The 82,617-nt window shown below is 72.8% G+C and carries 66 protein-coding genes, 3 tRNA genes and 2 pseudogenes; 36 read left to right on the plus strand and 35 right to left on the minus strand.

The genetic code is table 11. The annotated features are described in order from the left end of the window. Positions 1-126 precede the first annotated feature (126 nt). Positions 127-2,751 carry a valine--tRNA ligase gene (locus ACIPM1_RS30505; protein ID WP_402440109.1) on the minus strand — a complete coding sequence of 875 codons (2,625 nt, stop codon included), beginning with the start codon at positions 2,749-2,751 and terminating at the stop codon, positions 127-129. Between the two features lie 137 nt (positions 2,752-2,888). Here ACIPM1_RS30505 and ACIPM1_RS30510 point away from each other — a divergent pair, with 137 nt between their 5' ends. Then, on the plus strand, positions 2,889-3,806 hold the full coding sequence (locus ACIPM1_RS30510; RefSeq protein WP_402440111.1) for a hypothetical protein: 918 nt from the start codon (positions 2,889-2,891) through the stop codon (positions 3,804-3,806). A gap of 72 nt (positions 3,807-3,878) precedes the next feature. Here the strand turns inward: ACIPM1_RS30510 and clpX are convergent, their stop codons facing one another. The 5 genes from clpX to ACIPM1_RS30535 form a co-directional block, all read right to left on the minus strand. After that, the gene (gene clpX, locus ACIPM1_RS30515; protein WP_356180693.1) at positions 3,879-5,165 is read right to left on the minus strand and encodes an ATP-dependent Clp protease ATP-binding subunit ClpX; all 1,287 of its coding nucleotides are present in this window, start codon (positions 5,163-5,165) and stop codon (positions 3,879-3,881) included. A gap of 168 nt (positions 5,166-5,333) precedes the next feature. Continuing rightward, the gene (locus tag ACIPM1_RS30520; RefSeq protein WP_356180691.1) at positions 5,334-6,014 is read right to left on the minus strand and encodes an ATP-dependent Clp protease proteolytic subunit; all 681 of its coding nucleotides are present in this window, start codon (positions 6,012-6,014) and stop codon (positions 5,334-5,336) included. Positions 6,015-6,185: 171 nt separating this feature from the next. After that, positions 6,186-6,791: an ATP-dependent Clp protease proteolytic subunit gene (locus tag ACIPM1_RS30525; RefSeq protein ID WP_189705719.1), complete on the minus strand. Its 606-nt coding sequence runs from the start codon at positions 6,789-6,791 to the stop codon at positions 6,186-6,188. Between the two features lie 402 nt (positions 6,792-7,193). Next, positions 7,194-8,588 carry a trigger factor gene (gene tig, locus ACIPM1_RS30530; protein WP_356180688.1) on the minus strand — a complete coding sequence of 465 codons (1,395 nt, stop codon included), beginning with the start codon at positions 8,586-8,588 and terminating at the stop codon, positions 7,194-7,196. Between the two features lie 179 nt (positions 8,589-8,767). Beyond that, a tRNA-Pro gene (locus tag ACIPM1_RS30535) sits at positions 8,768-8,844 on the minus strand. A 198-nt stretch (positions 8,845-9,042) separates the two neighbouring features. Between ACIPM1_RS30535 and ACIPM1_RS30540 the strand changes: the two genes are divergently transcribed. Next, positions 9,043-9,113: transfer RNA gene (locus tag ACIPM1_RS30540), tRNA-Gly, on the plus strand. 155 nt (positions 9,114-9,268) lie between these two features. Beyond that, positions 9,269-9,505 carry a hypothetical protein gene (locus ACIPM1_RS30545; protein ID WP_402440116.1) on the plus strand — a complete coding sequence of 79 codons (237 nt, stop codon included), beginning with the start codon at positions 9,269-9,271 and terminating at the stop codon, positions 9,503-9,505. A gap of 253 nt (positions 9,506-9,758) precedes the next feature. On the opposite strand, the gene ACIPM1_RS30550 is transcribed toward ACIPM1_RS30545, so the two are convergent. Then, the gene (locus ACIPM1_RS30550) at positions 9,759-9,953 is read right to left on the minus strand and encodes a hypothetical protein (protein ID WP_356180679.1); all 195 of its coding nucleotides are present in this window, start codon (positions 9,951-9,953) and stop codon (positions 9,759-9,761) included. Positions 9,954-10,515: 562 nt separating this feature from the next. Between ACIPM1_RS30550 and ACIPM1_RS30555 the strand changes: the two genes are divergently transcribed. After that, positions 10,516-11,619 carry an acyltransferase family protein gene (locus ACIPM1_RS30555; RefSeq protein ID WP_402440119.1) on the plus strand — a complete coding sequence of 368 codons (1,104 nt, stop codon included), beginning with the start codon at positions 10,516-10,518 and terminating at the stop codon, positions 11,617-11,619. On the opposite strand, the gene ACIPM1_RS30560 is transcribed toward ACIPM1_RS30555, so the two are convergent. From ACIPM1_RS30560 to ACIPM1_RS30575, 4 genes are all read right to left on the minus strand, one after another. Further along, positions 11,609-12,166, minus strand: coding sequence for an HD domain-containing protein (locus ACIPM1_RS30560; protein ID WP_402440122.1), 558 nt, complete (start codon positions 12,164-12,166; stop codon positions 11,609-11,611). The genes ACIPM1_RS30555 and ACIPM1_RS30560 overlap by 11 nt on opposite strands. A gap of 141 nt (positions 12,167-12,307) precedes the next feature. After that, positions 12,308-13,489: a PP2C family protein-serine/threonine phosphatase gene (locus ACIPM1_RS30565; RefSeq protein WP_356180672.1), complete on the minus strand. Its 1,182-nt coding sequence runs from the start codon at positions 13,487-13,489 to the stop codon at positions 12,308-12,310. Between the two features lie 189 nt (positions 13,490-13,678). Beyond that, the gene (locus tag ACIPM1_RS30570; protein WP_402440125.1) at positions 13,679-14,500 is read right to left on the minus strand and encodes an Fpg/Nei family DNA glycosylase; all 822 of its coding nucleotides are present in this window, start codon (positions 14,498-14,500) and stop codon (positions 13,679-13,681) included. A 280-nt stretch (positions 14,501-14,780) separates the two neighbouring features. Next, positions 14,781-15,266 (minus strand): ribose-5-phosphate isomerase, encoded by a 486-nt coding sequence (locus ACIPM1_RS30575; RefSeq protein WP_356180668.1) that lies wholly within the window; start codon positions 15,264-15,266, stop codon positions 14,781-14,783. A gap of 219 nt (positions 15,267-15,485) precedes the next feature. Between ACIPM1_RS30575 and ACIPM1_RS30580 the strand changes: the two genes are divergently transcribed. Next, on the plus strand, positions 15,486-16,964 hold the full coding sequence (locus ACIPM1_RS30580; protein WP_402440128.1) for an amino acid permease: 1,479 nt from the start codon (positions 15,486-15,488) through the stop codon (positions 16,962-16,964). A 577-nt stretch (positions 16,965-17,541) separates the two neighbouring features. Here ACIPM1_RS30580 and ACIPM1_RS30585 read toward each other — a convergent pair. After that, a complete protein-coding gene (locus ACIPM1_RS30585; RefSeq protein ID WP_356180663.1) occupies positions 17,542-18,123 on the minus strand; it encodes a biotin transporter BioY in 582 nt (193 codons plus the stop codon). 436 nt (positions 18,124-18,559) lie between these two features. Here ACIPM1_RS30585 and ACIPM1_RS30590 point away from each other — a divergent pair, with 436 nt between their 5' ends. Together ACIPM1_RS30590 and ACIPM1_RS30595 are read left to right on the plus strand one after the other, a co-directional pair. After that, positions 18,560-19,942: an amino acid permease gene (locus ACIPM1_RS30590; protein WP_402440131.1), complete on the plus strand. Its 1,383-nt coding sequence runs from the start codon at positions 18,560-18,562 to the stop codon at positions 19,940-19,942. A gap of 87 nt (positions 19,943-20,029) precedes the next feature. Beyond that, the gene (locus ACIPM1_RS30595; RefSeq protein ID WP_356180658.1) at positions 20,030-20,254 is read left to right on the plus strand and encodes a hypothetical protein; all 225 of its coding nucleotides are present in this window, start codon (positions 20,030-20,032) and stop codon (positions 20,252-20,254) included. Positions 20,255-20,257: 3 nt separating this feature from the next. Here ACIPM1_RS30595 and ACIPM1_RS30600 read toward each other — a convergent pair whose 3' ends face one another. Further along, positions 20,258-20,920, minus strand: a complete 663-nt coding sequence (locus ACIPM1_RS30600; RefSeq protein ID WP_402440135.1) for a DsbA family protein — start codon at positions 20,918-20,920, stop codon at positions 20,258-20,260. 173 nt (positions 20,921-21,093) lie between these two features. Between ACIPM1_RS30600 and pepN (ACIPM1_RS30605) the strand changes: the two genes are divergently transcribed. Then, complete coding sequence (gene pepN / locus ACIPM1_RS30605) at positions 21,094-23,694, plus strand: aminopeptidase N (protein WP_402440137.1); 2,601 nt, start codon at positions 21,094-21,096, stop codon at positions 23,692-23,694. 167 nt (positions 23,695-23,861) lie between these two features. Continuing rightward, positions 23,862-24,923: a hypothetical protein gene (locus ACIPM1_RS30610; protein WP_402440140.1), complete on the plus strand. Its 1,062-nt coding sequence runs from the start codon at positions 23,862-23,864 to the stop codon at positions 24,921-24,923. 89 nt (positions 24,924-25,012) lie between these two features. On the opposite strand, the gene ACIPM1_RS30615 is transcribed toward ACIPM1_RS30610, so the two are convergent. The 4 genes from ACIPM1_RS30615 to ACIPM1_RS30630 form a co-directional block, all read right to left on the minus strand. Beyond that, entirely contained in the window at positions 25,013-26,782 is a 1,770-nt protein-coding gene (locus ACIPM1_RS30615) for a TIGR03767 family metallophosphoesterase (protein ID WP_402440143.1), read from the minus strand. A 234-nt stretch (positions 26,783-27,016) separates the two neighbouring features. Further along, entirely contained in the window at positions 27,017-27,472 is a 456-nt protein-coding gene (locus ACIPM1_RS30620; protein WP_402440146.1) for an NUDIX hydrolase, read from the minus strand. 64 nt (positions 27,473-27,536) lie between these two features. Continuing rightward, a complete protein-coding gene (locus ACIPM1_RS30625) occupies positions 27,537-28,421 on the minus strand; it encodes a pyridoxamine 5'-phosphate oxidase family protein (protein ID WP_402440148.1) in 885 nt (294 codons plus the stop codon). Positions 28,422-28,435: 14 nt separating this feature from the next. Continuing rightward, positions 28,436-28,885: a VOC family protein gene (locus tag ACIPM1_RS30630; RefSeq protein WP_402440151.1), complete on the minus strand. Its 450-nt coding sequence runs from the start codon at positions 28,883-28,885 to the stop codon at positions 28,436-28,438. Positions 28,886-29,009: 124 nt separating this feature from the next. Here ACIPM1_RS30630 and ACIPM1_RS30635 point away from each other — a divergent pair, with 124 nt between their 5' ends. Both ACIPM1_RS30635 and ACIPM1_RS30640 read left to right on the plus strand, forming a co-directional pair. Further along, positions 29,010-29,549, plus strand: coding sequence for a CGNR zinc finger domain-containing protein (locus tag ACIPM1_RS30635; protein ID WP_402440154.1), 540 nt, complete (start codon positions 29,010-29,012; stop codon positions 29,547-29,549). Between the two features lie 239 nt (positions 29,550-29,788). Further along, positions 29,789-33,091 (plus strand): S8 family serine peptidase, encoded by a 3,303-nt coding sequence (locus ACIPM1_RS30640; RefSeq protein ID WP_402440157.1) that lies wholly within the window; start codon positions 29,789-29,791, stop codon positions 33,089-33,091. 171 nt (positions 33,092-33,262) lie between these two features. On the opposite strand, the gene ACIPM1_RS30645 is transcribed toward ACIPM1_RS30640, so the two are convergent. Both ACIPM1_RS30645 and ACIPM1_RS30650 read right to left on the minus strand, forming a co-directional pair. After that, positions 33,263-34,129: a hypothetical protein gene (locus ACIPM1_RS30645; RefSeq protein WP_402440159.1), complete on the minus strand. Its 867-nt coding sequence runs from the start codon at positions 34,127-34,129 to the stop codon at positions 33,263-33,265. A 1-nt stretch (position 34,130) separates the two neighbouring features. Continuing rightward, positions 34,131-34,664: an RNA polymerase sigma factor gene (locus ACIPM1_RS30650; RefSeq protein WP_402440247.1), complete on the minus strand. Its 534-nt coding sequence runs from the start codon at positions 34,662-34,664 to the stop codon at positions 34,131-34,133. A 356-nt stretch (positions 34,665-35,020) separates the two neighbouring features. On the opposite strand from ACIPM1_RS30650, the gene ACIPM1_RS30655 reads away from it, so the two are divergent. Both ACIPM1_RS30655 and pepN (ACIPM1_RS30660) read left to right on the plus strand, forming a co-directional pair. Continuing rightward, positions 35,021-36,037: an aspartate-semialdehyde dehydrogenase gene (locus ACIPM1_RS30655; protein WP_402440249.1), complete on the plus strand. Its 1,017-nt coding sequence runs from the start codon at positions 35,021-35,023 to the stop codon at positions 36,035-36,037. A gap of 183 nt (positions 36,038-36,220) precedes the next feature. After that, positions 36,221-38,800 (plus strand): aminopeptidase N, encoded by a 2,580-nt coding sequence (gene pepN / locus ACIPM1_RS30660; RefSeq protein ID WP_402440162.1) that lies wholly within the window; start codon positions 36,221-36,223, stop codon positions 38,798-38,800. A 191-nt stretch (positions 38,801-38,991) separates the two neighbouring features. On the opposite strand, the gene ACIPM1_RS30665 is transcribed toward pepN (ACIPM1_RS30660), so the two are convergent. Then, complete coding sequence (locus ACIPM1_RS30665; protein ID WP_402440165.1) at positions 38,992-40,506, minus strand: FAD-dependent monooxygenase; 1,515 nt, start codon at positions 40,504-40,506, stop codon at positions 38,992-38,994. A gap of 174 nt (positions 40,507-40,680) precedes the next feature. Here ACIPM1_RS30665 and ACIPM1_RS30670 point away from each other — a divergent pair, with 174 nt between their 5' ends. Further along, a complete protein-coding gene (locus tag ACIPM1_RS30670) occupies positions 40,681-41,268 on the plus strand; it encodes a TetR family transcriptional regulator (RefSeq protein ID WP_356180622.1) in 588 nt (195 codons plus the stop codon). Between the two features lie 187 nt (positions 41,269-41,455). Here ACIPM1_RS30670 and ACIPM1_RS30675 read toward each other — a convergent pair whose 3' ends face one another. The 3 genes from ACIPM1_RS30675 to ACIPM1_RS30685 form a co-directional block, all read right to left on the minus strand. Beyond that, on the minus strand, positions 41,456-41,719 hold the full coding sequence (locus ACIPM1_RS30675; protein ID WP_402440168.1) for a hypothetical protein: 264 nt from the start codon (positions 41,717-41,719) through the stop codon (positions 41,456-41,458). 170 nt (positions 41,720-41,889) lie between these two features. Next, positions 41,890-44,136: a 4-alpha-glucanotransferase gene (gene malQ / locus ACIPM1_RS30680; protein WP_402440171.1), complete on the minus strand. Its 2,247-nt coding sequence runs from the start codon at positions 44,134-44,136 to the stop codon at positions 41,890-41,892. Continuing rightward, positions 44,137-44,379: a hypothetical protein gene (locus ACIPM1_RS30685; RefSeq protein ID WP_402440173.1), complete on the minus strand. Its 243-nt coding sequence runs from the start codon at positions 44,377-44,379 to the stop codon at positions 44,137-44,139. Positions 44,380-44,608: 229 nt separating this feature from the next. Between ACIPM1_RS30685 and ACIPM1_RS30690 the strand changes: the two genes are divergently transcribed. From ACIPM1_RS30690 to ACIPM1_RS30705, 4 genes are all read left to right on the plus strand, one after another. Continuing rightward, positions 44,609-47,704, plus strand: a complete 3,096-nt coding sequence (locus tag ACIPM1_RS30690) for a beta-N-acetylglucosaminidase domain-containing protein (protein WP_402440176.1) — start codon at positions 44,609-44,611, stop codon at positions 47,702-47,704. Between the two features lie 175 nt (positions 47,705-47,879). Further along, a complete protein-coding gene (locus ACIPM1_RS30695; protein ID WP_356180606.1) occupies positions 47,880-48,413 on the plus strand; it encodes a PadR family transcriptional regulator in 534 nt (177 codons plus the stop codon). Continuing rightward, positions 48,410-49,099 (plus strand): ABC transporter ATP-binding protein, encoded by a 690-nt coding sequence (locus ACIPM1_RS30700; protein ID WP_402440180.1) that lies wholly within the window; start codon positions 48,410-48,412, stop codon positions 49,097-49,099. Before ACIPM1_RS30695 ends, ACIPM1_RS30700 begins: the two co-directional genes overlap by 4 nt. Continuing rightward, positions 49,096-50,466: an ABC transporter permease gene (locus ACIPM1_RS30705; RefSeq protein WP_402440183.1), complete on the plus strand. Its 1,371-nt coding sequence runs from the start codon at positions 49,096-49,098 to the stop codon at positions 50,464-50,466. Before ACIPM1_RS30700 ends, ACIPM1_RS30705 begins: the two co-directional genes overlap by 4 nt. A 116-nt stretch (positions 50,467-50,582) precedes the next feature. On the opposite strand, the gene ACIPM1_RS30710 is transcribed toward ACIPM1_RS30705, so the two are convergent. Next, entirely contained in the window at positions 50,583-51,119 is a 537-nt protein-coding gene (locus tag ACIPM1_RS30710; RefSeq protein WP_356180599.1) for an HNH endonuclease, read from the minus strand. 323 nt (positions 51,120-51,442) lie between these two features. Between ACIPM1_RS30710 and ACIPM1_RS30715 the strand changes: the two genes are divergently transcribed. The 12 genes from ACIPM1_RS30715 (at position 51,443) to ACIPM1_RS30770 (ending at position 67,828) form a co-directional block, all read left to right on the plus strand. Continuing rightward, entirely contained in the window at positions 51,443-52,540 is a 1,098-nt protein-coding gene (locus ACIPM1_RS30715) for a mechanosensitive ion channel family protein (protein ID WP_402440186.1), read from the plus strand. A gap of 205 nt (positions 52,541-52,745) precedes the next feature. Beyond that, a complete protein-coding gene (locus ACIPM1_RS30720; protein ID WP_402440189.1) occupies positions 52,746-53,957 on the plus strand; it encodes an ROK family protein in 1,212 nt (403 codons plus the stop codon). 83 nt (positions 53,958-54,040) lie between these two features. Beyond that, positions 54,041-55,306 carry a 6-phospho-beta-glucosidase gene (locus tag ACIPM1_RS30725; protein WP_402440192.1) on the plus strand — a complete coding sequence of 422 codons (1,266 nt, stop codon included), beginning with the start codon at positions 54,041-54,043 and terminating at the stop codon, positions 55,304-55,306. Continuing rightward, positions 55,297-56,280 carry an N-acetylglucosamine kinase gene (locus ACIPM1_RS30730; RefSeq protein ID WP_402440195.1) on the plus strand — a complete coding sequence of 328 codons (984 nt, stop codon included), beginning with the start codon at positions 55,297-55,299 and terminating at the stop codon, positions 56,278-56,280. Before ACIPM1_RS30725 ends, ACIPM1_RS30730 begins: the two co-directional genes overlap by 10 nt. Positions 56,281-56,482: 202 nt before the next feature. Next, positions 56,483-57,940: a hypothetical protein gene (locus ACIPM1_RS30735; RefSeq protein WP_402440197.1), complete on the plus strand. Its 1,458-nt coding sequence runs from the start codon at positions 56,483-56,485 to the stop codon at positions 57,938-57,940. A 14-nt stretch (positions 57,941-57,954) separates the two neighbouring features. Further along, positions 57,955-58,974, plus strand: coding sequence for a glutamate ABC transporter substrate-binding protein (locus ACIPM1_RS30740; RefSeq protein ID WP_402440199.1), 1,020 nt, complete (start codon positions 57,955-57,957; stop codon positions 58,972-58,974). A gap of 52 nt (positions 58,975-59,026) precedes the next feature. Continuing rightward, positions 59,027-60,361 (plus strand): hypothetical protein, encoded by a 1,335-nt coding sequence (locus ACIPM1_RS30745; RefSeq protein WP_402440202.1) that lies wholly within the window; start codon positions 59,027-59,029, stop codon positions 60,359-60,361. Beyond that, the gene (locus ACIPM1_RS30750; RefSeq protein WP_402440205.1) at positions 60,358-62,904 is read left to right on the plus strand and encodes a tetratricopeptide repeat protein; all 2,547 of its coding nucleotides are present in this window, start codon (positions 60,358-60,360) and stop codon (positions 62,902-62,904) included. Before ACIPM1_RS30745 ends, ACIPM1_RS30750 begins: the two co-directional genes overlap by 4 nt. Before the next feature lie 3 nt (positions 62,905-62,907). Next, positions 62,908-64,296 carry a protein phosphatase 2C domain-containing protein gene (locus tag ACIPM1_RS30755; RefSeq protein ID WP_402440208.1) on the plus strand — a complete coding sequence of 463 codons (1,389 nt, stop codon included), beginning with the start codon at positions 62,908-62,910 and terminating at the stop codon, positions 64,294-64,296. A gap of 136 nt (positions 64,297-64,432) precedes the next feature. Further along, the gene (locus ACIPM1_RS30760) at positions 64,433-65,779 is read left to right on the plus strand and encodes a VWA domain-containing protein (protein WP_402440211.1); all 1,347 of its coding nucleotides are present in this window, start codon (positions 64,433-64,435) and stop codon (positions 65,777-65,779) included. A 93-nt stretch (positions 65,780-65,872) separates the two neighbouring features. Then, complete coding sequence (locus tag ACIPM1_RS30765; RefSeq protein ID WP_402440213.1) at positions 65,873-67,180, plus strand: FHA domain-containing protein; 1,308 nt, start codon at positions 65,873-65,875, stop codon at positions 67,178-67,180. Between the two features lie 243 nt (positions 67,181-67,423). Then, positions 67,424-67,828 (plus strand): globin, encoded by a 405-nt coding sequence (locus ACIPM1_RS30770; RefSeq protein ID WP_402440216.1) that lies wholly within the window; start codon positions 67,424-67,426, stop codon positions 67,826-67,828. A gap of 78 nt (positions 67,829-67,906) precedes the next feature. On the opposite strand, the gene ACIPM1_RS30775 is transcribed toward ACIPM1_RS30770, so the two are convergent. The 3 genes from ACIPM1_RS30775 to ettA are packed head-to-tail and all read right to left on the minus strand — an operon-like array spanning position 67,907 to position 70,703. After that, complete coding sequence (locus ACIPM1_RS30775; protein WP_402440219.1) at positions 67,907-68,596, minus strand: hypothetical protein; 690 nt, start codon at positions 68,594-68,596, stop codon at positions 67,907-67,909. After that, positions 68,593-69,036 carry an acyl-CoA thioesterase gene (locus ACIPM1_RS30780; protein ID WP_402440221.1) on the minus strand — a complete coding sequence of 148 codons (444 nt, stop codon included), beginning with the start codon at positions 69,034-69,036 and terminating at the stop codon, positions 68,593-68,595. The genes ACIPM1_RS30775 and ACIPM1_RS30780 overlap by 4 nt, the downstream gene beginning before the upstream one ends. A 2-nt stretch (positions 69,037-69,038) precedes the next feature. Next, on the minus strand, positions 69,039-70,703 hold the full coding sequence (gene ettA, locus ACIPM1_RS30785) for an energy-dependent translational throttle protein EttA (protein WP_402440224.1): 1,665 nt from the start codon (positions 70,701-70,703) through the stop codon (positions 69,039-69,041). A gap of 243 nt (positions 70,704-70,946) precedes the next feature. On the opposite strand from ettA, the pseudogene ACIPM1_RS30790 reads away from it, so the two are divergent. From ACIPM1_RS30790 to ACIPM1_RS30800, 3 genes and pseudogenes are all read left to right on the plus strand, one after another. Beyond that, positions 70,947-71,453 (plus strand): annotated as a pseudogene (locus ACIPM1_RS30790) (HAD domain-containing protein); the annotation flags it as partial. A 75-nt stretch (positions 71,454-71,528) separates the two neighbouring features. Beyond that, the gene (locus tag ACIPM1_RS30795; protein WP_402440251.1) at positions 71,529-71,954 is read left to right on the plus strand and encodes a DUF3592 domain-containing protein; all 426 of its coding nucleotides are present in this window, start codon (positions 71,529-71,531) and stop codon (positions 71,952-71,954) included. Positions 71,955-72,077: 123 nt separating this feature from the next. Continuing rightward, positions 72,078-72,377: a hypothetical protein gene (locus tag ACIPM1_RS30800; RefSeq protein ID WP_402440226.1), complete on the plus strand. Its 300-nt coding sequence runs from the start codon at positions 72,078-72,080 to the stop codon at positions 72,375-72,377. A 444-nt stretch (positions 72,378-72,821) separates the two neighbouring features. Here the strand turns inward: ACIPM1_RS30800 and ACIPM1_RS30805 are convergent, their stop codons facing one another. From ACIPM1_RS30805 to ACIPM1_RS30830, 6 genes and pseudogenes are all read right to left on the minus strand, one after another. Beyond that, positions 72,822-73,079, minus strand: coding sequence for a hypothetical protein (locus ACIPM1_RS30805; protein ID WP_402440229.1), 258 nt, complete (start codon positions 73,077-73,079; stop codon positions 72,822-72,824). 207 nt (positions 73,080-73,286) lie between these two features. Further along, positions 73,287-73,460: pseudogene (locus tag ACIPM1_RS30810) on the minus strand (NUDIX hydrolase); the annotation flags it as partial. A 181-nt stretch (positions 73,461-73,641) separates the two neighbouring features. After that, positions 73,642-75,021, minus strand: coding sequence for a Cys-Gln thioester bond-forming surface protein (locus ACIPM1_RS30815; RefSeq protein ID WP_402440232.1), 1,380 nt, complete (start codon positions 75,019-75,021; stop codon positions 73,642-73,644). Positions 75,022-75,357: 336 nt separating this feature from the next. Next, on the minus strand, positions 75,358-75,822 hold the full coding sequence (locus ACIPM1_RS30820) for a single-stranded DNA-binding protein (RefSeq protein WP_402440234.1): 465 nt from the start codon (positions 75,820-75,822) through the stop codon (positions 75,358-75,360). A 417-nt stretch (positions 75,823-76,239) separates the two neighbouring features. Next, entirely contained in the window at positions 76,240-78,402 is a 2,163-nt protein-coding gene (locus ACIPM1_RS30825) for a GTPase (protein WP_402440236.1), read from the minus strand. A gap of 3 nt (positions 78,403-78,405) precedes the next feature. Continuing rightward, positions 78,406-80,016: a dynamin family protein gene (locus ACIPM1_RS30830; RefSeq protein ID WP_402440238.1), complete on the minus strand. Its 1,611-nt coding sequence runs from the start codon at positions 80,014-80,016 to the stop codon at positions 78,406-78,408. 320 nt (positions 80,017-80,336) lie between these two features. Here ACIPM1_RS30830 and ACIPM1_RS30835 point away from each other — a divergent pair. Continuing rightward, positions 80,337-80,412, plus strand: a tRNA-Arg gene (locus ACIPM1_RS30835). A 174-nt stretch (positions 80,413-80,586) separates the two neighbouring features. Here ACIPM1_RS30835 and ACIPM1_RS30840 read toward each other — a convergent pair. Beyond that, on the minus strand, positions 80,587-80,904 hold the full coding sequence (locus ACIPM1_RS30840) for a hypothetical protein (protein ID WP_402440240.1): 318 nt from the start codon (positions 80,902-80,904) through the stop codon (positions 80,587-80,589). A 268-nt stretch (positions 80,905-81,172) separates the two neighbouring features. On the opposite strand from ACIPM1_RS30840, the gene ACIPM1_RS30845 reads away from it, so the two are divergent. Both ACIPM1_RS30845 and ACIPM1_RS30850 read left to right on the plus strand, forming a co-directional pair. Beyond that, the gene (locus ACIPM1_RS30845) at positions 81,173-81,745 is read left to right on the plus strand and encodes a DinB family protein (RefSeq protein WP_402440242.1); all 573 of its coding nucleotides are present in this window, start codon (positions 81,173-81,175) and stop codon (positions 81,743-81,745) included. Positions 81,746-82,054: 309 nt separating this feature from the next. Next, positions 82,055-82,444, plus strand: a complete 390-nt coding sequence (locus tag ACIPM1_RS30850; protein ID WP_402440243.1) for a hypothetical protein — start codon at positions 82,055-82,057, stop codon at positions 82,442-82,444. Here the strand turns inward: ACIPM1_RS30850 and ACIPM1_RS30855 are convergent. After that, a partial coding sequence (locus ACIPM1_RS30855) for a hypothetical protein (protein WP_402440245.1) occupies positions 82,438-82,617 on the minus strand: 180 nt, incomplete at its 5' end. The genes ACIPM1_RS30850 and ACIPM1_RS30855 overlap by 7 nt on opposite strands.

An 82,617-nucleotide genomic window follows, 5' to 3' on the forward strand; every position in this document is an offset into this window, starting at 1 on the left:
CGCACCCACCCCATACGACAACGTCGGCCTTCAAGACCACAACCGGGTCTTGAAGGCCGACGTCACGCGAGCCACCGAATTCGCCAACAGCATCCCGTAGGGTTCCGGGGGCCTTCGGTCGCTGTCCTACGCCTGCGGCAGGCGCTCCAGCTGGGCCTGGATGCGGGCGATGTCCTCCTCGGCCTTGGCCAGGCGGGTGCGGATCTTGTCCACCACGTTCTCCGGGGCCTTGGCGAGGAACGCCTCGTTGCCGAGCTTGGCCGTGGCCTGCGCCTTCTCCTTCTCGGCGGCGGCGAGGTCCTTGGCCAGGCGCTTGCGCTCGGCGGCCACGTCGATCGTGCCGGACAGGTCCAGCGCGACCTCGGCGCCCGCGACCGGCAGGGTCGCCGTGGCGGTGAAGCCCTCGCCCTCCGGCTGGAGGCGCAGCAGCTGCCGGATGGCGGCCTCGTGCGGGGCCAGGGCCGTGCCGTCCAGGCTGAGGCGGGCGGGGACCCGCTGGCCGGGCTGGAGGCCCTGGTCGGCGCGGAAGCGGCGGACCTCGGTGATGACCGACTGGAGGGTCTCGATCTCCCGCTCGGCCGCCGCGTCGCGGAAGCCGCTGTCGGCCGGCCACTCGGCGACGACGACCGACTCGCCGCCCGTGAGGGTGGTCCAGAGGGTCTCCGTGACGAACGGGACGATCGGGTGCAGCAGCCTGAGCGTGACGTCGAGGACCTCGCCGAGGACGCGCTGGGAGACCTCGGCCGCCTCGCCGCCCGCCTGGAAGGTGGTCTTGGACAGTTCGACGTACCAGTCGAAGACCTCGTCCCAGGCGAAGTGGAAGAGGGCGTCGGAGAGCTTGGCGAACTGGAAGTCGTCGTACAAAGCGTCGACTTCGGCGACGACCGAGTTGAGGCGGGACAGGATCCAGCGGTCGGTCGACGACATCCTCGCCGGGTCCGGCAGCGGGCCCTCCACCGTCGCGCCGTTCATCAGCGCGAAGCGGGTGGCGTTCCAGATCTTGTTGGCGAAGTTGCGCGAGCCCTGGACCCAGTCCTCGCCGATCGGGACGTCGACACCGGGGTTGGCGCCGCGGGCGAGGGTGAACCGGAGGGCGTCGGAGCCGTACTTGTCCATCCAGTCCAGCGGGTTGACCGCGTTGCCGAAGGACTTCGACATCTTCTTGCCGAACTGGTCGCGGACCATGCCGTGCAGGGCGATGGTGTGGAACGGCGGGGTGCCGTCCATCGCGTACAGGCCGAACATCATCATCCGGGCGACCCAGAAGAAGAGGATGTCGTAGCCGGTGACCAGGACGGAGTTCGGGTAGAACTTCGCGAGCGACCCGGTCTGCTCGGGCCAGCCCAGCGTGGAGAACGGCCACAGGCCGGAGGAGAACCAGGTGTCCAGGACGTCGGTGTCCTGGCGCCAGCCCTCGCCCGTGGGGGCCTCGTCGTCGGGACCGACGCAGACGACCTCGCCGTTCGGCCCGTACCAGACCGGGATGCGGTGGCCCCACCACAACTGCCGCGAGATGCACCAGTCGTGGAGGTTGTCGACCCAGTCGAAGTAGCGCTTCTCCATCTCCTGCGGGTGGATCTTGACCTTGCCCTCGCGGACCGCGTCACCGGCGGCCTTGGCGAGCGGGCCGACCTTGACCCACCACTGCATCGACAGGCGCGGCTCGATGGTGGTCTTGCAACGCGAGCAGTGGCCCACCGAGTGGACGTAGGGGCGCTTCTCGGCGACGATCCGGCCCTCGGCGCGCAGCGCGCCGACGATGGCGGAGCGGGCCTCCAGGCGGTCCAGGCCCTGGAAGGGGCCGTGCGCGGTGATGACCGCGTGCTCGTCCATGACGGTGAGGGACGGCAGGTCGTGACGCCGGCCGATCTCGAAGTCGTTGGGGTCGTGCGCCGGGGTCACCTTGACGGCGCCGGTGCCGAACTCCGGGTCGACGTGCTCGTCCGCGACTACCGGGATGGAGCGGTCGGTCAGCGGCAGCCTGATGAGCTTGCCGACCAGGTGCCGGTAGCGGTCGTCGTCGGGGTGAACGGCGACGGCCGTGTCGCCGAGCATGGTCTCGGCACGCGTGGTGGCGACGACGATGGACTCGTCCCCGTCGCCGTACCGCATCGACACCAGCTCGCCGTCGTCGTCCTGGTACTCCACCTCGATGTCCGAGATGGCGGTCAGGCAGCGCGGGCACCAGTTGATGATGCGCTCGGCGCGGTAGATCAGCTCGTCGTCGTAGAGCCGCTTGAAGATGGTCTGGACGGCCCGGGAGAGGCCCTCGTCCATGGTGAAGCGCTCGCGCGACCAGGCGACGCCGTCGCCGAGGCGGCGCATCTGACCGCTGATCTGGCCGCCGGACTCGGCCTTCCACTGCCAGACCCGCTCCACGAACGCCTCACGGCCCAGGTCGTGCCGGGACTTGCCCTCCTTGCCGAGCTCCCGCTCGACGACGTTCTGCGTGGCGATGCCGGCGTGGTCCATGCCGGGCTGCCACAGCGTCTCGTGGCCCTGCATGCGCTTGCGGCGGGTGAGGGCGTCGATGAGCGTGTGCTCGAACGCGTGGCCGAGGTGCAGGCTGCCCGTGACGTTCGGCGGGGGGATGACGACGGTGTAGGGCGGCTTGTCGCTCTTCTCGTCCGCCTCGAAGTAACCGCGCTCTACCCAGCGCTCGTACAGCGGCCCCTCTACGTCGGCCGGCGCGTACTGGGTCGGCAGTTCGGTGTGGGGCGCTGGTGGCTGCTGCTGAGCGTTCTCGGTCACGGGGTCAGTTTAGAGGTGTCACGACGCCGTCCCGAAACGCGTTTGTTGTGTAACGGTCCGCACCCCGGCGCCCCTGGTCGGAGGGGTCTGCGCCAGGATGTCGTGAACACATAAGTATCTGGAGGGGAACCCAGAACATGAGTCACAACCAGCCGGGCCCGTACGGCGGGCAGCCCCAGCAGCCCGGACCGTACGGTCAGCAGGGTCCCTACGGCCAGCAGCCGCAGGCTCCCCAGCCCGGTTACGGCTACCCCCAGCAGGCTCCTCCGGCCCAGCCTCAGCCCGGGTACGGCTACCCGCAGCAGCCCGCCCAGGGCGTCCCGCCCCAGCCCAACCCGTACGGCCAGCAGCCGCCCTACGGCCAGCAGCCCTACGGCGCCCCGCAGCCCCCGGCCTCCGGTGGCGGCGGCAAGAGGACGGGCCTGATCATCGGCGCGGTGGCGGTCGTGGCGGCGATCGCGGTGGGGGCGTACCTCCTGCTCTCCGGCACCAGCGGCTCGGTGGCCGACGACGGCCCGCACAAGCTGACGACGCCGGCGACGGTGATCGACGGGACGTACAAGAAGTCGAACGAGGACACGACCGGCGGAATGTCCGACAAGGACCTCAAGGACACCGAGTCCTGGGGTGTGCAGAACCCGAAGGACGTGAGCGCCGGTTACACCTCGGGGACGGGCCTGACCGCGAAAAGCCTCGGGTTCGCCGGCGTGTACGGCACCATCGACGACCCGGAGAAGGTCGTCGACGCGATGTTCGCGCAGATGAAGAAGGACTCGGAGAAGGAAGCCTCCTCCAAGGACGGAAAGCTCGTCGGAAGCCCGCAGGAGGTCACTCCCGCAGGCTTCTCGAACGGGGTCATGAAGTGCCAGAACGTCGAGAGCAAGCAGGGCGGCAAGACCACCACCATGCCGATCTGCATCTGGGGTGACCACAGCACCCTGGCCTATGTGCTGTCGTTCGACATCGCCGGCTTCGCCTCCGGCAAGACCACGTCGATGGACGACGCGGCCGAACTGGCCGCCAAGCTCCGCAACGACGTGCGCGTCAAGGCCTGACGCCGTACGCCGCGACGGCGAAGGGGCCCCGGTCGGTCGACCGGGGCCCCTTTCCCGTGTGCGGTGCGGCGGTTACGCCGTCTTCTGCTCGCCCGGGCCGCGGCCCCGCGCGTCGCGCGGGATCAGGGTCGGGTTGACGTTGGAGTGGACGACGTCGGCGGTGATGACGACGCGGGCCACGTCCTTGCGGGAGGGGACCTCGTACATCACCGACATCAGCACCTCCTCCATGATGGCGCGCAGGCCGCGGGCGCCGGTCTGGCGGAGGATGGCCTGGTCGGCGATGGCTTCGAGGGCCTCGCGCTCGAAGTCCAGCTCCACGCCGTCGAGTTCGAACAGGCGCTGGTACTGCTTCACCAGGGCGTTGCGCGGCTCGACCAGGATCTTGAGCAGGGCCTCGCGGTCGAGGTTGTGGACCGAGGTGATGACGGGCAGCCGGCCGATGAACTCGGGGATCATGCCGAACTTGACCAGGTCCTCGGGCATGACGTCCTCGAACTGGTCCTTGGCCTCCAGCTCCCGCTTGGAGCGGATCGTCGCGCCGAAGCCGATGCCCTTGGCGCCCGCACGGCCCTCGATGATCTTCTCCAGGCCGGCGAAGGCCCCGCCCACGATGAACAGCACGTTCGTCGTGTCGATCTGGATGAACTCCTGGTGCGGGTGCTTGCGGCCGCCCTGCGGCGGGACCGAGGCGGTGGTCCCCTCCAGGATCTTCAGCAGGGCCTGCTGGACGCCCTCGCCGCTCACGTCCCGCGTGATCGAGGGGTTTTCACTCTTCCGCGCGACCTTGTCGATCTCGTCGATGTAGATGATCCCGGTCTCGGCCTTCTTGACGTCGTAGTCGGCGGCCTGGATCAGCTTCAGCAGGATGTTCTCGACGTCCTCGCCGACGTAGCCCGCCTCGGTCAGCGCCGTGGCGTCGGCGATGGCGAACGGCACGTTCAGCATGCGGGCGAGGGTCTGGGCGAGGAGCGTCTTGCCCGAGCCCGTGGGGCCGAGGAGCAGGATGTTGGACTTGGCGAGCTCGATGCCGTCGTCGCGGCCCTGCGCGCCGCCGTTCTCACCGGCCTGGACCCGCTTGTAGTGGTTGTACACCGCGACGGACAGGGACTTCTTCGCGGCCTCCTGGCCGACGACGTACCCGTCGAGGAACTCGTAGATCTCGCGGGGCTTGGGAAGCTCCTCCCAGCGCACCTCGCTGGTCTCCGCGAGCTCCTCCTCGATGATCTCGTTGCAGAGGTCGATGCACTCGTCGCAGATGTACACACCGGGCCCTGCGATGAGCTTCTTGACCTGCTTCTGGCTCTTGCCGCAGAACGAGCACTTGAGCAGATCGCCGCCGTCACCGATGCGTGCCACGGTGTGCTTCCCCTTCGCCTGGGAGACGCCTAGGTCCAGCGGCTCCTGGTGCTGCCTTATGTCGACGGTACCTTGCCGGGCCCCTGGTTCGGGCCCCCCTTGGCGCGGTTCACTGCGACGTGCACGGTCAAACCGGGCCAAGGGGCGGCAGACGATACATCCGGCGCGTCAGCGCACGTTCTCGTTGTTCATCTTGCGGGTCGAGATGATCTGGTCGATGAGGCCGTACTCCAGCGCCTCCTCGGCCGTGAGGATCTTGTCGCGCTCGATGTCCTCACGGATCTTCTCCAGCGGCGTGTTGGAGTGCCGGGCCAGCATCTCCTCCAGCTGCGAGCGCATCCGCAGGATCTCGTTGGCGGCGATCTCCAGGTCGGAGACCTGGCCGCGGCCGGTCTCGCTGTAGGGCTGGTGGATCAGCACACGGGCGTTGGGCAGGGCCATGCGCTTGCCCTTGGTGCCGGCGGCGAGGAGCACGGCCGCGGCCGAGGCGGCCTGGCCCATGCACACCGTCTGGATGTCCGGCTTCACGAACTGCATCGTGTCGTAGATGGCCGTCAGCGCGGTGAAGGAGCCGCCGGGGCTGTTGATGTAGACCGAGATGTCCCGGTCGGGGTCCATCGACTCCAGGCACAGCAGCTGCGCCATGACGTCGTTGGCGGAGGCGTCGTCGATCTGGACGCCGAGGAAGATCACGCGCTCCTCGAAGAGCTTCGCGTACGGGTCGTACTCGCGGACGCCCTGCGAGGTGCGCTCCACGAAGCGCGGGATCACGTAGCGGGACTCGGCCGAGGGGCCGGTGTACTCGGCGCGCGTGCGGTCGTAGAGGCCGCTGCCGGGGAAGTCGTTCACGGTGTCTCCTGGGAAGGGGCTGGGCGGTCGGCTGAGGGGCGGTCTGGGGCTGCTGCGGCCCCGCAGGGGGCTCGGCGGGGCCCTGCGGGGCGCGGCTGGGCCCACGGGGCCGTCAGGGCCCTGCGGGGCGCGGCTGGGCCCACGGGGCCGTCAGGGCCCCGCGGGAGCGGCTCAGGCCCCGGTGCCGCCGCCGCCCGGCATGCCGGCGGCCGTGGGAATCACGTCGTCGATGAGGCCGTACTCCTTGGCCTCGTGGGCGTCGAACCAGCGGTCGCGGTCCGAGTCCCGGGTGATCTGCTCGACCGACTGGCCGGTGTGGAAGGCGGTCAGCTCGGCCATGCGCTTCTTGGTGTGCAGCAGCCGCTCGGCGTGGATCTTGATGTCCGAGGCCGAGCCGGCCAGGCCGGCGGAGGGCTGGTGGATCAGGATCTCGGCGTTGGGCAGCGCGAAGCGCTTGCCGCGGGTGCCCGCGCTCAGCAGGAACTGGCCCATCGAGGCCGCGAGACCCATGGCGATGGTCACCACGTCGTTCTTGATGAACTGCATGGTGTCGTAGATCGCCATACCGGCCGTGATCGAGCCGCCGGGGCTGTTGATGTACAGGTAGATGTCCTTGTCCGGGTCGGCGGCAAGGAGCAGCAGCTGCGCGGTGATCTTGTTCGCGATGTCGTCGTCGACCGGCTGGCCGAGGAAGATGATCCGCTCGTTGAGCAGCCGGTTGTAGACCTGGTCGCCGAGGCCACCACCGATGGAAGGCTCGCCGGCGGCGGAGGGCATCAGATTCGTCACGTATCCACCTGCTCGTCTTACGACGGCGCCGGGCCGTCTCACGTGTTCTGCCGGGGCGTGGGACCCCGGCTCGCCGCCGTCCGGGGCGGCTTCGGGGACTCCCCTGCCCTCGTATTCATGGACCCTAACGCGCAGGCAGGCGGGTGCCATCCCGGTTCCGCGACTGTTCGCTGTCAGCGCATGTCCGGCGACAATCCCGTACGTGGTACGGCCATGACCCGGTAGGACTGGCGGCCCGACACGGCGGCGGGCCGGCGTCGCGGCCGGCGGTGCGGCACCGGAGCGGTACGGCTCGCGGGCCGACACGGCGGCGGGCCGGTACGGCGACGGGCCCCGGGGCGCGGTGAGCGTCCCGGGGCCCGTCGTGGCCGCGTCGGAGGGGTGCGGGGATCAGGCCTCGGCCTTCTCCTCGCCCTCGCCCTCGGCGGAGGCGGCCTCGGTCTCGGCGGCCTCGGCGGTCTCCTCCGCCTCGTCCTCGTCCTCCAGGTCGACGATCTCGCCGTTGGTGTCCTTCACGGTCGCGGCCTCGACCACGACGGCCAGGGCCTTGCCGCGGGCGACCTCGCCGACCAGCAGCGGAACCTGGTTCTGCTGCACGACCGCCTGGGCGAACTGGTCGGGGGACATGCCGGAGGAGGCCGCACGCCGCATGAGGTGCTCGGTGAGCTCCTCCTGGCTGACGTTGAGCTTCTCCTTGTTGACGAGCTCGTCGAGCACGAACTGGGTCTTGATGCCCTTGACCGCGGCCTCGCGGGTCTCGGTGTCGAACTCCTCGGCGGTCTTGCCCTGGATCTCCAGGTACTTGTCGAGGGTGAGGCCCATCTGGCCGAGCTGGTGGTGCTCGAGGTTGTGCTTGCGGGTGTTGATCTCGTCCTCGAGCAGCTTCTCGGGGACCGGGATCTCGACCAGCTCGAGCAGCTTGTCCAGGACGCGCTCCTGGGCCTGCGTGGCCTGGTCGTACTGCTTCATGCTCTCCAGGCGCTTACGGCTGTCGGCGCGCAGTTCCTCGAGGGTGTCGAACTCGGAGGCGAGCTGCGCGAAGTCGTCGTCCAGCTCGGGCAGTTCGCGCGCGGCGACCTGGGTGACCTTGACCGTGACCTCGGCCTCCTTGCCGGCCGCCGAGCCGCCCTTGAGCTCGGAGGTGAAGGTGGCCTCCTCGCCGGCGGACAGGCCCTTCACGGCGTCGTCGATGCCGTCCAGCAGCTCGCCGGAGCCGATGGTGTAGGAGACGCCGTCGGCGACGCCGTCCTCGAGGACCTCGCCGTCGACCTTGGCCTGCAGGTCGATGGTGACCACGTCGCCGTCCTCGGCGGCGCGCTCGACCGGGCTGGTCGAGGCGAAGCGCTCGCGCAGCTGCTCGACCGCCTTCTCGACGTCCTCCTCCGTGACCTCGACGGCGTCGACCTCGACCTCGATGCCGGAGTAGTCCGGGATCTCGACGGTCGGGCGGACGTCGACCTCGGCGGTGAAGTTCAGCGTCTCGCCGTCCTTCAGCTCGGTGATGTCGACCTCGGGCTGGCCCAGCGGGTTCAGCTCGGCCTCGTTGACCGCTTCGGTGTAGAACTTCGGAAGCGCGTCGTTGACGGCCTCCTCCAGGACGGCACCGCGGCCGAACCGCTGGTCGATGACGCGGGCCGGGATCTTGCCCTTGCGGAAGCCCTTCACCGTGACCTGCTGGTTGATCTTCTTGTACGCCGCGTCGAGGCTGTCCTTGAGCTCCTCGAAGGGCACCTCGACAGTGAGCCGAACCCGGGTCGGGTTCAGGGTCTCCACGGCGCTCTTCACGGTTCGGTCTCCTTGTGGCTGACTTCTTGGTTTCTGCCGGAGCCAGACAGGTCCGGCGGATTTCGCCGCCCGGAGGATTCAGATACTGAGACACGGGCGCGCAGCTTGCATAGTAACCGCAGCCGCACAGCGCCCCAAAAGGCGATCATGCGAGGTGGCGCCGACCGCGAGCCGGCGGGTGGTCGGGGTGGCGGGATTTGAACCCACGGCCTTCCGCTCCCAAAGCGGACGCGCTACCAAGCTGCGCCACACCCCGTCTGGTGCGACACGTAGGGTACATGCCCGCAGGCAGCGGGGCTGCCGCATTTCACGAGCGTCGGGGCGCATCGGGGCGGGCGCCCCGCCCCGGCGCACCTGAGCGCCCCGCCCTTCGAGGAAGGGGTGTGCGTCGACCCCGTACGACCCGCTACGATGCCTTCTGTGCCGCGATCACCTGGTCCGCGGCGCGCTCTGTGCGGGCGTAGCTCAATGGTAGAGCCCCAGTCTTCCAAACTGGCTACGCGGGTTCGATTCCCGTCGCCCGCTCTGCAGGCCCGGGCCGGGTCGGAGGTTCTCCCCTCCGACCCGGCCCGGCGCTTTCCGGGTCCACGTCCGGCCCGCCCTCGCCGGCCGACCCGCCCCCGCGCATTCGGCCGGGGGCACCGTCGAGCTCAGGCCGGGAGGCACCTACAGCCTGACCGGTGCACAACGCCGACCCCGGCATCGGAGGCGCGAACGGACTGCCGACGATCAAGAACACGGTGCGCATCGACGGGCACGGCGACACCATCACCCGCGCCGCGAACGCCCCGGACTTCCGCATCTTTCAGCTCGGCGAGTTCTTCTCCTACCGGGGCGAACTCACCCTGGACGGGGTGAGCGTCCGCAACGGGCGTGAAGACAGGGGGCGGGCATCGACGTCCTGCGCGGCACGCTGACCACGAACCACACGACCTGAACGCAGGGCCGGCCGTCGCCGCGCTGCACTTCACGCCGGTCACGGGCAACACCGCGGGCCGCGAGGGCGGCGGTATCTGGAACGGCATCTTCTTCCCGCCGGGGCGGGTCACCCTGGATCACAGCCCCGTGCAGGGCAACCGGCCCGACCAGTGCTACCCGGCCGGCAGTGTGAGCGGCTGCTGATCCCTCCGCGCGGCACCCGCCGCGCGGCGCCCGGGCGTCGCGCGGCGGTCAGAAGCTGATCGAGTTGATCGTGTCCGCTATCGAGTTCAGGAAGCGGTTGATCGACGGGGCCATGCCGGTGGAGGCGAGGAAGAAGCCGAAGAGCATGGCGACGATGGCCGGCCCGGCCTTGATCGAGCCTCCCCGGAGCAACACCACCAGGATGATCGCCAACAGCAGCACCACAGACAGTGAAATGGCCACAACTGATCACACCCTCGGTCGGTCCGCTCTCCCGGCCCGGGGACGCCTGCCCCGCACGCCCCCGCCAGAACCATCGTGCCACCAACCCGCCCCGCGTATGCGGCCGCTGACGCAACATCGGTCACGGCCGCGTCACCAACCGCCCCCGGCGGGGCGGAACCCCCGGTGGGAGGCGGTCAAGAGGCCCGCGCCGCACGGCAATTCGAGGGCCCACCCGCGACGGAAAGGGAGCGCTGTCGTTTCCATGTCCACACATCGCGTGCGCAGGTAATTCGAATTGTTGGCGCAGACACGGCACTATGACCCCATCAGTCATGATGTATCCGGACATTGAGGGTGCATGGGATGTAGACAAACGGCACCCGAGATGTGTCGGCAGTCACCCTCGCGGTCACGTCTTCTTCGTCAAATCCCGGGTACCCGCAGCGGATAGCCAGGAATGACGTCGGGGGTTTTACGGAATCCCGTAGACAACGCTAGGGTGCCTCAGATGTTCCACGCTGCCTCGTCCCCCGGCCAGAACAGATCGCCACTCCCTCCGGCACAGTCGCCGGCGCCCGGAGTGCCGAGCCCGCGCAAGCCCGCCGAACAGAGCGGCAAACCGGGCAAGCAGCGCGACGCGTTCTTCGACAACGCCAAGTACCTGGCGATCGTCCTGGTGGCGATGGGACACGTCTGGGAACCGCTCAAGGGCGACAGCCGGATCGTGGAGGCCGCGTACACGGTCGTGTACAGCTTCCACATGCCGGCGTTCATCATCATCTCCGGCTTCTTCTCGCGCAGCTTCGACATGCGCCCCGACCGGCTCAAGCGCCTGATCACCGGCGTGGTCGTGCCGTACGTCGTCTTCGAGACCGCCTACTCGCTGTTCAAGCGCGTCGTCGACCACGCCCCCGACCACGACATCAGCCTCCTCGATCCCTGGTTCCTCACCTGGTTCCTGTGCGCGCTGCTCATCTGGCGGCTGACCACCCCGATCTGGAAGCTGGTGCGCCACCCGCTGCCGATCGCCCTCGGCATCGCCATGCTGGCGTCGGTCGCCTCGAGCATCGGCGACGACCTGGACCTCCAGCGCGTCCTGCAGTTCCTGCCCTACTTCGTGCTCGGGCTGTGCATGAAGGCCGAGCACTTCCACATGGTGCGCCGCCGGTCGGTGCGGATCCTGTCGGTGCCCGTGTTCGCCGCTGCGCTGGCGGTGGGCTGGTGGGCGGTGCCCCACATGACCACGGCGTGGTTCTACCACCGCGATTCCGCGCAGGAGTTGGGCGCGCCCTGGTGGACCGGCCCGATCATGGTGCTGGCGATGTTCGGCTGCTCGCTGCTGCTGACCGCCTGCTTCTTCGCCTGGGTGCCGCGCCGGAACATGTGGTTCACCTCGCTCGGCGCCGGCACGCTCTACGGCTACCTGCTGCACGGCTTCCTCATCAAGGCCGGCGACTACCGGGGCTGGTTCGACCACCCCGCGCTGCACCGCCCGCTCGGCGAGATCGCCCTGACCGTGGTCGCCGCGGCCGGCGTCACCCTGCTGTGCACCTCGCCCGTGCGGCGGGTCTTCCGGTTCGCGATGGAGCCGAAGATGGAGTGGGCCTTCAAGCAGGACGCGGCCGAACTGGCCCGCGAGCGCGCGAAGGCGGAACGGCGCGAGCGGGAGAAGGTCAGCGCCTGACCCCGTCGCCGCCGCCGGGGTTCCCGCTCTCCCCCGGCTCTCCCGGCCTCCCCCGGTCCACGTCGTCCCCCTCGCCGCCCTCGTCCCCCTCGTCCGTCAGACCGAGAAGCGCGCGCATCCGTGCGTACTTCTCGGTCAGTCGTTTCCGGGTGCTGTCGTCCAGGACCGCCAGACGGCGGGGGTCGGCGTTGTGCGCCAGGTCGGCCTCCTTCACCAGCCGGGCGCCGGGCGTGGCGAGGATCCGCCGCGCGTACGCCTCCGGCTCCTCCCCCGCCCGCTTGGTGACGGCCAGCACGATGTCCTTCGTACGGCGGCTCAGCGCGGCCTCCTGCAGCCCGCGGGCGGAGAGGACACCGTCCTCGACGGAGTCGTGCAGCCAGGCCGCCGCGACCTGGTCCGGGTCGCCGCCGCGTGCCCGCACCCCCTCGGCTACGGCCCTCAGGTGCTCGGCGTAGGGCCGGCCCGCCTTGTCGACCTGACCCTCGTGGGCGGCGCGGGCGACGGCCTCGACTTCGGCCGGGGTGAGCGGGGGGCGGGTGTCGGTCATGGCCCCAGTGTGCCGGTCCCGCCCTTCTGGTGAGCAGGATTCCTCGGTGCGCCGGGTTCCTCGGTGCGCCGGGTTCGCCGGTGGGCGGGGTTCGTCGGTGCGTGAGCGGGGTTCGTCGCTGGTGCCGGTCGCGGTGGCCGCTCAGCGCGGCATCGCCTGGGCCGTCGGGCCCTCGCGGCAGATCAGCAGCAGCGCCCGGTCGTCGTTGACGTCCTTCGCCACCGCCTCGATCAGATGCCAGGCGGCGCCGTGGAAGCCGCCGGCGACATAGCGGTCGGCCTCGCCGGTGAGGCGGTCGATGCCCTCGACGATGTCCCGGTCGGAGGTCTCCACCAGGCCGTCGGTGAACAGCATCAGGACGTCGCCGGGTCTCAGCGAGCCCTTGACGGGGTCGAACTGGGCGCCGTCGTACACCCCGAGGAGGGGGCCCTCGGCCGCCTTCTCCTCCCAGCGGCCGCTGCCCGCGCTGAGCTGCAGGCCCGGCGGATGCCCCGCGGAGTACAGCTCGTAGTCGCCGGAGTCGAGGTCGAGCACCAGGTGGATCGAGGTGGCGAAGCCCTCCTCCCAGTCCTGGCGCAGCAGGTAGCCGTTGGCCGCCGGCAGGAAGGCGTGCGGGGGCAGGCTGCCCAGCAGGCCGCCGAACGCGCCGGACAGCAGCAGCGCCCGGGAGCCGGCGTCCATGCCCTTGCCGGAGACGTCGGTGAGGACGACCTCCAGGGTGCGGCCGCCGTTGGTGCGGGCCGCGACCACGAAGTCGCCCGAGAAGGACTGGCCGCCGGCCGGGCGCAGCGCCATCTCCCGGTGCCATCCGTCGGGCAGCTTCGGCAGCTTGCTCTGTACGCGGATGCGCTCCCGCAGGTCGAACAGCATGGTGCCGCCGCGCCGCCAGGGCACACCGACCCGGCTGCGGAACTGCGCGATCAGCAGACCGAAGAACCCGCACGCGGCGACCACCAGCACGGTGCCGGGGGTCACCCGGGAGGGCCCCTCGGTGTACGGGCCGAGCCGCACGGACTCCACTATGAGCGCGGTGGCCGCCGCCGCGTACAGGCCGAGCAGGCTGGCCGGGCGCAGCAGCAGCCCTCCGGCGACGATGGGCAGCACCAGCGCGACCGGCGCGAACCACACCGGGTTGGCGAGCGTCACGCCCAGGATCAGCGGGATGGTCAGCAGCAGACCGCCGAGCGCCACCCAGTCGGAGCCGTTGCCGCGGAAGTAGTCGACGGCGGCTCTGCGCACGCCGACGCGGGCCCGGTGCCACTGCTTCTTCAACCGGGCCGTGAACGTCTCGGCTTCCGCGCGCCGCCCTCGTCCTGCTGCCATCAGTTCGGGACCCTATCCAGCCGAGCAGCCTCTTCGCACGGGAGGTCTGACTTATCCCTCGTTGGTGACTCAACTTCACAGGCGCCTCCCGAGCCGTCAACAGCCGCGTCCGTGCTCAGCCGTTGGCACCTGGCCGCGCTCGCGCCCGCCCGCCGGGGCACGACGGTCACCCGCGCCTCGGCAGGACGGTCACCGGCCGGCGCCGGCCTGGCAGGTGGGACACCAGAAGAGGTTGCGGGCGGCGAGGCCGGCGGTGCGGACCTCGGTGGCGCAGACGTGGCAGGGCAGGGCGGCCCGGCGGTAGACGTACACCTCGCCGCCGTGGTCGTCGCGGCGGGGCGGGCGGCCCATCGCCTCCGGGGTGTGTTCGGGGCGGACGGTGTCGATGCGGTTGTTGCGGACGCCCTCGCGCATGAGCTCGACCAGGTCGCTCCAGAGGGCGTCCCACTCGGCGGGGGTGATGTCCCTGCCCTGGCGGTACGGGTCGATGCCGTGCCGGAAGAGGACCTCGGCGCGGTAGACGTTGCCGACGCCGGCGATGACCTTCTGGTCCATCAGTAGTGCGGCGATCGTCGTACGGCTGCGGCGGACGCGGGCGTAGGCGGCGGCCGGGTCGGCGTCCGGGCGGAGCGGGTCGGGGCCGAGACGGCCGTGCAGGGCCGCCTTCTCGGCGTCGGTGATCAGCGCGCAGGTCGTGGGGCCGCGGAGGTCGAGGTAGGAGGCGGCGTCGGCCAGGCGCAGGCGCACGGTGTCCGTGGGCGGGGGCGCGGGGGCGTCGCCGAAGGTGACCTTGCCGAAGAGGCCGAGGTGGATGTGGACCCAGTCACCGTCGCGGAAGCCCAGGAAGAGGTGCTTGCCGTGGGCTTCGGCGGTCTGCAGGGGGCTGCCGTCCAGGAGGGCGGCGGAGTCGGCGAACTTGCCCTGGGGGCTGCGGACGGTGAGCGGGGCGCCGTGCGCGAAGCGGGCCGCGCAGTCCTGGGCCAGCCGGTGAATGGTGTGCCCCTCTGGCACGTGCGGGTCTCCTTCCCGGCCGTGGACATCCGGTTCGGCCGCCGTGCCGTCCGGTTCGGCCGTTCGACGTCCGGCCGCCTGCCCCACCCGGCGCCCCGGCTCGCACCGGTGAACCGGCTCGGACCGGCGAACCGGCTCGGACCGGCGAACCGGCTCACGGCGGCCTGCCCGGACGGCGAACCGGTCCGGACCGGCGGCCGGGTGAGAGGCGCCCGGCGCGGGGCTCCCGCCCCGGACCCGGGTGCGGGAGCCGTCGCCGCCGCGGACCGGCGGCCGCGGGTTACTGCTGGGGGTGGTGGGCCGGGATCGGGGGGAGGTCGCCCGTGGTCTCGTACGCCGAGAGCATGTCGATGCGGCGGATGTGGCGCTCGTCACCGGAGAAGGGGGTGGCGAGGAAGGTCTCGACGAACTTCGTCGCCTCCTCCACCGTGTGCATGCGCGCACCCACCGCCACGACGTTCGCGTTGTTGTGCTGGCGGCCGAGCGAGGCGGTCTCCTCGCTCCAGGCGAGGGCCGCCCGGACGCCCTTGACCTTGTTCGCGGCGATCTGCTCGCCGTTGCCGGAGCCGCCGATCACGATGCCGAGGGCGTCGGGGTCCGCGGCCGTGCGCTCGGCGGCCCGCAGACAGAAGGGCGGGTAGTCGTCCTGGGCGTCGTAGATGTGCGGCCCGCAGTCGACGGCCTCGTGGCCCGCCGCCTTGAGCCATTCGACGAGGTGGTTCTTGAGTTCGAAGCCCGCATGGTCCGAGCCGAGATACACGCGCATGGTTCCGAGTGTGACACGCCGGTTCCCGGGCAGAAGCGTGGGGTTGTGCACTTATCACACCCCCCGAAAAAATGTGAGCGACATTACAAACCTCAAGAGAACCTCAAGTAACGATTGGATTTCGAAGGTTCACGAATCCCTTTGCCTCGGATTCACTGGTCCGACTCGTACACCGCTCGTACGGGGAAACCGCTCACCCGGCGCAAAGGAATTCCCTCCATGACCTCGCAGCCGACCCTGCAGAAGGCTGGAAGCGGCCACGACAGCCCCGAAGGAAACGGTTCCGGGCTTCAGGCCGGACTCAAGAACCGCCACCTGTCGATGATCGCCATCGGCGGTGTCATCGGTGCCGGCCTGTTCGTGGGCTCCAGCACCGGCATCGCCACGGCCGGTCCCGGCATCCTCCTGTCGTACGCCCTCGTCGGCACGCTCGTCGTCCTCGTGATGCGCATGCTCGGCGAGATGTCCGCAGCCAACCCGACCTCCGGCTCGTTCTCCGCGCACGCCGACCGCGCGCTCGGCCGCTGGGCCGGCTTCTCCATCGGCTGGCTCTACTGGTTCTTCTGGGTCGTCGTGCTGGCCGTGGAAGCGACCGCCGGCGCCAAGATCCTCGAGGGCTGGATCCCCGCCGTGCCCCAGTGGGGATGGGCCCTGATCGTGATGGTGGTGCTCACCGCCACCAACCTCGTCTCCGTCGGCTCCTACGGCGAGTTCGAGTTCTGGTTCGCCGGCATCAAGGTGGTGGCGATCGGCGCGTTCATCGTCGTGGGCCTGCTGGCCGTCTTCGGCGTGCTGCCCGGCGTGCACAGCGACCAGGCGAGCTTCGGCAACCTGACCGGCCACGGCGGCTTCCTGCCGCACGGCCCCGGCGCCATCCTCACCGGCGTGCTGCTCGTCGTCTTCTCCTTCATGGGCAGCGAGATCGCGACCCTGGCCGCCGGCGAGTCCGAGGACCCGCAGCGCGCGGTCACCAAGTCGACCAACAGCATCATCTGGCGTATCGGCGTCTTCTACCTCGGCTCGATCCTCGTCGTGGTCTCCCTGATCCCCTGGGACGACAAGGCGATCACCGACAAGGGCTCCTACGTCGCCGCCCTGGACTCCCTCGGCATCGCGCACGCCGGTCAGATCATGAACTTCATCGTGCTGACCTCGGTGCTGTCCTGCCTGAACTCCGGCCTCTACACCGCCTCCCGCATGGCGTTCTCGCTCGGCGAGCGCGGTGACGCCCCGAAGGCGTTCGCGCGGACCAACAGCCGCGGTGTGCCGATGGCCGCGATCGTGGTGTCGGTCGTCTTCGGCTTCGTCGCGGTGTTCTTCAACTACAAGTTCCCGGACTCCGTCTTCCTCTTCCTCGTCAACTCCTCCGGTGCGGTCGCCCTGTTCGTGTGGCTGGTGATCTGCTTCTCCCAGCTGCGGATGCGCAGGATCATCCAGCGCGAGGCGCCGGAGAAGCTCGTCGTGAAGATGTGGCTGTACCCGTACCTGACCTGGGCCACGGCCGCGCTCATCGTCTTCGTCCTCGGCTACATGCTGACCGACACCGAGGGCGAGAGCAGCGGGCGGACGACGGTGCTGCTGTCGCTGCTGGTCGCCGCGATCGTGATCGTGATCGCCGTCGTCAAGCAGAAGGTGACCGGCGGCCGGGCGGCGGTCGCCGCGCCCGCCGCCGAGTCGGAGAAGGTCTCGGCCGGCTGACCGAGCCTCGCGCAGACCGCAGGAGAGGGAGTCCCGCCCCGGGACTCCCTCTCCTTCTTTTCTGTCTCCTGGGGCGCCGTGCCCGAGCGCGCCTGCGAGCGGGGCGCCCGGATCCGCCTGCCCGTGCCCGTGCTGCCGCCGGCCGCTGCCGGCCGCGGAGCCGACCGCGGAGGGCGCAGAACCGACCTCGGAGGGCGCAGAGCCGACCTCGGAGGGCGCAGAGCCGACCGCGGAGGGCGCAGAGCCGACCGCGGAGGGCGCAGAGCCGACCGCGGAGGGCGCGGCGTCGACCTCGGAGGGCGCGGCGTCGACCTCGGAGGGCGCGGCGTCGACCTCGGAGGGCGCGGCGGGCGCGGGGCGGGCTGTGGTGGTCGTGGCCGGGCGGTGGTGGTCGTGGGGACGGCCGCGGGACCGACGGCGGGGCTGATCGGGCCTCGGCGAGGGCGCGGCGGGCGCCGGGGCCGACAGGACCAGCAGGTCCCGTGGGCTCCTCGGCTCCCGGACGTGAGAAGGCCCGCCGGGCCGAAGTCGCGGTAGGACTTCGGCCCGGCGGGCCTTCTCCAGGGGCGTCGCCGCGTCAGCGCTTGCCGGCGAACTTCCAGGCGGTGGGCAGCGCGCCCATCGCCAGAGCGGCCTTGAGGGCGTCGCCGATCAGGAACGGGGTGAGGCCGGCCGCGACGGCGGCGGAGGCGGACATCCCGGTGGCGGCGGCCAGGTAGGGGACGCCGACCGCGTAGATGACCGCCTCGCCGAGGATCATGGTGCCCGCCATGCGCAGCACACCGCGGTCGGCTCCGCGGCGGGCCAGGGCGCCGACGACGGTGGAGGCGAGGATCATGCCGAGGACGTAGCCGAAGGAGACCGCCCCCGCACCCGAGGCGCCGTCCGCGAACCACGGCACGCCGACGACGCCCGCGAGCGCGTACAGGGCCAGGGAGAGGAAGCCGCGGCCGGCGCCGAGCGTCGTGCCGACGAGCAGGGCGGCGAAGGTCTGGCCGGTCACCGGCACCGGGGAGCCCGGCACGGGCACGGAGATCTGGGCGGCGAGGCCGGTGAGCGCGGCACCGCCGAGCACGAGCGCGACATCGCGCACGCGCGACGCGGGCAGGAGGTCGGCGAGGACTTCGCCGGGGCGAGCGGTGGCGGTGGCGGTGCTCATGGGGACTCCGCGGGTGAGGGGCAGGGTGGGACACGGTGACGCTATCCCAGGGCGGTCGGGGTGATCACCGTCAGCGATCGACAAAGGCGGGAAGCTCGGCTTGGTGGGCTCCGCACAAACCGTGCGCCCTACACGCGAGACGGCGTGACGCCGGTCACTGAGGCAGGGGCGCCTACCTCACATCGGGGGCGGATGAGGCGACTGTAGGGTTCCGCCAAACCTCTCGCGCACCCGGTCGTGGCGTGGTCCCGCCCGTCGGCCGCTCCCCCACCGCCCGGCCCGGACGCCGGCCGCCGTACCGGCCGCCGCGTAGCCACCCGTTCACCCTTCGTACGTCGCGTGTCCGGATGGTGGGCGGCCTCTTCGTCCGGGCGGCGGGGCTGCCCAGACTGTGGACGTTTTCGCCCCCCACACCCGTACTGGACGAGTCGCGCCCATGCCCAGCAGCACCACCGTCGAGACGCCACGCGAGGCGGACGACGCCACCCTCTCCCACGGCCTGAAGCAGCGCCATCTGTCGATGATCGCCCTCGGCGGCGTCATCGGCGCCGGCCTGTTCGTCGGCTCCGGCGCGGGAATCGCCGCCGCCGGCCCCTCGATCGTCGTCGCGTACGCCCTCTCCGGGATCCTCGTGATGCTGGTGATGCGGATGCTCGGCGAGATGTCGGCCGCCCACCCGTCGTCGGGGTCCTTCTCCGCGCACGCCGAGCGGGCGCTCGGCCCCTGGGCGGGCTTCACCGCGGGCTGGTCCTTCTGGGTCCTTCTCTGCACGGCCGTCGGGCTGGAGGGCATCGGCGCGGCGAAGATCGTCACCGGCTGGCTGCCGGGCACGCCCGAGTGGGCGTGGGTGGCGCTGTTCATGGTGGTCTTCTGCGCCACGAACCTGGCCGCGGTGAAGAACTTCGGCGAGTTCGAGTTCTGGTTCGCCGCGCTGAAGGTCGGCGCGATCACGCTGTTCCTGGTCCTCGGTGTGCTGGCCGTCGCCGGTGTCCTGCCCGGCACCCCCTCCCCGGGCGCGTCGAACCTCACCGACTTCCTCCCGCGCGGCAGCGAGGGCCTGGTCGTCGGGCTGCTCGCCTCGGTGTTCGCCTACGGCGGCCTGGAGACGGTCACCATCGCGGCCGCCGAGTCGGAGAACCCGGTCAAGGGCGTCGCGAGCGCCGTCCGCACCGCGATGTGGCGGATCGCGGTGTTCTACATCGGCTCCATGGCGGTCATCGTCACCCTGGTCCCCTGGAACTCCAAGGAGGTCGTCGCCAAGGGCCCCTACGTCGCCGCGCTCGACCACCTGGGCATCCCGGGCGCCGGCCAGCTGATGAACGTGGTGGTGCTGGTCGCGCTGCTGAGCGCGATGAACGCCAACGTCTACGGCTCCTCGCGCATCGCGTACTCCCTGGTGCGGCGCGGCCAGGGGCCCCGCGCGCTGGCCCGGGTCTCCGGCGGCGCCCCGCGGATCGCCGTCCTGGTGTCCTGCGTCTTCGGCTTCGCGTGCGTGCTGCTCAGCTACTGGCGGCCGGACGACGTCTTCCCCTGGCTGCTGAACATGATCGGCGCGGTGATCCTGGTGGTGTGGATCTTCATCGCCGTCTCGCAGCTGCGTCTGCGGCGCCGGCTGGAGCGGGAGTCGCCGGAGAAGCTGGTCGTGCGGATGTGGGGCTTCCCGTGGCTGACGTGGGTCGCCCTGGCCGGTATGGCGGCGATCTTCGTCCTGATGGCCCGGCAGCCCGACACGCGGGTGCAGCTCTACTCGACGGGCGTCATGACCCTGGTCCTGGCCGCGATCGGCTACGCCTGGCAGCGGGCCCGCGCCCGCGCCTGACCCGCCGTCGCCGCCCGGAAGGCCCCCACGCGGACACGTGGGGGCCTTCCTGTTTCGGTATGCCGGATTCCGGGCGATCGTGGGGGTATGCCGAGAGAGATGACCTACCGCTGCTACACCTGCGGCGCCTACGAGCCGCACCGGCAGCCGCGGGACGACCGGGAGCGCGCGTTCATCCGCGCGCTGGTGAAGAAGACGTACGTCGAGGACTACTGGATCTGCGTCACCCCCGGCGGGGACTGCCGCAACATCCGGTACGCCTGGGACGACAAGCCCTTCGACCCCCCGGTCAGGATGCCCGAACCGGAGTGAGGCTCACAGGTTGCTGAAGTCCGGCTCCGCCGTGCGGGTTCGCTTGATCTCGTAGAAGCCGGGGATCGAGGCGACCGCGACGGTGCCGTCCCACAGGCGGACGGCCTCCTCGCCCTTGGGGGTCGGGGTGACGACCGGGCCGAAGAACGCGATCTGCTCGCCGTCGGCGCCGGGCAGGGCGATGACCGGGGTGCCGACCTCCTGGCCGACCTTGTCGATGCCCTCCTTGTGCGAGGCCCGCAGCTCGGCGTCGAACTCGAAGTCCTCCTGGTCCGCGTACTCGATCAGGTCGGCGGGCAGGCCCGCGTCCTCGAGCGCTCCCGCGATCGCCTCGACGGTCGGGCCCTCGCCGCGGTTGTGGAAGCGGGTGCCGAGCGCGGTGTAGAGCGGGCCGAGGACGTCCTCGCCGTGCTTCTGCCAGGCCGCGGTCACCACCCGTACCGGCGCCCACGCCTTGGTGGACAGCATCTCCCGGTACTTCTCGGGAAGTTCGTCGAGCTTGGGCTCGTTGAGCACGGCGAGGCTCATGACGTGCCAGCGGACCTCGATGTCCCGCACCTTCTCCACTTCCAGCACCCACCGGGACGTCATCCAGGCCCACGGGCACAGCGGGTCGAACCAGAAGTCGACGGGGGTCTTGCCGGACGGGGTCGCGGTCTCGGACATGCTTCTCCTCGGACGGTGCCCGGTATCCGGGCTGCGGACCGTACACGTACTTCAACAGGCAACATCGCCCCCTCGCGTCCCATTCCCCGCTGTCCGGCGACAGGGGCACATGGCAGGATCGGTCCTGTTCCGTCGTGTCCGACATCCGAGACCCAGCTGAGGGAGTACCGCCCGTGCCCGGTGAGAACCTGTCCCGCGACGAGGCCCGGGAGCGGGCCGCCCTGCTGTCCGTCGACGGCTACGAGGTGTCCCTCGACGTGCGCTCCGCGGTGGGCGGGGAGACCGGGGACGGGGCGCGGACCTTCCGCTCCGTGACCACCGTCCGCTTCCGCTGCGCCGAGCCCGGCGCCACGAGCTTCGCGGACCTTGTGGCGCCGAGCGTCACCGCCGTCTCGCTCAACGGCAAGGACCTCGACCCGGGCGAGGTCTTCGACGGCTGCCGCATCCGGCTGGAGGACCTCGCCGCCGAGAACGAGCTGGTCGTCGACGCCCAGTGCGCCTACTCGCGCACCGGCGAGGGCCTGCACCGCTTCGTCGACCCCGAGGACGGCGAGGTCTACCTCTACACCCAGTACGAGCCGGCCGACTCCCGCCGGGTCTTCGCCAACTTCGAGCAGCCCGACCTCAAGGCCCCGTTCCGCTTCGAGGTGCGCGCGCCGGAGGGCTGGACGGTGTGGAGCAACGGCGGGGGCGAACTGCACGACGGAGTGTGGCGGTTCGCGGAGACCAAGCCGATCTCCACGTACATCACCTGTGTCGTGGCGGGCCCGTACCACCACGTGACCGACTCCTACGAGCGGGTCTTCGAGGACGGCACCCGGCTGGAGATCCCGCTCGGCGCGCTCTGCCGCAAGGGCCTGGCCAAGCACTTCGACGCCGACGACGTCTTCCTGGTCACCAAGCAGGGCCTGGACTTCTTCCACGACCACTTCGACTACCCGTACCCCTTCGGGAAGTACGACCAGGCCTTCGTGCCGGAGTACAACCTCGGCGCCATGGAGAACCCGGGCCTGGTGACCTTCCGGGAGGAGTTCATCTTCCGCGGGAAGGTGACGCGGGCGTCCTACGAGGGCCGGGCCAACGTCGTCCTGCACGAGATGGCGCACATGTGGTTCGGCGACCTGGTCACCATGGAGTGGTGGGACGACCTGTGGCTGAAGGAGTCCTTCGCGGACTTCATGGGCGCGTTCTCGCTGGTCGGCGCGACCCGCTTCACGGACGGCTGGATCACCTTCGCCAACCGCCGCAAGGCGTGGGCGTACCGGGCCGACCAGCTCCCCTCCACGCACCCGATCACGGCGGACATCCGCGACCTGCAGGACGCCAAGCTCAACTTCGACGGCATCACCTACGCCAAGGGCGCCTCGGTGCTGAAGCAGCTCGTGGCGTACGCCGGCCAGGACGCGTTCCTGGAGGGCGCGCGGCGCTACTTCAAGCGGCACGCGTACGGCAACACGCGGCTGGGCGACCTGCTCGAGGTGCTGGAGGAGACCAGCGGCCGGGACATGGGCGCGTGGGCGCGCGCGTGGCTGCAGACGGCCGGGGTCAACTCGCTGACGCCGCAGGTGCTGCTCGGCCCGGACGGCCGGATCCAGGAGCTGGCCGTGCTCCAGGAGGCCGCGGAGGCGCACCCGGAGCTGCGCCCGCACCGGGTGGCGGTGGGCCTGTACCGGCGCGGCGACGGCGGCGCCCTCGAGCGGTACGCGCGCGCCGAGGTGGACGTCGAGGGGCCGCGCGCGGTCGTGGCGGAGCTGGCCGGCGAGGACGCGCCCGAGCTGGTCCTGGTCAACGACGACGACCTGACGTACTGCAAGATCCGCTTCGACGACACCTCGCTGGCCACGCTGCGCGAGCACCTCGGCGACCTGACCGACCCGCTGGCCCGCGCGCTGTGCTGGTCGGCGCTGTGGAACCTGACCCGGGACGCGCTGCTGCCGGCGCGGGACTTCGTCGGCCTGGTGCTGCGGTTCGCGGGGCGCGAGTCCGACATCGGCGTGCTGCAGATGCTGCACGCCTGGACGGACTCCGCGCTCGTGCACTACGCGGCGCCCGCCTGGCGGGAGACGGGCGGGGCGCTCGTGGCCGAGGGCGCGCTGCGCGAGCTGCGGCAGGCCGAGCCGGGCAGCGAGCACCAGCTCGCCTGGGCCCGTTTCTTCGCGAAGGTGGCCCACGCCCCGCAGGATCTGGACCTGCTGTCGGACCTGCTGGCCGGCACGGCCGGGATCGACGGTCTCGTCGTCGACCAGGAGCTGCGCTGGGCGTTCCTGGAGCCGCTGGCGGTGCACGGGGTCGCGGACGAGAAGACGCTCGCCGAGGAGCTGGCCCGGGACGACACCGCCTCCGGCAAGCGCCACCAGGTGCGCTGTCTGGCCGCGCGCCCCTCGGCCGCCGTCAAGGCGCAGGCGTGGGCGCAGGTGGTGGAGTCGGACGCCCTGTCGAACGCGCTCACCGAGGCGACCATCGCGGGCTTCGCCCAGCCCTCGCAGCGCGAGCTGCTCGCGCCGTACGCGCCGAAGTACTTCGCGGCGATCGAGCGGGTGTGGGCCGAGCGGTCGATCCAGATCGCGATGGACGTGGTGGGCGGTCTGTACCCGTCGTTGCGGGACTCCCGGGAGACGCTGGAGGCGACGGACGCCTGGCTCGCCGCGCACGAGCAGGCCGCCCCCGCCCTGCGCCGCCTGGTGCTGGAGGCGCGGGACGACCTGGCGCGGGCGCTGCGCGGACAGGCGTGCGACGAGGCCGCCGCCTCTGGCCAGGGATTCAGTCCTCGGTAACCGTTACGAAATTCAGGCAGGACATGCCGTAACCCCTGGGCCGCCCCCGAGCGGACCAGGGGTTTTCGGCATCCGAACACCCGTCCTTGAGGACGGACCTGTCCGGGTTTGCCGACAGGCGTGTAACAGGGGTTAAAGAAGGGATGGGACACGGGAATTCCCGGGACATGAACCACAACACCCCCCTCTTCCCCCGTCCCCTCCGCCACCTCGCCGACGGCCCCCGCCGCGTTCTGACGGCCGCTCAGCTCCGCGCCCACGGCGTCTCGGCGGCCGAGGCCGACGAGCGGTGCCGCCCGGGCGGCAGCTGGCAGCAGTTCCTCCCCGGCGTCTACCTGCTCCACCCGGGCCCGCCGACCAGCGAGGAGCGCCTGCACGCGGTGCTCGTGTACGCGGCGCGCGAGTCCGCCCCGCACACCGCCCCCGGGGTGCCGGTCCAGCCGACCGCGGGCGAGCCGCACCGCCCGGTGTACGCGGAGGCGCTGATCACGGGCCTGGCGGCGCTGACCCTGCACGGCTTCCGGGCCGCGCCTGCGCTGCCGTCGCTGGAGCGGATCGACGTGCTGGTGCCGCGGCTGCGCCGGGTGCGCTCGGCCGGCCCGGCGCGGATCGTCCGCACCGCCGCCCTGCCCGCGCCCGAGACGGTCACGGGCCTCCCGGTGGCCCCGGTGCCGCGTGCCCTCGCGGACGCGGTGGCCGAACTGACCGACGGGGAGGCCGTACGGCGGCTGCTGACCGAGGCGGTGCGCGGCGGGCATTGCGAACCCGCTGCGGTGGTGAGGGAGTTGACCCAGGCGCGGCTGCTGGGCCGGGCGCACGTGGTGGACGCGGTGAACTCGCTGCTGGCCGAGGGGCGGGCGCTCGCGGAGACCCGCCTGTACCGCATGGTGCGGGAGTACGGCCTGCCGGAGCCGGTGTGGAACGTGGACCTGCGGCTGCCGGGCGGCCCCCACCTGGGCGGCGTGGACGCGTACTGGCCGGAGCGAGCGGTCGCCGTGGAACTGGACACCCGCGCGCACCGCCCGGGCGACCGGCCGGAGGACGAGGCCGAGTGGTCGGAGTACACCCGCAAGCGTGAGCATCTGGAGCGTCTCGGCATCACGGTCGTGCACATCACCCCGCGCAGGCTGCGCGACACGATGGACCAGCAGGCGACGGTGATCCGTACGGCGCTGATGGCGGCGGACGACCGGGACCCCGCCCCGTACGTGGTGGTGCTGCCCCGGTAGGGAGCGACCGGATCGCCAGGAGGGGGGAGGGGTCACCGCCCGCGCGGGACCCCTCCTCGTGCGCCGGGGGGGCCGTGGCCCACCGCCACTCAGCCCTTCCTCAGCACCAGTTCCGTGTTGCGGTCCTCCGGATCGCCCGCGAGCGCCTTGTTGGCGCCCGGCGCGTTGAAGGCCAGCTCGCGGTACAGCGCGGCCAGTCCGGTCTGGCTCAGGTCGGCGAAGTCGGTGCGGTGCGGGGCCGCGGACTCCACCAGCGTGGTGAACAGGGACAGGGTGCCGTCCTTGTTGTCCACCAGCTCCACGACACGGGCGAGTTGCGGATGGTCCACGTGCGAGGCGGTGGAGATCTCCCAGAAGGAGTGGCCGCCGGACGCGGAGTGCGGGGTGACGACGTTCTTGTGGATGTGGCCGTTCACCCAGGCCAGCACGTTGCTGTGGCCGCCCAGCAGGGCGACCAGCTCGGCGCCGTCGTGCCGGCGCTCGCCCGGACGGGCCGGGTCGGGGCGGGTGTTCGTCATCGTCTTGCTGGTGTGGTGGCTGAAGACGACCACGTACGCGTCCTTGTTCTCGCGCAGTGTCCGGTCCAGCCACTTCAACTGGGCGGTCCCCACGGACCCTTCGTAGTGGCCGCCCGGGTCGGTGGTGTCGAGGCTGATGCCGATGACGTCGTCGGCGATGCGGAAGCTGTAGTACTGGGTGCCCGCGTCGAGGTTGGCGGAGGAGTAGCCGTGGCCGGCCGGGCCGAGGCCCGCGTGGGCCGGGTCCAGGTGGGCCTTGAGGTAGTCGGCGGGGGTGTACGGGGCCCGCTTCTCGTCCGGGGTGACCGCGCGCATGTCGCGGCGGTGGGACTCGAGCAGGTCGCGGAAGTCCGCGCCCCTGGGGTCCGTGCCGTTCTTGACGGCGTCCTGGAGCTTCTTCGCCTGGGCCGCCGGGAGGTTCATGAGCTTCCGGCCGCCGATGGCGTACTCGGTGAGGTGGGAGTCGCCGTGCGCGTAGCAGCCGAGCGGCAGGGCGTCGTGGTTGCCGACCGTGGAGTACCAGGGCAGGTTGAGGCCGGGGCTGCGGACCTCGCGGATCGCGGCGGCCAGGAAGCCGGGCAGGTGCGGGAAGCCGAGCTGCTTGTCGGCGTCGCGCGTGGCCGAGTCGGCCTGCCAGTACAGCTTCAGCCCGCTGTTCTGCACGCCCTCGTAGTGGCGCGGGTCGCCGGAGTTGGGCGTGATGCGCCCACCGCTCATGATCTTCATGAACCACTCCAGCTCGGAGTGGGCGTTGTTGTCGGTGTTGTCGCCGGTGGTCATCACGAAGTGCAGCGGGGAGCCCGTGACGGGGGCGCCCCGCAGCGCGTTGACCCGCTCCACCAGCGAGACGGCGCCGGGCACGGTGAGCGCCTCGTGCGGACGCCAGGCGTGCGGGTCGGCGGAGCGCAGGTACTCCAGACGCAGCGGGTGCTGGACGTCCGTCAGGTGCAGGTCGGTGAACTGCACGAACGCGGCGAGCGCCGTACGCCGGGCGGCGCGGCCCGACTTGGGCGCGGCCAGCTCGCCGCGCACCACGCGCTGCCAGCCGGGTCCGTCGCCGAGCCGGCGGTAGCCGGACGCGGTGCGCGGCGCGGCCACGCCCGCGACGGTGGTGCCCTTGGTGTACGGCGCGAGGGGCGCCGCCGGGGCCTTGCGCGAGGACGCCACCGGCGCCTGAGCGGAGCCCTCGGCGCCGGCGCGGCGGCCGGTGGCGGCCTGGCTGTCGGTGGGCCGCAGGGCGTAGCCGACGCCCGTGGCGAGGGACACCGCTCCCGCGGCGGCGAGGACGGAGCGCCGGTGGACCCCCGGCACGGAGGCGGTGACAGAGCGTGTGCGCGACATGGCGCGGTCTCCCCGGGTGCGAACGCGTCGGCAGTGGTCACGGAGGGCCCGCTGCCGCGAACCTCCCGCTCGCCTTCGATGCTTCGCACCGGGAGTGGCCTGCGCGTGAACGCGACGGCAACGCGCGGCGCCGATCACGGTACGTGGATCCCGGCCCACCCCGCGCGTCCGCGAGCGCTCTCCGGGCGGCCCGGAACCGGTCACGCGGTGTTCATCTTCCGGGGTACCGGAGAGCTACCGGGTGGGTGCCACCCGGCCCGCGGGCGGCCGCTCGCGCCACAGCACGAGCGCGGTGTCGACCAGGGCGACCCGGTGCAGGGCGGGCACCTGGTCCAGCGGGTGCCAGGCCGCCATGTCGGTCGTGCCGCCGACCTCGTGGCGCAGTTCGCCGCCGGTGATCCGGCCCTCGTACAGGAGCCGTACGGCGTGGCGGTCGACGGTGCGGCCGAGACGGCGCGGGACGCGGCGCCGTAGGGAGTCCACGCCGAGCAGGCCCGCGATCTCGATGCGGTAGCCGGTCTCCTCCCCCACCTCCCGCAGCACGGTGTCGTGGGGGTCCTCGCCGTGCTCCGCCCCGCCGCCGGGCAGGGTCCACTCCGGTACGCCCTCGTCGTCCCGGCCGCGGGCCAGCAGGAGATGCCCGCCGCGGACGCACACGGCGTAGGCCGCCACCCTCAACTTCTGTCGCACACCGCGACATTACGGCCTGCCCGGCGGATCGTGCGGCGGACGGGCATGATCCGCCGGACAGGCCCTACCACGCCGGGTCCGGGTTCGCGGGCGAGTACGCGGGAGCGGACCAGCGCAGCGGCACGGCTCCCTCCGTCTCGACGGCCGCGGCGAGCGTGAAGCGGACCCGGCGCTGCCCGTCGGCGCCGAACTCGGTCCGTGCCTCGCCCGTCAGCTGGAGCGCCGTGCCCAAGGTCCAGTCCAGGAACAGCAGTCCGGCCCGGGGGTCGGTGGCGAGGTTGCCGAGGGTGAGGAACATCGAGTTGCCCGGGTAGTCGCGCCAGAGCAGTTCGCGCGGCGACAGCACCCGGACGAAGCCGGGGTTGCCGCCGCGGTGGCCAGCGTCCGCGCCGTGCCCGTGCACCGTGGCCAGGAAGAAGGTGTCGGCCTCGGCTACGAACCGCCGCTGCCGCACGGTCAGTTCGGTGCCGTGGCGCGGCGCGCCCGGGGTGCGCGGCACGATCGCGCTCAGATCCCGCTTCTGAAGGTACTTCGGGCAGTTGGAGAAGACCCGGTCCGCGTCGACGGCGAAGCCCTCCGGGGTCGGCCGCAGCCGCCCGTTCAGCCGCATCCGGCGCCGGGTGCGCGGGTCGAGGGCGAGGGTGCCGACGTAGGTGCCGGGTGTCGCGAGCGCCGGTGCCAGCGGGTCACCGGCGTGCACGCCGCCGGTGACCGACATCCGGCGCGGCCCGGTGGCCCGGACGAATCCGGGGGTCCCGGCGACCGGCGAGGCCCAGACCCCGCCGGTCGCCGGGTCGGCGGCGCCGACGACGAGCAGCGGCTGGAGGGCCAGGAAGGCGGCGGCGACCGGTTTGACGTCCTGGCCGACGGACCGGCCCACGTGGTCGGCGGCCTCACGCACACCGGCCCGCTCCTGCAGGGCCCTCGAGCCCGCGTGGTAGACCTCCACGTCCGGTCACCTCTCTAGAAGAAGCCGCAGGTCGGAGCCGATTCGCCGTACGGCGCCGGCGCGCCCTCGACACCGCTCGGCACGGAGATCTCCAGCCGGGTGCCGTCGGGGTCGTGGAAGAAGACGCCGCCCGAGGCGGAGCCCTCGCGGTGGGCGACCACGCCCTCGTGGGCGAAGTCCACGCCGTGGGCGCGCAGCGCGGACTCGTACGCCCTGAGCCGCTCGGCCGAGTCGGCGGTGAAGGCGAGGTGGTGCAGCCCGGCGCGCTCGGCGCCGTACGGCTCCCGCGCCTGCTGCCAGAGGGTGAGCACGGGGCTGTCGCCGCCGTCGCCCAGGTAGGCGTACCGCCGGTCGTCCTCCTTGCCCTCGGCGAGCAGCGCGAAGCCGAGGACGTCGCGGTAGAAGGCGAGCGAGCGGTCGAGGTCGGTGACGTTCAGGCCGATGTGGCCGGTGCGCAGGGTCATACGTGTCCCCCTTCGTCGGAAGCCCCCGATCGGGACTAACCTCTGTAATGAAGATTAAGGGTTAGAATGAGGAGCGTCAACCGGTCACGTAACCTTGAGCGGTTAGCACGGAAGGAGTCCCCGCATGACCGCCGCCCGAGACCCGCGCCCCCTCATCGGCGAGCCGCTCGCGCTCGACCTGCTGAACACCCGCTGGATGCACGAGGGAGCGGTGCGGGACCTGCTCACCGGCACCGACGGGCTCGCGGTGTGGCTCGCGGCGAACGGGCTCGACGAGCGCTTCACCGCCGACGCCGCCACCCTGCGGCACACCCTCCGGGCGCGCGAGGCCCTGAAGACGGCCGTGGACGGCTCCCTGGAGCAGGGGGCGCCCCTGGTCGACGCCGTGCTCGACCACGGGCGGATCCGGGCCGTACTCACCGCCGAAGGCCCGGACGAGCGGCCGGAGTTCCGCGACCGCGCATGGGGGCCGGCCTGGCTCGCCGCCCGCGACTACCTCCGGCTGCTGGCGGCCGCGCCCGACCGGATCCGCGGCTGCGCGCACGAGGCGTGCATCCTGCACTTCTTCGACACCTCACGCAACGGCACCCGCCGCTGGTGCTCGATGGCGGCGTGCGGCAACCGTGCGAAGGCATCCCGCCACTACGCGCGTTCACGCGGCTGAGCCAACCGGCCGCGGCTCCGGTCGAACGGGGCACCATCGGGAGACACGTCACCCTTTGCACGGCTATCTCCCCTGTGGCGCATGGCGGAAGTACGCCATGAGTCCATCCCGTCACGGTCAACTCCTCCCCAACAAACTTTCCTTGGGTAAAGCTGAGCGATCGTCCGGCTCCGAAATCCGGACTGAGCCGATCGACTCGATCGCGACTCGCCTGGTTCCTTTACCTCCAAGGGATGCCGATGACCTCCGACTCCCAGCGCGCTCCGCTCACGGGCGCGAGACGCCTGGCCCGCATCGCCGTGGCCGCAGGCGTGGTGGCCGCGCTCTCCGCGGCCGGGCCGATACCCCTGGCCACCGCCCAGGACAGCCCCTCCCCGGCCGACCCGGCCGTCAAGTCGGCGAGCGCCAAGCTCGGTTCGGACGACGCCGACCTGCTCGCCGAGGCCAAGGCCGACGGCGCCAAGAACGTCACCATGATGGTCGCGACGGCGCCCGGGCAGACCGAGCAGGTCGCCCGGCAGCTCGACGCGGTGGACGGCGGCTCCGTCGGCCGCGCCTACGACAAGCTCGGCTACGTCCGCGCCACCGTGCCCACGTCCGAGGCGGACGCGGCCATCGCCGCCGCCGCGAAGCTGTCCTCCGTGCACGCCATCGACCTGCGGCAGGAGATCGCGCTCGACGACCCGACGCCGAGCGCCGACACCGCCATGGGCGCCCGGGGCACCGCGGCGGCCACCTACTCCGGGCCCGGCAAGGACACCCCTGCCGCGAACCCGTACAACCCCTCCTTCGAGACCGGCGCCGTCGACTTCGTACGGCAGAACCCGAAGGCGGACGGCCGGGGCGTGACCATCGGCATCCTCGACTCCGGCGTGGACCTCGGCCACCCGGCGCTGCAGAAGACCACCACCGGCGAGCGGAAGATCGTCGACTGGGTGACGGCGACGGACCCCATTCTCGACGGCGACGCCACCTGGCGCCCGATGGTGACCTCCGTCTCCGGGCCCAGCTTCACCTACGGCAACCAGACCTGGACCGCTCCGGCCGGTTCCTACCAGGTCAGCACCTTCAGGGAGTCCGTCACCGCGGGCGGCGACGCCAAGGGCGACGCGAACCGCGACGGCGACACCACCGATTCCTGGGGCGTCCTGTACGACGCGGCCGCCGGCACGGTCCGCGTCGACCTGGACAACGACAACGACTTCACCGACGACGAGCCGATGAAGCCGTACAAGGACGGCTACCAGATCGGGTACTTCGGCACCGACGACCCGAAGACGGACGTCGTCGAACGCCAGCCGTTCGTGGTGCAGATCCGCAAGGACGTCTCGATGGACCCCTACGGCGGGTCCTGGGTCGGCAAGAAGGCGGACTTCGTCAACATCGGCGTCATCGAGTCCGAGCACGGCACCCACGTCGCCGGCATCACCGCCGCCAACGGCCTGTTCGGCGGGAAGATGAACGGCGCCGCGCCCGGCGCGAAGCTCGTCTCCTCGCGCGCCTGCACCTGGAGCGGCGGCTGCACCAACGTCGCGCTCACCGAGGGCATGATCGACCTCGTCGTCAACCGCGGCGTCGACATCGTCAACATGTCGATCGGCGGCCTGCCCGCGCTCAACGACGGCAACAACGCGCGCGCCGAGCTCTACACCCGGCTCATCGACACCTACGGCGTGCAGCTGGTGATCTCCGCGGGCAACTCCGGCCCCGGCGCCAACACCATCGGCGACCCCGGGCTCGCCGACAAGGTGATCTCGGTCGGCGCGGGAATCTCCAAGGAGACCTGGGCCGCCAACTACGGCTCGGCGGTGGAGAAGCCGTACGCGATGATGCCCTTCTCCTCGCGCGGCCCGCGTGAGGACGGCGGCTTCACGCCGACCCTCGTCGCCCCCGGCGCCGCGATCAACACCACCCAGACCTGGCTGCCCGGTTCCCCGGTCGCCGAGGCGGGCTACCCGCTGCCGGCCGGCTACTCCATGCTCCAGGGCACCTCGATGGCCTCCCCGCAGGCCACCGGCGCCTCCGCCCTGCTGCTGAGCGCGGCGAAGCAGAAGGGCATCGAGCTCAAGCCCGCGGATCTGCGCACGGCGCTGACCTCGACCGCCCACCACATCAAGGGCGTCCAGGCCTACGAGGAGGGCGCGGGCCGCATCGACGTCGTCGACGCCTGGGACGCGATCCGCTTCGACGCGACCGCCCACGACTACACCGTCAAGGCCCCGGTCGACACCGCGCTGGACCAGTTCCTGAGGACGCCGGGCTTCGGCACCGGCCTGTACGACCGCGAGGGCGGTCTCAAGGCCGGCGAGAAGAAGACGTACGACGTCACCGTCACCCGCACCTCCGGCCCCGACCGCGGGGTCTGGCACACGCTGGAGTTCGCGAACAACGCCGGTGACACCTTCCGGATCGTCGGCTCGCCGCTGGTGAAGCTGCCGCTGAACCAGCCGGTGACCGTGCGGGTCCAGGCCGCTCCGCGCTCCGCGGGCGTCAAGAGCGCGATCCTCGAGGTCGACGACCCGTTCACCGAGGGCGTCGACAAGCAGATCCTGACCACCGTCGTGGTCGCGGAGCCGGTCGCCTACACCTGGTCCGCGTCGGGTTCGGTGCAGCGCAACAGCACGCGGTCGTACTTCCTGACCGTGCCCGAGGGCGCGAAGTCGCTGGAGGTCGCGATCGGCGGGCTGGCGGACAAGAGCCAGACCCGGTTCATCGCCATCCACCCGTACGGCACTCCGGTCGACAACACCTCCACGCCGTACTGCTACAACAACTACCTCGACGGCAACGGCTGCAAGCCCGACGTGCGGTCCTACGCCGACCCGCAGCCGGGGGTGTGGGAGGTCGAGGTCGAGTCGCGCCGCACCTCGCCGCTGCTCGACAACCCCTACAAGCTGGACGTCTCCGTCCTCGGCGCGGTCTTCGACCCGGAGACGGTGACCGTGCCCGAGGCGAAGGTCGGCACCCCGGCCACCGCCTCCTGGAAGGTCACCAACAAGTTCGCGCCGCTCGACGGCAAGCTGGTCGGCGGCCCGCTCGGCTCGTCCAAGACGGCCCGGCCCACCATCAAGAACGCCGAGAAGCAGACCACGACCGTGGTCGTCCCCGAGGGCGCCCAGTCGCTGGACGTCGCCATCGGCAACGTCAGCGACACGGCCGCCGACCTGGACCTGACGGTCTACGACGCGAGCGGCAAGAAGGTCGCGCAGTCCGCGGACGGCGACTCGGAGGAGGCGGTGTCCATCGCCAAGCCGGCCGCCGGCACCTACACCGTCGAGGTCGTCGGCTACTCGGTGCCCTCCGGCTCGACGGCGTACGACTACCGGGACGTGTTCTTCTCCTCCGCGCTCGGCACCGTCACGGTGGACGGCTCGGCGCCGGTGAAGCTGGGCACGGGCGACTCGGCCACGGTGACCGGGCAGGTCACGGCGGCGGCCGCGGCTCCCGAGGGACGTGAGTTCTTCGGGCAGGTGCAGCTGGTCGACGCGCGCGGCACGGTCGCGGGCCTGGGCAACGTGAAGATCGAGAAGGTCACGCAGTAAGGCGATACACCAACAGGAGGGCGGGCGTCCGGCACGGACGCCCGCCCTCGGGCGTGTCCGGGGGCGGTGCGGGTGCCGGTACAGGCGGCCGCGCCGGTCGTGGCCGGGGGTGTCCGGTGCGGACCCGCCCGGACTGTGCCCGGGGCCGGTACCGCCGTACAGGCCGGGGGTTCAGTCGCAGGGAAGGGCCGCCGATTCGGGCAACGTGCGCTCGACGGCGGCCCGTTCGCGGGTGACGTCCCGCTCGCCGACGGCCCAGCGGTCGGGCGACGCGGCGCGGCCCGGGATGCCGACCAGGACGTGGTCGCCGCGGCGGAACACGCCCGGGTCGTCGACCGGGAACGTGACCTCGGCCCTCCCCTTCGCGGGCTTGTAGGAGCGGGTCACGCGCAGGGTGACGCGCTCCCGGCCGGTGTCCGCGACCGGCCGGACGCCGGTGACGTCGCCCTCGACGACCAGGCGGGCGCAGGCGAGGTAGCCGGGCGCGGCGAAGGAGGCGCCGGGACTCCGCCCGGCGCCCGCCTCGCCGTCACCCTTCGCCCCCGCGTCACCGCCCGCCTTCTCGTCCCCGCTCGCCCGGTCCGCACTGCTCGCCTTGTCGTTGCCGCCGCCCGGCGCCGCGAGCCACCCCGGCCCGAGCACAAGGGACCCGACGGCGGCCACCGCGACCGCGCCGACGGCGCCGAGCACGAACGCCCTGGCGCCCCGCCGCCGCCGCGACCGCCGCCCGGCCTCCGGCGCGGGGCGGCCCGCCGGGCGCTCACCGGCCGGACGGGTCCGCTGCCGCCCGTCCGCCGGACGGCCCTGCGGCCACCCCTCGCCCGCCCGGTGCGGCCGTGACTCGGGCGGCTCGGCCGGCTCCGCCAGCGCGTCCCCGACGACGTGCAGATGCCGGCGGATCAGGTCCAGGTCCGCGCGGGACGCCCGGTAGGCGGCCATGAAGGCGGGGTCCGCGCGGGCCCCGGGCGGCAGCGGCTCGTCCGTGAGCGCGGCCAGCAGCGGGTCGACGCCGTCGTGGCGCCCGTCTGCGGCGGCCATGTCACACCACCTCGTTCTCGTGCAGCCGGTCGCGCAGCGCCCGGACCGCCGTGTGCAGCCTGCTCTTGACCGTGCCCTCGGGAAGGCCGAGCTGCTCGGCGATCGAGCGGACCGCCAGGTCGGCGTAGAAGCGCAGCACCAGGACCTGCCGCTGGGCGTCCGGCAGCTCGTCCAGGCCCTGGACGACGGCGAGGGAGAGCAGCCGGGCCTCCTCGCCCGCGGCGTGCTCGGCCGGCCGCTGCGCCGCCAGGCGCTCCCCCAGCCGCTCCTGCCGCCGCTTGGCCCGGTGCCAGTCCATCGCCAGGCGGGAGGCGACCACCGCGGCCCACGCCGACACGTCCCGCGGCGCCTCCTGCCCGCTCGCGGCGCGCTCCAGCAGCCGCAGGCGGACCTGCTGCACCCCGTCCGGCAGGTCCGCCTGCGGCACCCCGCCGAGCGCGAGCACCGCCCGCACCCGCCGCTCCTGCGCCGCGTCCAGCGGATCGTCCGCACTCCGGTCCGTCCCGCGCCCGCGGCGCGCCCTTCCGCGCAGCACAAGCCACCCCCTCACCGTGTCCCCACTACGACGCCGCGGCCGCCCGGAACGTTCGGCCCGCGGCCCCGCGACTCCACGCCGCGGAGCAGAGGCGTACGTCACATCGCCGTATGCGCCGGGCCGGACCGGGCAGGGGCGGGGCAGCACAGCTTGCGGCCCGCGGGCCCCGCCGGGCGAATTCCTGCAGCTCAACGCGGGTGCGGCCCGAAGGAACGCACCCGCGGGACGGGCCCGCCCGTCCCACTCCTCGGGCACGCCGCGCAAAGAACTGGACACGTGGGTCGGGGTCGGCCGCATGATGGAAAGGCTCGGCCGAGCGCACACGCACGCACAGCACACGTACGTAGGGAGTCATGGTGAGGGTCGGAATCGTCGGAGCCACCGGTCAGGTCGGCACGGTCATGCGCAGAATCCTCACGGAACGCGACTTCCCGGTCACCGAGCTGCGCCTGTTCGCCTCGGCCCGCTCGGCGGGGACGGTCCTCGACGGCGTGACGGTGGAGGACGCGTCGACGGCGGACTACAGCGGCCTGGACATCGTGCTGTTCTCCGCGGGCGGCGCGACCTCCAAGGCGCTGGCCGAGAAGGTCGCCTCGCAGGGCGCCGTGGTGATCGACAACTCCTCGGCCTGGCGCCGGGACCCCGACGTGCCGCTGGTCGTGTCCGAGGTGAACCCGCACGCGGCGGTGAACCGGCCCAAGGGCATCATCGCCAACCCGAACTGCACGACGATGGCCGCGATGCCGGTGCTGAAGCCGCTGCACGAGGAGGCCGGCCTGGAGGCGCTGGTCGTCGCCACCTACCAGGCGGTGTCCGGTTCGGGCCTCGCGGGCGTGGCGGAGCTGCACGGCCAGGCGCAGAAGGTGATCGCCGACGCCGACAAGCTCACCCACGACGGCGCGGCGGTGGACTTCCCCGAGCCGGCCGTCTACCAGCGCCCGATCGCCTTCAACGTGCTCCCCTTCGCCGGGAACCTGGTCGACGACGGCCTGAACGAGACCGACGAGGAGCAGAAGCTCCGCAACGAGTCCCGCAAGATCCTGGAGATCCCCGAGCTCAAGGTCTCCGGCACCTGCGTGCGCGTCCCCGTCTTCTCCGGCCACTCCCTCCAGGTCAACGCCCGTTTCGCCCGGCCGCTGTCGCCGGAGCGCGCGACCGAGCTCCTGTCCGGCGCCCCGGGCGTGGCCCTCTCCGACATCCCCACCCCGCTCCAGGCGGCCGGCAAGGACCCGTCGTACGTGGGCCGCATCCGCCGCGACGAGACCGTGGACAACGGCCTGGCCCTGTTCCTCTCCAACGACAACCTCCGCAAGGGCGCGGCGCTGAACGCCGTCCAGATCGCGGAGCTGGTGGCGGCGGAGCTGCGCGGCTAGCGCGTTCCGCCCCGCACAGCGGGCAGCCGCATTCGACGGCCCGGACGTGGACGTGCGCCACGGACGGGCCGTCGGACGCGTTCGGAGGGGCGCGCCGCGGCCTCGGGGATCGCCCAGGAGGCATCCGCCGGAGATGTGACGTGGAAGGATGACCACACCCACACATCACGAGGAGATGACCGCGTGCCTGGCACAAACCTGACTCGCGAAGAGGCGCAGCAGAGGGCGCAGCTGCTCACCGTTGACTCGTACGAGATCGATCTCGACCTCTCCGGAGCACAGGAGGGCGGCACCTACCGGTCCGTGACCACGGTGCGCTTCGACACCGCCCAGGACGGCGCCGAGTCCTTCATCGACCTGGTGGCCCCGGCCGTCCACGAGGTCACCCTCAACGGTGACCCGCTCGACCCCGCCGAGGTCTTCAAGGACTCGCGGATCGCGCTGCCGGGCCTGCTCCAGGGCCGCAACATCCTGCGGGTCGTGGCCGACTGCGCGTACACCAACACCGGCGAGGGCCTGCACCGTTTCGTCGACCCGGTCGACGACCAGGCCTACCTCTACACCCAGTTCGAGGTGCCGGACGCCCGCCGCGTCTTCGCCTCCTTCGAGCAGCCGGACCTCAAGGCCACCTTCCAGTTCACCGTGCGCGCACCCGAGGGCTGGACCGTCGTGTCCAACTCGCCCACCCCCGAACCCCAGGACAACGTCTGGGTCTTCGAGCCGACGCCGCGCATCTCGACGTACATCACGGCCCTGATCGTCGGCCCCTACCACTCGGTGCACAGCGTGTACGAGAAGGACGGGCAGAGCGTGCCGCTCGGCATCTACTGCCGGCCCTCCCTCGCCGAGTACCTCGACTCCGACGCGATCTTCGAGGTGACCCGTCAGGGCTTCGAGTGGTTCCAGGAGAAGTTCGACTGCGCCTACCCGTTCGGGAAGTACGACCAGCTCTTCGTCCCCGAGTTCAACGCGGGCGCGATGGAGAACGCGGGTGCGGTGACCATCCGCGACCAGTACGTCTTCCGCTCCAAGGTGACCGACGCGGCCTACGAGGTGCGCGCCGAGACCATCCTGCACGAGCTGGCGCACATGTGGTTCGGCGACCTGGTCACCATGGAGTGGTGGAACGACCTGTGGCTGAACGAGTCGTTCGCCACCTACACCTCCATCGCCTGCCAGGCGTACGCGCCGGACTCCCGTTGGCCGCAGGCGTGGACCACGTTCGCGAACTCGATGAAGACGTGGGCCTACCGCCAGGACCAGCTGCCCTCCACCCACCCGATCATGGCGGAGATCAGCGACCTGGACGACGTCCTCGTCAACTTCGACGGCATCACCTACGCCAAGGGCGCCTCCGTCCTCAAGCAGCTCGTCGCCTACGTCGGCCAGGACGAGTTCTTCCGGGGCGTGCAGGCGTACTTCAAGCGCCACGCCTTCGGCAACACGCGCCTGTCCGACCTGCTGGGCGCCCTGGAGGAGACCTCCGGCCGCGACCTGAAGACCTGGTCGAAGCAGTGGCTGGAGACGGCGGGCATCAACATCCTCCGCCCGGAGATCGAGACGGACGCCGACGGGGTCATCACCTCCTTCGCCGTCCGCCAGGAGGCCCCGGCGCTCCCGGCCGGCGCGAAGGGCGAGCCCACCCTGCGCCCGCACCGCATCGCCGTCGGCTGCTACGAGCGCGACGATGCGAGCGGCAGGCTGGTGCGCGTCGAGCGCGTGGAACTGGACGTCGACGGCGAGCTGACCGCCGTACCGCAGCTGGCCGGCCGGCGCCGTCCGGACGTGGTCCTGCTCAACGACGACGACCTGTCGTACGCGAAGGTCCGCCTGGACGAGCGGTCGCTCGCGTTCGTCACCGAGCACCTGGGCGACTTCGCCGACTCGCTGCCGCGCGCCCTGTGCTGGGCCTCCGCCTGGGACATGACCCGCGACGGCGAACTCGCCACCCGCGACTACCTGTCCCTGGCGCTGTCCGGCATCGGCAAGGAGTCCGACATCGGTGTCGTGCAGTCGCTGCACCGCCAGGTGAAGCTGGCGATCGACCTGTACGCCGACCCGGCCGCCCGCGAGACCCTGCTCACCCGCTGGACCGACGCCACCCTGGCCCATCTGCGCGCCGCCGAGGCGGGCAGCGACCACCAGCTGGCCTGGGCGCGCGCCTTCGCGGCGACGGCCCGGACGCCGGAGCAGCTCGACCTGCTGGACGCGCTGCTGGACGGCTCGCAGACGGTGGAGGGCCTGGTCGTCGACACGGAGCTGCGCTGGGCGTTCGTGGAGCGGCTGGCGGCCGTGGGCCGCTTCGACGAGGCGGAGATCGCGAGCGAGTACGAGCGTGACCGGACGGCCGCCGGCGAGCGGCACGCGGCCACCGCCCGGGCCGCCCGGCCGACCCCGGAGGCCAAGGCGGAGGCGTGGGCGTCGGTCGTCGAGTCCGACAAGCTGCCGAACGCCGTGCAGGAGGCGGTCATCGGGGGCTTCGTCCAGACCGACCAGCGCGAGCTGCTGGCGCCGTACACGGACACCTACTTCGAGGCCGTCAAGGGCATCTGGGACTCGCGTTCCCACGAGATGGCCCAGCAGATCGCCGTCGGCCTGTACCCGGCGATCCAGGTGTCCGAGGACACCCTGCGCCGGACGGACGCGTGGCTGGCCTCCGCCGAGCCGAGCGCGGCCCTGCGCCGGCTGGTCTCGGAGTCCCGCGCGGGCGTCGAACGGGCTCTGAAGGCCCAGGCGGCCGACGCTGCGGCGGCCGGATCGTAACCGCCTCGCACGTACGCGCGAAGGGGCACCCGGCGGATCGCCGGGTGCCCCTTCGCCGTCAGCGCGTGGGCAGCGGTCCCGCCGGCCCGGGCGCCCCAACTGGCTTACATGCTGCGACAGTCGCTGACCGAGGCGCGGACTTCGCGGGCCCGGCCGGGCAGGGACGAAGACGACTGGGACGGGTGGGTCGATCAGCCCACGTGCGCGGCGAGCGCGGACTCGATCGCGGCGGTGTCGGCGCTGTCGGCGGCCCAGGCCACGTGCCCGTCGGGGCGCACCAGCACGGCCGTACGGCGGTCGCTCGCCCAGCGGGCGGCGCTGAGCCGGCCGGCGCGGCCGGGGCCGACGTCGTGGGAGCGGGGGGCGATCAGCACGAAGCGGCCGCCGCGCAGCGCCTCGTAGAGACGGCCGCCGCCCGCGAGAGCCACGTCGGGGACACGGGTGCCCACGAGAGGGTGGGCACCGCGCGGAGCGGCGTAGCGGTAGCCGATACCGGTGATCCGGCCGGCGGCCCTGCGGCGGACGGGTGCGACCCCGTCGAGGACGGTGACCAGCGCGGCACGCAGGGCGAGGGTCCAGGGGCGGTGCGCCATGGCGAGGCGGATGATGCCGCCGCTGCTGCGGAGCACGGACCGGCCGACGGGGTGGCGTTCGGCCTGGTAGGTGTCGAGGAGCGCTTCGGGAGCGTGGCCGGAGACGACCTGGGCGAGCTTCCAGCCGAGGTTGGCCGCGTCCTGCAGGCCGGTGTTCATGCCCTGGCCGCCGGCCGGGGTGTGGACGTGGGCGGCGTCGCCGGCGAGGAAGACCCGGCCGACCCGGTAGGCGGGCGCCTGCCGCTCGTCGCTGTGGAAGCGGGACATCCAGCGGGCCTCGTGCATCCCGTAGTCACGGCCGAGGGCGAGCCGGGTGATCTCCCTGACCTCGTCGAGGTCCAGGGGCTCACGGTCGGAGACCTCGTGGCCGCGCCGCCAGCCGATGACCCGGTAGTAGCCGTCCCCGAAGGGCGCCAGGAAGGCGAAGGCGTCCCGGACGGCGTTGACGGTGAGCAGCGTCCCGGGCGGCTCGGCGAGCCGCACGTCCGCGAGCACGACGGACCGGATCACCGACCGCCCGGGGAACGGCACCCCGATCGCCTCCCGCACCTTGCTGCGCATCCCGTCGGCGCCGACGGCGTACACGCCCCGCAGCGACTCCGCCCGCCCGCCGGGCCCGCGGACCTCGACGGTCACGCCGTCGCCGTCCTGGGCCAGGCCGGTCACCTCGGTCTCGTAGCGGAAGTCCACGCCGGCCTCGACCGCGCGCCGCTCCAGCACCTCCTCCACCTCGTACTGCGGGAGCACGAGCACGTGGCGGAACCGGGAGGGCAGGTCGGTGAGGTCGACGCCGAGCCGCCCGAAGAGCTGGAGCCGGTCGAGGGGGCGGCCCACGGCCTCCAGGCCGTCGGCGAGGCCCCGCGCGTCGAGTTGCTCCAGGGCGCGGGCGTGCAGGACGAAGGCGCGCGAGAGGTTGCTGATCCGGTGCGGCCGCTTCTCGACGAGGGTGACGGGGACGCCGGCGGCGGCGAGGTCGCCGGCGAGAAGGAGGCCGGTGGGGCCCGCGCCGACGACGATCACCGGGGCGGTGGTGAACGTGGGGGTGGGGGTGGGGGCCGAAGCGTTGGTGTCGGTGGTTCCCGTGGTGCCTGTGTTGCCCGTGGTGCCGGTCATGACGACCTCCTGGGGTGCCAACGGTCGTTTGCCAGCGGTCGTTGGCAAACGACCGTTGGTCAACGCTTGTTGGCAAGCGTAAATCGCCCCGAGTGGGCTTGTCAACGCTTGTTGGCCTACGCTCGTTGACACCTACGCTTGTTTGCCTACGTACGTTGGCCTACGGTTGTTGACATGGTCGACGCCAGCCAGGGCTCCCCGCCCTCCCCCGCACGCCGTTCCGACGCCACCCGCGGTGCCATCCTCGACGCGGCGCGCCGGCGCTTCGCCGCCGACGGGTACGACCGGGCCACCATCCGGGCCATCGCCAAGGACGCGCGCATCGATCCGTCGATGGTCATGCGCTACTTCGGCAACAAGGAGAGTCTTTTCGCCGCGGCCGTCTCCCTGGATCTGCGGCTGCCCGACCTGACCGCGCTGCCGCGCGACGAGATCGGGCGGGCGCTGGTGTCGCACTTCCTCTCGCTGTGGGAGGGGAACGGCGAGCTGACCGCGATCCTGCGGGTCGGTGTCACCAACCCCGCCGGGGCCGAGCGGATGCAGTCGGTGTTCCGGGACCAGTTGCTGCCGGTCGCCCAGCAGGTGTGCCCCGACCCCGAGCAGGTGTCCGGGCGGGCCGCGCTGTGCGCCTCGCAGCTGCTGGGACTCGCGCTCACCCGCTACGTCCTGCGCTTCGGGCCGGCCGTGGAGCTGTCCGGCCCGGAGATCGTGGCCTGGCTGGCGCCCACGCTGCAGCGGTACCTGACCGCGCCGAGCCCCTGACCCGGGCCGTCCACGCGGGCCCCGGCCCCACCAGGGCCGGCCCGCCGGGGCCCTTGCGGACGCGGCGGTGAAAACGCCGAGGGCGCCGGCCTCGGCGTCGTACGGCGGTGCGTGTACGTACGGCGGGGTCGGCGCCCTCGGGGCGGTGTGCGCGGCGGGCGCTCCGGTCCGGCGGAGGCCGGCGGCGTCAGGCCTTGGCGTCGGCGCGGCGGCCGGTGTCCTGGTTCCTGTCGCCGGACTTGCTCAGCACCATGACCAGGCCGGCGATGACCGCGAACAGCGCGATCGGGAGGACGACGTAGAGACCCAGCGTCTGGACGACGCTCAGGCTCGAGCCGGGGTCGTCGCCGTCGTCGCGGGTCACCGCGAGCGCGGGGGACGACATGAGCAGCATCATCAGCGTCGTACCGGCGGCCAGGGCGCCGGCGCGCAGGGCGTTCTTCTTGTCCACGGTGCCAAAGTAGCGAACGCCGGAACGGGCCGCGCGCCCGGGGTCGCGTACGGGCCGGAGCGGCGCCGTCGTGCGGCAGGGCGCGCGACCGGCAGGGGGCCGGGCGCCGGGGTCCCACGTGGCCGGGCGCCGGAGCGTCACGCGGCGAGGCGTGGGGTCCGCGCCGCCCTTCAGCCCTGCCGGCGCTCGCCGGGCACTCCCTCCCGCAGTACGTCCGTCAGCGCGTGCAGCCGGGGGGAGGACGACAGTTCCTCCAAGGTCACTGGACGGCCCTCGGCGTCGGCGACCGGCAGCCGCCAGTTCGGGTACTGGTCCCAGGTGCCGGGGAGGTTCTGCGGGCGGCGGTCACCGACGGTGTCCGGGAGCCAGAGGCCGATCATGCGGGCGGGGGTGCGCAGCAGGAAGCGGTGCACGGCCTGGATCTCCGCCTCCTCCGAGGGCGTGCCGCGGCCGCCGCTCGTACCGTGCAGCAGCCCCAGCTCCGACAGCAGCGCGAGCCACTCCCCGGTGTCCGCCGCCGCCTCCGCGCGCTCCTCCTCCAGGGGCCGGGTGAGCAGGCCCAGGCGGTGGCGCAGTTCGACGTGCTCGCCGGTGAGCCGGGCGGCGGTGGACGGCAGGTCGTGGGTGGTGGCGGTGGCCAGGCAGTCGGCGCGCCACCGCTCCGGGGGCAGGGGGCGGCCGTCGCCTTCCCAGTCCCGTTCGAACCACAGGACGGAGGTGCCGAGCACCCCGCGCCGGTCCAGGGCCTCGCGCACCCCGGGCTCCACGGTGCCGAGGTCCTCGCCGATCACCACGGCCCCGGCCCGCGAGGCCTCCAGGACCAGGAGGGCCAGCATGGCCTCGGCGTCGTAGCGGACGTAGGTGCCCTCGGTCGGCGGTCGTCCCTGCGGGACCCACCACAGCCGGAACAGGCCCATGACGTGGTCGATGCGCAGCGCTCCGGCGTAGCCGAACAGGGCGCGCAGCAGGCGGCGGAACGGGGCGTGCCCGGACTCGGCCAGCCGGTCGGGGCGCCACGGGGGCAGGCCCCAGTCCTGGCCGCGGGCGTTGAAGGCGTCCGGCGGGGCGCCGACCGACATGCCGGCCGCGAAGTGGTCCTGCTGGGCCCAGGCGTCGGCGCCCTCGGGGTGCACGCCCACCGCGAGGTCGTGCACGATCCCGATCGGCATCCCCGCCTCGCGCGCCGTGCTCTGGGCGGCGGTGAGCTGGGTGTCGGTGAGCCAGGCGAGGCGGGAGTGGAAGTCGACGCGGTCCATCAGCTCGGCGCGGGCGCGGGCGGTCTCGGCGGACCTCGGGTTCCGCAGCCCCTCGGGCCAGCCGTGCCAGTCGGAGCCGTGCACCTCGGCCAGGGCGCACCAGGTGGCGTGGTCCTCCAGGGCCTGGCCCTCGCGCGCGAGGAAGTCGGCGTAGGCGGCGCGGCGGCCGGGGCCGAGCGGGACCCGGCGGACCAGTTCCAGCGCCTGCCGCTTGAGGTCCCACACCGCGTCCCGGTCGATCAGGGCGCCCTTGTCGAGGACGCCCGCGCGCAGCCGTTCGGCCCGCTCCAGCAGGGTCCGCACCCGTTCGCGGTCCTCGACGTACGCGAACTCGGGGATGTTCTCGACGCGCAGGTGCACGGGGTCGGGGAAGCGGCGCGAGGAGGGGCGGTACGGGGAGGGGTCGGTCGGCGCGCCGGGCACGGCCGCGTGCAGCGGGTTGACCTGCACGAATCCGGCACCCAGGGCCCGCCCGGCCCAGGCGCTCAGCTCGGCCAGGTCACCGAGGTCGCCCATGCCCCAGGAGTGCCGGGAGAGGAGCGAGTAGAGCTGGACGAGCAGGCCGTACGAGCGGCCCGACGGGGTGGGCAGCCGGGCCGGGGCGACGACGAGGTGCGTCAGTTGTGTGCGCCCGTCCGGCGCGGTGACGGTCAGCCGGTGCACTCCGTACGGGAGCCCGTCGACGCGGTCGCGGACCTCGCCCTGCTCGGTCTCGACCCGTACTCGGGTGCCGGCGGGCAGCGCGGCGAGGAGGGCCTCGGGCGAGCCCGGGGTCCCGGGCGTGCCGCCCGCCCCGGGCGCGTCAGGCGCCGGCGCGTCTCCGGCTCCGCGCGCCCCGCGCGCATTACGTGCGCCCAGTGCGCCAAGTGCGCCGACGGCGGGCCCCGCACCCCCCGCACCCGCCCCGGCATCGCCCCACCACACCACCGTCGGGGGCAGCAGCCGTGCCCCCAGTTCCCGTTCGCGGGCGGTGAGCGCGGCGCGGGCGGCCTCGGGGGTGCTCGCGTCGACGTCGAGGGCGGCCAGGGCGGCGACGACCGCGGCGGCGGAGGCCGCGACCCTACGGTCCGGCGAGGGGCTGTAGGAGGTCGCGACGCCGTGCAGGTCGGCGAGGCGGGTCAGTTCCGCGTCGGGGGGTTCGGCCGGCCGTAACGACGTCATCTACATCTCCGCGCAGCAGGGGTCCGGTTCGGCGGCGGTCTCGCTGGTCAGGGGGGTGGTCTCGGCGAGCGGCGGTTCGCTGGTCAGGGGCTCGGCGTCGGGCAGCGGCGGCTCGCTGGTCAGGGGAGCCTCGATGGAGGCGCTCTCCGCGCTGTAGACGGACAGGTAGGGGTCGGCGGCGGAGTCCGCGGTGAGCGGCTCCGCGATGGGTTTGGACGGGGCCGGGAGCAGAAGGTGCGCCACGGGTGGGCCTCCTTGTCGAAACGACATCAGCGGATTACCGCAGCCCTACCCAGTGCGCGCGATCGCAGACGTAGAACGCGAAGACCGTGCCACTGCTCACATTCCACTTTCTTCAGGCTGGGGCAAAAGCGACACAACGGCCACTCTCATTGACACCCCGGCGCCCGGATGGTGGGCTCGAAGCTCTTCGACACCGCCTTGGGGAAGGCCGACGAGGAGGAGGGGGACCGTGCAGCTTCGGCGCGGGAAGGGGGCGGCCGCCCTCGCGTTCGCCGTCGTCGCAGGCACTCTGGGGGCCGCTCCGGCCGCCGTCGCGGCTCCGCCGGCGCCCGGCACGGAGACCACGAACCCGGAACAGCCCGCAACGTCCGCCTCCGACGTCGCCGTGTGGCCGCGCCCGCAGTCGCTGCGGACGGCCGGCGGCACGGTCAGGGTCACCGACCAGGTCGCGCTGGTCGCCGACGCGACGGCGGACCCGTACGCTCTCGACGCGCTGCGCGCGCTGCTGCGCGGGGCCGGGGCGCGGACGATCACGGAGGTCGGCGCCGGTGAGCCGGTCCCGGCGGGCGCGATGGTGGTGCGGGTGGACGGCGAGCGCCCGCACGGCGACCCGCGCCACGCCCTGCCCTCCGGCGGCTACCTCCTCACCGTGGACCGGGGCGCCCCCGGCCGGGCCACCCCCGGACAGGCCACCGCCGGCGGGGCCGTCCTCGGTCCCGGCGTCACCGGCCGGGGAGCCACCGCCGCCCCGGCCACCGTCGCCCTCACCGGAGCCGGCGAGGACGGCCTCTTCCACGCCGTGCAGACGCTGCGGCAGCTCGTGCGCCCGGACGGGACGATCCCCCGGGTCACCGTCCGCGACTGGCCCGGCACCGCCGTGCGCGGCACCGCCGAGGGCTTCTACGGCACCCCCTGGACGCAGGAGCAGCGGCTCGGACAGCTCGACTTCATGGGCCGGACCAAGCAGAACCGGTACCTCTACGCCCCCGGCGACGACCTCTACCGGCAGGAGCGCTGGCGCGAGCCGTATCCGGCCGGGCAGCGCGCGCAGTTCCGCGAGCTGGCTCAGCGGGCCCGGCGCACCCACGTCACGCTCGCCTGGGCGGTGGCCCCGGGGCAGTCCCTGTGCTTCGCCTCGGACGCCGACGTCCGGGCGCTGACGCGGAAGCTGGACGCGATGTGGGCGCTCGGCTTCCGGGCCTTCCAGCTGCAGTTCCAGAACGTCAGCTACAGCGAGTGGCACTGCGGCGCGGACGCCGGGCGGTTCGGCTCCGGGCCCGGGGCGGCGGCGCGGGCGCAGGCGCGGGTGGCGAACGCGGTCGCCCGCCACCTGGCCGCGCGCCATCCCGGCGCGGCCCAGCTCTCCCTGATGCCGACCGAGTACTACGAGGACGGCGCCACGCCCTACCGGACGGCGCTGGCCACCGCTCTGGACCAGGAGGTCCAGGTCGCGTGGACGGGTGTGGGCGTGGTGCCCCGGACCATCACCGGACAGGAACTGGCCGGGGCCCGGGAGGCCTTCGGGCACCCGCTGGTGACCATGGACAACTACCCGGTCAACGACTACGCCGAGGACCGCATCTTCCTCGGCCCCTACACGGGCCGCGAACCGGCCGTCGCCGGCGGCTCGGCGGCGCTGCTGGCCAACGCGATGGAGCAGGCGGAGGCCTCCCGCATCCCGCTGTTCACGGCGGCCGACTACGCCTGGAACCCGCGCGACTACCGCCCCGACGCCTCCTGGCGGGCGGCGATCGCCGATCTGGCGGGGGGCGACGGACGGCGTGCCGAGGCGCTGTCGGCGCTGGCCGGGAACGACGCCTCGTCGGTGCTCGGCGGCACCGAGTCGGCGTATCTGCGCCCGCTGATCGCGGCCCTGTGGCAGGCCCGTACGAGCACGGACCGGGCCGCGAACGACACCGCCGAGCAGCGGCTGCGCGCCGCCTTCGCGGTGCTGCGCGAGATGCCGCGGCGCCTGGCCCCGGACGCCGGGCTGGCGGCGGAGGTCGCCCCGTGGTCGGCGCAGTCGGCGCGCTACGGCGAGGCCGGGACGGCGGCGCTCGACATGCTGCGCGCCCAGCGCGCCGGTGACGCGGCGGCGGCGTGGACGGCGTACCGCACGCTGGGCCGGCTGCGGGCGGAGGTGAAGCGCGGCGGGGCGACCGTCGGCAAGGGCGTGCTGGACCCCTTCCTCGACCGGGCGCAGACGGCGTACGAGACCTGGGCGGGCCTGGCGCACGAGCCGGCCGCCGCTCCGGGCGCCGCGGCGGACGGGCGCACGGTCCGCCTCCCGCACGCGCGCCCGCTGGCCGCCGTGACGGTGCTGGCGGATCCCGGCACCGGCGGGGACGTCGAGGTCCACCTCCCCGGGCAGGGCTGGCGCCGGGTCGGGACACTGGCGCGGAGCGGGGCGACGGAACTCGGGGCCGGACAGCTCCCGGCGACCGGTGCACGGACCCGCCCGCCGGCCGTCGCGCCGCCCTCGCCGACGACGTCCGGCGCCTGGACGCGGCCCCCGGCCGTGGTGCAGCCGCCGGCCGCCGGCACGCTCGTCGACGCGGTCCGGGTGACCGGGGCCGCCCCGTCCCGGGTGCGCCATCTGGTGCCGTGGTTCGCCGACTCCCCGGCGGTGCGGCTGGAGCCCGCCCGCACGGAGGTGGACGCGCAGATCGGCGGCACCCAGCGGGTGACGGCCGAACTGACCGCCCTGCGCCCGGCCGACGCCACCGGCCGGGTGACGGTCGAGGCGCCCAAGGGCATCACGGTCCACGCCCCGGCCGGGCCGCTGACGGTGCCGCGCGGCACGACGGTGACCGTGCCCGTCGAGGTGACCGTGCCGAAGGACGCGCCGTCCCGGCCGTACGAGGTCCGGGTCTCCTTCGCCGGGGTGACCCGCACCCTCACGGTCCGCACCTTCCCGCGCACCGCGGGCCCCGACGTGGCCCGCACCGGCACCGCGAGCTCGTCCGGCGACGAGACCCCCGACTTCCCGGCGTCCGCGGCGAACGACGGGGACCCGGGGACCCGCTGGTCCTCACCGGTCGACGACGGCGCCTGGTGGCAGGTGGAGCTGGCCGCCCCGGTGCGGCTCGGCCAGGTGGCGCTGCGCTGGCAGGACGCGTACGCCGCCGCGTACCGGGTCCAGGTCTCCGCGGACGGCCGCCGCTGGCGCACCGCCACGACCGTCCGGGACGGCCGGGGCGGCCGCGAGGTCCTGCGGATGGACGAGCGGGACGTGCGGTACGTGCGCATGCAGGGCGACAAGCGGGCCACGCGGTTCGGGTACTCCCTGTGGTCGGTGGAGGCCTACGCGGTCGCCGCCCACTAGCCTCCCCGCCCCCGGACGGCCTCCCGGAGACTTCCCCGGGAGGTTTCCGTCCGGGGCCGCACCGGCGGGTCTCTCCCGCGGCTGCTCCGGCAGGAGTTCCTCCCGGAGCCCTCTCCCGGAGATTTCCGCGCGCCACTATTCACTCAGTACATATCTTGAGTGCATAATGATCGCCATGAGCACCCGCCACATCCTGCTGGGGCTGCTCGCCGGAGGGCCGAGCCATGGCTACGACCTCAAGCGACGCCACGACGACCACTTCCCCGAGGCCCGTCCGCTGGCCTACGGGCAGGTCTACACGACCCTGCAGCGCCTGGTGCGCGACGGACTCGCCGAGGTGGAGGGCACCGACTCCGACGGCGGTCCGGAGCGGACCCTGTACCGCGTCACCGCCGAGGGCGCCCGGGAGGTCGCCGCCTGGGCGGCGCGGGTCACGGCTCCCGCGCCGTTCGTGACGAACGAGATCTTCGCCAAGGTCGTGGTCGCCATCCTCACCGACGGCGACCCGGCCGCGCACCTGGCGGCCCAGCGGGCCGCCCACATGGCGCGGATGCGGGAGCTGACGGCGGTCAAGACCGCTCCCGGCGCCGCCCTGGCGACCGTCCTCTCCGCGGACTACGCCCTCAACCACCTCGACGCCGACCTGCGCTGGATGACCACCACGCAGGCCCGCCTCACCCATCTGACCACGGAGGTCGACCGAGCATGACCACCCCACCGGTGCCCCTTCTGGTGGCCCGAGACCTCGTCAAGACCCATGGCCGGAACCCGGCCCTGCGCGGCGCCGGACTGGAGCTGGGCGGCGGCGAGATCGTCGCCGTGACCGGGGCCAGCGGGAGCGGCAAGTCCACGCTGCTGCACTGCCTGGCCGGGATCGTCCGCCCGGACGAGGGCTCGGTGACGTACCGCGGGGAGCGCCTCGACACGCTGCCGGAGCGGCGCCTCGGCGAACTGCGCCGCACCGACTTCGGCGTGGTCTTCCAGTTCGGCCAGCTGATACCCGAGCTGACCGCCCTCGACAACGTGGCGCTGCCGCTGATGCTCGCCGGCACCGCGCGGGCGCGGGCCCGGCAGGAGGCGGGCGCGTGGCTGGAGCGGTTCGGCGCCGGGGCACGGCGCGACGCCCGTCCCGGGGAGCTGAGCGGCGGCGAGGCCCAGCGGGTGGCGCTGGCGCGGGCGCTGGCGACCGGTCCGCAGGTGGTCTTCGCGGACGAGCCGACCGGGGCGCTGGACTCGCTGGCGAGCGAGGAGGTGATGACGTCGCTCGTGCACACGGCCCGCGCGTCGGGCACCGCGGTGCTGCTGATCACCCACGACGCCCAGGTCGCGGCGTACGCCGACCGCGAGGTGCGGCTGCGGGACGGCGCGACGGTTCCCGTGGGGGTGGCCGCATGAGGGCCGACCTACGGCTGGCCTGGCTGCTGATCCGGGGGTCCGACCGGCACGAGTGGTGGCGGATCGCGCTCACGGCGGTGGGGGCCCTGTGTGCGACGGGGCTCGGCCTCGCGGCGGCGGCGCTCGCCTCGCTCCGCGGCCACTTCAGTGTGTCCGTGGGCGACGGCCTGCTGGACAACCCGGGCGAGCGGTCCGGGGTGATCGTCGTACTGCTGCTCCTACTGGTCCCGGTACTCGGCTTCCTCGGCCAGTGCGCCCGGATCGGGGCGGTGCGCCGCGACCGGCGGGCGGCTGCGCTGCTGCTCGCCGGCGCGGGGCCCGGCCAGGTCCGGCGGATCGCCGCGCTGGAGACCGGACTGGCCTGCCTGCTGGGCTCGGCGCTCGCCACCGCTGTCGCGGTGACGGTGCTGCTGGGCGCGTGGCAGAGCCCGCCCGCGCTCGCCTGGGCCGGGGTGGCGCTGGTGGCGGCCGGGGTGCCGGTGCTGGGCACGGCCGCCGGGGTGCTGGCGCTGCGACGGGTGGTGGCCTCGCCGCTCGGCTGGGCCCGCCGGACGCGGCCCGGGACGGGCCGGGGTCCGGGGCTGCTGTTCCTGGGCGCGCTGCTGGTCGTGGCCGTGGCGGCGCCGGTGGCCGTCGCCGGCACGTCCTCCGGTGAGTCCGGCCGGCCGACCGGTACCGTGCCGCTGGTCCTGTTCGGGACGGTGCTCGTGGTCGGCGCGGGCGCGGTGCTCCTGGCGGGTGCCGTCTCCCGGCTGACCGGGCGGCTGCTCGCGGCCCGCACCGGGTCGGCGTCCGTGCTGATCGCGGCGGAGCGGCTGCGCGACGACCCGTGGGCGGCGGCCCGCACGCACGCGGCGGTGCTGCTGGTGACGGTCGTCGGAACCTGCTTCGTGGGCGTCCGGCAGGCGCTGGTCGCGGACCTGGACGCGTCCCGCCGCCGGGGGGCGACCGGAATACCGCCGTCCTTCTACACGACGGGGCTGAACCTGGCCGCCGCCGCCATCCTCGTCGCCCTCGTCATCACCGCGGCCGGGCTCGCCGTGGGCACCGCGGAGTCCCTGACCACCCGCCGCCGGGGCCTGGCCGCCCAGGTCGCCGCCGGAGTGCCGCGGACGGTGCTCGCGCGGGCCCTGCTGCTGGAGACCGCGCTGCCGCTGGCCCCCGCCGTCCTGGTGGCGGGCGCCGGAGGGATGACGGCGGGCACCCTGTACGGGCCGGTCGTCGCCGAGGGACGTTTCGAACTGCCGGTCCCGTACGCGGCACTGCTCGTCCCACTCGGCGTGTACGCCGTCTGCCTGCTGGCCGCGGCCGCCTCCCTGCCCCTGCTCCACCGCTCCACGCACCCGGCGGAACTGCGCTACGCCTGAGCGCGTCCCCGTACCGGGGCGCATCCCCGTGCCCGAGCGCATCACCGTGCCGGGGCGCGCCCCCGTGCCCGAGCGCACCCCGCCGCCCGGGCGCGGCAATGCGAAGGCCCGGATCGTCAGGCGGAAATGCCGTCGATCCGGGCCAGGGCGTCGTCCGCGCCGAACGGCTGCAAGTAGGGCAGCCAGCGCGGGTCCCTATGACCGGTGCCGATGATGCGCCAGGCCAGACCGGTGGGCGGCGCGGGCTTGTGACGCAGCCGCCAGCCCAGTTCGACGAGGTGGCGGTCGGCCTTGACGTGGTTGCAGCGGCGGCAGGAGGCCACCACGTTGTCCCAGACGTGCTTGCCCCCGCGTGAGCGCGGGATGACGTGGTCGACGCTGGTTGCGACGCCACCGCAGTACATGCACCGGCCGCCGTCGCGCGCGAAGAGCGCACGCCGGGTCAGCGGAACGGGCCCCCGGTAGGGAACCCGCACGAATCGCTTGAGCCGGACCACGCTGGGTGCGGGGACGGTGACGGTCGTGCTGTGCAGGAAGGCGCCGGACTCCTCGAGGCAGACTGCCTTGTTCTCGAGGACAAGGACCAGCGCGCGGCGGAGCGGTACGACGCCGAGTGGCTCGTACGACGCGTTGAGGACCAGGACATGCGGCACGGATGCCTCCTTGGGCGTCGGCGGCGCGTGGCTCGCGCCGGGACGATCTGCAGCCAGTCTCCCCTCATACCTGGTGGAGGCGCCACCATGTCCCGGTAACGGGCTGGGAGTGTTTTCGACCACATCGGTATGCATCCCCCGCAAGGCGGCCCGTTCACACGGCCAGTTCAGAGGCGGTGGGCGCGGCACCTCCTCGGAAGTTCACGGGAATCGGCACACCACGCCCCGATAATGTGGGGGCTCCGCCCGTCCGGTGACCCGATCGTGACCCAAACGACGTTGACCGCCGCGCCGGAGGGCGGACGCATCTGGAGGTACCTGCCGTGTCCTTGCCCGCCGCCCTGCTGGCCGTCGGCCCGTCGCCGTCGCCGTCCCGGTCCGGGACGACGGACCCGGCGGTCCCCACGCTCCAGGACGCCCAGCAGAGCGCGACGAACGCCGCCGGCTGGGTCGAGCAGAACTGGTCGACCTGGCTGGCGATCGGTCTGCGGGTCCTGCTGATCCTGGTGATCGCGGCGGTGCTGAGAGTCGCGGTGCGGCGGGCGATCACCAAGCTCATCGAGCGGATGAACCGCACCGCCGTACAGGGGGCGGGCGGGACGGCGCTGGGCGGCCTGCTGGTGAACGCCGAGCGCCGCCGGCAGCGCTCCGCGGCGATCGGCTCGGTGCTGCGCTCGGTGGCGAGCTTCGTGATCGTCGGCACCGCGGCGCTGATGGTGCTGTCCACCTTCCAGATCAACCTGGCCCCGCTGCTGGCGTCGGCCGGTGTCGCCGGTGTGGCGGTCGGTTTCGGTGCCCGCAACCTGGTCACGGACTTCCTCTCCGGCGTCTTCATGATCCTGGAGGACCAGTACGGCGTCGGCGACACGATCGACGCGGGCGTCGCCTCCGGTGAGGTGATAGAGGTCGGCCTGCGCGTGACCAAGCTGCGCGGCGACAACGGCGAGATCTGGTACGTGCGCAACGGCGAGGTGAAGCGGATCGGCAACCTCTCGCAGGGCTGGGCCACGGCCGGGGTGGACGTGACCGTCAAGGCGGACGAGGACCTGGACCGGGTCAAGGCCACGCTCGACGAGGTGGCCGAGAAGATGACCAAGGAGGAGCCCTGGAACGAGCTCCTGTGGAGCCCGATCGAGGTCCTCGGCCTGACCAGCGTCCTGCTGGACTCGATGGTGGTCCGCGTCTCGGCGAAGACCATGCCCGGCAAGGCCCTCTCGGTCGAGCGCGAGCTGCGCTGGCGCGTCAAGCGCGCGTTCGACGCGGCCGACATCCGCATCGTCGGCGGCGCGACCGCCCCGGCGGAGGAGGAGCCCGCCGACCCCGCGGCGACGGTGGCCGCGCCCTCGGTGTACTCCAACTCGGCGTCCCCGCAGGCGGAGGCGGCCACCCCCCTCACCGCGCCGCGGCCGACCCCGAAGTAGGCCGCACCCCCGCAGGCGGCAGACGCCCCCGCAGGCGACGGCTTCCGTCGCCGCGGGGGCGTCGTCCCTTGACGCCCCCGCACGCCGGGCATACGGTCCTCCGACCGGAACAGGAAACTTTCCTAACAGTGCCGGACGGTGAGCGCGCTGCCCATCACCCGTGCACACGCGGATCGGGCAGCCGGAGGGGGAGGTGGCACGACGCATGGCCGGAACCGCCGGTACGCCGGGCACCCCGCGTGTCCTGCGCGCCATGAACGACCGCGCCGCCCTCGACCTGCTCCTGGAGCACGGGCCGCTGTCCCGGACCCGGATCGGCAGGCTCACCGGCCTGTCCAAGCCGACCGCCTCGCAGCTCCTGGCCCGCCTGGAGGCCGCGGGGCTGGTCCTGGCCACCGGCACCACCGAGGGCCGCCCCGGACCCGGCGCCCGGCTGTACGCGGTCAACCCGGCCGCCGCGTACGCCGCCGGGCTGGACGTGACGTCCGGGCGGATCCGTGCCGCCGTCGCCGACGTCACCGGCCGCACGGTCGGCGCGTACGAGCTGCCCACCCCCGGCCGGGGCCCGGGCCGGCCCGTCGTCCGGCAGGTCACCGACGCCCTCGACGGCGCGGTGAAGGCGGCCGGCCTCTCCCGGGCCGACGTCCACCGGCTGGTCATCGGCACCCCGGGCGCCTTCGATCCCCGCACCGGCCGTCTGCGCTACGCCTCCCACCTGCCGGGCTGGCACTCCCCCACCCTGCTGGAGGAACTGGCCGCCGCGCTGCCGATGCCGGTGGAGTACGAGAACGACGTCAACCTCGTCGCCCTGGCCGAGCAGCGGCTCGGCGCGGCCCGCGGCCACCAGGACTTCGTCCTGCTGTGGAACCAGGAGGGCCTCGGCGCCGCGCTCGTCCTCGGCGGCCGGCTGCACCGCGGCTGGACCGGCGGCGCGGGCGAGGTCGGCTTCCTGCCGGTGCCGGGCGTGCCGCTGGTCCGCCGGGTGACCAGGGCCAACAGCGGCGGCTTCCAGGAGCTGGCCGGCTCCCGGGCGCTGCCGGAGCTGGCCCGGCGGTGCGGCGTCGAGGACGTGCCCGCCGGCCCGCACGCGCAGGCCGCCGCCGCGCTGCTCGCGCGCGCCGCCGGCCACGCCACCGGCCCCCACCACGAGCTGCTGCTCGCGTACGCGACCCGGCTCGCCACCGGTCTCGCCTCCCTCGTCTCCGTCCTCGACCCCGAGCTCGTCGTCCTCGGCGGCGCCGCGCTCACCTCCGGCGGCGAGGTGCTGCGCGCGCTCGTCCAGGCCGAGCTGGCGGAGCTGGCCGCCTCCCGCCCGCGGCTCGTCGTGGGCGAGGTCCGCGAACAGCCCGTACTGCGCGGGGCGTTGGAGAGCGCGCTCGCCACCACCCGCGACGAGGTCTTCGACACCGCGCGCTGAGCGTCGTAGACCTCTCGTTCCCTCTTCGTCCAGAAGGCTCGCCGAGGGCGTCACGCTCACCGGAGTGAAGGGTTGGACCGTCTGTGAAACTCACCGTGGTCGGCGGAGGCTCGACCTACACCCCCGAACTCGTCGACGGCTTCGCCCGTCTGCGGGACACTCTGCCCGTCGAGGAGCTGGTGCTCGTCGACCCGGCCGCGGACCGCCTGGAGCCGGTGGGCGGCCTGGCCCGGCGCATCCTCGCCCGGCAGGGGCACGCCGCCCGGATCGTCACCACCTCCGACCTGGACGCGGGCGTCGAGGGCGCGGACGCGGTCCTGCTCCAGCTCCGCGTCGGCGGGCAGGCCGCCCGCGAGCGGGACGAGACCTGGCCGCTGGAGTGCGGCTGCGTCGGCCAGGAGACGACGGGCGCGGGCGGCCTCGCCAAGGCTCTGCGCACGGTCCCGGTGGTGCTGGACATCGCCGAACGGGTCCGCCGCACCAACCCGCGGGCCTGGATCATCGACTTCACCAACCCGGTCGGCATCGTCACCCGCGCCCTGCTCCGAGCGGGGCACCGGGCGGTCGGCCTGTGCAACGTGGCGATCGGCCTGCAGCGGAAGTTCGCCGCCCTGATGGACCTCTCCCCCGGGGACGTCCACCTCGACCACGTGGGCCTGAACCACCTCACCTGGGAGACCGGGGTACGCCTGGGCGGCCCCGAGGGCGAGGACGTCCTGCCCGCGCTGCTGGCCGGGCACGGCGACCGCATCGCCGAGGACCTCCGTCTGCCCCGCACGCTCCTGGACCGCCTCGGCGTGGTCCCCTCCTACTACCTGCGCTACTACTACGCGCACGACCGGGTCGTCGACGAACTGCGCACGAAACCGTCCCGGGCCGCCGAAGTGGCCGCGATGGAGCGGCAACTGCTGGAGATGTACGGCGACCCGGCGCTCGACGAGAAGCCGGCCCTGCTCGCCCGGCGGGGCGGGGCCTACTACTCGGAGGCGGCGGTGGACCTGGCCGCCGCCCTGCTCGGCGGGGGAGGCGGCCCGTACCAGGTGGTGAACGCGCCCAACCGGGGCACGCTGCCCTTCCTCCCCGACGACGCGGTGATCGAGGTGCAGGCGGCGGTGGGCCCCGAGGGGGCGGCCCCGCTGCCGGTGCCCGCCGTGGACCCGCTGCACGCGGGCCTGATGGCGCACGTGACGGCGTACGAGGACCTCGCCCTGGAGGCGGCGCTGCGCGGCGGCCGCGACCGGGTGTTCCGCGCCCTGCTCGCCCACCCGCTGATCGGCCAGTACGCCCTCGCCGAGGCCCTGACCGACCGGCTGATCGCGCACAACCGGGAGCATCTCGCGTGGGCGTGACCGCGAGCGTCCTCGCCGTCGACGCGGGCAACAGCAAGACCGACGTCGCCGTCGTCGCGGCCGACGGAACCGTCCTCGGCACGGCCCGCGGCGGCGGCTTCCGGCCGCCGGCCGTGGGCGTCGAGGCGGCGGTGGACGCGCTGGAGGAGGCCGTGGAGCAGGCGATGGGGCGGGCCCGCGCGGCGGCCGGCGTCACCGCCGTCTCCCATGTCTCGGCCTGTCTGGCCAACGCGGACCTCCCGGTGGAGGAGGGGCGGCTGGCGGCGGCCCTGCACGCGCGCGCCTGGGGCGCGACGGTCGAGGTGCGCAACGACACGTTCGCGATCCTGCGCGCGGGCGTGGCCGAGCCGCGCGGGGTCGCGGTGGTCTGCGGCGCCGGCATCAACTGTGTCGGGATGTGCCCCGACGGCCGCACCGCCCGCTTCCCGGCGCTCGGCCGCCTCTCCGGGGACTGGGGCGGCGGCTGGGCACTGGCGGAGGAGGCGCTGTGGCACGCGGCCCGCGCGGAGGACGGCCGCGGGGCGCCCACGGCGCTGGCGCGCACGCTCCCGGCCCACTTCGGGCTCGGCTCGATGTACGCCCTGGTCGAGGCACTGCACCTGGGCCACGTCGCCGCCCACCGCCGGCACGAGCTGTCCCCGGTCCTGTTCGCCACGGCGGCGGCCGGTGACGCGGTGGCCCGCGCCCTCGTGGACCGGCTCGCCGAGGAGGTCGTGCTGATGGCGGCGGTGGCGCTGACCAGGCTGGACCTGCTGGACGAGGAGACGCCGGTGCTGCTCGGCGGGAGCGTCCTGGCCGCGCGGCACCCGCAACTGGACGGCCGCGTCCGCGCGCTGCTGGCGGAGCGCGTCCCGAAGGCGGTGCCGCACGTGGTCGCCGCGCCTCCGGTGCTGGGCGCGGCGCTGCTGGGCCTGGACCACGCGGGCGCGCCCGCCGGGGCGCGGTCGAGGCTGCGGGCGCACTTCGAGCGGTGAGCGTCCGACCGCCGCCCCGCCGTGGGAACCGAACCGATCTCCCCGGCGTATTCATGGGCAGGGGGTGGTGCGCAGTGGCGTGCCGTGCGCCCTCCGCGAGGCGACTGCGCTGCGATCGGATCAACATCGGGCGAAGGCCGGTGCGGATGCCGGCCCCGGCAGCGATACTTGCGGCGACGGATGACCATGGGGGAGGTCAGCAGTGACACACCCGCCGAACAGCGGTGCGGCGCCCGCGGGTTCCGTCCTGCCCACGATGCCCGCCGTTCCACCGCAGCCCGGCCCGTCGCCCGTTCCCCCGGCACCCGTGCCGCCGGGTCCGCCCGGGCCGCCGCGGCGCACCGCGTTCGCCGAGGGCGTCGACCGGCTGCGCGCGGCCGCCACCACCGAGCCCGGACGGCTGCGCGTCATCGGCGCCGTCCTCGCCCTCCTCGTGGTCGCCTTCGGGGCCGTCACCGCCTGGCAGACGACGGACCGGGCCACCGCCGCCGACGACGTGCTGCACAGCAGCCAGCCGCTCAGCTCCGACGCCGCGGACATCTACCGCTCGCTCGCCGACGCCAACACCATGGCGACCAGCGGCTATCTCGCGGGCCTGCAGGAGACCACCGCCACCCGCGAGCGCTACGAGAACGACGTGCGCACGGCGGCCGCGAAGCTCGTCACGGCCGCCGCCAACTCCGACCCGGGCTCGCCGTCCGCGGCCACCATCACCCGGCTCAACGAGCTCCTGCCGCGCTACAAGGGCCTGGTGGAGTCCGCCCGCGCCAACAACCGGCAGGGCTTCCCGGTCGGCGGCGCCTACCTGCGGACCGCGAACGACACGATGCAGAATCAGATGCTCCCGGCGGCCGAGGACCTCTACCAGAAGGAGAACCAGCGCCTGAGCGCCGACTACGCGGACGCGACCCCCTACCCGTGGGCCGCGATCGCGCTCGGTGTCCTCGCCCTCGCCGCGCTGGCCTGGGCCCAGCACCGCAACTACCGGCGCACCAACCGGGTGCTGAACCACGGCCTGGTCGCCGCCTCCGCCGCCACGGCCGTGGTGCTGCTGTGGGTCGTCGTCGGCCACACCGTCGCCCGGGCCGGCCTCAACGGCTCCTACGCGCACGGCGTCCGCTCGCTCAGCGTGCTGCACGACGCCCGCATCGCCTCCCTGAAGGCCCGCAGCGACGAGAACCTGACCCTGGTCAGCCGCGGCGCGGAGACGAAGACGCTGCCGGACAAGACGGTCATGGACGCCTACGACTACGCGTACGACCAGGAGATCGCCGCCCTGGGCAGAACCCTCGCGCGGGCCGGCGCTCTCGCGGACGACTCGGCCGGGACGGAGCCGGTGAAGGTCGCCGGCCAGTCGATGAAGGTGTGGAAGTCCCGGCACGCGCTGGCCCGCCAGGCCAACGACTCGGGCGACTACCAGAAGGCGCGCGACAGGGTCATCGGGACCGCCGCCGCCGACCAGTCGACCGGCGAGTGCTTCGACAACGTGGACAAGTCGCTGAAGTCGGCGCTCGACCACGAGACCGGCGAGTTCCAGCAGGCCGCCGGCGACGGCCGGGCCGCGATGACCGGCCTGACCGCGGGCTCCGCGGCGCTCGCGGTCCTCGGCGCGGCCGGCGCCCTGCTCGGCATCGGGCGACGGCTCTCGGAGTACCGGTGAAAGGGGGCGTGACCATGCGAGCACGACGTCTGCGGGCCGGCCTGAAGGGCTGGGGCGGGGTCGGGGCGATGGCGGCCGTCTGCGCCCTCGCGCTGGCGCTCGTCCTGCTGCTGCCGCTCACCCGCCCGCACGACCGCCCCGGCGGCGTCCCGTCCGCCGGCGGGCGGACGGCCCACGCCACCCAGGCCAGGGCCGGCGACTGCAAGGACGGCGACGCGCAGAACCGCAGCCCGTCCCCGTCGGGCGCCGAGGGCGCGACGGTGCGGGCCATCAAGGAGCGCGGCTACCTCTCGGTCGGCGTCGACCAGAACAGCTACCGCTGGGGCTACCGCAACCCGAACAACTCCTCGGGCGAGCTGGAGGGTTTCGACATCGACCTCGCCCACCGCATCGCCAAGGACATCCTCGGCGACGAGACGAAGGTCCAGTTCAAGGCCATCCCCACCAACGAGCGGATCCCCGCGATCCGCAACGGCCGGGTCGACATGGTGGTCCGCACCATGACGATCACCTGCGACCGCCTGGACGAGGTGGCCTTCTCCGCCCCCTACTTCCTCACCGGGCAGCAGGTCCTCGCCCCGAAGACGTCGACGATCACGGGGTACGACGCGTCGCTCGCCGGCCACAGGATCTGCTCGGCCAGCGGCTCCACGGCCCACGACCACCTGGCCGAGGACCGCGCGTCCGGCCGGATCCCCGCCTCCGCCGACATCTCCACCACCGTGCCCAACCAGCTGGACTGCCTGGTGCGGCTGCAACTCGGCGAGGTGGACGCGGTGGTGACCGACGGCGCGCTCGCCGCCAGCCTGGCCGCGCAGGACCCGGCGGTGGACCTGAAGGGCGACACCTTCACCAAGGAGTACTACGGCGTGGCGATGAATCTGCGCGCCGAGGATCTGGTACGCCGGGTCAACCGCGTGCTGGAGGACTACCGCAAGGACGGGGGCTGGAAGGCGTCGTACGACAAGTGGCTTTCCCCCACGCTGGGTAGGGAGTCGGAGTCGGCGACTCCGCCGGCGGCGAGCTACCGGTGACCGCCGGCCGCACCCCTGTACGACGGACCGCACGAGCAGCGAGAGGTGATCGATGGGCGTCACGGACCCCGCCGGGCCGGTGATGGACCGGGACGAGGTGGACCGTGCGCTGGCGCGGCTCGGCGCGGAGCACGAGGCGATCGAGACCTCGCTCCTCGCCCTGCAGGACCACGCGGGCCGCAGGCTTCTCGAGGGCGCCGAGCTGACCGGCCGCACCAAGGAGCGCTGGGCGGGCGCGGAGGCGTCGATCACGCTGCTGTGGGCGTACTTCGACGCCTACACCGGCGCGCTGCGCACCGCCCGCGAGATCCGCGCCCGGCGCCGCTGGTCCAGCCGTGAGGACCTGGTGGAGCTGACCGAGCTGCTGCGCGGCGAGTCGGTCACCGTCGCCGGCGCGGCCACCGCCGCCGCCACCGCGAACGGGCCGGCGCCGCACGGCGGCGCGGCCCGGCTCAGCGAGCGGTTCTCCCTGGCGGCGCTCGTGGACCGGATGAACGACCTGTACGCGACGAGCCTCGACATGGTGGTCGCCGCCGACGCCGTGTGGTCGGCGCTGCCCGCCCGGATAGATTTACTGGCCGCGGAGCTCCAGCGCACCCGCAAGCTCGCGCACTCCGTCGGCGTGCGCCCGGGCGAGCACCCGGCCGGCGACGACCTGGAGCGCATCACGCGCACCCTGACGAAGCTGCGCGCGGAGGTCGTCTCCGACCCGCTCGCCTTCTGGGTCCCGGCGCAGGGCAGTTCGGCACCGGGCGGCGGCCGCCCGGACACCACGGTGTACGACGGTGAGGCGCGGGCGCTGGAGGAGGTGCGCCGGGAGATCGACGCCGTGCTCTCCGTCCGCCAGGACGCCGAGCAGCGGCTGATCAAGCTGCGGGACCTGCTCTCCCGAGCGGACCGGACGCTCGCCGAGGCGCGCGCCGCGCGCGGCGAGGTCCTGGCGAAGATCGCCGCGACGGAGGTGCCGGTGGTCGGCGGCCCGCCGACCGTGCTGCAGGAGCAGCTGGCGACGGCCGCCGAGTACCGCAGGCAGGCCCAGTGGCACCGGCTGTCCCCGCTCCTGGAGTCGCTGGAGCAGAAGGCGGAGGACGAACTGCTGCGGGCGCGCGAGTCGTTGACCGCGGTGACCGCTCCGCTGGCGGTGCGCGCCGAGCTGCGCGGCCGTCTCGACGCGTACCGGGCGAAGGTGGCGCGGCACGGGCTGGCGGAGGACCCGCTGCTGGTGGAGCGGTACGACGCGGCGCGCCGCATGCTGTGGAGCGCGCCGTGCGACCTGCGGGTCGCCGAGCAGGCCGTGCTGCGCTACCAGCGGGCGGCCGCCGAACTGCTGGGCGCCCCGCGGGTGCCGGAGCAGGGCGGGCCCGAGGACGGGAGGGGGGAGTCATGAGCCAGGCGGGGCAGACCTGTCAGCGGCCGGGCTGCGGCGGCGCCTACGAGGACGTGGGCGGCGGCGAGCTGTACTGCGACACCTGCGGTCTGGCGCCGGTGGTCTCGGCGAACGGCTCGGTGAGCTCGCCGCCGACCGGCGTCACCGGCGGCGGGGACTCGGGCGGTCCGGGCAGCGGGAGTTCGCCCTCCAGCGCCCGCAGCGCCCGGACCTCCTCGCAGTCCTCCCGGTCGCGCCGCTCGGTGTCGGGCCGGCTCTCGCGTTCCCTCTCGGGGCGTACCGGCGGCCGCTCGGTGTCGGTGCGCGGCTCCGGCACGGGCTCGGGCAGCAGCGGCCGCGGCCGGCTGGGCGCCGGGCTGGTGCAGGTGCCGCAGGTGCCGCGGCCCGATCCGCGTTCGGTGGTGCTGGAGCACCCCGAGGTGCCGGAGCGGAAGCGGTTCTGCTCGCGCTCGGACTGCGGGGCGCCGGTGGGGCGCTCCCGCGGGGACCGGCCGGGCCGGACGGAGGGCTTCTGCACCAAGTGCGGCCACCCGTACTCGTTCGTGCCGAAGCTGCGGGCCGGTGACATCGTGCACGGCCAGTACGAGGTCGCGGGCTGTCTGGCGCACGGCGGCCTCGGCTGGATCTATCTCGCGGTGGACCGCGCGGTGGCGGACCGCTGGGTGGTGCTCAAGGGCCTGCTGGACACCGGGGACCAGGACGCGATGGCGGCGGCGATCTCCGAGCGGCGCTTCCTCGCGGAGATCGAGCACGCCAACATCGTGCGGATCTACAACTTCGTGGAGCACCTGGACCAGCGCACCGGCTCCCTCGACGGCTACATCGTGATGGAGTACGTCGGCGGCAAGTCGCTGAAGGAGATCGCCAACTCCCGCCGCACCCCGGACGGCAGGCGCGAGCCGCTGCCGGTGGAGCAGGCCTGCGCGTACGGCATCGAGGCCCTGGAGGCCCTCGGCCACCTGCACGGCCGCAACCTGCTCTACTGCGACTTCAAGGTCGACAACGCCATCCAGACCGAGGACCAGCTCAAGCTGATCGACATGGGCGCGGTGCGCCGGATGGACGACGAGGAGTCGGCCATCTACGGCACGATCGGCTACCAGGCGCCGGAGGTCGCGGAGGCGGGCCCGTCGGTGGCGAGCGACCTGTACACGGTCGGCCGTACGCTCGCCGTGCTCACCTTCGACTTCCAGGGCTACACGAACGTCTTCGTGGACTCCCTGCCCGACCCCGACCACATCGAGGTCTTCCGCCACTACGAGTCCTTCTACCGGCTGCTGGTCCGCGCCACGGACCCGGACCCGGGCCGCCGGTTCTCCTCCGCGCAGGAGATGGCGGAGCAGCTCACAGGCGTCCTGCGGGAGGTCGTCTCCCTGCAGACGGGACACGCCCGGCCCGCGCTGTCCACCCTGTTCGGCCCCGAACTGAAGGTGACCGACACCGAGTTGTTCCCGAAGCTGGACGGGGACGTGTCACGGCTGGGGGCCCGGGCGCTGCCCGCGCGCCGCCGGGCGGGCGCGCCCGCCGTCACGGCCGCCGGCGCCGGGGGGCCGGGCGGGGCGGCCGGAGGCGCGCCCGGTGAGGGCGCGCCCGGCACCGTGAGCCTGGTGAAGCCCGTGCACACCCCGGCCGCGGCCCTCGCCCTGCCGGTTCCGCACGTCGCCGCGTCTGACCCCAACGCGGGTTTCCTCGCCGGTCTGCCGACGTCCTCGCCCGGGGATCTGGTCCAGGCCCTCGCGGCGGCGCCGGCCCCCTCGCCCGAGACCCGGCTGCGCCAGGTCCGCGCCTGGCTGGAGACCGGCGAGTCGGCCACCGCGCTGCGAGGGCTGCGCGCGTTGGAGGAACAGGACCCCGACGACTGGCGGATCGTCTGGTACCGGGGCGTGGCCTCCCTCGTCACCGGCGACCACGAGGAGGCGGCCCTCGCCTTCGACGCGATCTACGACGCCTTCCCGGGCGAGGTCGCGCCGAAGCTGGCGCTCGGCCTGTGCGCGGAGGTGCTCGGCCAGCTCGACAACGCCGCCGAGTACTACCGGCTGGTGTGGGCGACCGACCCCAGCCATGTCAGCGCCGCGTTCGGCCTGGCCCGGGTCCAGCTGGCCGCCGGTGACCGGCGGGCCGCCGTCCGGACCCTGGAGTCGGTGCCGGAGGCGTCCGTCCACTGCACCGCCGCGCGCGTGGCGGCCGTAAGGGCGCGGCTGCGGCACCGGACGGCCGTCGCGTCCGACACGCCGTTCCTGGAGGATCTCACGGCCGCCGCGCGGCAGGTGGAGGCGCTGGAGACGTACGGTCTGGACCCGGCGCGACGTGAGCAGTTGTCGGCGGAAGTCCTCGGCTGCGCCCTGGACTGGATACTCTCCGGAGGTGGGGCTTCCGGCCCGGCCTCCCGGCGGGTGCTGCTCGGCAGCGACCTGGACGAGCGGGGCCTCCGCTTCGGCCTGGAGCGTTCGTACCGCACGCTGGCCCGGCTGGCGCCCGGCGGCGAGGAGAGGATCGACCTGGTGGAACGTGCCAACCGTTACCGCCCCCGGACGTGGGTGTAATCGATGTCGCAGACGCACCAGTTGTCCGCCTGCCCGAGCTGCAGGGAGCCCCTCGAGTCGGGTGACCGTTTCTGCGGCGCGTGCGGATACGACCTGTCCGCCGCCGCGCCCTCGCCCGACACGCCGACGCTGACCATGCGCGACGGGTCGGCGCTGCCGCACCCCGCCGCTCCCGGCGACGACGGCGCCGGGTGGCGCGCCGCCGGGGCGCCGGACGCCTCCGGCGCCCCGGCCGCCGTGCATCTGCCGTCGGACCTGCCGGGCACGGACTCGGGCGGCTCGCCGCTGTCGCCGGGCGCGGCCCGGCAGCAGCCGCCGGCCACCGGTTCACCGGCCTCCCCGTCCGCCGCGTCCCCGGCCTCCGGCGTCCGCTTCGACCGCCCGGCCGAGCCCGAGGAGTACCCGCTGCAGGCGCCGGACCCGCGTCAGGCGGCCGGCCGGGCCGCGCCGGCCGGGGACGGGACGCCGGCCGAGGGCGCCGCCGTGTGCGTGGCCTGCCGGGCGGGCCGCGTCGACAGCGACGGCTACTGCGAGAACTGCGGGCACGCCCAGCCGCGCGAGCGGGACCACATGGAGCAGGAGTCGGGTCCGGTGGCCGCGGTCAGCGACCGGGGCCTGCGGCACCACCGCAACGAGGACGCGTTCGCCGTCGGCGGCACCGCGCTGCCCGACGGCTCCCCCGCGCTCCTCGCGGTCGTCTGCGACGGCGTCTCCTCGGCGACCCGCCCGGACGACGCCTCGCTGGCCGCCTCACGGGCGGCGAGCGAGTCCCTGCTGGCCGCGCTGCCCCGCGGCACCCACCCGCAGCAGGCCATGCACGAGGCGATCGTCGCCGCCGCGCAGGCGGTCGAGGCACTCGCCGAGGAGCCCGCGACGGCCCGCGAGCACGCCCCCCACCAGAACGCGCCGGCCTGCACGTTCGTCGGCGCGGTGGTCACCACGGGCCTGCTGGTCGTCGGCTGGGTCGGCGACTCCCGCGTCTACTGGGTCCCGGTGGACCGCGACGCACCCCCGGCCCGGCTCACCGAGGACGACTCCTGGGCGGCGCAGATGGTCGCCGCGGGCCTGATGAGCGAGTCGGAGGCGTACGCCGACGAGCGCGCCCACGCGATCACCGGCTGGCTCGGTGCGGACGCCTACGAACTGGAGCCGCACACCGCCTCCTTCAAGCCGGACCGGCCGGGTGTGGTCGTGGTCTGCACCGACGGGCTGTGGAACTACGCGGAGGCGGCCGAGGAGATGGCCGAGGCGCTCCCGCCCGACGCCGCCGCGCGCCCTCTGCACAGCGCGCGGGTGCTGGTCGGCCACGCCCTGGACGGCGGGGGCCACGACAACGTAACAGTGGCCGTCCTGCCGTTCCCGGCGCCGCCGCAGGGGGCAGGATCGGCCTGAGGGCGTACGCCGGGAGGGACGACGGCAATCCCGGCGCACCCCTCGGCACGGGGAAGCTCCTGCGGGCCGGAGGGGACCGGCCCGCTCACTGTCGTCGCCCCCGCCCGCGGGGGTCATGAGGGGGATCCGATTAGGCATGGCCAATTTCTCGAAGTCGAACGTGCCGCAGTTCTCGGTCGACGTGTACCAGAACGAGTACCTGCCGGAGGGCGGCCGCGAGGTCAACGCGATCGTCACGGTGTCGGCGACCGGGGGCGGCACGATCGGGAGCGCGGTCACGGCACCGCACCTGTACCCGCCCGGCCAGGGCCCGTCCGCGGCCGTCGCGCTCATGGTCGACTGCTCGGGCTCGATGGACTATCCGCCGACGAAGATGCGCAACGCCCGCGACGCCACGGCCGCCGCGATCGACACCCTGCGCGACGGCGTGCACTTCGCGGTGATCGGCGGCACGCACGTCGCCAAGGAGATCTACCCGGGCGCCGGCCGCCTCGCGGTCGCCGACGCCACCACCCGCGACCAGGCCAAGCAGGCGCTGCGCAAGCTCGCCGCGGGCGGTGGCACGGCCATCGGCACCTGGCTGCGGCTGGCCGACCGGCTGCTGGCGTCGGCGGACGTCGCCATCCGGCACGGCATCCTGCTCACCGACGGCCGCAACGAGCACGAGTCGCCCCAGGACCTCAAGGCCTCGCTGGAGGCCTGCGCCGGACGGTTCACCTGTGATGCCCGGGGCGTGGGCACCGACTGGGAAGTGAAAGAAGTCACAGGGATCGCCTCGGCGCTCCTCGGCACCGCCGACATCGTCGCCGATCCGGCCGCCCTCGCCGCCGACTTCACGCACATGATGGAGACCGCGATGGGCAAGGAAGTCGCGGACGTCGCCCTGCGGGTGTGGACGCCGGTCGGCAGCACCATCCGGTTCGTCAAGCAAGTCGCCCCCACAGTCGAGGAGTTGACCGAACGCCGCACCGAGGCCGGACCGCGCGCGGGCGACTACCCCACCGGGTCGTGGGGCGACGAGTCCCGCGACTACCACCTCTGCGTGCGGGTCCCCGAGGCCCAGGTCGGCCAGGAGATGCTCGCGGCGCGCATCTCCCTGGTCGTGCCGCAGCCGGACGGAACGGTGCAGAATCTCGGCGCGCAGGGCCTGGTAAGGGCGGTGTGGACCGACGACATGGCCGCCTCCACCTCGATCAACCCGCAGGTGGCCCACTACACCGGTCAGGCCGAACTGGCCCAGGCCATCCAGCAGGGCCTCGAACTCCGCAAAGCGGGCGATTTCGACGGAGCGACCGCCAAACTGGGCCGGGCCGTGCAGCTCGCCGGCGCCTCCGGGAACGCGGATACTGCGAAACTCCTTGCGAAGGTGGTGGACGTGGTCGATGCGGCGACAGGTACTGTGCGACTGAAGGCGAAGGTCGCGGAGGCCGACGAGATGACTCTCGAGACTCGGTCCACCAAGACCGTTCGCGTGAAGAAGTGAGCCGGAGGAGACTCCGGCACCAGCGAGCCCGGCCCCGCGGGGTGGGAGAAATCCGGCCCCAGCGGCCGGAAGAGGAAAGGGGGAAGCGCCGACATGCCGACCTGCCCGAACGGACACCAGTCGGGTTCCGACGACTGGTGCGAGGTCTGCGGTCACCGCATGGCCGGTGCCGTGCCTCCGCCTCCCCCGCCGCCCCCGGTCGGCGGCTACGGCTTCCCGCCCGCGCCGGGCCCCGGCGGCCCCGGTCAGCCCGGTGGGCCCGCGGGGCGTTCGCACCTGTCCGCCGTGCCGGACGCCGAGCCGGAGCTCTGCCCGCAGTGCCGCACGCCCCGCGAGGGCGGCGCGCCGTTCTGCGAGGAGTGCCGGTGGAACTTCCTGACGAACACGGCGACCTCGTACACCCCGGCCGCGCCGCGCCCGCCGGCGCCCGGCCCGGGCGCCCGCTTCCCGCAGCCGCCCGGCCCCGCCTTCGGCGGTGGCGGCGACGCGTTCGACTACCAGAGCTCCCGGCCCTCGCAGGTGAACCGGCCCGCCGAGCCGATCCCGCCGGGCCCGCCCTTCGGCACCGAGCCACCGGGACGTCCCGGTGGTCCGGGCGGTCCCGGGGGTTCTGGTGGCCCTGGCGGCCCCGGGCCCTCGGGCTTCGGCCGGGACTCCGGTTTCCCCGGCCCGTCCGGCCCCTCCCACTTCGGCCCCGACCCCTCGCGGCCGGTTCCGCCGCCCGGCCCGACGCCGCCCGCCGGTCCGGGGGCCCCGGGAGGCGCCCCGCAGGCGTTCCAGCCGTCCGGTCCGCCGGCCCCGCCCGGCTTCCCGCAGGAGACGAACCGGCCGCAGCCGGGCGCTCCGTCCTTCGGCGGTGACGACGACTGGGTGATCTCGCCGCCGTCGTCCACCGCCCCGGGCGGTCCCGGCGGCCAGGGCGGGTACGGCTATCCGCAGCCCGGCTCCACGCAGGCCCCGCCCACGTCCGGCTTCCCGCACCAGCCGCAGCAGCCGGCGACCTGGACGGCGACCATCGGTCCGGACCGCGAGTACTTCATGGCGATGATGCAGCGCTCCGGCCCCGAGGCCGCGGGCCTGAACCTGCCCGCGTACTCGCCCGAGCAGCAGCGCACGCTCACCGGCAACCAGGTCACCATCGGCCGCCGCCGGCACTCCACCGGCGACACCCCCGACATCGACCTGTCGGTGCCGCCGGAGGACCCGGGCGTCTCGCACCAGCACGCGGTGCTGGTCCAGCAGCCGGACGGCGGCTGGGCGGTCGTCGACCAGAACTCGACGAACGGCACCACGGTCAACGGCTCGGAGGAGCCGATCCAGCCGTTCGTCCCGGTACCGCTGCAGGACGGCGACCGGGTCCACGTCGGCGCCTGGACGACGATCACCGTCCGGCGCGGCTAGGACCCGTCCCGACCAGGGACCTCGGACCCGGAGGGGCCACGCACCCGGCCCCTCCGGGTCGTCCGGCCCTGCCCGCCGTCGGACCGGCCGCGCACCGGGATCCCGTACCGTTCGCGCGCCGGCCGCCCCTCCCGCTCCCCCGGGGCTACGCCTCTCGCGGGCCGACGCCCCGGGCCGGGCCTCCCACGGCCGGAGGGACCTGGGGCTTGAGTCCTCCGCCCGGCGGTCTGAGACCATGGACGGGTGAAAGAGATTCCGCGCGGCACGCTTCAGGAGCAGACCTTCTACGAGCAGGTCGGCGGGGAGGAGACCTTCCGCCGGCTCGTCCACCGTTTCTACGAGGGAGTCGCCGGGGATCCGGAACTGCGGGCCATGTACCCGGAGGAGGACCTGGGCCCGGCCGAGGAGCGTCTGCGGCTGTTCCTGATGCAGTACTGGGGCGGCCCGACGACCTACAGCGAGCGGCGCGGTCATCCCCGGCTGCGGATGCGGCACGCGCCCTTCACCGTCGACCGGGCGGCGCACGACGCCTGGCTGAGGCACATGCGGACCGCCGTCGACGAGCTCGGCCTGTCGCCGGAGCACGAGCAGACGCTGTGGAGCTACCTGACCTACGCGGCAGCGTCGATGGTGAACACCCCCGAGTGACCCGCTCCCCGCACCGATGGTGCCGGGGCGCGCCGCGTCCCTCCCTCCGCGCACCGCGCGACGCGGTGCCGGGGGGGCTCAGCGCACGCTGACGCCCAGGGGGCCGAGACCCGCTCGCCGGACCGCGATCGACCCGTACGGGGTGCGCAGCCGGAGCCACGCGCCCGACGCGAACAGCTCCGCCGGGGCCTCCTTGCCCCCGTCGGCCCGCGCTGACCTCAGGAACCCCAGGGACTGGGCCGCGTGCACGGCCCGCACGGGCAGAGGGGTCTCTCCGACCGGCCGGGACCAGATCTCCCGCCCGATCCGGTCGAGTTCGGCCCGCGTCCGCCCCTCGGGCGCCAACTCCTGTGTCCGGGAACGGAACTCGGCGACGGCGACGGCGACCGTCGCGCGCAGGGAGTCCGCCTGCGGCAGCCCCGGCTCCGGCCGCCAGCCGCCGCGCGGCGGAAGCACGCCCGCCCACGGCGGCCCGGTCACCGCGCCCGGCACATCGGCGGTCGCCGACGGCTCGTCCACCGACTCCAGGAACTCGCCCGCGGAGACGGTCCGGTCGAGCGTGACGTCGAGCCCGTTCTCGTAGGGTTTGGCGAGCCGGACCGCGCGCACCGCCAGGACCTCGAAGGAGGCGGGCCGCCCGAACACCGCGAGCGCCGTGCCCGCCGCCTGCAGGCGCACGGCGGCGGAACGGTCGTAGTGGAGCAGCCGGGAGAGGAAGGCCGCGAGGTCCGCCGCCTCCCTCTCGTCGGCGAGGTGGAGGACCGTCATGCGGCGACGGCCCCCTCCTCGTCGTCCTCGCCCGCGGCGCCGTCCGCGCCGGCGTCGTCCCGGTACTCCTCGAGGAACTCCCGTTCCTCCGCGGTGATCCGGCGCGGCCGCTGCGCCTCGAAGTCGAACGGGACGATCACCGTCGAGGCCCGTACGTAGACCTGGTCGCCGTCCTTGACCTCGTAGGTGAGGGTGAAGGACGCCGCCCTGATCTCCGTGACCCACAGCTCGATGTCCACCGGCGCGTGCCGGTGGACGAGCTGGCGCTTGTAGTCGATCTCGTGACGCGCCACCACGGACCCCTGCTTGAACTCCTTGTCCGGGCGGAACAGGAAGTCGATACGGGCCTCCTCCAGGTAGCGGAGGAACACCACGTTGTTGACGTGGCCGTACGCGTCCATGTCCGCCCAGCGCAGGGGGCAGCGGTAGATGTGGCGCAAGATCAGCCCCGGGTCAGCTTCTTGTAGGTGGCGCGGTGCGGGCGGGCCGCGTCGGGGCCGAGCCGCTCGATCTTGTTCTTCTCGTACGACTCGAAGTTGCCCTCGAACCAGAACCACTTGGAGTCGCCCTCGTAGGCGAGGATGTGCGTCGCCACGCGGTCCAGGAACCAGCGGTCGTGGGAGACCACCACGGCGCAGCCGGGGAACTCCAGCAGCGCGTTCTCCAGGCTCGACAGGGTCTCGACGTCGAGGTCGTTGGTGGGCTCGTCGAGGAGCAGCAGGTTGCCGCCCTGCTTCAGGGTGAGCGCCAGGTTCAGGCGGTTGCGCTCACCGCCGGAGAGGACACCGGCCGGCTTCTGCTGGTCCGGGCCCTTGAAGCCGAAGGCGGAGACGTACGCCCGCGAGGGCATCTCGACCTGGCCGACGTTGATGTAGTCCAGCTCGTCCGAGACGACGGCCCACAGCGTCTTCTTCGGGTCGATGTTCTCGCGGCTCTGGTCGACGTAGGAGATCTTGACGGTCTCGCCGACCTTGATGCTGCCCGAGTCGGGCGTCTCCAGGCCCTGGATCATCTTGAACAGGGTGGTCTTGCCTGCGCCGTTCGGGCCGATGACACCGACGATGCCGTTGCGCGGCAGGGTGAAGCTGAGGTCGTCGATGAGGACCTTCTCGCCGAAGGCCTTGTTGAGGTTGTTGACCTCGACGACGACGCTTCCGAGCCGCGGGCCCGGCGGGATCTGGATCTCCTCGAAGTCCAGCTTCCGCATCTTCTCGGCCTCGGCCGCCATCTCCTCGTAGCGGGCCAGACGCGCCTTGGACTTGGCCTGACGCCCCTTGGCGTTGGACCGCACCCACTCGAGCTCTTCCTTCAGGCGCTTCTGCCGCTTGGCGTCCTTCGCGCCCTCGACCTTGAGGCGGGTGGCCTTGGTCTCCAGGTACGTGGAGTAGTTGCCCTCGTACGGGTAGGCGCGGCCGCGGTCGAGCTCCAGGATCCACTCGGCGACGTTGTCCAGGAAGTACCGGTCGTGGGTGATCGCCACGACGGTGCCCTCGTACTTGGCCAGGTGCTGCTCCAGCCAGTTCACCGACTCGGCGTCGAGGTGGTTGGTGGGCTCGTCGAGGAGCAGCAGGTCGGGCTGCTCGAGCAGCAGCTTGCACAGCGCGACGCGGCGCTTCTCGCCACCGGAGAGGTTGGTGACGGGCCAGTCGCCGGGCGGGCAGCCGAGGGCGTCCATGGCCTGCTCGAGCTGCGCGTCGAGGTCCCAGGCGTTGGCGTGGTCGAGCTCCTCCTGGAGCTTGCCCATCTCGTCGAGCAGCGCGTCCGAGTAGTCGGTCGCCATCAGCTCGGCGATCTCGTTGAACCGGTCGAGCTTGCCCTTGATCCCGGCGACGCCGTCCTGGACGTTCTCCAGGACCGTCTTCTCCTCGTTCAGCGGGGGCTCCTGCAGCAGGATGCCGACGCTGTACCCGGGCGAGAGGAAGGCGTCACCGTTGGAGGGCTGCTCCAGCCCCGCCATGATCTTCAGCACGGTCGACTTACCGGCACCGTTCGGGCCGACGACGCCGATCTTCGCACCCGGAAGGAAGTTCAGGGTGACGTCGTCGAGGATCACCTTGTCGCCGTGCGCCTTGCGCGCCTTGCGCATGGTGTAAATGAACTCAGCCAAGAGAAACCGTCCGGCAGCTTGAAATCTGGCAGTGGGCAGATACACCCCATCTTGCCCGACCGCCACCCCTCGGGGGAAACCCGTATGGCCGAAGGGCTCTGACCTGGGGGTTCGTCGCTGGCGGCGATGGCTCGACTGTCACTGTCGGTCGCCGTTGGTCGGCCTCGGGCACCCTCGCGCGGCCCACAGACGGCCCAGAGCAGAGAGTGTCACTCCCCCGCCACGCCGGGCTGTCGTGCCGCCGTGACAAGCGCAGCGGAGCGCCCCATCCTCTTCCTCGACATCGACGGTCCCCTCATCCCGTTCGGGTCATCGCCCGGCCGCATACATGCCACCGTCTCCGACTCAGGGGCGCCCGTCGATCACGGAAACCCGCTGCTTGAGCGGCTCGACCCGGCGATGGGGCCGCGCCTCGTGGCCCTGGGCTGTCAGCTCGTGTGGGCCACGACGTGGATGGAGGACGCGAACGAGGCTGTGGCCCCACCCCTCGGGCTGCCACGGTTGCCCGTGGTGGAGTGGCCCGACACCGGCGCTGATGAAGGTCTCCGCGGCCTTCACTGGAAGACCCGCCACCTTGTCGAGTGGGCCAACCGCCGGCCGTTCATCTGGGTCGACGACGAGATCAGCGCCATGGACCGCCTCTGGGGCGCTGCCCAACACCCTGAGCCGTCGCTCCTTCATCGCGTCGACCCGTCCAAAGGCCTCACAGACGCTGACTTCGTCGCGATCACCGGTCGTTTGCACCCAGGGACCCCGCGCCACGAGGTCGACGTGCATCCCGCACTTGGGGGTTCGCCTGCGCGGGCAGTCCGCTACCGTCTGGCCATGACGGGCGAACAGTTGGGGGGCGGCTTCGTCGCCGTAGTAACGGGCGTCCTGTGCCTGGTTTTGGCTTTCGAGGCTCTGCGCCGTTGCATCCTGAGGCTGCGCGGTGTCAGCACTACAGCCGAGTTGGTCAGGTTCCGCACCGCGGTGGCGGAGGACGGCGACTTGCTGTATTACCCGGTAGTGGCCTTCACTCTGCCGAACGGCGTGGAGATCGAAGCGGAGGGGGAAGGTGTGTCCCACCCGCCTCACGGCACGCACGAGGGGGACCGCACCGAGGTCGTCTATGACCCGGCGGTACCGACCAGCATCGTCCTTCCCTCTCTTCTACCGGGCAGGCTCAAGGTAGGTGAGATCCTCGCGCATTGTGTTGCGGCGATCGCTTTGGGGTTCCTGACCTATCAGATCCTCGTCGATACCTTCTGACAATGGCTGACACAGGGCCTGAGTTGCCGAAGAAGTGAAGGGCCGGATCTCTGACCTGTGGCCATGTGAGGTGAGGTCACCCGGAGGGACGTTCGCGTGCCACGATCTTTGCTGGGAGGTGCGATGAACTACGTGGCCCTGTTGGCGTTTACGGCCTTCGCTCTGGGCATGGTGGGGTTGGGCGTGGCGGGGCTCACCACCGGCTGGATCCACCCATGGGAGCGAGGCCGGGTCCTGCGCCCAGCGGCCCACGGGTTCAGCCACATCTTTTCGGGGTGTGGCTTCTTCTGCTTTTGCGTGTTCTTCCTCTTCGAGTCGTCGGGAGATGTCTCGCCGAAGTTGCTCGTAGTGCTTGCGGTGGGGGCAGTCCTCTTCTTGATCGGGACCGTCCTACGCGGCGTGGCCAGCTTCCCGGACCGCTGATATGGAGGGCCTGGGTGTCCGCGGACTTGCCCAGATGGCACGCGCTGAGGTCGGCGTAGCGACTTTGGCCTGGAGTTTCAATGACCCAGTCAAGCGCCGCACTCGCATCCCGGAGCACCAGTTCGGAAGATCGCGTATGCGGATGCGGCCTGGTCTGGCGAGACGCTGACCTGCACGTTCTTGGGCGGAGCGCCGTGGTTCACTGTCGGTTGTCGTCGAGTGACCGCGCGCGCCCTCGCACAGCCGGCCCTCGAGCGCCTCCAGCTCTTCGGGTCTGGAGACATGGGCACCCTTGGACGCCACCGAACCCAAAGTCCCTTGCCTACTGGCGGGCTTGGGCCCCTCCTGCCTGCCGGCACATGGATCCGGGTGCCCGTGGGGTCGAGCACCCGGATCCACCCATCGCTTGTCCTTGTCAGGGGATTGGCTCACTGCTGCTGAGGTTCAGTCCCACCCCCAGCCGCCGCCCCAGCCCCAGCCGTCGCCCCAGCCCCAGCCCCAGCCGTCGCCCCAGCCCCATCCCCAGCCGTCGCCCCAGCCCCATCCCCAGCCCCAGCCGCCGTGGTGGTAGGAGACGACGTTCTGCGGAGCAGCGGTGGTGGTGGCCGCGTGGGCGGCTCCCGCCCCGGCCGCGAGGGCCAGGATCGGCGCAGAGCAGATTGCGATGGCCACTCTCTTCATACGGGTGGTGTGCGCGCGCATGATACGCCCCTCTCCGGAGGGTGTGTGGTTTTCCCGGCGGCCTCCGCGGGCCGCCCGATCGCGCTCGGACCCTGCGCGCAGCCCGGCGCTCACCCGCCGCACGCGTCCGGCGGCGGGTCACCACTTGCGGTACAAAACCGACATAAGTGGCTTTCCTCAAAGCTAAGGCCGGATCGCCGGGCAGTCAAAACGAGGAACGCGAGCCCTGGTGAGTTCGTCGACGTGGATGCCGGTCTCCTCCAGAATCTCGCGGGCGACGCCCGCCTCTGGCGTTTCGTCGAGTTCGATCACGCCGCCGGGGAGCTCCCAAGTGCCTTTGTCGGCGCGGCGCATCGCCAGGAGTCGGCCGTCCTCGCGCACCGCCACACCAGCTACGGACACGGAGTGCAGGGGCGTTGACCGGCCTTCCTGGGCACTGTGAATCGTGTCGGCCGGGCGCAGCGCCGTCCCCCGGGTGGCCGTGGCGGGGAGGCGGGGGGCGTCCCGTCGTCAGTGACACTCCGTTCCCGGTCGTCCCCGCCAAGGCCCGTCGCGCCACGGCCGGTGACGCGGCGGGCGCCGCTCAGTCCTGGGCCGGGGCCTTCTTCTTGCGGACGATGCTCAGGGCCGTGGCCCCCAGGACCAGCAGGCTGAGGCCGAAGGCGGCGATCACGGGTGTGGTGCTGGTGCCGCCCGTGTCGGCGAGGTCGGTGCCGCCGGCGGTGCCGCCGGCGGTGCCGCCCACGGTCGCGGGGCTCGGTTCGCTGAGCGTCTGGGTGGCCGTGCCGCCCGCCCCGCCCTGGGTGCGGCAGTCGAGGACGCCCGTGAAGCGCTGTCCGAACCCGTGGGGTCCCTTGATCGTGAAGTCGTAGGCCTGGTCCTCCTGCAACGGGATCAGGACCCTCTGCGACGCGCCCGCGGCGATGCTGTGCTCGACGCCCATCAGCTCGAAGGCGAACGCCTCGTCGCCCCTGTTGGCCGCGGTGATGTCCACGCCGCCCTTGACGCAGTCCTTCGCCGCGGACAGCGCGGGTATCGCGCCCCCGCCTGCCCACGTGGCGCTCGCGGTGGCCGCCACCGTCGACTCGCTGGAGCCGGCCAGGATCTGGGTCTGGCTGCGGCTGTCGGAGGTGAGGACCCGGCCGACCGGCACGGTCGTCGAGGCCTGCACGGTCACCTCCGCGGACCCCGCCGCGTCGCCCGAGCCGTGGTCGGGGTCCCCGGGCGCCTCCTCGGGCACGTCGAAGAAGATCTGGCTGCCGTTCGTGGCGGAGGTGACCGGCCTGCCGTCCTTGCCGACGATCCGCACGCCACTGGCGGCGGCGTCCGCCGGAGGCGTGACCGTGACGGCGCTCGCGTTGGTGCGGACCGTCACCGGGCCGAGCCGGCCGCCGGGGTGTCCGGAGACGGCGGGCGGGTCGAGCGTCAGCGAGGCCGCGGGTTCGGGCAGGTCGCGTGCGCTCTTGTCCAGGTAGTCCGCGAGCTTCTCGGCCTGCGGATCGAGCGCGTCGACGCGCGCGCCGTCGGAGTAGCGCCAGATCGCCACCTGGGTGCCGGCCGCCGCGTCCTGCTCGGTGAGGTTGGTGACGCCCGCCTTGGCGGCGAGCGCCGCGAGGTCGTTCACCTGCGGGTAGGAGTGCTGCAGGATCCAGCGGATCTTCCCGGCGCCCTTGTTGGTGCCGAGCGAGGAGCCGCTCCACGGCGTCTCGTGGTACTTGGCGTCCCGCTGCGTGGGGTTGTGCAGGTCGACGCAGTACGTCTGCAGCATGCCGCCGCCGTCGACGAACATCTCGAACAGGCCCGCGGAGACCTGGTAGTCGCCGCCGTCGTCATGGACGACCGCGGTGCCGTAGGTCTTCAGGCCGCCCATGGTGGCGGTCGCGCCGCCCTGGCTCTGCGGTGCCGTGTCCGCGGCGGCCGGGCCGGCGGCGGTCAGCACGCCGGCGGCGACGAGCCCGGACATCAGGGTCGCGGCGGCGAGACGCGCCGCCCCCCTCCTGCGCGCGGGCGGCGCAGAGAACGAAGCACACACAGAATTCCCCTTCGAGCAGGACCCGTTGACGTGGGGGGGCACGGTCCCACCAGCAGAATCTTCAGGCCCCGAGGGCCATGTCCGGCATCCTAGAGATCACCCGCAGCGCCACCCCCCGTCATATGGTCCGATGACTGATCCGAATCGGAATCGTTATCGCCAACACCCTTTGCCAGCAGGGCACATCGGCCGATTCGCCGGAGCTTTCCCGAGCGCGCTCGTCGACGAACCGCGGTACGGCCGGGAAGCCTCGACACCTCTCCGACGTCACGTCACGGCCGCCGGTTCCGCCTGCGGCCGGTCCTCGACGGCCGCCGGTGACTCCCATACCGGCTCGGGCGGTTGCTGGGGCGAGGCCGCCGGTCCCGGCTCGGGCCTGCCCGAGCGGCGGAAGGCGGACGTGCCGCGCGCGAGGTCGTGGCCGATCGACACGGCGTCGATGTCGGCCGAGGTCCGGCTCTGACCGTCCCGGGTCTCCACGCGCACCTTGAGCCGGCCCTGCACGACGACCGGGTCGCCCACGTTCAGCGAGGCCATCACGTTCGTGGCGAGCTGGCGGTTGGCCCACACCGTGAAGAAATTGGTGTGCCCGTCCGTCCATGTGCTCTTCTCGCGGTCCCAGTAGCGCGAGGTCACCGCGAGCCGGAACCTCGTCGCCGCGCCCGACGCCGGCTCCCGGTACACCGGCTGTGTGGCCACGTTTCCCACCGCGCAGACCATCGTCTCGTTCATCCTGCATCCCTCCCTCGCCCGGCCGCACGCCGGGCCGACACGCGTACGGGCCCGTCCCGTACGGCTGCGTCCGTCGCGCCGACCGCGTCCGTCGCGATCGCCGCGCCACCAGACTGCCTCCGCCGGGACGAGCCCGCTGAGCCCTGTGGACCGTCACCTGCCTGTGGAAAACTCCGCCACCCGTACGGGGGACGATCGGCCCACGGCCCACGCCCCCCGTCCCCGTACGCGTGCGTCGTCCCGTCCCCTCCGTACTTCGCCGACCTCGTGCGTCGTCACCTCGTCCGCGGAACACCTCGTGCGCGGAAGACCTCGTACGTCGCGGACCTCGTACGCCGGAGAACTCGTACGCCGAAGACCTCGTAAGTCGCGGACCTCGTACGCCGAGGACCCCGTACGTGGACCGCCCCGGCTAGCTCATCCCGCCCCCGGCCCCAGCACCCGTACGTACTGCTCCCGCACTTCCCGGTACCGCAGCAGCTCCGCCGCCACGGGGTCCAGCACCCGGGCCCGTCCGCATCCCGCCGCCGCCTCGCGCAACCGGCGTTCCGCCTCCTGGCCGTACCGCCGAGCCGGTCCGCGTGCCGCCATCCGGCAGCTCCACTCGACGATCGGACCGCCGACGATGCCCGCGAGCATGAGCAGCACCGGCACGCCCAGGTTCGGTGCCATGACACCGGCGATCTGGCCCACCAGCCAGAGGCCGCCGAGGATCTGAAGGAGCGTCATGGCCGCCTGCCCGAGCACCGCCGCCGGCCACCAGCCCGGCCGGGGCGGCCGCCCCGGGGGCAGCCCGGCCCGATTCGCCAGCTCGTCCAGCGCCTCGGGCAGCCCCTGTGCCCCGCGTACGGCGGCCTCCCGCACCGCCTGTGCCCAGGGCGCCGGCAGGCCGGTCGCGGCCTGGTCGGCCACCGTGCGCACCGCCTGTTCGACGCGCTGCCGGGCCGTGGCCTCCTCGTCCGGCTGCGTGCGCACCGCGTGGCGTCCGGTGGCGGGTTCACGCAGGGCGTGGCACCAGCGCCACAGCCGGAGCCAGGGGGTGCCGCAGGCGCGGTTGGCGTTGCGCAGCCAGGCCCGTTCGGCGGCGTCACCCGCGGCGGTGGCGCCGACGGCGTCCGCCAGCCGCGCCGCGAACTCCTCGCGTGCCTCCTCGCTGAGCCCGGCGCGCCGCCGCGCGGCGTAGACGGGCCGCAACCGCTCAGCCGCCGCGTCCACATCGGCGGAGATCCGCCGTGCCGCGGCCCCGCGCTCCGCCACGAACTGGCCGAGCGCCTCACGCAGTTCCCCGACTCCGTCCCCGGTGAGCGCGGACAGCGCCAGCACCGTCGCGCCCGGCTCGTCGTACTCCCCGAGGGCGATCCCGTCCTCGTCCAGGAGGCGCCGCAGATCGTCGAGGACCTGGTCGGCGGCCTCCCCGGGCAGCCGGTCGATCTGGTTGAGGACGACGAACATGATCTCCGCGTGGCCCGCCATGGGCCGCAGGTAGCGCTCGTGCAGGACGGCGTCGGCGTACTTCTCCGGGTCGACGACCCAGATCACGGCGTCGACGAGCCCGAGGATGCGGTCCACGTGCTCACGGTGCTGCACGGCGGCGGAGTCGTGGTCGGGCAGGTCGACCAGGACGAGACCGCGCAGCTGCGGGTCGGCGTCCGGGCTCTGCACCGGGCGTCTGCGCAGCCGCCCCGGGATGCCGAGCCGGTCGATCAGGGTCGCCGCGCCGTCGCTCCAGCTGCACACGATGGGGGCGGCGGTGGTCGGCCGCCGTACGCCGGTCTCCGAGATGGCCACCCCGGCGAGCGCGTTGAACAGCTGCGACTTGCCGCTGCCGGTGGCGCCCGCGATGGCCACGACGGTGTGCTGCCCGGACAGCCGCCGCCGCGCCGCCGCCTCGTCGAGGACGCGGCCGGCCTCGGACAGCGTGCGGCTGTCGAGCCGGGTGCGGGACAGGCCCACCAGTTCGCGCAGCGCGTCCAGCCGCGACCGCAACGGGCCGTCGTACGCGAGCGGAGGCACCGGCAGCGGTCCGGGAACCCGGGTCTCCACGGCGGGCACGTGCTCGGGGGCGTGGCTCTCCGTCACGCGCCGCGCGATGAGGCCGTCGTCCCAGACGTCGGTGGACTCCGTACAGCCGGAGGCGGAAGCGTCGTCACCTCCGGAGGCGGAGGCGTCGTCCTGCACGCGCGCGTGGACGTCGGCGTGCGGCCCGTGCTGTCTCGCGCGCGTGTGCTCGTCCTGCCCCGCGCGCGTGTGCTCGCCGCCCCCCGCCGAGGCGCCCGTCGTACGGGAGAGCCCGGCACGGCCCGGCGGCTCGCACGCGGGACGGGCGGGTCCTGGTGCGTCGACCGCCTCGCTCCGCGCACGGGCGTGTCCGTCGCCGACCTTCAGGTCGTGCGCGCCCGGGGCCCGCGGCCCGGGCGGCCCGCTTCCGATGCCCCCGGCCCCACCGGCGCCAGTAACACCACTGGCACCACCGGCGCCTCCGGTGTCCCTGACGTCCCCGGCGCCCTTCGTGGCCTCGGAAACCGAGCCCTCCGTCCGGTCGGGGTGCTCCCTGCGGTCCTGGTCAGTGACGGCGGCCACCGGTCATCTCTCCTTCAGCAGTACGGACAGCGCGGCAATGAGTTCGGCCTGGGGTTCCGGGTGCACCTCCAGGACGTCGAGCGGGGCCAGCCGCCGCTCGCGTTCGGTGTGCATCACGCGGTCCAGGTGGTCGGTGAGCAGCCGTGCGGCGCGCTCGCGCAGCCGCAGCGCGCCGTGGGCGCCGATCCGCTCGGCGAGCCCCTCGCCGGCGGTGCGCGCCCGGCGGCCGCCCAGGAGTCCGGCGGCGACGAGGGCGGCGACGGCCTCGGGATCCGGTGCGGGGCTCCGGTCGAGCCCGCGCACCTCGTCCTCGGCGACCTCCTCGAGCTCCCGCCGCCACCGCCGTACGGCCATCCCGATGCGGTGTTCGGCGTCCTGCAGGGAGGAGTCGAGGTCGGAGAGGCCGGGCGCACCCGCCGCCGGCTCGCGGCGCCAGGCGTCGTCGACGCGTTCGTCGGCACCGGTGACGGCGCACAGCAGGAGGGAGCTGAGGCTCTCCACGAGGGCGTCGAGCAGTTCGCTCGCGGTGCAGTCGAGGGGGAAGGCGCGCCACCGCTTCAGGGCGTCCCCGGCGAGTACGGCCCCGGCCCGCAACCGCCCCCGCACACGCGCGTACTCGGCGTCGTACGCGCTGTCGACGGCGGCGGTGAGCCGCAGGGCGGCCGCGTACTGGGCGGCGGACGCACCGGCCAGCTCGGGCAGGCGGGCCTTCAGCGAGTTCAGGAGTCCGTGGGCGGTGCGGTCCATGGTGTGCTGCCGGGCCACGGGGTCCTGGGCCTGGTGGACCAGCCAGGTGCGCAGCGGCGCCACGGCGGTGGCGGGCAGCAGTCCCCCGCCCCAGACCGACTCGGGCAGCTCGGGCACGGTGAACCGCGGTACGTCCCCGAGCCCGGCCTTGGTGAGCAGCGCCGCGTACTGCCGGGAGACCTCGGCGACGACCTGGTGCGGCACCCGGTCCAGCACGGTGACGAGCGTGGCGTCGTACTCCTTGGCCGTGCGCAGCAGATGCCAGGGGACGGCGTCGGCGTACCGGGCGGCCGTGGTGACCATGACCCAGATGTCGGCGGCGCAGACGAGCTCCGCGGCGAGGACGCGGTTCTCGGCCAGCAGCGAGTCGATGTCGGGGGCGTCGAGGAGCGCGAGGCCCGGCGGCAGGGTGTCGACGGTCTCCACGCGCAGGACGCGGGGGGTGTCGTCCTCCGCCGCCGTCGGCGGGTCCTCCCCGGGGTCCTGCCGGGGCAGCCACACGCGCGCGAGGTCGGGCAGGATCCTCACTCCACTGAACCAGTGGTGATCCACCGGATGGCAGACGAGCACCGGGGTCCGGGTCGTCGGGCGAAGCACTCCGGCCTCCGTGACCCGTCTGCCCACGAGGGAGTTGACGAGGGTCGACTTGCCGGCGCCGGTGGAACCCCCGACAACCGCCAGCAAGGGCGCTTCGGGATGTCTCAACCGGGGCACCAAGTAGTCGTCGAGCTGGGCGAGCAGTTCGTCGCGGTTGGCACGCGCGCGGGGAGCCCCGGGGAGGGGCAGCGGAAAGCGTGCGGCGGCGACACGGTCGCGCAGGGCGGAGAGTGCGTCGAGCAGCTGAGGCCGTACGTCCAAGGTCACCACATGGGAAGAATGCCCAATTTTAGGGGAATTCTGAAGCATATGAGCATGTCTGCGCGCCGACCGGACACAACGGACGGAAGGGATGACTGGGACGTCGGTCCAGTCCAGGCATAACGAGTGCACAACACCCGGTGCGCCGGAGGCCAAAAGCGGTGCACGATTCGTACCTGCCTGCGATTATCAGGACCGCTTCACCGAACCTCCACATTGAGCCACGGAGGCGAAGCAACAGGGACAAGGAGCCGGGAGCCCTATCCTTGTCCCCGGCGACGTCACGGATCAGCCCGTACCCGGGCACCACGACAGAGGCCACCGCACCGGCCCCCGTAGCTCAGTGGATAGAGCAGGCGCCTTCTAAGCGCTTGGCCGCAGGTTCGAGTCCTGCCGGGGGCGCCACTGGGAGCCCTCCCCTCGGGAGGGCTTTTTCGCTGGTCAGAACGGGTGACATTCGACACGGCGAAGCCCCGGACACCCCCTTGACGATCAAGGGTGGACTCCGGGGCTGTCCGGCTGTCACCGGGTTTTCGCGGGTGGCTGTGTCGAATACGTGTCGAAGTCCTCGGGCGGGGTTCAGCCGACGCCCGGCACCTCTGGCAGGTCGCCCGCGGCTTCCGGTCGCCGTTCCAGATCCGGCAGCTGGCCGTCGATGCAGCGGGCATATGTGGCCAGGAGGACGGCGACGCTGTTGCCAGCCCACTCCGCCACTTGCGCGGCCGGGATGCCGTCGTTGAGGCACTCCGTCAGGCGCGTGTTCCGATTGTCGTACACGCGCCGTCCGGTGGGCGACTCGAAGACGTGCGGGGGCAGTGCGGCCTCACGCGCGCTGCGCCACGCCCGTCGGATGACGGAACCGGCGAGGATGCCGTCGGTCTCACCCCGGAAGAGCAAATCACCCGGCTGGAGCTGCTCGTCCTCGATGTGCTGCCGAAGGATGCGGGTCAGGGCCGGGCGCCGTCCTCGACCGCGGGTCCGTCGTGGCGTGTGGGTCGACGGCGGACGGGACGGGAGCTGGGGGAAGTGGCTGGTTGCGGGAGTCTGTGTCGTGATCGGTTGGATTCCCGATTCATCTCAAATCCCCTTTCTGGACTACCACTTGAATACTTGTAGCTCAGTGGATAGAGCGCAGCCAGGTCTCCGTTGTATGTAGTGTGCGGAAATGACAAGAAGCGAGCGGCTCGCGGAGCAGCTGGACTGGTACTGGCACAAGAACCTACGGCCGCGGCTGGACGGCCTTACCGATGAGGAGTACTTCTGGGAGCCGGTGCGCGGCTGCTGGAGTATTCGCCAACCCCGCGGCACGTCGGCCGCACCGATGGCGGAAGGTTCGGGGGAATGGACGATGGACTTCGCGTCCCCTGGCCCGGATCCGGCGCCGGTGACCACGATTGCCTGGCGGCTGGCGCACATCATCGTCTCGTGCCTGGGCTATCGGGTCGGATGGTACTTCGGCGGCCAAGACGTCGACTCCGAGACATTCGCTTACGCGGGGACCGCCGACGAGGCGCTGAAACAGCTCGATGAGATGTATGGGAGATGGAACGCGGGGGTCCGCGAACTTTCGGACGCTGACCTGGAGAATCCGCCCACGGTGGGTCCCGAGCGGTTTCCCATGGAGAACAGAGTCCTGCACGTCAACAGGGAGCTGATCCATCACGGCGCCGAGATTTCCCTGCTGCGCGACCTCTACCGCTGGCAGGACGGAGCCGTACCGAATATGACTTTCCGGTAAGCGGCGATCGAGCTTCGGAAACCTACGTGGACTCCGTGACGCTCCGTGGCCGCGAGCTTGACTGGTCAGAGCGTCAAGCGGCGACTGACTCGGTCATTGAAACTCCAGGCCAAAGTCGCTACGCCGATCGCGCGCCTGTGACAGCCGCAGGTCAGAGAACCGCCGCGTCCCTTCTTCGACTACCCATCGCGCTCGATCGAGTTTGACTCGCCCACGAAGGTTTCACCGACCACTTGAACCGCGCGACGACACGCGATACGCCATTCCTTGATCTGCTGTCACTGACACCGGAAGGCGAAAGGTACCGATTTGGGCATCTTCTTTGTTTATTTGCCAGCACTGGCGGCCTTGGGCGCGGGAATTTTCGGGCTGCGTGACGTGCGGATCCTCAGGAGAAGAGGAGTCCGAACCGAAGGTCGATGCGGCGGTACGAGCTGGAACGCGAACATTGCCTCGATCGATGTAATTTATCGGGACAAAAGCGGGGAACGGCACTATGTCACGATCGCACCCGAGGATCTTGGACTCGTGGGGGATGAATCCATCGTCCGAGTTGTTTACGACCCTCTCAAGCCGAACAGGGCGACGACTGAAACGATCCTGAAGAAGTCGATATGGAAGACCCAAGAGGGATACCTGGTGATTGTTGGATTGTGCATGGCCGCAGTGGTGACCGCGGCGATCGCAGGCTCTCACTGAGGTGCGCGCCGGACTTCCGCCCAGACGCTGGCGTCGGCGGCAGCGAAGTACGGCATCAGAAAGCTCTGACATCCACGGCTGACTGTGAGGATGTCGGTGGTGTCACCCGAGGCGGTCTGACCCGCCGACTGACCGACGCAGAGGCTGTCTTGTTGATGAAATGTCGGCCGGCT

This window comes from Streptomyces sp. NPDC086766, from assembly GCF_044746005.1.
GTDB lineage: Bacteria > Actinomycetota > Actinomycetes > Streptomycetales > Streptomycetaceae > Streptomyces.

What these genes read in the sequence shown, in the direction of transcription:
- ACIPM1_RS30510 (WP_402440111.1), top strand. Translation starts at nt 2,889, where the DNA reads ATGAGTCACAACCAGCCGGGCCCGTACGGCGGGCAGCCCCAGCAGCCC.
- ACIPM1_RS30525 (WP_189705719.1), bottom strand. Translation starts at nt 6,791, where the DNA reads ATGCCCTCCGCCGCCGGCGAGCCTTCCATCGGTGGTGGCCTCGGCGAC.
- ACIPM1_RS30560 (WP_402440122.1), bottom strand. Translation starts at nt 12,166, where the DNA reads ATGACCGACACCCGCCCCCCGCTCACCCCGGCCGAAGTCGAGGCCGTC.
- ACIPM1_RS30565 (WP_356180672.1), bottom strand. Translation starts at nt 13,489, where the DNA reads ATGGCAGCAGGACGAGGGCGGCGCGCGGAAGCCGAGACGTTCACGGCC.
- ACIPM1_RS30575 (WP_356180668.1), bottom strand. Translation starts at nt 15,266, where the DNA reads ATGCGCGTGTATCTCGGCTCGGACCATGCGGGCTTCGAACTCAAGAAC.
- ACIPM1_RS30580 (WP_402440128.1), top strand. Translation starts at nt 15,486, where the DNA reads ATGACCTCGCAGCCGACCCTGCAGAAGGCTGGAAGCGGCCACGACAGC.
- ACIPM1_RS30585 (WP_356180663.1), bottom strand. Translation starts at nt 18,123, where the DNA reads ATGAGCACCGCCACCGCCACCGCTCGCCCCGGCGAAGTCCTCGCCGAC.
- ACIPM1_RS30590 (WP_402440131.1), top strand. Translation starts at nt 18,560, where the DNA reads ATGCCCAGCAGCACCACCGTCGAGACGCCACGCGAGGCGGACGACGCC.
- ACIPM1_RS30595 (WP_356180658.1), top strand. Translation starts at nt 20,030, where the DNA reads ATGCCGAGAGAGATGACCTACCGCTGCTACACCTGCGGCGCCTACGAG.
- ACIPM1_RS30600 (WP_402440135.1), bottom strand. Translation starts at nt 20,920, where the DNA reads ATGTCCGAGACCGCGACCCCGTCCGGCAAGACCCCCGTCGACTTCTGG.
- ACIPM1_RS30610 (WP_402440140.1), top strand. Translation starts at nt 23,862, where the DNA reads ATGAACCACAACACCCCCCTCTTCCCCCGTCCCCTCCGCCACCTCGCC.
- ACIPM1_RS30615 (WP_402440143.1), bottom strand. Translation starts at nt 26,782, where the DNA reads ATGTCGCGCACACGCTCTGTCACCGCCTCCGTGCCGGGGGTCCACCGG.
- ACIPM1_RS30630 (WP_402440151.1), bottom strand. Translation starts at nt 28,885, where the DNA reads ATGACCCTGCGCACCGGCCACATCGGCCTGAACGTCACCGACCTCGAC.
- ACIPM1_RS30635 (WP_402440154.1), top strand. Translation starts at nt 29,010, where the DNA reads ATGACCGCCGCCCGAGACCCGCGCCCCCTCATCGGCGAGCCGCTCGCG.
- ACIPM1_RS30640 (WP_402440157.1), top strand. Translation starts at nt 29,789, where the DNA reads ATGACCTCCGACTCCCAGCGCGCTCCGCTCACGGGCGCGAGACGCCTG.
- ACIPM1_RS30645 (WP_402440159.1), bottom strand. Translation starts at nt 34,129, where the DNA reads ATGGCCGCCGCAGACGGGCGCCACGACGGCGTCGACCCGCTGCTGGCC.
- ACIPM1_RS30665 (WP_402440165.1), bottom strand. Translation starts at nt 40,506, where the DNA reads ATGACCGGCACCACGGGCAACACAGGCACCACGGGAACCACCGACACC.
- ACIPM1_RS30670 (WP_356180622.1), top strand. Translation starts at nt 40,681, where the DNA reads ATGGTCGACGCCAGCCAGGGCTCCCCGCCCTCCCCCGCACGCCGTTCC.
- malQ (WP_402440171.1), bottom strand. Translation starts at nt 44,136, where the DNA reads ATGACGTCGTTACGGCCGGCCGAACCCCCCGACGCGGAACTGACCCGC.
- ACIPM1_RS30695 (WP_356180606.1), top strand. Translation starts at nt 47,880, where the DNA reads ATGAGCACCCGCCACATCCTGCTGGGGCTGCTCGCCGGAGGGCCGAGC.
- ACIPM1_RS30700 (WP_402440180.1), top strand. Translation starts at nt 48,410, where the DNA reads ATGACCACCCCACCGGTGCCCCTTCTGGTGGCCCGAGACCTCGTCAAG.
- ACIPM1_RS30705 (WP_402440183.1), top strand. Translation starts at nt 49,096, where the DNA reads ATGAGGGCCGACCTACGGCTGGCCTGGCTGCTGATCCGGGGGTCCGAC.
- ACIPM1_RS30720 (WP_402440189.1), top strand. Translation starts at nt 52,746, where the DNA reads ATGGCCGGAACCGCCGGTACGCCGGGCACCCCGCGTGTCCTGCGCGCC.
- ACIPM1_RS30740 (WP_402440199.1), top strand. Translation starts at nt 57,955, where the DNA reads ATGCGAGCACGACGTCTGCGGGCCGGCCTGAAGGGCTGGGGCGGGGTC.
- ACIPM1_RS30745 (WP_402440202.1), top strand. Translation starts at nt 59,027, where the DNA reads ATGGGCGTCACGGACCCCGCCGGGCCGGTGATGGACCGGGACGAGGTG.
- ACIPM1_RS30750 (WP_402440205.1), top strand. Translation starts at nt 60,358, where the DNA reads ATGAGCCAGGCGGGGCAGACCTGTCAGCGGCCGGGCTGCGGCGGCGCC.
- ACIPM1_RS30755 (WP_402440208.1), top strand. Translation starts at nt 62,908, where the DNA reads ATGTCGCAGACGCACCAGTTGTCCGCCTGCCCGAGCTGCAGGGAGCCC.
- ACIPM1_RS30760 (WP_402440211.1), top strand. Translation starts at nt 64,433, where the DNA reads ATGGCCAATTTCTCGAAGTCGAACGTGCCGCAGTTCTCGGTCGACGTG.
- ACIPM1_RS30765 (WP_402440213.1), top strand. Translation starts at nt 65,873, where the DNA reads ATGCCGACCTGCCCGAACGGACACCAGTCGGGTTCCGACGACTGGTGC.
- ACIPM1_RS30775 (WP_402440219.1), bottom strand. Translation starts at nt 68,596, where the DNA reads ATGACGGTCCTCCACCTCGCCGACGAGAGGGAGGCGGCGGACCTCGCG.
- ACIPM1_RS30795 (WP_402440251.1), top strand. Translation starts at nt 71,529, where the DNA reads ATGACGGGCGAACAGTTGGGGGGCGGCTTCGTCGCCGTAGTAACGGGC.
- ACIPM1_RS30800 (WP_402440226.1), top strand. Translation starts at nt 72,078, where the DNA reads ATGAACTACGTGGCCCTGTTGGCGTTTACGGCCTTCGCTCTGGGCATG.
- ACIPM1_RS30805 (WP_402440229.1), bottom strand. Translation starts at nt 73,079, where the DNA reads ATGCGCGCGCACACCACCCGTATGAAGAGAGTGGCCATCGCAATCTGC.
- ACIPM1_RS30815 (WP_402440232.1), bottom strand. Translation starts at nt 75,021, where the DNA reads ATGTCCGGGCTCGTCGCCGCCGGCGTGCTGACCGCCGCCGGCCCGGCC.
- ACIPM1_RS30820 (WP_402440234.1), bottom strand. Translation starts at nt 75,822, where the DNA reads ATGAACGAGACGATGGTCTGCGCGGTGGGAAACGTGGCCACACAGCCG.
- ACIPM1_RS30845 (WP_402440242.1), top strand. Translation starts at nt 81,173, where the DNA reads ATGACAAGAAGCGAGCGGCTCGCGGAGCAGCTGGACTGGTACTGGCAC.